Origin of the sequence: Paraburkholderia sp. EG287B (assembly GCF_040965595.1) — a bacterium.
In the GTDB taxonomy this organism is placed as follows: Bacteria; Pseudomonadota; Gammaproteobacteria; order Burkholderiales; family Burkholderiaceae; genus Paraburkholderia.
The window spans coordinates 111,529-224,765 of record NZ_JBFRCG010000004.1 but is presented as its reverse complement, the minus strand read 5'-3'; the positions used below and the strand labels follow the sequence as shown (position 1 = coordinate 224,765).

Sequence of the window (113,237 nt, the reverse complement as noted above, 5' to 3'; positions counted from 1 at the left end):
CTTGCGACGGATTCACGTTGAGCTGGCGCTCGATCTCGGCGGCGGGCATGGCGTGCCATTGCACTGCGCCCGCACCGCTAGCCCCACTCCCGGCAGAACTCATCTTCGCCCCCTTGGTTGCGCAGAGATTCAACGCAATAGTAAGTTTTTTTCGCGGCAGGCACGCGCAACCTGGTGCGCGTGCCGTTTTTGCTGGAGGCTGCCGCCGTGAGATGTATGGCAACATCTCCCTGACACGACCCGCCCGAGTCATTCCATGCGCATCACGCCTCTGCCTCCGCTGCCCTGCCTCGTCGCGTTCGAAGCCGCCGTGCGTCACGCCAGCTTCACGCGCGCGGCCGCCGAACTGCACCTCACGCAAAGCGCGATCAGCCGCCAGATCCAGCAACTCGAAGAGTTTCTGGGCCGCTCGCTGTTCGTGCGCGAGCACCGCTCGCTGCGCCTCACGATAGCGGGCGAACAATATGCGGGGCAGGTGCAACGGCTCCTTACGCAATGCGCCGAAGCCACCTTCGACGTGATGAAGCACTATGGCGACCTCGAACTGACCATTGCGTGCTCCTCGGGTGTGGCGGTGCTGTGGCTCACGCCGCGTCTGCCCGCATTCCGCGAGGCACATCCCACCATCAAGCTGCGCCTGATCGTGCGCGATGGGCTCGCCACGATGTCGCCCGCGGAGTTCGACGTTGGCGTGTACTACGTGCGCCAGCAGGCGCCCGCGCATTTCACCGCGCGCCGCCTCTTCAACGAAGAGGTGTTTCCCGTTTGCTCGCCCGGCTATCTCGCGGGACGCGCGCTCGCGCCTGCCGATCTGGCGGCCGAAACGCTGCTGCTGCTCGAAGACGGCCAGCGCCAGTGGATGTCGTGGCCCGAATGGTTCGACCTGAACGGCATGACGATGCCGAAGACCCCGCAGGGCATCACGATCAACCACTATCCGCAGCTCGTGCAGCTCGCCATACTCGGCCAGGGCGTGGCGCTCGGCTGGCGCTACATGATCGACGCGTGCATCGAAGACGGTTTGCTCGTGCGCGTGGGCGAAAGCTCGGCGAGCCACGGCGGCGGCTACTACGTGATCTCGCCCAACGACCGCGCGCAGAACCAGGCGGCGCGTCTATTCACGCGCTGGCTGTTCGAGCAGGTGGAGATGCAAACGGCAGTGTGAAGGACCAGGCGGCGCTCAGGCGCCTCGCATGCGCCCAGCGCATGCATGCATGCGAATCTTTCGTTTCAGAAATTAATCGGGCTGTCATTAGCATGAGGAGCATGTAAGACAGCTCCGGGCGCGTAGTCGTTGGCGCGCAGCGACGATTAATCTGACAAGGAAGAGACCATGCAAGGAACGCTTTCACCTCGCGTCGCGCATGAAGGTGTCGCGACGACCGCGCAGCAGCGCCGCCGCGCGATCATCGCGACGGTATTGGGCAACGGCCTCGAATGGTTCGACTTCACGGTGTACAGCTTCTTCGCCGTGATCATCGCGAAGCTGTTCTTTCCGACCGGCAACGAACTGACCTCCGTGCTGCTCACGGTGGCGACCTTCGGGGTGGGCTTCTTCATGCGGCCGGTGGGCGGCATCGTGCTCGGCATTTACGCCGACAAGGTGGGCCGCAAGGCAGCGCTCTCGCTCACCATCCTGCTGATGGCCTTCGGCACCGCGCTCATCGGGCTCGCGCCCACCTACGAGCAGGCGGGTATTGCCGCGCCGTTGCTGATCGTGCTCGCGCGCCTGCTGCAGGGTTTCTCGGCGGGCGGCGAGATGGGCGGGGCCACGGCGTTCCTTACCGAGTACGCGCCGCCGGGCAAGCGCGCCTACTATTCGAGCTGGATCCAGTCGAGCATCGGCTTCGCGGTGCTGCTGGGCGCTGCCACGGGCACGTTCGTCACGGCGTCGCTCGATGCGCAATCGCTGCATAGCTGGGGCTGGCGGCTGCCGTTTCTGATCGGCATTCTCGTGGGTCCGGTGGGCTACTACATCCGCAGCCAGATCGACGAGACGCCCGCGTTCAGCGCCGTGGAAGCGCAGGCGAAAGACAATTCGCCCCTCAAGGAAGTGTTCGAGCGCTACCCGCGCGAGACCTTCGCGAGCTTCTCGATGGTCATTCTCTGGACGGTCTGCACTTACGTGCTGCTGTTCTACATGCCGACCTATTCGGTGCGCACGCTGCATCTGCCGCAATCGACGGGCTTTTCCGCGGGCATGGTGGGCGGCCTGATGATCATGTGCGGCGCGCCGATCGTGGGCAAGCTGGCGGATGCGTGGGGCCGGCGCGTGTTCCTGAGCGGCGCCGCGTCGCTGATTCTCGTGCTGGCCTGGCCCATGTTCGCGTGGATCAACCGCGCGCCCGGCTTCGCCTCGCTCATCGTGTTTCAGGCCGTGTTCGGCGTGCTGATCGCCGCCTACACGGGACCGATTCTCGCCGCCTTCTCGGAGCTGTTCCCGACCAAGGTGCTATCGACTGGTCTCTCGGTGGCCTACAACTTCGCGGTCACGATCTTCGGCGGCTTCGCACCGTTCCTCATTACGTGGCTCATCGCACGTACCGGCAGCAACATGGCGCCCGCGCTCTATGTGATCGTCGCGGCCGCGATCAGCCTGGTCGGCACCTTCTTCGTGAAGGACATGCGGCGCGCGAACTGAACGACTCTATAAGGAATCCAGACAATGACCCTCACTGTCCTAAAAGGCGGCAACGTACTCGACCTCGAGCGCGGCGTGCTGCTCGAACATCATCACGTCGTGATTGAAGACGAGCGCATCGTGGAGGTGACCGATCGCCCCGTCGACCTGCCGAACGCGAACGTGGTCAACGTGCGGGGCAAGACCGTCATGCCGGGCTTGATCGACTGCCACGTGCACGTGCTGGCCTCGAATGCGAATCTCGGCGCCAACGCCACGCAGCCCAATATCCTCGCGGCCATCCGCTCGCTGCCGATTCTCGACGCCATGCTCTCGCGCGGCTTCACGAGCGTGCGCGACGCGGGCGGCGCCGACTGGAGCCTGATGCAGGCCGTGGAAACGGGCCTCGTGCGCGGGCCGCGCATTTTCCCCTCGGGCAAGGCGCTCTCGCAAACGGGCGGTCACGGCGATTTTCGTCCGCGCGGCGATTTGCTCGAACCGTGCTCGTGCTGCTTCCGCACGGGCGCGATCGCGCGTGTGGTGGATGGCGTGGATGCGGTGCGTCTTGCCGTGCGCGAGGAGATCCAGAAGGGCGCCACGCAGATCAAGATCATGGCGTCGGGCGGTGTGGCGTCGCCGACGGACCCCATCGACAATACGCAGTACTCGGAAGATGAAATTCGCGCCATCGTGGCGGAGGCCGAAGCGGCGAACACCTATGTGATGGCGCACGCCTATACGGGCCGCGCCATCGCGCGCGCAGTGCGCTGCGGCGTGCGCACGATCGAGCACGGCAATCTCGTGGACGAAGCGGCGGCGCAGTTGATGCGCGAGTTCGGCGCGTTCGTCGTGCCGACGCTCGTGACCTACGACGCGCTGGCCGCGCACGGCGCGCAGTTCGGGCTGCCGGCGGATTCGGTGGCCAAAGTGGCTTCCGTACAGCAGAAGGGGCGCGAATCGCTCGAGATCTACGCGAAGGCCGGCGTGCAGATGGGGTTCGGGTCCGACCTGCTCGGCGAGATGCACGCGTTCCAGACCGGCGAGTTCCGCATTCGCGCGGAAGTGCTCGGCAATCTCGAGGCGCTGCGCTCGGCAACGAGCGTGGCTGCGGAAATCGTGAACAGGAAGGGCGAACTGGGCGTGATCGCAGCGGGTGCAATTGCCGACGTGGTCGTGCTCGATGGCAATCCGCTTGCCGACATCGGCGTGGTGGCCGGCGAGGGCGAGCGGATCGAATACGTGCTGCAGCGAGGGAGGATCGTGAAGGCGCGGGTGGAGGGCTGATCGCCCACCCTCGGTCAGTTGTCGAACGTGCCGCGATATTCAGGCGCGGCGTCCGCGCGAGCCCATGTGGAAGTTCCTGGGCCATGCCGGCGCGTCCATAGCCGATTCAACGATGCAGGAGTGCCGCCGCGGCGGCGCGTACTCGCATTCAGCGGCGCACGAGCGCCACGACGTACACGCACGGGCCCTTGCCCGGATTGAAGAACGCGCAGTCGGCCGGCGGCCCGAGCTGCAGGCAGTCGCCGGCTTCGAGCGTGTGGACCTGTTCGCCTTCCTCGAATACCAGCGTGCCGCTGCGCACCCAGATCTGCTGATGCTGGAACGTGAACGCCGACGCCGGATACGCAACGCGAACGCCGCCCGGCAACGCGATCTCCACGAGGTCGAGCATGCCGCCGTTGCGCGGCGAGACGGCCCGGCGCGTATAGCCGGTTTCGGGGTCTTGCCAGATCTGCTGATCGGCGGCGCGGCTCAAACGCTCGCCGGTTTGCTCGGCGAGCGCGAGCAGCATGGAGAGCTGCAGACCAAAGGCGCCCGAAAGCCGGCCGAGCACGGTAGCGGTGGGGCTCGCTTCGCCGCGTTCGATCTTGCTGATCATCGCTTTGGAAACGCCCGAGCGCTCGGCCATGTCCGCGAGCGACCAGCCGCGCGATTCGCGCTCGATGCGCACGCGCGTGGAAATGGCGGGGGTGGGGTCGGTGAGCGGTCGGTTCATACCTGGAAGATTGGCGGTCTGGGCAGGGGTGAGTCGATTATACGGGCCGGCTTGTGGCGTATCGCTTTGGCGCGGAGATTTTGAATGGCTTCTCGCTGGTGCGCGACTGCTGCCGCAGTTCTACTGCGGCAGCCCCGACCTCACGACGTCATGTCAGTTCCCGCGTGATGAACTGCGCGCGCCCGCGGCCGAAGGACCAGTCCGCGTCGTCGTTCTCGACGATCGACACGATGACGTCGTCCGGCGAAATGCCGCATTGGGCTTGCAGTTTTTCAACGAGCAGGCGATAGAACTCGACCTTTTGCGGCTCGGTGCGCTTGCGGCTCACGGCCGTCAGCAAGATGACGTCTCTCGATCGCGTGTACCCGAGTCCGGTGTCGTCCACCACCAGCTCGCCAGGACGATGCTGCGTGACGCTCTGGTAGCGATCGGTAACGGGTACGTCGAAGGCCTGCACCATGGCCTCATGGGCGGCGTCCAGGAGCGCACGCACCTGTTCGTCGGTGCGGCCCTCGATGATGTCGAATTTGAGCATTGGCATGTGAACTTCTCCTTGAGTGGGACAGCGTCAGGGTGGCACTCCGTCAGCCCGCCGGACCTGGAGTGCCGGGATTCGGGTTGAAGAGGGTTATTCGCGCCAGTAGCGATTGGCTGCGGCAATCGTGGCGAACTCAGCCGCCACGATGTGCCCGACCTGAAGCAGCATGCTCGCGTCGTTCGCATACACGTCACGCAGCTTCTCCCGGATAGCCTCATCCGGCTGGGTTGTCTTGATCACTAACCGCGCCATCTTGATGGCGAGTTGGCGCCCTTCTTCCGGTGTCGCGGTGATGAGCGTATTGCCGGGAACCAGTGTGATATTCATCGTGACGGACCTATCTGTTCAGGATGGCGAAATGAATCGTAGTTGAGTACCAAATTTCGGCGTTGGCGATTATTGCTGGCGGCGGGCGAACGAGACCGGGTAGGCAGCGGAACGCGCATTGATCATCGGATCTTCCACTTCAATGCCGGGCGGCAAGGCGTTGGGAAGGAACAGCAGGCTACGTTGGGCCGCCTGATTGTCCGCCACCGCTTTCGTGATCGAGATCGTGCCCAGTTCCACGGTGCGATGCGCGCTCGACCACGCTACGGACGGATCGTCGAGCTTGTCGCCCGCTCGAGCGATCTGCAGAACGAGACGGAACTGCGCCGGCGCACGCGATACGCGCTGGCGGATTTCCGACTGCAGGTAATCCGGCGCCTTCTTTGCTGCGTCGGCATCCGCCAGGTAGTGTTCGCCGCCAACCGGCACGATCTGATAGCGCCCGTACGTCACGACGCCCTTCGAATCTATGAACCTGAACGTGTTGACCCCGAAGTAGGGCAGCGACGCATAGCTGCGCGGGAATGGCTTGCGGGCGGTGAGGAATGCCTTTGCCACCGGATGGCTGCCCAGATAGGCGTCCAGCGGAGTCGGCTTCGGTGTGTTCGGGCCACTCGTTCCAAGGGCAATCAGGAGATCGCGAAAATCGTCGGCCGTCGCGGAAGGAAATCCGTTGAACGAGTGCGCGACGATATCGGTGTCGCTGCCGTCCGGCAGCTTGAACTTGATGGCCATGCCGCGCGGCGACGCGAGAGGATGGTCGTCGGCGATATCCGGGATGCCGGCGAAGTTCGAAAACCGCACGACGACCGGAACCGCGGTCTGGAAATGCGGTGCCTTGCTCACCCCCGGCGCGGCCGCGCTGGGGGTGAAGGTGCCTTCGAGCACGATGCCTTTCGCATGCACCGCCCGCGCGTCCGGATGCTTGCCGAATACACCGTTCAGGGCGTCGACGAGTTGCACCGGAGTCGACTTTTGAGCGGGCGGGGATGCCGCTGTCTGGGCAGTCGCGGCTTGCCCCGTCGACAGGGCTAACAGGATCGCTAACGAAAAACGGGGCACGGATCGGTTCATGCTGGGGACTCTTCGGTTGGATGTGGGCTGGGCGAGACAGCGCAAGTCTAGTTGATATCGACAATAATGACAATTATATATGTCATTATGGTTAATATGGTCCCGTCCTGGGCGAGGCTATAATCGCCCGCTACGCCTGCTGATCCATACCTCTTTCCCGTGACTACCAAGAACGACGTCTTGCGCGCGCTGCAACGAGAACCGTTGACTGTCGTCCAGCTCTGCGAACGGCTGGCCGTGACGCGCACGGCGATCAACATGCAGTTGAAGCAGCTGGAAGCGGAGGGACTCGTTCAACGGCGTAAATCGCTGCAAACCGGGACGCCGGGAAAACCGGCAGTCCTCTACGAGGCCGCGCCGGGCAGTGAAGATGCATCGTCGAGCGCGTACCCGGGGTTCCTGCTCGGCCTCCTCGCCACACTCAAGGATCGCTTCGACGACCGTGAGCTCGAGGCAATCCTCACGGAAACGGGCCGCCGCCTTGCGCGCGAGAACGGCCTGCCCGCATCACGCGACTTCAAGACCGATCTGGCCGCCGCCATGGCAGTCGTCGACGCGCTCGGCGCGCACACGGAAGCGGTCCCCGACGGCGATGCAATCATGGTCCGCAATTACAGCTGCCCGGTCGCGGGTGCGGTGCGCGAAACGCCATGCGTATGTCGAGCGCTCGCAGCGTATTTTTCCGAGGCGACCGGCCGCCCGGTCAGCGAGCACTGCTTACGCGAAGGCCGGCTCATCTGCCAATATCGCATCGCCAGGAAATAACGGGACCACGCTGCACGCGCCAGCAGCAACGCTTCGTCCCGGAAACCATACGCCACCCGGTCGACCGGGACAAATGACGATCCGTGATGGGTGCCATCACATCCAGTGAACCCGGCAAGGAAAGTTCACCTGACTTCTTCGCGGCAATACCGGATCAATCCCAGGTTTCATTAGTACCCGTTCGTCTACTATAGTAGATGGCATCGAGCGCGCCCAAAAGGAGCCGACATGCCGCGTGAAATCCGTCTGAACGCTTTCGACATGAACTGCGTGGGCCACATTCAGCAAGGCTTGTGGACACATCCGCGCGACCAGTCGAGCCGCTATACGGAACTCCAGTACTGGACCGACTACGCGAAGACGCTCGAACGGGGCCTCTTCGACGGCATCTTCTTCGCCGATGTCGTCGGCGTGTACGACGTCTACGGCGGCAATGCCGACGCCGCGTTGCGCGGCGCGGTGCAGGTGCCCGTGAACGACCCCACGCTCGTCATCCCCGCCATGGCGGCGGTGACGCAGCATCTGGGCTTTGGCGTGACAGCCAATCTCACGTATGAACAGCCGTTTCTGTTCGCGCGGCGCATGTCCACGCTCGACCATCTCACGGGCGGGCGCATCGGCTGGAACATCGTGACGGGCTATCTCGACAGCGCGGCCCGCGCCATCGGCATGGACGGCCAGAACGCTCACGACGACCGCTACGATCTGGCCGACGAATATATGGCGCTCGTGTACAAGCTCTGGGAAGGCAGCTGGGACGACGACGCGGTTATCAATGACCGCGCCGGCGGCATCTACGCCGACCCCGCGCGCGTGCGGATGATTCATCATCGCGGGCCGCAATACAAGGTGGATGCGATGCATCTATGCGCGCCGTCGCCGCAGCGCACGCCGGTGCTCTACCAGGCGGGATCGTCTACGCGCGGCAGGCGTTTTGCCGCGACGCACGCCGAATGCGTGTTCATCAATGGTCAGAAGATGGAAGGCGTGAAGGAGATCGTCGGGGACATTCGGGCGCAGGCCGTGCAGCTCGGGCGCGCGGCCGACGACGTGAAGGTCTTTCTGGGCGCGACGCTGATCGTCGGACGCACGGATAGCGAAGCGCGCGAGAAGTTCGACGAGTACCGGCGCTACGTGAGCTCGGAAGCGGCGCTCGCGCACGCGGCGGCGTCGCTTGGCATCGACTTCGCGCGTTACGATCTCGACGAGCCCATCGAGGCGGGCAGGAGCCAGGCGATCGTGTCCAACGTCGAAGCCATGACGCGCAGCGCCGGGCCGCAATGGACGCGCCGCAAGCTGCTCGAGCAGATGGTCCTCGGCAGCCGCCAGGCGCCGTGGGTGGGATCGGCCGAGCGCATCGCGCAAACCTTGATCGAGTGGAGCGAAACGGCCGGCGTGGATGGCTTCAATCTCTCGCGCACGGTGGTGCCGGAATGCTTCGACGACGTGGTCGAACTGCTGGTGCCCGAACTGCAAACGCGCGGCGCCTATAAAAGCGCGTATCGTGAGGGCACCCTGCGCGAAAAGCTCTCCGGCGGCGCGCGCCTGCCGGCCTCGCACGCGGCAGCGCAGTATCGCGGCGCGCGCGTGAACGAGGCATGAGCGACGCATGAAAATCGGGCACTGAATTCCCGCTACGAGGAGACCGCGGCAAGCGGGCAAGAATATGGTAGACAAATCCCTCTTTCGCGACGCCATGTCCGGTCTTGGTGCCGCCGTGAACATCGTCACGACCGACGGCGACGCCGGGCGCGCCGGCTGCACGGCGTCCGCCGTGTGCGGCGTGACGGACGAGCCCCCCACGCTGCTCGTCTGCATCAATCGCACGAGCCGCAACAACGCGATCCTGCGCGCGAACGGGCGGCTCTGCGTGAACGTGCTGGCTGCCGACCAGCGCGAGGTGGCCACGCGTTTCGCCACGAAAGACATCGACATGGACGAACGTTTCGCGCTCGCCGAATGGTATCGGCTCGAAACGGGCGCGCCCGCCCTGCGCGGCGCGGTGAGTTCATTCGATTGCCACATCGCGCGCACGACCGAAGTCGGCACGCACACGGTGTTCTTCTGTGAGATCAAGGCAGCGCGCATGGTGGGCGGGCGCGACGGGCTGATCTGGTTCGGCCGCGCGTTTCATCGCGTGCTCGCACAGGCGCACGCGGCAGCGGCGGCCTGAGCGTGCCGCGCACGCCTTCCCAAGGCACTGCCGGTTCCCGTTCGTCGGACGAAACGGGGCCGCCAGGGCTTGGCGCGGCGCAACGCGGCAAGGCCGCCTCGCTCGCGTTGCTGCTCCTCGCGCAGGTGGCGGCGATGGGCGTCTGGTTTTCGTCGAGCACCGTGGTGGTCCTCATCAAGCAGGCGCACGCCATTGCCGCGTTCGACGAAGCCTTGCTCACGAGCGCCGTGCAGTGCGGCTTCGTGGTCGGCACCATCACGTCCGCATTGCTTTCGCTGCCCGACCGCTACGATCTGCGCCGGCTGCTCGCGGGTTCCGCGCTCGTGGCGGCCGTGGCCACGGCCTCGCTCGCGTTCCTGCCGCCGGTCGGCGGCGCGGTGGTCGCGCTGCGGTTCATCACCGGCATGTGCATGGCGGGCGTGTATCCCGTCGGCATGCGGCTCGCGGCCACCTGGGCGCAAGGCGATCTCGGTCTGCTCGTCGGCCTGCTCGTGGGCGCGCTCACGCTCGGCTCGGCAAGCCCGCATCTGCTGGCGGCCACGGGCGGGCTCGGCTGGCGCACGATCTATGGCGTCGCCGCGGCGTGCGCCGCGTGCGCCGCGGTGCTGATCGCCTTTGCGGGCATCGGGCCGAATATCCGGCGCGCCACGCGCATCGACGTTGCGAAGGTCGCGCAAGCGTGGCGGCGGCCCGCCCTGCGGCTCGCCAATCTCGGCTACCTCGGCCACATGTGGGAGCTTTACGCGATGTGGGCGTGGCTCGCGCTGTTCCTGCAGCAAACGTTCGTCGCGCGCGGCATGGCCAACGCCCGCACGCGCGCGGAGTGGATGACCTTCAGCGTGATCGCGATCGGTGCGATGGGCGCGTGGCTCGGCGGCGTGCTGGCGGACCGCGTGGGGCGCACGGCGGTCACGGTCGGCGCGATGGCGACGAGCGCAACCTGTGCCGCGCTGATGGGCTGGCTGGCTCACGCGCCGCTCGTCGTGATGGGCGCGGTCGCGCTCGTGTGGGGCGTCTCGGTGATCGCCGATTCCGCGCAGTTTTCGGCGAGCGTGGCCGAACTGGCCGACCCGGACTCGGTCGGTACGCTGCTGACCGCGCAGACCTGCGCGGGTTTTCTGCTCACGCTGGTGAGCATTCATCTCGTGCCGTACGTGGTGGCCTGGCTGGGATGGCGGGGCGGCTTCGGCATGCTGGCGGTGGGGCCGGCGCTCGGCTGTGTGGCGATGCTGCGGCTGCGGCGGCATCCCGATGCGGTGCGGCTGGCGGGCGGGCGTCGGTGATCCGCAAGGGTCCATGCGGGTGGAAATCGAAAAGCAGAGGAAAACTGAACAATCAAAGGTGCGCGACGCGATGTGCCTGCGAGCGCGCTGCGTGGTTCCACGCGCCCTGCCGTTCGTGGACCTTTCCACGGAACCACGACATGCGGTAACTTAACGCGGATATTGGTTACGTCCCGCGCACGAGGAGCTTGTCACGCATGTCAGCAAGACTGAACGAATTCCAGCAGCCCATTGGCGACCCGGTCACCGGCTGGCAGCCGCGCGAACGGCCTGCGCGTGTGACGATCGAGGGCCAGTTCTGCCGTATCGAGCCGATCGACCTCGACCGCCACGCCGCCGATCTCTTCGAAGCCTACGGCACGGCGGCCGACGGGCGCGACTGGACCTACCTGTTCGCCGAGCCGTTCACCGACTTTGCCGCGTTTCGCGAATACCTCGCGAAAGCCGCGGCTTCGAGCGACCCGTTCCATTACGCCGTGATCGACCGCGCGAGCGGGAAAGCCGTGGGCACGTTCGCGCTCATGCGCATCGAGCCGGTGCATGGCGTGATCGAAGTGGGCAGCGTGACGTTTTCGCCGCGCCTGAAGCAAACGCCGCTCTCCACCGAGGCGCAGTACCTGCTGATGCGCTACGTGTTCGACGACCTTGGCTACCGGCGCTACGAATGGAAATGCGACAGCCTCAACGCGCCTTCGCGCAAGACGGCGCTGCGTCTGGGCTTCCAGTTCGAGGGCATTTTCCGCCAGGCGATCGTGTACAAGGGCCGCAACCGCGACACCGCGTGGTTCGCGATCATCGACCAGGACTGGCCGCTCGTGAAAGCCGCGTTCGAGGAGTGGCTCTCGAACGAGAACTTCGACGCGCAAGGCCGGCAGCGCGCGTCGCTTGCGAGCTTGAGAGAAGCTGCAGCCCCCTGAATGTCCGGGGCGATCCTTATCCGCGAAGTCGCGCCCGCCGATCGCGACGCGTGGTTCGGCCTCTGGGCGGGCTACAACGCGTTTTACGAGACGACCGTCGCGCCGCACGTCAGCGAGCGCACCTGGCAGCGCATGCTCGATGCGAACGCGCCGGTGTTCGCGCGAGTCGCCGAAGTCGAGGGACGGCTGTTGGGATTCAGCCTTTGTGTGCTGCATGAAGGCACATGGGTCGATGCACCCATTTGTTACCTCGAAGACCTGTTCGTCGATCCCGCTTGCCGTGGCCAGGGTATAGGCAGGCGGCTCATCGAAGACCTCATCGCACTGGCGCGTTCGCGCGCCTGGTCGCGTCTTTACTGGCATACGCGCGAGGACAACCCCGCGCGCAGGCTCTACGACGAATTCGCGCAAGCCGACGATTTCGTACGGTATCGGTTGCAGTTCTAAACCACTCTCAGGATGAGGCGCGCGCGTGCGCGCAAACGCAGGCTCCGGGCGAAAGCCGAACGTGCGGGCCGGCGTTCCCACGTCCCGAGCCCGATAGATAGGATTGTAACGAGTATTGTCACGATCATTTCATCGGTATAGGATGAGTGCGAATAAACCACCACGGTTTGATGTGCATTGCACAAATTCGCCACCCAGCCTATGTCAGAAGCCTCAACGAACTCGCTCGTCGTGCTGCGCGGCGCGCCCGCCCAGCATGCTGCGCATGTCGCGCGCAACGCCGGCGTGGCGTTCGACGCGGCGTGGCTCGACGCCCTGCGCGTCAACCAGTCCGCCGTCGAGCGGCGCACGGCCACGCTCGGCACGCGCCGCGCGGTCAAGAAGGACGCGCAGGCCGCGTGGCTCCTGAAGGCCATCACCTGCATCGATCTCACCACGCTCAACGGCGACGACACCGAAGGCCGCGTGCGCCGCCTGTGCACGAAGGCGCGCCACCCCGTGCGCGCCGACCTGCTCGCGGCGCTCGGCTTCGCACCCGACGCCATCACGACAGGTGCGGTGTGCGTGTACCACCGCTTCGTCGCGGCCGCCGTCGACGCGCTGGCGGGCAGCGGCATTCCCGTCGCGGCCGTCTCCACCGGCTTCCCGGCGGGCTTGAACCCGCACGCGCTGAAGCTCAAGGAAATCGAGGCCTCCGTTAAGGACGGCGCCGAGGAAATCGACATCGTCGTCACGCGCGAGCACGTGCTCACCGGCAACTGGCGCGCGCTCTACGAGGAAGTGCGCGAGTTTCGCGCGGCCTGCGGCGACGCGCATCTGAAGGCGATTCTCGCCACGGGCGACATTCGTGTGCTGTCGAACATCGCCCGCGCGTCGATGGTCTGCATGATGGCGGGCGCGGACTTCATCAAGACGTCCACTGGCAAAGAAGGGACCAACGCCACGCTCGACGTTTCGCTCGTGATGGTGCGCATGATCCGCGAGTACCGCGAGCGCACTGGCGCGCTGGTGGGCTTCAAGCCCGCGGGCGGCGTATCGAACGCCAAGACCGCGCTTGCGTACCAGATCCTCATGAAGGAAGAGCTGGGGCGGCCCTGGCTCGAGCCCGAGCTGTTCCGCTTCGGCGCATCGAGCCTGCTCGCCGACATCGAGCGCCAGCTCGAACACCACGTGAGCGGCCGCTATTCCGCCTTCCACCGCCACCCCGTAGCCTGAGCAGACCATACCGATGAGCGTAGCCGAGTATTTCCGAACGATGGATTACGGACCCGCCCCCGAGGACGATCAGCCCGTGCGCGCGTGGCTCGCGCAGCACGAGGCCGCGTTTGGGCATTTCATTGACGGCGCGTGGCGCGAAAGCGCCGATGGTGCGCGCTTCGCAGTGCGTGCGCCCGCCACGGGCGAAGCGCTTGCCGCCGTGGCGCAGGGCGGTGCGGCGGACGTAGCGGCGGCCGTTGCGGCAGCACGCGCGGCGCAGCCCGAGTGGTACTCCATGGGCGGCGCGGCGCGCGCGCGGCATCTCTACGCGCTCTCGCGCATGGTGCAGCGCCACAGCCGCCTCTTCGCCGTGCTCGAAGCGCTCGACAACGGCAAGCCGATTCGCGAGGCGCGCGACATCGACGTGCCGCTCGTGGCGCGCCATTTCCTCCATCACGCGGGCTGGGCGCAGCTTCAGGACAGCGAGCTCGAAGGCTGGTCGCCGCTTGGCGTGATCGGCCAGATCGTGCCGTGGAATTTCCCGCTGCTGATGCTCGCGTGGAAAGTGGCGCCCGCCATCGCGCTCGGCAATTGCGTGGTGCTCAAGCCCGCCGAATACACGCCGCTCACCGCGCTCCTGTTCGCCGAACTGGCGCATCGCGCCGGCCTCCCCAAGGGCGTGCTCAACGTGGTGACGGGCGACGGCAGCACGGGCGCGGCGCTCGTCGAGCATCCCGGCGTCGACAAGATCGCCTTCACCGGTTCGACCGAAGTGGGCCGCCTCATCCGCACCGCCACGGCCGGCACGGGCGTGTCGCTCACGCTCGAACTGGGCGGGAAGTCGCCGTTCATCGTGTTCGACGACGCCGACCTCGACGGCGCCGTGGAAGGCGTGGTGGACGCCATCTGGTTCAACCAGGGCCAGGTCTGCTGCGCGGGTTCCCGGCTGCTGGTGCAGGAGGGCGTCGAGGCGCGCTTTCTCGAGAAGCTCAAGCGCCGCATGGCGACGCTGCGCGTCGGGCCCTCGCTCGACAAGGGCATCGACATTGGCGCGATCGTCGATCCGGTGCAGCTCGAACGCATCGAGTCGCTCGTCGAAGCCGGGCGGCGCGAAGGCTGCAACGTGTGGCAGCCGCGCGAAGTCGAACTGCCGTCGGGCGGCTGCTTCTATCCGCCGACGCTCGTGACGGACATCGGGCCCGCCTCGACGCTCGCGCAGGAAGAAATCTTCGGGCCGGTGCTCGCGGCCATGAGCTTTCGCACGCCGGAAGAGGCCGTGGCGCTCGCCAACAATTCGCGCTATGGCCTCGCCGCGAGCGTGTGGAGCGAGACCATCGGGCGCGCGCTCGACATTGCGCCACGCCTGCAGTGCGGCGTGGTGTGGATCAACGCGACGAACCTCTTCGACGCGAGCGTGGGCTTCGGCGGCTACCGCGAATCGGGCTTCGGGCGCGAGGGCGGCCGCGAAGGCGTGTTCGAATATCTGAAGCCGGCCGCATGGAGCAAGCTGCCGATGCGCGCGCAACGTGAAGTGCGCCCGCCGGCAGCCGACTTTACGCACGCGGGCAGCGGTCTCGATCGCACTGTGAAGCTATTCATCGGCGGCAAACAGGTGCGGCCCGACAGCGGCTATTCGCACGCCGTCTACGCGCCGAATGGCGAATGGGTGGGCGAAGTCGGCGCGGGCAGCCGCAAGGACGTGCGCGATGCCGTTGCCGCCGCGCGCGGCGCGGGCAAGTGGACGCAGATGAGCACGCACGCTCGCGCCCAGGTGCTGTACTACCTCGCGGAAAACCTGAGCGCGCGCGCCGAAGAATTCGCTCAGCAGCTCACGCGCCGCGCCGGGCACGACGCGCGCGCAGCCGGGCGTGAAGTGGAGATGGCGATCGACCGGCTGTTCAGCTATGCGGCGTGGGCCGACAAGTTCGATGGCGCGGTACATGCCCCGCCGTTGCGCGGCGTCGCGCTCGCCATGCACGAGGCGCTGGGCGTGGTCGGCATCGCTTGCCCCGACGAAGCGCCGCTGCTCGGCTTCGTTTCGCTGATCGCACCGGCGCTCGCGATGGGCAATCGCGTCGTGGCGCTGGCGAGCGAGGCGTGCCCGCTGGCGGCAACGGACTTCTATCAGGTCGTGGAAACCTCGGATGTGCCTGCGGGCGCGCTCAACATTCTGACCGGCGAGCGCGCCGCGCTGCTGCCGGCCCTCGCGAAGCACGACGACGTGGATGCGCTCTGGTGCTTCGGCACGGCGGCCGATTCGTCCCTCGTGGAGCGCGAGTCGGTAGGCAATCTGAAGCGGACCTTCGTCGATCATGGCCGCGAGGTTGACTGGTTTGACCGGACGAGCGCAGGATTGCCGTTCCTGCGCCATGCCGTGCAGGTGAAGAACATCTGGATACCGTACGGCGACTGAGCGCTTCGAACAAGAAAACGCCAGATCAATGGAGACAAAAGCATGCTGAAGAATCTCGACCCGCTTCTGAACGCCGATGTCCTGCAAGCGCTGCGCGCGATGGGTCACGGCGACGAACTCGTCGTTTGCGACGCCAACTTTCCCGCCGACTCCGTTGCGCGCGCCACGGTGCTCGGCAAGCTCCTGCGCATCGACGGCGCCGATGCGCCCCGCGCCGTGCGCGCGATCCTCTCCGTGCTGCCGCTCGACACCTTCGTCGAAGCCCCGGCCATGCGCATGGAAGTGGTCGGCGAACCCAACACGATTCCCACCGTGCAGCACGAAGCGCAGGCCGAAGTCGACGCCGCGGAAGGCCGCGCGGTGCCGTTCGCGCCCATCGAGCGTCATGCGTTCTATGCGCGCGCCCGCAAGGCCTACTGTGTGATCGCCACGGGCGAAACGCGCGGCTACGGCTGCTTCGTGTTCACCAAAGGCGTGCTGCTCGCACCCGACGCGCCGCGCGCCAGGGAGCACGGCCAATGAGCGGACGCGTCGTCATCCTCGGCATCTATGTGACCGATCTGGCGTTCCGCGCGAGCCGCATGCCGATGATCGGCGAGACGCTCGCCGGATCGGCATTCGCGATGGGGCCGGGCGGCAAGGGCTCGAATCAGGCCGTGGCCGCCGCGCGCGCGGGCGCGCAAGTGGTGTTCTGCACGCGCGTGGGCAACGACGCGTTCGGCGACATCGCGCGCGCGACGTGGGCCGCCGAAGGCATCACGGCGCGCACCCAGGCCGTGGACGGACTGGCCACGGGCGCGGCGCACATCTTCGTGGACGACACGACCGGCATGAATGCGATCATCGTCGCAGCGGGCGCGGCGGCCACGATGGAGCCCGGCGACGCCGAAGCGATCGAAGCCGATATTGCGGCCTCCCAGGTATTCGTCACGCAGCTGGAACAGCCGCTCGCGGCAGCGCGGCGCGGCCTCGAACTCGCGCGCCGGCATGGCGTGAAGACGGTGTTCAATCCGGCGCCCGCCATGGCGCTCCCCGACGACATCTTCCCGCTGTGCGACTACATCACGCCCAATGAGACCGAGGCGCAGGCGCTCACGGGCATCGAGATCCGCAACGCCGACGACGCGCGCCGCGCCGCCGACGTGCTGCTCGCCAAGGGCGCGGGCGCGGTCATCGTGACGCTGGGCGAAGCCGGCGCGCTGCTCCATACGCGCGATGCTTCGGTCCTGCTTCCAGCGTTCAACTGCGGCCCGGTGGTGGAAACGGCGGGTGCGGGCGACGGCTTCACGGGCGGCTTCGCGGCGGCGCTCGCGCGCGGCGACGACGCGCTCACGGCCACGCGTTTCGGCTGCGCGCTGGCGGGCATTTCCGTCACGCGCCCCGGCACCGCGCCTTCCATGCCGCGCAAGGAAGAAGTCGACGCCATGCTCGAACGCACGGCGAACGTCGGTGCACATTGAGCATTGCCAGGTGAAAACACACCGCAAAGGATGAGGTCCATGAAGTCTGCACTCTTTGCCAAATGGTTCGGCGACCGGCAGTTGAACTTCCTGCTGGCCGTGAACCTGCTGGTCGTGCTGGTCGCGGTCTGGGTGTCGCGCGGGCAGTTCGTCGGTATCGACAACCTGCAGTCGATGGGCGCGCAACTGCCCGAAGTCGCGCTGCTCGCGCTCGGCATCATGCTCTCCATGCTGTCGGGCAACGGCGGCATCGACCTCTCCGGCGTGGGGCTCGCGAATCTCTCGGGCATGATCGCCGCGCTGATCGTGCCGCGCCTCGTGAGCGCCGACGACTCGCCCGCGCTGTATACGGCGCTCTTCATCGTGATCGTATTGTGCATGGGGCTCATTGGCGGCCTGCTGAACGGTGTGGTGATTGCGCGCCTCGGGCTCACGCCCATTCTCTGCACGCTCGGCACGCAATTGCTTTTCACGGGCTTCGCGGTGGCGCTGAGCAACGGCGCCTCCGTGCACGTGGATTATGTCGAACCGCTCGCCGATATCAGCAACGGCACGTTCTTCCAGATACCGATTTCGTTCCTGCTATTCGTCGCCGTGGTCGTGCTGCTGGGCTGGCTGCTCAGGCGCACGCCGTTCGGGCTGCGCCTTTACCTCATGGGCACGAACCAGCGCGCGGCGTTCTATGCCGGCATTCCGCGCGCGCGCATGCTGATCATGACCTACGCGATGTGCGGCGTGCTCGCCTCGCTCGCGGGGCTCGTGAGCGTTTCGCACACGCTCAGCGCGAAATGGGACTACGGCAATTCCTATCTGCTGATCGCCATTCTCATTGCGGTGATGGGCGGCGTGAATCCCGCGGGCGGCTACGGACGCATCATTTGCGTGTTCTTTGCCGCGACGGTGCTGCAATTCCTTTCGAGCCTCTTCAATCTGATGGGCGTTTCGCAGTTTTTCGGCGACTGTGCCTGGGGCTTCCTGCTGTTGCTCTCGCTCGCGTTCGCGGGCGGCGAGCGGGTGCGCGCGATTTTCGGTCTCGGTGGCTCCGCGTCCGCCGGCAAAGGGCGGACCTCGGGCTGACGGGCTGAACCGTGTAGCAGGCGGGCCTCGAGCCTCGGAGGTCCGCCGCCATCTCTTTCGGGGCGAAGGCTAATCGGCTATAAAAAAACGGAGACATCGAACATGAAGATCAAGCGACTCAGTGTGGCGATCACGGCGTGTGCACTTGCCGCTGGCATGGCGGCCGTGGCGTATGCGGCGGAAAACCCGACCATCGTCACGGTGGTGAAGGTGACGGGCATCAGCTGGTTCAATCGGATGGACGACGGCGTCAAGGAATTCGGCAAGGACAACCCGAAAGTTTCGGTCTACCAGACGGGACCGGGCCGCGCGGACGCCGCGCAGCAACTGAAGATCATCGACGACCTGATCGCGAAGAAAGTGAGCGCGATCGCCGTCGTGCCGTACGACCCGCCGACGCTCGAACCGGCGCTCAAGAAGGCGATGGACCGCGGCATCAAGGTCGTCACGCACGAAGCCGACAACGAAAAGAACACGATGGTCGACGTCGAGGCGTTCGACAACTCCGCCTACGGCGCCGCGCTCAACGACCGCCTCGCCTCGTGCATGCACGACGATGGCAAGTGGGCGACGATGGTCGGCTCGCTCGGCAGCCGCTCGCAGGTGCAGTGGGCCAATGGCGGCATCGACAACGCGAAGAAGAAGTTCCCGAAGATGCAGCTCGTCGAGACGAACCTCGAAACCAACAACGACGGCGAGCACGCGTATGAAGTGGCCAAGGAAGTGCTGCGCAAGCATCCGGACATCAAGGGCTTCCAGGGCTCGTCGTCGCTCGACGTGATCGGCATTGGCCGCGCGGTCGAGGAAGCGGGCCTGCAGGGCAAGATCTGCGTGTACGGCACCGGCTTGCCGACCGAGGCCGGCAAGTACCTCGAAAGCGGCGCGATCAACGGCATTGCGTTCTGGGATCCGAAGCTGGCCGGCATCGCCATGAACAAGATCGCGATGATGCTGATCGACGGCAAGACGGTGGAGAACGGCGCGAACCTCGGCCTGCCAGGCTACGAGAAAGTCACGGTGTCGAAGGGTCCGGGCAAGGGCATCATCGTGCGCGGCCAGGGCTGGGTGAGCGTCGACAAGTCGAACTACAAGCAATACAACTTCTGATCGGAGGAAGGTGGCGCGCGCAGCGGGCTTGCAGCCCGGCGCGCGCTTCGTCGCAACGTCACGAAGAGACGACATGGCTTCAGAACCGTTATTGCAGGTGCTCGGCGTGCATAAGCGCTTCACGGGCGTGCATGCCCTGCGCGGCGTGACGCTCGCGTTCGAGCGCGGGCAGATCTATCACCTGCTCGGCGAGAACGGGTGCGGCAAGAGCACGCTCATCAAGATCATCTCCGGCGCGCAGCCGCCCGACGAAGGCGAACTGGTGATCGACGGCGCGCGCCACGCGCGGCTCACGCCGCTCGAATCGCTGGCGGCGGGCATCGAGACCGTGTATCAGGATCTTTCGCTGCTGCCCAACATGAGCGTGGCCGAAAACATCGGACTCACGACCGAGCTCGCGGAACACGCGGGGCGTCTCGCGCGCACGTTCGACCGCCGCGAACTGGCCCGCACGGCCGAGCGCGCCTTGAAGGCCGTGGGCCTGCCGGGCGACGCCGAGTTTCAGGCGACGCTCATCGAACAACTGCCGCTTGCTACACGCCAGCTCGTGGCGATTGCGCGCGCCATTGCGAGCGAAGCGAAGTTCGTCATCATGGACGAGCCCACGACCTCGCTCACGCAAAAGGAAGTGACGAACCTCATCGCCGTGCTCGGCCAGTTGCGCGCGCAGGGCGTGACCGTGCTGTTCGTGAGCCACAAGCTCGACGAGTGCTATGCAATTGGCGGCGAAGTGATCGTGCTGCGCGACGGACAGAAAGTGACGCAAGGCCCGATCACGAACTACACGAAGGCGCACTTGAGCGAACTGATGACGGGCCGCGAGCTCTCCACCGAACGCTACCGCAACGCCGCGGCCGGAGCCGAGGTGCTGCTCGACGTTCGCGGCCTCGGTCGCGCGGGCCTCTTCAGCGACGTGTCGTTCACGCTGCATCGCGGCGAGATTCTCGGCGTGACGGGCCTGCTCGATTCGGGCCGCAACGAACTCGCGCGTGCGCTTGCGGGCGTCGCGCCTGCCGATGCGGGCGAGATCGAGCTCGAAGGCCGCGCGATCAAGCTATCGACGCCCGGCGACGCGCGGCGCGCACGCATTGGCTATGTGCCGGAAGACCGCCTGAATGAAGGCCTTTTCCTCGACAAGCCGATTCGCGACAACGTGATCACGGCGATGATCGCGAGCCTGCGCGACCGCTTCGGCCAGATCGACCGCACGCGCGCACGCGCGCTGGCCGAAAACACCGTGAAGGAACTGCAGATCGCCACGCCCGATGTGGACAAGGCCGTGCAGTCGCTCTCGGGCGGCAACCAGCAGCGCGTGTTGATTGGCCGCTGGCTCGCCATCGACCCGCACGTGCTGATCCTGCACGGGCCGACCGTGGGCGTGGACGTCGGCTCGAAGGACATCATCTATCGCATCATGCAGCGGCTCTCGCAGCGCGGCATCGGCATTCTGCTCGTCAGCGACGACCTGCCCGAGCTGCTGCAGAACTGCGACCGCGTGCTGATGATGCGTAAGGGCCGCCTCGCCGAAGAGCATCACGCCGATGGCCTGACCGAGGCCGAGCTGTACCGCGCGCTGCTTGCAGAGGCAGCCTGAATTCCGCGTAACGTTTTGCCGGACACCGCATGAGCATGAATCAGACAATGAGCACGTCGTCCAACACCGTCGAAGTCGCGCGCCAGAGCGTACCGCTGAACTGGCGCGCGAAGCTCGCCCGCAACCCCGAATGGTTCACGGCCACGCTGATCGTCATTACCTGCGTGATCGTCGCTTCCATCAACCCGCGCTTCTTCCAGTGGGCCACGCTGTTCGACCTGCTGCACTCGGCCACGATCACGTCGCTGTTCGCGCTCGGCACGCTCGTCGTGCTGGCGTCGGGCGGTATCGACGTGTCGTTCACGGCGATCGGCGCGCTCACGATGTACTCGATCACGAAAGCCGTGTTCGCGTGGTGGCCCGACGCGCCGTTCGCGCTCATTCTGCTCACGGGCGCCGTGGGCGGCATCGTGCTCGGTGTGATCAACGGCATGCTCGTGCACCGGCTGCAGGCGCCCTCGCTGATCGTGACGATCGGCACGCAGTACCTCTATCGCGGGCTGCTGCTCACCTTCGTGGGCACGACGTTCTTCATGAACATCCCGCACAGCATGGATCACTTCGGCCGCATTCCGCTCATCGCCTACAAGACTGCCGACGGGCTCAACGCGGTGCTGCCGGTTTCGGCGATCGCACTCGTGGCCGGCGCGCTTCTCACCTGGTGGCTGCTCAATCGCACGATGATGGGGCGCGGCGTCTACGCGATGGGCGGCAGCACGGCGATTGCGGAGCGGCTCGGCTTCAACCTGCGCGCGATCCGCTTGTTCGTGTTCGGCTATACGGGATTTCTCGCCGGCGTAGCAGGCATTTTGCACGTGGCGAACAACCGGCTTGCCAATCCGTTCGACCTCGTGGGTTCGGAACTCGACGTGATCGCGGCGGTGATTCTGGGCGGCGCGCGCATTACGGGCGGCAGCGGCACGGTCGTGGGTACGCTGCTCGGCGTGGCGCTCGTCACGCTCATCAACAACGTGCTGATTCTCGTGGGCGTACCGAGCACGTGGCAGAAGGTGATTGTCGGCGCGTTCATTCTGGTGGCCGGTACGCTGTTCGCGCTGCGCCGGCGCGGCTGAGCCGGCCGGCTATAGTTGCGACCGGCGCCGCGCGGCCGGTCGGCGCAGATGCGCTTATGCGCTGTGCGCGCGCAGCGTCTGGCCTTTCTCGGTGATGACGGAGTTGAAGTCGTCGAGCTGGGAAAAGCGCCACGCCTTCACGATGCCGTACTTGCTGGCATCCACAATGAGATGGCTTTCCACGGCGCCGGCCATCGCGGCCTGCTTGAGCGCCACTTCGTGGAAGTTCCAGCAGGTTACGCCGCGCGCAGCGTCCACGCCGCCCGCTGAAATGAACGCCTTGTTGATGCCCATGCGGCGCAGCGTTTCCAGGCTCTCCTCGCCGGCAAACGAGTCCGACGACGGCACATACACGCCTCCCAGCAAGATCATGCGCACATTGGGCATGCGCCGCAGAATCTCGGCCACGTTGAGCGAATAGCACACCGCCGTGATTTGCAGCTGCGAAGGGATGAGGCGCGCGAGGGCGGCAAGCGTCGTGCCGCAGTCGATGAACACGGTGTCGTTCTGCGCGATGAGCCGCGCCGCGTGCGCGGACGCTTGCGCCTTGGCCTGCGCGAAGTGGTCCTTTTCGTGTTCGAGCGAGTAGCCGGCGGTATTGGGCACGTCCTGCGCGCTCACGATATAGCCGCCCAGATACGTGAAACGCTCGGGATTCGCGGCGATGTCGCGCCGCACGGTCATCTCGGAGACACCAAGCACGCTGGCTGCATCGCGCAGATGCATGACGTTGTGTTTTGCGAGCGCGTCGGCAAGGGCGCGCAGCCGGTCGGTTTTGGCCATGGAGTGGGTGCTGCGCCGGAGCGTGCTGCGTTCCGGCGAACGTTAGATTTGTTTCGTACGCTTGAGCGAATTATAACAAGCAAGGCGTGCGATGGCCACGCGCTTTGACTCCTGCCACCCCCGCGCCGGCTTCGGCGAGCATGCGTTTTTCGCATGCTCCGCTCGACAATTAATCGTTTGTGGCGTCCCGATGCCGCACGGATACTGCCCTTTCTCATGAAGCGGCGGCAACTCCAAACCGGCAGCAATCCATGCGATCAGACCTCAATTTCATCAATGGGCAGTTCGTCGGCGCCGAAGGGCCGCAGATCGCTGTCCATAACCCGGCAACCGGCGACGCGATCGGCCATGTGAGCGCCGCGAGCGCGGCCGACGCGGTGCGCGCGGTCGTGGCCGCCAGGGCCGCGCAGCGCGTCTGGCGCAAGTTGCCCGCCGCCGAACGCGGCGCGATCCTGAACCGTTTCGCGGACGCGATCGTGGCGCGCGCGCCGAAGATCGGCGCGGCGCTTGCCGCCGAGTCGGGCAAGAGCGTCGCGGACGCAACCGCCGAAGCGCAGTACGCCGCCGAAATCCTGCGCTACCACGCGCAGTGGGCGCGCCGCATCGAAGGCGAGGTGATTCCAAGCGACAGCGCGAACGAAAACCTCATTCTCATGCGCGAGCCGATCGGCGTGGCCGCGTGCCTGATTCCGTTCAACTTCCCGGTGTACACGCTGCTGCGCAAGGTCGCACCGGCGCTCATCACGGGTAACGCGGTGGTCGTGCGGCCGAGCAACAACACGCCGTGCTCGGCGTTCGAAGTGGCGCGCGCGGCGCAGGAAGCGGAACTGCCCGCGGGCATTTTCAACGTGCTGGCCATGGACCACGATACCGCCGCCGTGCTCTGCACGCAGGCGGACGTCGGCATGATCACGCTCACGGGCAGCGTGAGCGCAGGCCGCAAGGTGCTCGATTACTGCAAGGAAAATATCGCCAAGCCTTCGCTGGAGCTGGGCGGCAAGACGCCCGCGATCATCGAAGACGACGCCGATCTCGAAGCGGCCGCAACGGCCATCGTGCGCTCGAAGACCACGCATTGCGGCCAACTCTGCACGGCGATCGAACGCGTGTACGTGCACGCTTCGGTGCATGACCGCTTCGTCGCGCTGCTGCGCGAGAAGATGAGCGCCGTGCGCTTCGGCGACCGCTCCGAAGACGCCGCCCGCATGGGTCCGCTCGTGAGCGCGAGCGCACGCGCAGCGATCCACGCGATGGTCGAGCGCGCGGTAGCCGAAGGCGCGAAGCTCGAAACGGGCGGTTACGTGCCCGAAGGCAAGGGTCATTTCTATCCGCCTACCTTGCTCACGCATTGCCGCCAGGACATGGAGATCGTGCAGGAGGAGATCTTCGGCCCGGTGCTGCCGGTGCTTGCGTACGAGACGCTCGACGACGCGCTGCGCATGGCCAACGATCACCAGTTCGGCCTTTCGTCGGTGCTCTTTACGGAGCGCTACCGCACGACCCTGCGCGTCGCGAACGAAATCGAAGCCGGCGAACTGTACGTGAACCGCACGCCTGCGGACCCGTATCAGGGCTATCACGCGGGCTGGAAGCGATCGGGCCTCGGCGGCGATGACGGCAAGCACGGCATGCTCGAATTCACGCAGACACGCCTTGTCGTGATGCCGTTCTGATCATTCGAGATACTGATTAATCGCAGCAACGGCGCCCCTCGAACTGGGCGTCGCAGATAAAGAAAAGACGCCTCGCGCGGGCAACCGCCCGCGTGCCGGTCGACAGCTTTGCATGGGACCAGAGTAAGCGCTAAAGCGCTAACTCTGGTCGACAGGAGACAATCTTGCAGAAGTCCATTGGAAAGCCCAATGCGCCGGCAATGCCGCGCGCCGAAACCTCATCGCTCACGCCCGCCGCAGCGGGCTCCATGCAGCGCTACGTGCAGTTGCTGCTGCTCGTGCTCGCCGCGGGCGGTATCTATCCGCTGTTGTATCTGCGCCAGGTCTACCAGACCACGATGCTCGATGTCCTGCACATCGACAACGCTCAGCTCGGCTATCTCTACTCGGTGCTCGGCATCGTGTTCTTCGTCTGCTATCTGCCGAGCGGCTGGCTCGCCGACCGCGTCGCACCGCGCCTGTTGATCTGCTTTTCGCTCATCGGCACCGGGGCGCTGGGCCTCTGGTACTCCACCGCGCCGTCATTCCATACGCTACTCGCGATCTTCTGCCTCTGGGGCGTCACGACCGGCCTCACGTTCTGGGCCTCGGTGCTCAAACGCGTGCGCATGATCGCGGCGGCGAACGAACAAGGCCGCTTCTTCGGCCTGCTCGACGGCGGACGCGGACTCGTCGAGGCGCTGCTCGCCACCGCCGCGCTCGCGCTCTTCGCCGCTGCCACCGGCTCGGGACGCGGCGAAGCGGTGGGCCTGCGTCACGTGATCTATCTGTATTCCTTCACGTGTATCGCACTCGGCGCGTTGATGAGCTTCTTCAAGGACCCCGCGCCCGCGCAGGCCGAAAGCAAGTCGGTCGAGACGAATGCGAACGGTTCGCTGTGGCGCGATCTCGCGACGCTCGCCGCGATTCCCCAGCTCTGGCTCATGGCCGCCGTGGTGTTCTGCGGCTACCAGATCTTCTGGGCCACTTACAGCTTCTCCGCATATCTCCAGCAGGGCGAGATGCATATGAGCGTCGTGGCGGCCGGCATGGTCACCACCGCGAAGCTCTGGATGCGCCCCATCGGCGGCATTGGCGGCGGCTTTCTCGGCGACCGTCTTTCGAACCTGCGCGTGCTGATCTGGGCGCTGTTCCTGGCTGTCGCGGGCCTGATCGGCCTGATCCTGCTGCCCGCGCTGCGCAACATGGCGCTGCTCGGCGCGGTGGTGTTGTTCATCGGCCTCATGACTTACGCGATTCGCGGCCTCTACTGGACGCTGCTTGACTACTGCGCGATCCCCATGCGCATCACGGGCCTCGCCATCGGTCTCGTTTCGCTGATCGGCTACTCGTCGGACATCTTCCTGCCGCTCGTGAACGGCTATATCACCGAGCACTATGCGGGCATTGCCGGCTACCAGATCTATTTCGCCTATATCGCCGCCATCGGCACGCTCGGCGGTATCGCCGCGCTCGTGCTCAAGCGCATGACCCACTCCAAAACTGCCTGAAACAGCCTGAACCATGAAAGTCGTTGCAATTGAAACGAACGTCGTCGCGGTGCCTCCTCCGCACCTCGGCGGCATGTACTGGATCTTCGTTACGCTGAAAACCGATTGCGGCATCGAAGGCGTGGGCGAAATCTACGCGGCCACGTTCCATCCCGACGTGATGGTGAGCGCGATCGAAGACGTCTTCACGCGCTATCTGCTGGATCACGATCCGCACCGCGTTGAGCGGCTGTTCCGCGAGGGCTATTCGAGCGGCTTCACGCAGCGCCCCGATCTCACGATGATGGGTATCGTGAGCGGCCTCGAAATGGCATGCTGGGACATCATCGGCAAGGCGGCGGACAAGCCCGTGTACGAACTGCTCGGGGGCATGGTGAACGAGCGGCTGCGTTCGTACACCTACCTGTACCCGAAGAATGCGCAGGGCGAATACGATTACGACGACCCCGATCTCGCCGCCGAATGTGCGGCCGAGAACGTGAAGCGCGGTTTCACCGCGATCAAGTTCGATCCGGCGGGTCCGTACACGGCCTATTCGGGACATCAGCTTTCGCTCGAAGTGCTCGACCGTTGCGAAACGTTCTGCCGCAAGGTGCGTGAAGCGGTGGGAAGCAAGGCCGATCTGCTGTTCGGCACGCATGGCCAGATGGTGCCTTCTTCGGCCATCCGGCTGGCGAAGCGGCTCGAAAAATACGACCCGCTGTGGTTCGAAGAGCCGGTGCCGCCGGGCCAGGAAGAGGCCATCGCCAATGTCGCGAAGCACACGTCGATTCCCATTGCCACGGGCGAGCGCCTCACCACCAAATATGAATTCCACAAGCTGTTGCAGGCGGGCGGTGCGTCGATCCTGCAGCTGAACGTCGCGCGCGTGGGCGGCCTGCTCGAAGCGAAGAAGATCGCGACGCTCGCCGAAGTGCACTACGCGCAGATCGCGCCGCATCTCTACAACGGGCCCATCGGCGCGGCGGCCAGCATTCAGTTCGCGGCCTGCACGCCGAACTTCCTGATTCAGGAAAGCATCGGCACGTGGGACGGTTTCCACGCGCAAGTGCTCAAGCAGCCGATCCAGTGGGAAGACGGCTACATCATTCCCTCGAAGGCGCCGGGTCTGGGCGTCGAACTCGACATGGACGTCGTGCGCGCGCACTCGCCTTATACGGGCAAGCGTCTGCATCTGCAGATGGCGAGCCAGCCCGCCGACGTGCGCGATACCTCGCCCGCACGCGGCTGATCTGCCGGAGCACTCAGATGAACTACGACTACATCATCGCCGGCGCCGGATCGGCGGGCTGCATTCTCGCGGAACGGCTCTCCGCTTCCGGGCGTCATTCGGTGCTGCTGCTCGAAGCGGGCGGACCCGACGATTCGTTCTGGTTCAAGATCCCGATCGGGTTCGCCAAGCTGTACTACAACAAGCAATACAACTGGATGTATTACAGCGAGCCGGAGCCGGAGCTTGCCGGCCGGCAGATCTACGCGCCGCGCGGCAAGGTGCAGGGCGGCTCGGGCGCGATCAACGCCATGATCTACGTGCGCGGCGCCGCGCGCGACTACGACGACTGGGCCGCGGCGGGCAATGCGGGCTGGTCTTACCAGGAAGTGCTGCCGTACTTCCGCAAGCTCGAATCGCATCCGCTCGGCGACACGCCCTGGCACGGCGCGAACGGCCCGGTGCGCATCACGCCGATGAAGGAAGGCGCGCATCCGATTTGCCGCACCTTCGTCGAAGGCTGCACGCAGCTCGGCTACGAGCGCAACGACGACTTCAACGGCGCACGGCTCGAAGGCGTGGGCATCTACGATGTGAATACGCGCGACGGCAAGCGCGATTCGAGCAGCGTGGCCTATCTGCATCGCGCGGGGCAGCGCTCGAACCTGAAGATCGAGCGTCATGCGCGCGCCACGCGTGTGCTGTTCGACGAGGCTAAAAAACGCGTCATCGGCGTGGAGATCGTGCAGCAAGGCGTGAAGCGCACGTTTCGTGCAAATCGCGAAGTCATCGTCGCGGCCGGCGCGGTCGATTCGCCCAAGCTGTTGCAGCTTTCGGGCGTGGGCCCGCGCGAGCTGCTCGCGAAGCACGGCATCGACATGGTGCACGAGCTGCCCGCGGTAGGGCAGAACCTGCAGGACCATCTGTGCGTGAGCTTCTACTATCGCTCGCGTGTAAAAACGCTCAACGATTCATTCGGCAGCTGGATGGGCAAGCTGAAGTTCGGGCTGCAATACGTGTTGCAGCGCAAGGGGCCGTTCTCGATGAGCGTGAACCAGTCGGGCGGCTTCTTCCGCACGAGCCAGGATGAGGCGCACCCGAACATGCAGGTGTACTTCAATCCGCTTTCGTACCGGATTCCCAGATCGAACCGGGCGCAGCTCACGCCGGAGCCGTACTCGGGCTTTCTGGTCTGCTTCAATCCTTGCCGGCCCACGAGCCGTGGCTCGGTCGAGATCGCTTCGGCGAACGTGGAAGACGCGCCCAAAATTCGCGGCAACTACCTCTCGACGCAGAAGGACCGCGACGAGGCGATTGCGGGCAGCCGCCTCGTGCGCAAGCTGATGACGGCGCGCGCGTTGCAGGGCATCACCGAAGCCGAGGTGACGCCCGCGGGCGAAGTGACCGACGACGCGAGCATGCTCAAGTTCTTCCGCGAGCAAAGCGGTTCGATCTATCACCTGTGCGGTAGTTGCGCGATGGGGCCGGACCCGCGCACGTCAGTGGTGGACGCACGCCTGCGCGTGCATGGCATCGAAGGCTTGCGTGTGGTGGATGCATCGATCTTCCCGAACATCACGTCGGGCAACACCAACGCGCCGACCATGATGATCGCGGAAAAGGGCGCGGACATGATTCTTGAAGACGTCGATCACGCCATCGCCGCAAAGGCCATCGAGCAGGGCCGTCAGCGCATGGCCGCCACTTCGTCCTGAAGCCATTGCCGGAAAAGCCGGAGCGGCTTCGAAGCCTTCTGTTCGGGCCGCACCACGAACCAGTAGGACTGGCGGCCGTCCACGTGGATGTCGCGCACGGGCGCGAGCAGCCCCTGGGCCAGTTCGTGTTCGATCATGTGGCGGTCGGCCATCGTCACGCCGAGCCCTTCGATGGCCGCGCGGATCGCATGGTCGAGCAGGTCGAATTCGTAGCCGCCCGACGTGTCCACGTCCTCGATGCGCGCCGCGTCGAGCCAGTGCCGCCAGGTGAGGTAGCGCTGATTGTCGCCCGCGAGCACATGCAGCAAGGTCTGCTGCGTGAGGTCGATTGGGCCGTGCGCGAGCAGCGCGGGCGCGCACACGGCGATGTGCGATTCGTGCATCAGCAGCGAGCTGTCGAGGCCTTCCCATTCGCCATCGCCGAAGCGGATCGCGCAGTCCAGCGCCGTCGAATCGGCCAGACTGTCCTGCAGATGCGTGGTGAGGCTCAGTTCGAGCTCGGGATGGCGCGCCTGCAGGCGCGTGAGGCGCGGCACGAGCCAGCGGCTCGCGAAGGTGGGCGGCGCGTTCACGCGCAGGCGGTTGAGGTCGCTCTTCTGCTGGATCGTGCGCACCGTCACTTCGATGCGGTCGAACGACTGCTGGAGCGTGCGCAGCAACGCACGCCCGGCTTCGGTCAGTTCGAGCCGGTGATGATGGCGCTCGAGCAGCGCCTCGCCAAGCTGTTCTTCGAGCTGGCGCACCTGGCGGCTCACCGCGCTCTGCGTCACGTTCAGCTGTTCGGCGGCGCGGGTGAAGCTGCCGCTCGTGCCTGCCGCCTCGAACGCCTTCAGGGCGTTCAGCGCCGGCATCTTTCGCTTCAAGGTCGTCTCCTCGCTCCGGGCGCCTCGAAACGACGCCTCCTGCAAACGACGCAGTATACCGGGCCGCGCCGCCATTCAGACGCCCCGCGCGCGTGACAGCGCCGCGAGCGCGAGCGTGACGACGAGCGCGAACACATAGAGCCCGCCCGCCCCGAGAAGACGCATGAACAGCGAAGCGACGGTGGGACCGGCCGCGCCGCCGAGCGAGAAGACGAGCAGCAGCGTCGCGCTCGTCTGCACGCGTCGCGCCTGATCGACACGGTCGTTCACGTCGGAGACGATCACGCCGTAGAGCGTGAAGGTGAGCGCCACGTAGAGAAACAGGATCGTGTCGACGAGAACCGGCGCGCGCAGGACGGCGAGCGCCGCGGCCGCGCCCGCGGAGACGAGCGAGATCAGGCCGAGGGTGGCGCGCCGCCCGAGCCGGTCGGAGAGCCGCCCCACGGGCCATTGCGAAAGCAGGGCACCGATCAGCACGACGCCCATGGCGCGCGAAATCCCGCTGGCCGGATAACCGATGCGCGCGAGATACACCGGCGTGAGCGCGTAGAACGCGCTGGAAAGCAGCCCCGCGCCGACGCAGGCCGGCACGCTGCGCGGCGCGACGCGGTGCAGTTCGCGCAGGCCGTCGAGCAGCAGCGTGGGGCGCTTCGGCGTGGCGAGCGCGGAAGCCGGCGCCGTGGCCACCGGCGCGGGCGGCGCGGCTCCGGCCGACTGCCACTCGCCGATCAACGCCACCGGGATGAGCGCGGTCACGAACAACCCGTTCACGAGCGCATGCTCGAAAATGCCGCCGGGCGCGCCCACGCCCAGCAGGAACTGCCCCGCGCTCACGCCGAGATACGTGAGCACGAGATAAAACGCGAATGCCCGCCCGCGCCGTTCGTTCGGCACGGCGCCGTTCACGCCGCTCTCGATCGAGGTGAACACGCCGACCATGCTGAAGCCGGTGATGAGCCGCAGCACGGCCCAAATGTCGGGGGAATCGAAGGAGAGATAGCCGAGCGCCGCGAGTGCGGCGAGCGCGCCAAAGCCGATGAAGGCACGCTGCGGCCCGATGCGCCCGACGATCGGGCCGAGCCCCAGCGCGCCGATGATGAAGCCGACGTAATAGCACGATTGCACGAGGCCGACGTCGAGCGCGGTGCGCTCGCCGTGCAGCATGCGCAGCGAGATCAGCGTCGTGAGGAGGCTGTTCCCGCAAACGAGGATCGTATAGCCGCCCAGCAGGCCGATGAGCGCCCGCATCTACGGCGGCTTAGTGCGTCGTACCGGCGCGGCGCTCGACGAAGCGCCGCACGTAGTCGTCGGCGGGGCGGTGCAGGATGTCGTCGGGCGAGCCGCACTGGATCAGGCGGCCGTCGCGCAGGATCGCGATCTGGTTGCCGATGCGCAGCGCCTCGTCGAGGTCGTGCGTGATGAACACGATGGTCTTCTTGAGCGTGGCCTGGAGTTCGAGCAGCTGGTCCTGCATTTCGGTGCGGATGAGCGGATCGAGCGCCGAGAACGCTTCGTCCATCAGCAGCACGTCGGTGTTCGCGGCGAGCGCACGGGCGAGGCCGACGCGCTGGCGCATGCCGCCCGAAAGCTCGTCGGGATAGTGGTCCGCATAACCCGCGAGGCCCACCTTGCCGAGCCATTCGCGCGCGCTCGCGTGCGCCGCCGCTTTCTTTTCGCCGCGCGTAGCGAGGGCGTACGCGGCATTGTTGAGCACCGTCTGGTGAGGCAGGAGTCCGAAGCTCTGGAACACCATGCTCACGCCGTAACGGCGCAGATCGCGCAGGCCGTTGTCGGAGAGCTTGAGCACGTCCTTGCCGTCGATCAGGATCTCGCCCACGGTCGGCTCGATGAGCCGGTTGAAGTGGCGTACCAGCGTGGATTTGCCCGAGCCCGACAGGCCCATGATGACGAAGATCTGGCCCGAGCCGATCGACAGGCTTACGTCGTTCAGGCCTACGTTGCAGCGCGTCTTCTCGAGGACCTCGGCCTTGCCCGCGCCGCCGCGCAGCAGCGCGAGCGCGCGCTGGCTGGCTTCGCGCGTGCCGAAGATCTTGTAGACGTTCTTGACTTCGATGCCGCTCATGATCGTTACCTCATTCCATGCTCATTGCGTATGCGGGACGCGCCGGCCAGATTTCCGCCATTGTGCCGGCGCTTTTGCCTGCGCGTTCGTTACTTGGCCGGCTGGCTCGTCAGGTCGCTGCTGCCGGTCGCGCCGGCGCTTTCGCTCTCCTGTTCGCGAACGCGGCGAAACGGAATGCGCGAGGGTTGCTTCGATTTACGCGCGAGGCCGCGCGTGCGCCGGCCCTGCCCGTAACTCTGGCTGATGCGGTCGATCACGATCGCGAGAATCACGATGGCGACGCCCGCCTGCGTGCCCTTGCCCACGTCGAGCGTCTGAATGCCCGCGAGCACGTCTTCGCCAAGACCGCGCGAGCCGATCATCGAGGCGATCACGACCATGGAAAGCGCCATCATCGTGGTCTGGTTGATACCGGCCATGATGCTCGGCCGTGCGAGCGGCAACTGCACGCCAAACAGCAATTGCGTGCGCGTGGTGCCGAACGCGCGCGCGGCTTCGACGATTTCCGCATCCACGTGGCGGATGCCGAGATCGGTCAGACGAATGAGCGGCGGCAGCGCATAGACGACCGTGGCGAGAATGGCGGGCACCTTGCCGAGGCCGAACAGCATCAGCACCGGAATCAGGTACACGAAGCTGGGCAGCGTCTGCATGATGTCGAGCACCGGCAGCAGCACGCGGCGCAACCCGCTGCTCGAGGCCGCGAGGATGCCGAGCGGCACGCCGAGCACGACCGAGATGAGCGTGGCGACGACCATCAGCGCGAAGGTCTGCATGAGCTTGTCCCACAGCCCGAAGCAGCCGATCAGCCAGAGCAGCACGACGAACAGCAGCGCCACGCCGATTCGCCGCGAGGCATGCCAGCCGAGCAGGCCCACGGCGGCCAGCACGACGACGGGCGGCGTGGCGCGCAGCAGGCTTTCGAGCGGCACGAGCAGGTCGCGCAGCATCAGCACGCTGAAGTTGTGGAACGCGTCGCCGTAGCGCTGCACGAACGCGGCGACCTGATCGTTGACCCAGTCGGCGATCGAGAGGTGAAGAAAGGGAGATCCCATGGTGAGCCTCATTCTGCGTGTGTCATGTGATGCGGACCGTCGTGCGGCCAGTGTCGTTGCTTACGTGCGCAGGCCGGCCTGCACGCGCGCCGCGACTTCCGGCGTGACCCATTGCTTCCAGATTTCCGGATGCTGCTCGAAGAACGTGCGCGCGACCGTGGAGGCGTCGAGTTTCTTGTCGTGCATCTGCTGGACCAGTTGTTCGTCGAGCGTGAGCGGCAGGCTCACCTTGCCGAAGAACGCGACGGCGTCGGGCTCGGCGTCGTAGAACGGTGTGGAGACCGCGACCTTCAGATGCGAGACCTTGAATGCGGAGGCGCACGGCGCGCCCTTCGGATCGGCGATGGTGTCCCAGCAGGCGTCGGAATACGGCGCGCCCTCGAGTTGCACGAAGTGGTACTTCGCCATCAGGCCGGCGGGCTGCCAGTAGTAGAACAGAATGGGCTTGCCGCGCTCGTAGGCCGAGGCGATCGCCGCGTCTAGCGCGCCGCCGGTGCCGGGGCGGAAGTTCGTGTAGTCGTCGCCGAGCTTGTAGGCCGTCAGCAGGCGGTTGTTGAAGCGCTCGCAATCCCAGCCGGCGGGGCAGTTGTAGAAGCGACCCTTGCCGGGTTCTTCGTCGTCCGTGAAGAGGGATTTGTACTGCGGAAGTTGCGCGACGGAGCGCAGTTGCGGCGCCATGGGTTTGATGCCGCGCTTCGCGTCGCCGTTGATCACGTAGTCGGGGACGTACCAGCCTTCCTTGTCGCCGCCGGGAATCAGCTCGCCCACGAGCTTCACGCTGCCGTCCTTCAAGCCGCGCGCGACGATGGGGCTGCGGCCCGTCCAGTGCTCGGCCCACACCTGCAGGTCGTTCTTCGTGAGCGCCGTTTCGGTGGCGGCCGTGGCGCCGGGCACGACTTCGGTCTTGCAGCCGTAACCCTTCTCCAGCACCGTGCGCACCATTTCGGTCATCAGCGCGCCGCTTTCCCAGGTGATTTGCGCGAGCTTCACGGTTTTGCCCGCCTGGCACCAGCCGGGGGCTGCAAAGCTGCTCGTGGCCGCGCCGGTCAGCGCGAGGGCGGCGGCAATACGCACGCCTGCCAGCGTGATACGTCTCATGTCGTCTCCAGTTTTATATGCACGGGCAGCCGTGCTTTTCGAATCAGTCCGACCAGAGTCTAGCCGTGGCATTTCGGGTTGCGAAGCAACGAATAGTCATCGATGCATTACCTGATCTCATGCCACTTTCATCACGCGAATGATGCATGCGAGAGCGATGACTGCGCGTCATGCCCCCATGAGATTTCATAGCTTTTGGGCGCTTGCGGCGTGTGCTGGAATGCGTCTGGCCAAATTCGAACTCATGTACACAGGAGACGGAGTCAAACATGAAAGACCTGCAAGTCTATATCGGCGAAGGTTTCGCTGGACCAGGCGTAAACGCTGCCCACATCAACATCATGATCGGCCCGCGCAATGGCCCGGTGGGGCAGGCGTTTACGAACAGCCTGTCGTCGCCTTCGCAAGGGCACGTGCCGTTCATGGTGGTGGCGCAGCCCAACGTGCCGGTCAAGCCCGCCACGCTCTACGTGAACAAGGCCGACATTCGCGGCGACCTGCACGGCAACGCCACGTGGGGCGCCTCGCAGGCGGCCATCGCGAAGGCGGTGACGGAAGCGATGCTCGACGGCACGCTGCCGCCGCAAGCGGAGAACGAGTGGTGCATCGTCACGGCGAACTGGGTGAACTGGTCGTGCGACGACCTCGACGCCGTGTACGAGAACAATTACGTGGCCTGCAAGACGGCCATTCGCGCCGCGATGAACGGCCTGCCGAAACTCGACGACATTGCGAAGATCAAGGATCAGATCAGCAATCCGTTCTACACGCCGAAGGCCAAAGCGGCTTGAGCCGCGCCAATCGTTACAGGTGACTACGATGCAATACGTGCAACTCGGCCGCTCCGGCCTGAAGGTGTCGCGCCTGTGCCTCGGCACGATGAACATGGGCACGCCCGAATGGAAGCCGTGGATCTACAACGAAGAGCAGAGCGAGCCGATCGTGCGCCGCGCGCTCGAAGCGGGCGTGAACTTCATCGACCTCGCGGACTTCTATTCGACCGGCGTGGGCGAGGAAGTGGTGGGGCGCATCGTGCGGCGGCTCGCGAAGCGCGACGAACTCGTGCTCACGACCAAGGTCGGTTATCCGATCGGCAACGGCGCGAACAACCAGGGCCACTCGCGCAAGCACATCATGGAAAGCATCGACGGCTCGCTGCGCCGGCTGCAAACCGATTACGTCGACGTTTACATGCTGCACTACTTCGACGTGAACACGCCGGTCGAAGAAACCATGGACGCGCTCAACGACATCGTGCGCGCGGGCAAGGCGCGCTATATCGGCGTGTCGACGATGTTCACGTGGCAGTTCGCCAAGATTCTGCAGGCGTGCGAGCGCTATCACTTCGCACGCCCGATCAATATGCAGCTGCAGCTGAACTGTGCGTATCGCGAGGAAGAGCGCGAGATGATTCCGTTCTGCCAGGATCAGGGCGTGGGCGTATCGGTGTTCAGTCCGCTCGCTCGCGGCCTCCTTTCCGGCGACGCGAAGTCGGTGCGCAACCAGACCGACTTCTTCACCGTGCAGATGTACGACGATGAAGCTTCGCGCGATATCGCGCGTTCGGTGGCGGAAGTCGCGGCGGCGCGCGGCGTGTCGAGCGCGCAGATCGCGCAGGCCTGGGTGCTGGGGCGTGCGGGCATCTCGTCGATGCTCGTGGGCGCGGACACCGTCGCGCAGTTCGAAAGCGCGCTCGCGGCGCTCGACACGCAACTCACCGCAGACGAGCTGTACGAACTCGAGCGCAACTACACGCCGTGCGACGTGATCAACGATTACGTGAGCGCGCGCATTCCGCGCGTGCCGCGCGCGGCGCGCCGCCTGGAGATCGCAGCATGACGGGCTTGACGATTGACGGACTGAAGGAAGCGCGCCTGTGGCGCACATCGAGCTCCATCGACGGCGAATGGGTGGCGAGCGAAGCGACCTATCCGATCATCGACCCGGCCACCGGAGCGCCGCTCGCGCAGGTGGCCCGTGCCGGCGCGCGCGAAGCGCTGCAGGCCGTGGCGGCGGCCTCGCACGCGTTTCCCGCATGGCGCGACGCCACGGCTGCGGAGCGCAGCGCGAAGGTGCGCCGCTGGGGCGAGCTGATGCATGCGCATCGCGAAGACCTCGCGCGCATCATGACGGCCGAGCAGGGCAAGCCCTATGCGGAAGCGCTGGGCGAAGTGGCGTACGCGGCGAGCTTTCTCACGTGGTTCGCCGAGGAAGCGCGACGCGCCTATGGCGACGTGATTCCCGCGCCGAAGAAGGGCGCGCGCATTGTCGTGACGAAGGAGCCCGTGGGCGTGGTCGGCGCGATCACGCCGTGGAATTTCCCGCTCGCCATGGTCACGCGCAAGGCCGGCCCGGCGCTCGCGGCGGGTTGCACGATGGTGCTCAAGCCTTCGGAAGAGACGCCGCTTTCGGCGCTCGCGCTCGCCGAGCTGGCGGTCGAGGCGGGCATTCCGCGCGGTGTGTTCAACGTCGTTTCGGGCGACGCCCCGGCGATCGGCGACACGCTGATGGCGTCGAAGGCCGTGCGCAAGATCTCGTTCACGGGTTCGACGCGTGTGGGCAAGCTGCTGATGCGTGCTGCCGCCGATACGGTGAAGAAGGTGTCGCTCGAGCTGGGCGGCAACGCGCCCTTCATCGTGTTCGACGACGCCGATCTCGATGCCGCCGTGGAAGGCGCGATAGCCTCGAAATTCCGCAACACGGGGCAGACCTGCGTCTGCGTGAACCGCTTCTACGTGCAGGCCGGCGTGCACGACGCCTTCGTCGAGAAGCTGGTTGCGGCCGTGCGCGCGCTGCGCGTGGCGGGCGGCATGGAGCCGGGCGCCACGCAAGGGCCGCTCATCAACGGCGCGGCGTTGCGCAAGGTCGAGGCGCATGTGAGCGATGCGCTCGAGAAGGGCGGCGCCATTGCGTGCGGCGGCCACCCGCATGCGCTGGGCGGCACGTTTTACGAGCCCACGGTCATCACGGGCGCGCACGGCGGCATGATGCTCGCGCACGAGGAGACGTTCGGCCCCGTTGCCGCGGTGTTCCGCTTCGAGACCGAGGAGGAAGTGATCCAGGCGGCGAACGATACTGACTTCGGTCTGTCCGCCTACTTCTACGCACGCGACATTGGCCGCGTGTGGCGCGTGGCGAGCGCGCTGGAAAGCGGCATGGTCGGCATCAACGAGGGCATCATCTCGACTGAGGTCGCGCCGTTTGGCGGCGTGAAGGAGTCGGGGCTCGGGCGCGAAGGCTCGAAGTACGGGCTCGACGAGTACCTCGAAACGAAGTACCTGATGATGGGCGGGCTCGGCTGATTTTCCTCACGCCTGCCAGCGTCTGGCGAAGGCCGCCGCGCGAGAGCGCGGCGGTTTTTTTTGAGCCTTCAATTGAGCGAGCGAATGGGCCTCAGGCCTCATTCAGCCGCGATGAAACGCACGGTGCCCGCAAGGCGCGCCGTGCCGCCGGTGTCGTTCGGATGATTCACGCCGTCCATCACCGGGACCTCGGCGAAATCGAACGGGCTGACGCCGTCGAGGCAAGCCACGTTTACGCCATATCGGTTCGGGTTGGAACGCCGTTGAAGATGGGTGGCGATTCCGCAGCGAGAACAGAAGAAGTGCTGCGCCGCTCCGGTGTTGAAGCGGTAGCTCGTCAGCACCTCCTCGCCCTGCAGGAATGCGATCCCGCCCATTTCGGCCGCGACGATGACCGCGCCTCGCATGCGGCAGTAAGAGCAATTGCAGCGGCGGATCGAGTTGAGGCCGTCGCTGAGCGTCACGACGAAACGCACTGCGCCGCAATGGCACTGGCCTGCCCGTTGGTTCGTATCGCCCACCATGTCGTTGGTTTCTCCCCTGCGGATAAAGCGCGGCGTCAACCGGCCCACGCGTTGATGTCGAGAACCGCTGCGGCGAACGTTGCTGGCGCCTCCTGCGGAAGGTTATGGCCTGCATTCGGCACGATGCGGTTCTCATGGCGTCCGCTGAAGCGCTTCGAACTGGTCTCTCGTGCCCCGGGCGGCTGGACGCCGTCGGCGTCTCCGTCGAGCGTGATCGTCGGCACGGTGATCGGCGGCGTGGCGGCGAGGCGATGCTCGATGTCGTCGAAGCGGGGATCGCCTTCGACCAGCCCGAAACGGTGGCGGTAGGAATGGACCACCACGTCGACGAAATCGGGATTGTCGAACGACGCTGCCGTGCGCGCGTAGAGGTCGTCGTCGAAGCGCCAGGTCGGCGACCAGAGCGACCACAGGAGACGGCAGAACGCGCGCCGTTTTTCGGTCAATCCAGCCCGGCCGCGCTCGCCGTGCAGGTAGTACTGGTACCACATGCGATGTTCCTTTTCGGGGTCGGCCGGCTGTGCGGCAGCGGCGATATCCTGGATGTTGTAGCCGTTGACCGATACCAGACCCTTGGCTCTCGACGGGTACAGCGCCGCCACGATGCACGCCGCGCGGCCGCCCCAGTCGTATCCGCCGAGGATGGCGCGGTCGATCTGCAGGGCGTCGAGCAGCGCCAGCAGGTCCGCGCCAAGCGCTGCCGGCTGGCCCGAGCGAGGCGTCGTGGGCGAAAGGAAGCGCGTTGGGCCGTATCCCCGCAGGTAGGGAACGATGACGCGGGCGCCCTCTGAAACCAGGCGTGGCGCGACTTCGTCGTATGCGTGGATGTCATAGGGAAAGCCGTGCAGCAGGACGACCGGCCATCCGTTCGCGTCGCCCTGTTCGTCATAGGCGATGTCGAGCAGTTCGGTTTCGATATGGTTAAGCATGGGGCGCTCCTTCGAACTCAAGTTGCGTGCTCAGCTGCGTGATGCTGCACGGGTAGCAAACGGCGTGCGTGAAATCATCTCAGAGCCCGAGACACACCGCTCCGGCCGCGACGACCACGCAGGCGAGCCAGCGCGGTCCACTCACCGCCTCCCGCAGAAACATCCGCCCGATCAGCACCGCGAACACCACGCTGGTCTCGCGCAACGCTGATATTGCGCCCATCGCGCCCGACTGCAGCGCCCAGATCACGATGCCATACGCCCCGATCGACACGAGGCCGCCGGCCAGCGACGAGGCGATCGACAGAGGCTCGGCGCGCAGCGGCGTCCATAGCGCGGCGGACCCGCGCCGCGCGACGAACAACAGCGGCATCGCCCAATAGGACAGGAACATCCACGCGGTGTAGCTGAGCGGCTGGCCATCGGACAGGCGCACGCCGATGCCGTCGATCACGGTATAGAGCGCGATCGTTGCCCCGGTCGTCAGCGCGGCCAGCGCACCCGCGCGCGACACGTGACGCCCCTGCAGCGCGATCGCGATGATGCCGCCCGAAATCATCACGATCCCGAGAGCGTGCAACGGGCTGATCGCTTCATGCGCGAACAGCGCCGCGCCGAGCGTGACGAGCAGCGGCGACGAGCCACGTGCGATCGGGTATGCCAGCGCCAGGTCGTTGCGGCGGTACGACTGCACGAGACTCACGTTGTAGAAGACATGCACGAGCCCCGACGCGACGATGTAAGGCCAAGAAGCGCGGGCCGGCGAGGGCATGGACAGGACGACCAGCGTGGCGACCACGCCGATGGCGATGCTCATCCACGCCATGGAGAAAAACCGGTCGCGGTTGCCGTGGAGCATCGCGTTCCAGCTCGCGTGGAGGAGCGCGGCGAACAGCACGATACCGCCGGTATAGCTGAGCATGAGGGTGCGGGCAGGGTTGCAAGAATGGTCTAACAAGAAGGATATCTATCTTGTGGCGGCGCAGCAAACCAGATAAATTCCCCTTTCGTGTTAGATAAACTCTCTCGAATGAAACCGGTGTTGCCCCCACTCAATGCCCTGCGAGCCTTCGAGGCCGCGGGCCGGCTCGGCAGCTTCAAGGACGCCGCCGCGGAACTGCACGTGACGCCCGGCGCAGTGAGCCAGCACGTGCGCTTGCTGGAGGAGTGGCTTGGCGCGTCGCTCTTCGAGCGGCACAACCGCCGCGTGGCGCTGACGCCGGCGGCGAAAAGCTATCTGGCGGAAATCGGCCCGTTGTTCGAACAGCTCTCGCAGGCAACAGCGCGATACGGCGCGCCGCAAACGGTCTCGCGAACCCTGACCGTGAATGCGCCCGCGACGTTCACGTTGCGCTGGCTGGTGCCGAGGCTGGCGACATTCCGCGCCGGGCATCCCGACATCGACGTCAAGGTCGAGACGTCGAACGCGCCGCTGGAGAGTCTGAAGGACGACGATGACGTCGTCATCCGGGGTGGCCCGGACACCTTCTACGGCTATTCCATGCGGCCGTTCTTGTCCGAGGAGCGGCTGCCGGTCTGCAGTCCTACGCTTATCAAGCGCGTACCGCTGCGCGCGCCTCGCGACCTGCGAGAATACACGTTGCTGCACACTTCGAGTCTTCCGCGGCTTTGGCCCGACTGGCTGGCGAGCGCGCAGATTCCCGACCTGCGGCCGGCCGCCGCTTTGACCTTCGACCACTTCTTCCTGACCTTGCAGGCCGCCATCGACGGTATCGGCATCGCGATGGGACCCACTGCGCTGGTCGCCGACGATCTCGCCGCCGGCCGGCTCGTGGCGCCGTTCGCAGGTCCACGTCTGCCGTCGCGCAGCTATTGCACTTACGTTGCAGACGAGAAGTCCGACGATAAACGGGTCGCGTTGTTCCGTTCATGGCTCGAACGCGAGGGAACAGGTTCGTGAACGCAGATGCGCCGCGCGACGCAAGAGGAAGCCGGTCATCGCGCTGATCCCACGGCAGAACGGCGTCGTAATAATGCGACGCCTGGCAGAATTTTGCCGCCCACGCGCGACCGATTGCGCGCTCCATTTCTCTCCCAGCCGCGAACAAGCGCATCAAAATCGCTCGATAGCCGATGGATGCAATTGGCTGCACGGGCAATGTGACCACGAGCCCATGGTCACGAACGCTGCGTCTACTCTATGACGGGATCGATATCAAGCTAATGATGCAGCCGCATTTTCCCCGCCCTGCGCCGAACCTTGCATTCTTATAATTTGCCGCGCGCTCGCGCGATTGGATGCGATGTCGCCGAAAAATGCGGCATCGCGTCGAGCGCCATTTCTGGCGCGCGAATGCTTAGTCGTGGACGGTGTAGTGCATTGGCCCGTTCGTGGGCCCACAACAAGACTGTGACAACAGGAGAAATTCCATGAAGGCTATTCAGGTATTCAAGCTGGCCGCGGCGACGGCTCTCGTGGCCGCGTCTTTGCACGCCTATGCGCAGGGCGACGCGGCTAGCGGCGCGACTGCCGCAGCCGAGCAACAGGCAGCCCCGTCGAAGGCGCAATCGAAGCAGGCCAAGGCCGCTAATCGCGCGCTCAGCCGCAAGGTCCGCACCGCTCTCGCCAAGGACAAGAAGATCGACGTTGCGAAGATCACCGTGCGCGCGCGTGACGGCGCCATCGTCCTGCAGGGCTCGGTGCCGGAGCAGTCGCAGATCGAACACGCCACCGAAGTCGCCACGGGCGTGCAAGGCGTAACGTCGGTCAAGAACGCGCTGACGATCCGTCCGAACGAGTCCTGATCATCCTCTCACTATGGCCTTGCGCCCGGCCGGGCGCATGCGCTAAAGCCCGGAGACAGGTCTCCGGGATCATCCTGAAGGCCGCGCCTGCCGTTGCCTTCATCTCGCGAAGCGGCGGCTCATCAGCTTGCGCGCATTAGCGAATGTCGCCGTGTCCGCCGGACGACTCAACCAGATTCGGGTGGCCAGCTCGCTGCTTGCGCGGTTCGAAGGCCGTATGCAGCGCGAGACCTGTCGCAGCGCCTATCAGTTGGGCAATGACGAAGGCCGGTACGCTCGATGGCGCAATGCCAGCAAAGGTGTCGCCGAACATGCGTCCGAACGCTGCGGCCGGGTTCGCAAACGATGTCGATGCCGTGAACCAGCAGGCGGCGCCGATGTACGCGGCCACCATGATCGCGGCGCGTTCGCCCGGCGCGCGCAGGATCACGAGGAGCAAACCTGCGGTCGCCACGGCCTCGGCGATCCATTGCCCGCTACCGGTGCGCACCTTGCTCGATAGCTCGACGATCGGCAGGTCGAACATGGCGTGCGCGAGCCATGCACCCAGCAGCGCGCCGATGAGCTGCGCAACGCTGCGCGGCGAGCTGCATGCTCGGGAATTGGCAAGGAGATCGCTCGCACGACGTGAAAATTTTTGGCCTCGCTCGGTGGCCTCGGTGGCCTCGGTGGTCTCGCTCGCGCTTCGTACGGTTTTTGCCGGCGCGCTGCGGGCTGCATGCCAGCGCGGAAATGAATGATGACCTCGATGCGCATGCAACGAAAATCGCGCAGACCGATTATGTGTGCCGCATTGAAGGCGACCGATATTCCCGAATATCGATGTGAAACGTAGTCGCGGAAAAAGCGGTGTAAATCGTTGAGCTGGATTTCCACCAAGGTGCCAAAAAAGAGGTTTTTGGAAATGCCAGGTCAAATCGCCGAACCGTATATCGAACCCCGCAGCGCCCGGATTCGAGGCCGCGAAACCCATTACGCCATTACGGGTAATTGCCAAAAAGTGAAATAAATCGTTGCGCACAATGCGCTTAATTATCCGCGATTGCTTTCCTAAACTTGATATCAACTGGCAGTGGTTTGCTTTACATGCAAGCCTGCGAACAGTTACGCGATTTTGATCGTCGTGAGCCGCATATAACGACCGCCCAATGAGAAATATCGCGGGTCGTTTGTGCCGGAATTCCAGTCCAATCAAAGGAGGAGCAAGTCATGAGCAAGACAACCAGCACATTGATCGCGGCCGTTGCCGCGCTCACGCTGTCCGCCGGTGCGTATGCACAGAGCAACAACACACTGGCAACCCCAGGCGTTACGTCGCCGGCTGCCGCAGCCAATACCAATGCAACGAGCGGCTACGGCACGCCAGGCGCCACGGGCTCGGACAGCGGCATGAGCGCCGCTTCGCCGACTAGCATGGACAACAGCGCGGCGCCGGCCCCCGGCGGCCCTGACAACAATTCGCTGGCGAGGCCGAGCGTAAGGTCGCCGGCAGCGAAATAACAGCAGCCTGTGACCATAAGCAAGACCGCTGCCCTCACGGACAGCGGTCTTTTCTTTTGCCCCGACCCCGCTGGAACAGGCCGCCGACGCGCGGGTGTCGTCGTTCGACGCTCAAGTCTGTCCCCAAGCTGCCGTAATAGCAGGCTTCGGAATATTCTCGATGCATCGTGACACATCCCGGGACTCAGCCTGCACTGGATCTTGCTGCGCTTATCGAAACCGTCCAGCGGAACGAGCGCGCGTCGAAGTCGTTCCAGGACGTGGAACTGCGCCTGATCGGCGCGCACGACTGGTGCGCCTTTCTCGAAGGGATATTCGTCTATCTGCCCGAGGTGTTCCGGCTGGCTTGCGCCGGCCTCTGGCTCGACGTGCGCACGCCGCTGCTGCGCGATCTGCTCGAAGCCGACTGCGGGCGCGCCGACCTCGAAGCGAACCTGCGCTCCGGGCTCCAGGGCGGCCTTGCGCTGTCACGCCTGTGCGCGGGAAATCAGCCGTGGCTTGGCCGGGTGAGCGAACTGAGCGAACTCGAGCCCGCGGTGAGCGAGACCTTCTTCGACGCGCGGACTACGATCGGCAGCGCGATTGTGTTGCCGCTTCTGAACCGCGCCCAGCTGCTCGGCTATCTGTGCCTCGCGAGCGATGACCCCGCGCGCTTCGACGCCAGCATGGGCACCGATCTGCTCGCGCGCTTCAGCCGCGTTGCGGCGGCGAGTCTCGACAACGTCGCTCACCGCGAGCATCTGCGCAAGACCGGCGTGACCGACCCGCTCACGGGCCTGTCGAACCGCCGCTATTTCGACGAGCGCCTCCATCACGAGATCCGCCGCGCGAGTTCGCACGCGGCACCCATGTCGTGCCTCTTCATCGACATCGATCATTTCAAGCAGATCAACGACACGCACGGCCACGCAACCGGCGACCTCGCGCTGGGCGCCATCGGCACTTGCCTGAAGCAGCAGGTGCGCGTGGGGGACACGGTGTCGCGCTACGGCGGCGAGGAGTTCGTCGCGCTGCTGATGTGCGAGCTCCCCGACGCGCTGGCCGTTGCGGAGCGCATCCGGATTGCGGTCGAGGCGCTCGACGTGCTCGACGACGAGGGCGAGCGCATCGCGCTCAGCGTGTCGATCGGCGTGGCGGCGTATCGGCTCAACAGCGAGGCGAACACCGGCGCCGCGAGTCCCGAAGCGCTGGCGCGCTCGCTGCTCGACCAGGCCGATCAGGCCATGTACCGCGCCAAGCACCAGGGACGCAACCGCGTTTCGCTGCTGGAGGCGTGAAGATCTCAACGTTCACAAACGTTGCATCAAAAACGGCGGCGGGGCGGGCATGACGGCCCAAGGCCGCGCTGAAACGTAAGTTTTCAAAATCCGGCACTATTTGCGGTAGCAGTGGTTTCCCAGGCCCGTTGAGCAGGCAAAGCGAAATCATGTCTACCGACCTTTTGATGACCGTTGCCTGTCTGGCCTGCGCGATCGCGATGTTCCTGATCGGCCGGCCCCGCTCGGACGCGGTGGCGCTCATCATGATCGTCGCGCTGTCGCTCGCGGGCATCGTGACGGTCAACGAGGCGCTGGCCGGCTTCTCCGACCCGAACATCGTGCTCATCGCGGCCCTCTTCGTGCTCGGCGATGCGCTCGCGCGCACGGGCGTCGCCCAGCGCGTGGGCGACTACCTGATCGAGCGCGGCGGCTCCAACGAGCGCCGCCTCGTCGTGCTGATCATGATCATCGTCGGCGTCATGGGTTCGGTCATGAGCTCGACGGCCGTCGTCGCGATCTTCATTCCGATCGTCATTCGCATTGCCCGCCAGTCGGGCGTGTCGCGCGCGCGCATGCTCATGCCGGTCAGCATGGCCGCGCTCACGAGCGGCATGCTCACGCTCGTCGCCACGACGCCGAATCTCGTCATCAACAGCGCGCTCGTCTATCGCGGCTACCGGCCCTTCAGTTTCTTCGCCATCACGCCGCTGGGCCTGCCGGTTCTCGCCGCGAGCATCGGCTGGATGCTGTTCGCGAGGCGTTTTCTGAACGGCACGGGCGGCGCGGAGGCGACTACGCGCCCGTCGCTGAACGACTGGGTCGCGCGCTATTCGCTCGAAGGGCGCGCCTTTCGCCTGGAGGTCGGCGCGGATTCGCCGCTCGTGGGGCAGACGCTCGGCCACACCGGGCTCGACGACGACCCCGTGGCGCACGTCGTCGCGATCGAGCGGCGCACGCGCATGGGCGCGACGGTGCTGCCCGCGACCGCGGACAGCAGCATCGCGCCCGGCGACGTGCTGCTGCTCGACGTGGAGTCCGCGAGTTTCGACGTGCAGGCGTTTTGCGCGCGCTATGCACTCGCGACGCGCCGCATGTCCGGCGCATACTTCACCGACCAGTCGCACGACGTGGGCATGGCCGAAGTCATCGTGCCGCCCGACTCGTCGCTCGTGGGCAACGTCGCGCGCAGTTCCGCGGCGCTGCGCCGGCACGGCGTGACGGTGGTCGGCCTGCGCCGCGCCGACGCCGCGCTCGAGCAGGATCTGCAGGCCACGCAGCTCAAGGTGGGCGACACGCTATTGGTGGTGGGGCCGTGGATCGACATCTTCTCGATGCAGGCGGTGGAGCGCGATATCGTGTGTCTCGCCATGCCGGTCGAAAGCGACGCCTACGTGCCGGTGCCGCACAAGGCGCTGCACGCGCTCGCCATCATGGCGCTCGTCATCGCGATGATGCTCACGCCGCGCGTGCCGAACGTGCTCGCGGGCCTGATCGGCTGTCTGCTGATGGGCGCGGCCGGTTGCGTGAGCCTCGACAGCGCGTATCGCGCGATTCACTGGCGCAGCCTCGTGCTGATCGTGGGCATGCTGCCGTTTTCCATCGCGCTGCAGCGCACGGGCGGCATCGACATCGCCGCCGACGCCGTGCTGCGCGTGGCCGGCAACTGGGGCGCGCATGGCTTGCTGGGCGCCGTTTTCCTGCTCACGCTCGTGATCGGCACCGTGATTTCCGGCACGGCGACGGCGGTGCTGATGGCGCCCGTGGTGCTCGCGATGGCGGCGCACCTGCATGCGTCGCCGTATCCGTTCGCGATGACGACGGCGGTTGCCGCGTCGGCGGCCTACATGTCGCCGATCTCGACGCCCGTGAATGCGCTCGTCAGCACGGCTGGCGGCTATCGGTTCCGGGAGTTTTTCATGGTGGGCTCGCCGGCTGCCCTCGGGGCGCTCGTGATCACCGTAATGCTGGTACCGCTCATCTGGCCGGTTTTCCCGCGCTAGCGCGAGGGAAAGGCCGCCCGTTCACGAGGCATTGACCGGACATGGCGAATTTCTTGACGAGAGCGTGGCTCCTTCGCTGGATCAAGCGGATTGCCCTCTTCGTGCTGATCGCATTCGTGTGCATTGCCGGCGTGCGCTTCTTCGACGCGCAGCGCAAGGCGCCGTTGAGCCTGTGGCACACCTATGTGCCGGAAGACATGCACGCGCACGAAATCGATCATGCGACGTGGGAGGAATACATCGCCAACGAGAACCGCCTGTTCGACGCGGTGAAGAAAAACGTGACCGACAAGCTGCCGGCGGACGAACGCATTCCCGCCAACCGTTATTTCTCGGGCAGCCCGATTTATCCCGGGCACTTTCGCACCGACTGGAACCGCTCGTACACGCTCATGCCGCAAGGCGCGCCGCGCGGCGTGGCCGTGATGCTGCATGGGTTGACCGATTCGCCCTATAGCCTGCGGCACATCGCGCAGCGGTATCAGCAGGATGGTTTCGCCGTGGTGGCGGTGCGCTTGCCCGGGCATGGCACCGTGCCCTCGGGGCTGACCGAAGTGACGGCGGAAGACTGGGAGGCGGCCGCGCGCCTCGCCGTGCGCGAAGCGCGGCGCCTCGTGCCGGCGCCTGCGCCGCTGCATATCGTGGGGTTTTCGAATGGCGGCGCGCTCGCACTGCAATACTCGCTCGAGGCGCTGGACGACGCGAGCCTGCCGCAAGCGGACCGCCTGATCCTGCTTTCGCCGATGATCGGCATTACGCGTTTCGCGCGCTTTGCGGGGCTCGCGGCATTGCCTGCGATCCTGCCCGCGTTTGCGAAAGCCGCGTGGCTCGACATCGTGCCGGAATTCAATCCGTTCAAGTACAACTCGTTTCCGGTGAACGGCGCACGCCAGTCGTGGCGGGTCACGCGCAAGATCCAGCAGGAAGTGGCGGACGCGGCGCGCAACGGCAAACTGGCGGCGCTGCCGCCCACGCTCACGTTCCAGTCCGTGCTCGACTTCACGGTGAGCACGAGCGCGATCGTCAGTTCGCTGTATGCGCAACTGCCTGCCAACGGCAGCGAGCTCGTGCTGTTCGACATCAACCGCACGGCGCAATGGAGCCCGCTGCTGCGCGCGTCGATGCGTGACGCGCTGCGCCGTCTCTCGCCCGTGCCGCCGCTGCGTTACCGCCTGACCGTGCTGACCAACGCCTCGGCCACCTCGCCGCACGTGGTCGAAGAGAGCACGGCGCCGAGCGAGACCACGGCGAAAGTCGAACCCACGGGGCTCGACTATCCGCTCGATGTCTATTCGCTGTCACACGTGGCCTTGCCGTTTCCGGTGACCGATTCGCTGTACGGCCGCAACCCCGATCCCAACGACGACCTGGGCATCCATCTGGGCGCCCAGTCCGTACGCGGCGAAACCGGGGCGCTGATCGTGGGGGCGGGGCTCCTCACGCGGCTCTCGTGGAACCCCTTCTACGACTACATCGTCGAGCGGATCGACTACCTGGCGAGCCACGGGCCGTGAGCGCGCGTTTGGCGCGCGCCAGGCCCGGACCCGGCCAGGGCGTTACGCGCGCGGCGCGAGCTCGACCTGCGCGGTCATTTGCTCGCCGTCGCGGGCAACGACGATCGACACGTTGCTGCGTGCCCGCGCGATCATGCTTTGCAGCTGCTCGACGTTGTCCACCTCGATGCCGTTGACCGCGATGATCACGTCGCCGGCGCTGATGCCAGCCGCCTTTGCCGCACCGCCCGCCTTCACGACGAGCACGCCGCCGTCCACGCCGACCTGCTGCGCTTCGTCGCCGCTGAGCGCGCGCACGGCCACGCCGAGACGCGGGTGCGCATTGCGGGCCAGCGTCGTGCCGTTGCCATTGCCATTGCCGCCGCCCTGCACGATCTGATCCTTCATGTGCATGGCTTCGTCGATCGGGATCGCGAACGAGAGGCCCTGGAAGCCGCCCGTGCGCGAGTAGATCATCGAATTGATGCCGATGACTTCGCCGTTCAGGTTGAAGAGCGGGCCGCCGGAATTGCCCGGGTTGACGGGCACGTCGGTCTGGATCAGGTGCGTCGGGCTATCTTCCGAGAGCTGGCGCGACTTCGCGCTGATGATGCCCGAGGTCACGGTGTTGTCGAGACCATAGGGCGAGCCGATCGCGACGACCCAGTCGCCGACCTTGCTGTTCGCCGGATTGCCGATCTTCACCGTCGGGAAACCCTTGCCGGAGATTTTCAGCACGGCCACGTCGCCGGCCTTGTCGGTGCCGATCACGCGTGCGGGGAACTTGCGGCCGTCGGTGAGCTTGACCGTCACGTCGTCTGCGCCTTCGACGACGTGATTGTTCGTCAGGATGAAGCCATCCTGGCTCACGATGAAGCCCGATCCGAGGGCGCCCGAATGCCCGTCTTCGGAGTCCGGGTTTTCCTTGACGACCTCGACATGGACCACAGCCGGGCCGTACTGCGCGACGATCGCCGAGAAGTTCGGCGCCGCGCCGCGGACGTCGTCTGCCTTCGGCACAGGTGCCGACAACGTCGTTTTGGTGATGCCGCTTTCGTCCGCGCTGGCGTGCTCGTGGCTGACGACCCAGGCGCCGGCAAGCGCCACCGCTACACCGGCGATCAGGCCCCGGCGCCGATATTTGATGGTACTCATTGCTATGGTCTTCGAAGAGATGGTGAAGGTGCGCGTAAGGTACTTTTAGCTGCTTAAACGTGACTTAAATGCAGGAGAGATCTTTTGTCCGCGCGAAGAGTCGATGTGCGTGCAACGAAAATCCGGGCGCGGTTGTTCGGATTCCTCGCCAGCTAGCGCGCACGTCTTTTTCAAAGCGGCTAGTCTTGCGAAGTGGCGGCCGATCGCGCCCCGAAGACGCTTTATTGAGGGCCGGATGTGCTCGGCGAGGCGTGGATGGCTTGCAAACGTCTCGCGCCGGATAGCCGGTTCGCTGCGCGACGCGCTGTACGCAACCGCTGCCTGCAACATCGACGCAACGTGGTTCGTCATCCAGAACATCTCCATGAAACAGGATCTCGTCACGTTCACCTGCGTGGTCGTCATCGCCGTCATCACGGGGTGGGTGCTGTATATCGGGCGCCCGGTGCTGGTGCCGATCGCATTCGCGATCATCACGTCGTATGTGATCTACGGGCTCGCCGAAATCCTGCGGCGCGTGCCCCACGTGGGCCCGCGCATTCGCGCGGGCGTGCGCTACTGGAGCGCGGCCGCGCTCATCCTCGCGGCCGCGTGGCTCGCGACCGAACTGCTGCTGTCCGACACTGACCGCATGCTCGCCGTGGCGCCGAAGTACGAAGCCACGCTGCTCGCGTTGCTCGCGAAAATCACCGCGCTGTTTCATCTGGAGACCGAGGCTTCGTGGACGGCGTTTCGCCGCGAGCTGCTCGCGACCGTCAACGTCCAGTCGCTGCTCACCTCGCTGCTCGGCTCGCTCTCTTCGCTCATGGCGACGACGCTCGTCGTTCTGCTGTACACCGCGTTCTTCATGGTCGAGATGGGGCGGTTCCGCCGCAAGCTCTCCGCGGTCATGCGCGGCAAGGCCGACATGGAGCCCGTGATCGACGCGATCAATTCGAAGATCGGCACGTATCTGGCGTTGAAAGCGCTGCTCGGCGTGGTGCTCGGCATTCTCAGCTGGATCTGCATGCAGCTGGTCGGGCTGGAGTTCGCGCCGCTGCTCGCCGTGCTCATCGTGCTGCTCAACTTCGTGCCGTATGCGGGGTCGCTCATTTCCGTGGCGCTCCCCGCCTTGCTCGCGGCGCTTCAATTCGGCCAGTGGAACGAGTCGATCACGCTGCTCATCGCGCTGTCGGCGATCAACTTCGTGATGGGCAATGTGCTCGATCCGTGGTTGATGGCGGGGTCGCTGAACCTGAGCCCGGCGGTCATCCTCATGAGCCTCGCCACGTGGACGGCACTCTGGGGCATTCCCGGCGCCTTTCTCGCCGTGCCGGGCACCGTGGCGCTCACGATCATCTTCTCTGCGTTCAGCTCCACACGGCCGCTGGCGCTGCTGTTGACGAAGGACGATGTAGTCAGGCATGCAGAATAAATGCGTGGCTTACTTTCACAGGTGACCTATGGCTTCCAGAATCAACCGCCGCGGCAACGCAATCCGCCCGGTCTCCGCCTGCCTGGGCGACAAGGCGCTCGCGGAGTTCGCCAGTCGCCGCATCAGCGCCGACCTTGCGCGGCGCGGCTTCCTGGTCGGCATGGGGGCCGCCCTGTTGAGCGCGGTGCTGCCCGAGTTCAGCAGCGCGCAGCAACCTGGCGCCGCCGCGCCTGCCCAGCCCACGACCTTCACGAACTTTCGCCTGTTCGACGGCAAGTCCGCGGCGCTGCAGGACGGCATGTCCCTCGTCGTCGACGGCAACCGCATCTCGCAGTTGCGGCGGGGCGCGCCTGACGCACAGAACGCGTCGGGCGGCCGCGTGATCGACTGCGGCGGCAAGGTGATGATGCCCGGTCTCATCGACATGCACTGGCATTCGCTTCTCGCTGCGGTCCCGATCGCGACGATCCTCCAGTCCGACCTGAGCTTCGTCTACCTGGCCGCGGGCGCTGAGGCGCCGCGCACGCTCTTGCGCGGATTCACGACCATTCGCGATGTGGGCGGTCCCGCGTTCGCCCTGAAGCAGGCCATCGACGCCGGCATGCTGAGCGGCCCGCGCATTTACCCCTGCGGCGCGATGATCACCACGACGGGCGGCCACGGCGACTTTCGTCTGCTGACCGACGTGCCGCGCACGAGCAGCCAGATCAGCGAGATCGAACGCACCGGCGCTGCCGCCATTGCCGACACGGCCGACGAAGTGCGCCTGCGTGTGCGCGAGCAGTTCATGATGGGCGCCACGCAGATCAAGATCGTGGGCTGCGGCGGCGTCTCGACGCCGCGCAGTCCGCTCGACATGCTCACGTTCACCGAGCCGCAACTGAAAGCCGCGGTGGAAACGGCGTCCGACTGGGGCACCTACGTGCTCGTGCACGCCTACACGCCGGAATCGGTGAAGCGCTCGGTTGCTGCCGGCGCGCAGTGCGTCGAGCACGGCCACCTCATCGACGACCGGACGGCTGAAGTCCTGGCGAAGAACGGCACATGGTTGAGTACGCAACCATTTACCAGCGAAGAGGATGTTGCACCGTTGGCGCCGTCGAGCCGCGAGAAGTTTCTCGAGGTGACAGCCGGGACCGACAACATGTACAAGCTCGCGCGCAAGCATGGGCTCAAGGTGGCGTTCGGCACGGACCTGATCTTTTCGCAGGCGCTGGCCACGCGGCAAGGCACGATGCTCGGGCACATGGCGCGCTGGTACCCGAATGCCGAGGCACTGCGCATGGCCACTGCCACGAACGGGCAGCTGCTCGCGCTGGCGGGCGAGCGCAATCCGTATCCGCACAAGCTTGGCGTGCTGGAAGAGGGCGCGTATGCGGACCTGCTGATCGTGGCGGGCGACCCGCTCCAGGACATGACGCTGCTGGCGAACCCCGATCAGAACCTGAGCCTGATCATGAAGGATGGCCGCGTCTACAAGGACGCATTGAAGGCGTGACGCGCGGGCCCCGCGTCACCCAAAGCCCGTAAAAAAACCGACATCGCGATTGCGATTTGGCACGAAAATCGAAGGCCAGATAGCCCGCGCGGGCATGGCGAGCGGCCGCTCCTGGCGAATCCGCCACACGATTTCTGTATCAAGATGTCACGGCGTGGGGACGTATCAAACGGGCCCATTTGCCTGCGCGGCGCAGCCATCATGGCACGCCCCGGGAACCCCCAGCGGGGGTCGAAATCCCGCCTGTCCCTATCCGCCATCTGGCCGATTATGCCGGTTGAACTTCGCGTCGAAGTAGCTCATATTCAAATCGACTATTTGTTACAACCGTCCAACGATTCGCGCAATAGAGTAGGGATTACAGCCAATATTTCGAATCCGGGCCGCCTGGTTGCCTCCGCTGCGACGCGCACCAGCCGCCGGTAGCAAACCCGAAACCATCCTGTCAAAGCTTCCATGCCTGCAATGTTCAACGAACCTGGCCGATCCAAGTCTGGTCCGTGGGGATGTCCATACTGCGGGACCGGTTTTAATGCGCCACTGATGATCTGTCCTCAGTGCGGCGCGAAGCAGCTTTCCTCTGGCCCGCGCATGTCGCCGGCTAGCGAGTCCGCCGCGCCCGAATGGCACGATGGTTTCGCGCGCCATGCGCGCACGGAGTGGAACCCGTCTGCATTCAGTTTCAGTGGTGGCGCGCCGCGCGACAGCGATTACGAGCTGCGCGAGGAAGCGCCTCGGGCGTCACGTTCGTGGATGCCCTTCTATGCGATTGGCAGCGTGGTGTCGATCGCGTTCCTGCTGACCGCGTACATGATTTCGCACCACACCGGGCGCGAGCCGACCGTCGGCGCCCAGATCGTGGAGGGTGCGATCCTCGGACCCAAGGCCACTTCTACCGCGCACGACACGAAGCCGCACACGGTGCCCAGCGCGCCGCCCGTAGCCGTCGCGCAGTTGCCGCCTCCGGTGGCCAGCGTGCCATCGGCTCCCGTCGCCAGTGCGCCGCCGCCTCCCGTCGCGAGCGTGAAGCCGCCTCCTGTTAAAGCAGCGCCGCCGCCGGTGGTGGCCCATGTCGCGCCGCCCGCACCGGCGCCCCAGCCGGCGCCCGCTCAAGCGCAGCCGCCGCGTACCGCCACCGCTCGCGCGGAGACCGCGCCGCCGAGCGCTGCCGAAGAGCGCGCGCTCGCTGCAGCGAAGGTCAAGGCAGACAAGGCCAACGCGGAGAAGCTCGCCGCCGCGAAGGCCAAGGCAGAGAAGGCCAATGCGGAGAAGGTCGCCGCCGCCAAGGCCAACGCAGAGAAGGTTGCCGCGGCGAAGGCCGCCGCCGATTCGCGGGCCGACGTCTCGAGAAATCTGTCGATCGCGCGCGCGAGCCTCGACAAGAACAGCCTCGGGCCCGCGCGCAGTGCGATCAATTCCGCGCTCGCGCAACAGCCTGGCAACGGCACTGCGCTGCAAATGCAGGCCGAATTGACGTCGCGCGAAGACCAGCGCGATTCGCTGCTTGGCTACGCGCGGCTTTGCGCGCGCGATGGGCGGTGGGTGTGCGCCTGGCATAACGCGGGGCATGCACTGACCGTCGATTCGTCGAGCGGCGAAGCACGGGAGATCCTCTCGCGTTCGATCGCAGCTCAAGGAGCCCGCAACGTGGCACAGGGCGCAGGCCCCCCCGCGGCCACGATGAGACAGGTGGACTCGGGTCCGCCGGGCCCGCCGATCGATCCCAACTGACGATGTCCAGGTCGCAGACGCGGGTGCGTGACGCCAGTCATGCACCCGCGCTAGCGTTGTTGCCCGTCCCGTTCGCAGTGGTGCTCGACCAGCCAGTTGCTGAAGTTGCGCACGCGTAGTGTCTCTTGCACTTCGGGCCGCACGTCGAGCCAGTATCCCGAAGGTCCCACCACTTCCACTTCGCTCAGTTGCACGAGTGTGCCGTTCTCCAGTTCGGGCGCGATCATGTGCCGGTCGGCAACGGCGATACCCAGACCCGCCACCGCCGCGTGAATGACCTGATCGAGCGTGCTGAACTCCAGTTCGCCGTGCGGCGCGATCTGCACGTCGAGCGCCGCGGCTTCGAGCCACGCTTCCCAGACCAGCAGGCGCCGGTCGATATCGAGGATATAGAGCCACGGATGCTGCGCGAGGATTTCGCGCAACGCGTGTTGATCGGCGGCCGCCTGCCTGAACTCGCGCGCCGAGCCGACCAGCACGTGGCGCTCGCGCATGAGCAGCGTGCTCTGGCCGCCCGGCAGCGGTTCCATGCCGAAGCGGATCTGGCAATCTTCGTTGCGCTCCGTGCCGTGCAGCGGCCCATATTCGTTGGTGATGGAGATGCGCAAGTCGGGGTGGCGCAGCTGGAAGTCGCGCAAGCGCGGCGTGAGCCAGCGCGTGGCGAGCGTGGGCGCGGCGTTCAGACTGAGCAGGCTGTTCGACGGATCGGCGCGAATCGTGTCGAGCGTATGGGCGATGCTATCGAACGCGGCCTGCAGCGTAGGCAGCAGCCGCTTTCCCGCGGGCGTGATTTCGAGCCGGTGATGATGCCGCATGAAGAGCGGCGTGCCGAGATAGTCTTCGAGCAGGCGGATCTGGCGGCTGATCGCCCCCTGGGTCACGTGCAGGTTCTGCGCTGCCCGGGTGAAGCTGAGCGTGCGGCTCGCCTCCTCGAATGAACGCAGTGCCGATAAAGAGGGTAGGCGGCGCATGCAGGCCTCGCGATGCAGGAGCGCCGGCGCATGTTCACTCGCGCCGGCGCGTTTTCAATGATAACGACTACGTTAAAACGTTAGAAGGCGTGCGTGATACCCACGCGGGCGACAGCCTGGTTGTCGGTGCCCGAGGGGTTGAAGCCCGTGATCTGCGCGTTTTCCGCCGAGCCCGCCGCGTGCTGGTACACGCCCATCGCATAGACCGATGTGCGCTTGGACAGCGAGTACTGGCCGATCAGGTTGACCTGGTGATACTTCGGCGATTTGTCGGTGGCGTGGTCCTGGCCCACCGTGTAGGTGTAGCCCGCACCCACGACGAACGCGGGCGTCACGGCATAGGTGCCCGCCACTTCGAAGTTCTGGAAGTGCAGGTCGCCGCTGCCGGTGGCCGAGGCGAAGTCCACGTTCGAGTAGTTCGTCATCAGCTTGAGGCTGCCGATCACATACGACGCGCCGGCCGAAAGGATGCCCTGGTAGCGTGCGTTGGCGAGCGCGTCGCCGAAGATCGAGTTCACGAAGCTGCCGCCGCTGCCATAACCGGCCACCGCCGTGATCGGATCGTTCACGCGCAGGTAGCCCACGCCCGCGCTGAAGGAGCCGATCGTGTAGGCCGCTGCGGCGCTGTACGAGGCGTTGTTCGAGAACTGGCCTGCCTGGCCGCCGAACGAATAATGGCCTTCGAACTGGAAGCCGGCGAGCACGGGGCTCACGTATTTCACGGCGTTGTTGACCGGGAACCCGTTGTCGAGGTTGTCCATGTCGTTCGGGTGGGCGAAGTACCAGCCGCCGTAGTTGCCGTTCAGCGAATACGGCTCGATCAGATCGACGGTGGCGTCCCATTGCTTGCCGAAGGTCACCTGGCCGTATTGATCCGACTTGAAGCCGACATAGGCGTTGCGCGAAAACGCGAGACCGCCGCCCAGGCCGCCCGTCGCCGCGTTGAAGCCGCTTTCGAGCCGGAAGATCGCGGCGTAGCCACCGCCCAGATCTTCGGTGCCGCGCAGACCCCAGCGGCTGCCGGCGGGCACGCCGCTTTGCATCTGCACGAGCTTGCTGCCGGTGCCCGGCACGAGCTGGCCGTTCGCGCCGTTCGCCACATTGCTGGCGTAGTCCACGCCGAGGTCGATCAGGCCATACAGCGTCACGCTGCTTTGCGCGTGCGCGCCCGCTGCGGCGAGCGCCAGCGGCAGCGCCGCGAGAATCTTCTTCTTCATTTAAGTCTCCTTATCATGGAGCCGCGTTGCGCGGCCCGGCTTTTCTCGTTGGAATCGTTTTATCTCGCGGGGCGCATCGCGCTTACGCGCCAAGCGACTTCTGCACCTTCTGCGCGACATCGGCGGGCACCCAGGGCTTCCACATCTCGGGGTGCTGCTTGAGGAACTTGAGCGCTTCGTCCTGCGCATCGACCTTATGCTCGGTCATGTCGAGAATCGTCGTGTTCAGGAAGTCGATGGGGAAGTTCACCTTCGAGAAGAACGCCATCACGTCGGGCTCGGCCTGATAGAACGGTGTCGAAACGCCGATCTTCAGCTGCGAGACCAGATACGACGAGGCGCATGGCTGTGCGCTGCTGGCATCGCGCAGCGTCTTCCAGCACGCTTCGTTGAACGGCGGCATCTTGAGCTGAACGAACTTGTACTTCGCCATCAACGCGGCCGGCTCCCAGTAGTAGGTGAGAATCGGCTTGCCGCGCGCGTAGGCCGAGGAGATGGCCGCGTCGAGCGCCGCGCCTGTGCCGGGGCGGAAGTTCGTGTAGGTGTCGTCGAGCTTGAGCAGTTTGAGCAGGCGCGAATTCACGCGTTCGCAGTCCCAGCCCGAGGGGCAGTTGAGGAAGCGGCCGCGATCCGGTTCCTCGTCGTCCACGAAAAGCCCCTTGTATTTCGGCAGATCGCTCACGGACTGCAGGTCGGGCGCGCTGGCCTTGATGCCGCGCTTCGCGTCGCCGTGCACCACGTAGTCGGGCACGTACCAGCCTTCCTTCGTGCCGCCCGGCAGCGTGTCGCCGACGAGCTTGACCGAACCCGCCTTGACCGCGCCTGCGATGATCTCCGAGCGGCCCGTCCACTGCTCGGACCAGACCTGCAGGTCGTTGCGCGAGAGCGCCGTTTCGGTGGCCGCCGTGCTGCCGGGCACCGTGTCGGTCTGGCAGCCATAGCCGTTCTTGACGATGTAGCGCAGCACTTCGCTCGTGAAGTTGCCGCTTTCCCATGTGACGCCCGCGAAGCGCACGGGTTTGCTTGCGCTGCACCAGGTGCCGGCGGCGTGCGCCGGCAATGCGGCGAGGGCGAGCGGCGCTGCCAGGCTGGCTGCGCGCAGGAGGGTGGTCAGGCGGTTCATGGTGTGTCTCCGTTTTATTGAAATGTTTCGGAATGCTTTAGATGTGGGCTGCCATCTCGTTCGTGCTACGGCTCAATGAGGATTTAGTCGTAACGGCTGTCGTGTGCGCGTGTCGCGGCGAGCATGGCTTCGTCGAGTTCGATGCCAAGGCCGGGCACATCGCTTAGCGCGATCCAGCCATTCGCGTCGATGTCGATCACGTGCTTGATCGGGAAGTCGCGCCGCGCCGGCGTCCATTCGGGCGGGTCATAGGGAAACTCGACGAACGGCGCGTGGGCGGCGCCGGCCACGACATGCAGGTTGGCCGCGAGGCCAATGCCGTTGCCCCACGTATGCGGCGTGAACACCTTGCCGTGCGCCTCGATTTGCGCCGCGAGCCGCCGCGCGCCTTCCATGCCGAGCGTGCAGACGACATCGGGTTGGTAGACGTCGAGGCAGTCGTGCGCGAGGAGCGCCGCGAATTCGTGCGCGTCGCGTGTCATCTCGCCGCCTGCGATCCGCACTTGCGTTTGCTTGCGCAACTGCGCGTGGCCCGCGTAGTCGCCGCGATGCAGCGGCTCCTCGACCCAGTACACGCGATGCTTTTCGATCTGGCGAATCACGGCGAGCGCTTCGTCGGCGCGCCACGGCGCCTGGGTGTCCCACGGCATGCGCCAGCCCTGGTTGCAGTCCACCATCAGTTCGATGTGCTCGCCCGCGGCTTCGCGCACGGCGGCGAGCGCGGCGAGATCGTCGGCGAGGGTCGGGCGGCCGAAGCGCACCTTGAGCGCCGGGAAGCCGCGCGCAACGGCATGCTCGGCCCACTGCGCCATGCCTTCGAGCGTGCGATGCACGCCCGAGGACGCATAGGCCCGCACGCGCTTCGAACGGCCGCCGGCCATTTGCCAGCACGGCTCGCCGCGAATTTTCCCGGCGAGGTCCCAGAGCGCGACGTCGAGCGGCCAGAGCCGGCCCGCGTGGAAGCTGAGGTTCTCGAGCACCGCCGAGTGCCGCGCGAGGTCGAGGGGGTCGGCGCCGATGAAGAGGTCGCGGTAGTCGTCGAAGCCGTACATCGCGTCGCCGGAGCCGATGCCCACGCGGCCTTCGCTGTCTTCCACACGCACGATCGTCGCCGGGAAGGCGCGCCGCGGGCGGCTGTCCCACGAGGCGGGGAACGGTGGGTCGAGCGGCAGCCGGTGCTGGCTCACGGTGATGCGTGCGATGCGATTCGTCATGGCGCGTGGGGCGCCGCCTAGTGCGTGCAGCATTGCGTGACTTACGTCTGAAGATACGCATGCCGCGCGCCGTGAGGCGGGCGATTGTCTCCTTGGCCTTGTCAGGCGTTACGGCATCCTAGAGGGTCAATTTCGTGCACTCAATGAAGTCAATTGAAGTAAATGACAGCCTTCATTTCCGCGAATTGGGCGCGATAATGACGCAGCCGTCGCGCCGTGCCGCGACGTGCATTGCTCCTTCGGGAAAACCATGAATGGCTGGATGCCTACGCTCTCGCGCAGCAGCGAACCCAAGTACCGGGCGATCGCCCAGGCCTATTCGCAGGCCATTCACGGCGGCCAGATGCTGCCCGGCGAAAAGCTGCCCGCGCACCGGCTGCTCGCGAAAAAGCTCAACGTGACGACCGGCACGGTAAGCCGTGCTTATGCGGAGCTGGAGCGCGGCGGCCTCGTGGTCGCGCGCGTGGGCGACGGCACCTATGTGGCCGAGCCCGACGCCGACGGGGCGCGCATCCAGGACCGTACGCGCCCCGCGCCCGAGTCCAGCGAGCGGGCCGCGGCGGCGCTTTCGCCCGGCCTGCCCGGTGCGCCGGGCGTCCATGCGCCGGGACGCCTGATCGATCTCGGCCAGAACGTGCCGATGCCGACCGACGAAGCCTTCCTGCTCACGCAGACCTTGCGCGAACTCGCCGCCGACGAGCGCCTCGCGGGCGAACTGCTGCTGTATCAGCCCGAAGGCGGGCGCCGCTCGCACCGCGAGGCGGGTGCGCGCTGGCTCGCGCGCATGGGCTGCACGGTGGCGGCCGAGCGTGTGCTGGTGACCCAGGGCGCGCAGCACGGTCTTGCCTGTGTGTTGCGCGCGGTGCTTCGGCCAGGCGACACGATTTTCGCGGAGGCGTTGAGCTATCCGGGCATCGTCGCGCTCGCGCGGCAGTTGCGGCTGAATCTCGTCGGCATCGAAATCGACGAGGAAGGCATCGTGCCCGCCGCGCTCGAGCGCGCGTGCGGGCTGCTCGCGCCGCGCGCGCTCTTTTGCGTGCCGACGCTGCACAACCCGACCACGGCGACGCTCTCCGAAGCGCGCCGCGCGCAGATCGCCGAGATCGCCGTGCGCCATCACCTCGTCGTGATCGAGGACCTCGTGCCCGCCGCGTTGCTCGATGCGCCGCCCACCCCGCTCGCCGCGCGGTTGCCCGAGCACGGCATCGTCATTAGCAGTCTTTCGAAGGCGGTCGCGCCGGGCCTGCGCGTGGGCTATGTGCAGGCGCCGCAGGACTGGGTCGGCAAGATCCTCGCGGTGATACGCAGCGACTGCTGGATGACGTCGCCGCTCGCCGCCGAGATCGCGGCGCGCTGGATCGTGGATGGCGAGGTCGACCGGCTCGTCGCGCAGCAGCGCGCGCAGGTGGACGCGCGCCATGCGATCGCCGCCGAGGTGCTGGCGGACTGGACGTATCGCACCGATCCGGCGAGCCCGCATCTCTGGCTGCCGCTCGCCGAGCCCTGGCGCGCCGCCGAATTTTCCGCGGCGCTGCGTCAGGCCGGCGTGCTCGCGAAAACGGCTGACAGCTTCGTGATCGGCCGCGGGTCGGCGCCGCACGCGGTGCGCCTGAGCCTCGGCGGCGCGCGCAGCCACGAGGCCCTGCGAGAAGGGCTGGAACTGCTGGCGCGCACGCTGCGCAACGGGCCGGAAGGGCTTTATTCGGCGTGACAGCGGACTTTTAACGGCGCGCCGCGTTACTCCGCGATGAACGAGACCGTGCGCTTGCGCCGTTCGTCGACTGAAAGCGCGAACACATCGGGCCGCGCGTAGTGGCCCACCACATCGAAATCGTAGCGGGCACGCGTGAGTTCACCGGTGTCGATCTCCGCGACGACGAGCCCGGCTTCACCGCGCAGCGGGCCGGCCAGCACATCGCCGAGCGGCCCGACGATCAGGCTGCCGCCATTGATGAGCGGCCGGTTCTCGTCCCAGCCCGGCACCTCGACGCCGAGCGCCGCGGGCGAAGGCTGCACCTGGCACGCGCTGATCACGAAGCAACGTCCTTCGTGCGCGATATGGCGCATGGAGCACTGCCAGATGTCGCGCTCGTCCACGGTGGGCGCACACCAGATCTGCACGCCCTTCGCGTACATCGCCGTGCGCAACAGCGGCATGTGGTTTTCCCAGCAGATGGCCGCGCCCGCGACGCCTGATTCCGTGCGCACGGTGGGCAGCGTCGAGCCGTCGCCCTGCCCCCAGATGAGCCGTTCCGTGCCCGTCGGCATGAGCTTGCGATGCTTCGCCACGAGCCCTTCGCCCGGATTGAAGAACAGCGCCGTGCAAAAGAGCGTGCTGCCGTCGCGCTCGATCACGCCGATCACGAGCGACGCGCCGCAACGCGTCGAAAGCTCCGCGAGCGCTTCGGTTTCCGCGCCGGGCACGTCGATCGCGTTCTCGTAGTAGCGCGCGAATGCCTCGCGGCCTTCGGGCAGGCGGTAGCCGAGGCGCGTGCCGAATATTTCTCCCTTCGGGTAGCCGCCGAGCAACGCCTCGGGCATCACGACGAGCTGCGCGCCCGAAGCGCGGATCTGCGCTTCGAAGGAGAGAATCTGCTCCAGCGTTTGCGCTTTGCCGGCGGCGGACGAACCGATCTGCAGCGCGGCGACTTTCGACTTGGCCATGATGACGTGCTCCCACGGGGTTGGACTGCCCACATCTTTCCACGGCGATAAAATCGCGAGAACGTATATCGATACTAAGTGATATGAACCAGTTTGATATCGCCGGCGTGGACCTGAATCTGCTGAAGATATTCGAGGCGCTGTTCGAAGAGGGCGGGGCGAGCCGCGCCGCGATTCGCCTCGACATGACGCAGTCGGCCGTGAGCGCGGCGCTCAGGCGTCTGCGCGCGCTCTATGCGGACACGCTGTTCGTGCGCACCGGCCGCGGGCTCGCGCCGACCTCGCGTGCGCAGGAACTCAAGCCCGTGATCAGCGAAGCGCTCGACCGTTGCCGCCATAGCCTCGCGATCGCTTCGCCCGATGCCACCACGTTTCATGGGCGCGCGGTTTCCATCGGGCTTTCGGACGACTTCGAAGTGGCTTTCGGCCGGCGCATCATCGAAACGCTGGAAACCAGCGCCCCGGGCCTGCGCATCATCTTTCGCCAGACGCACAGCCAGATCGTCGCCGATGCGCTCGCCAATCAGGACATGGATCTCGCTGTCGCGGCGGGCGGCTTCGCTTCGCGCGGGCTGAGCCACCGGGTGCTCGGCGAGGGCAGCTACGCGTGCCTCGTGGACGACGCGCCGCGCACGCTGCGGCGTTTGACGCTCGGCGATTACGTGTCGAGAGGGCACATCCTGGTGTCGTCGGGCGGCGTGGTCGGGATCGTCGATGAAGGGCTCGCCGCGCGCGGCCTGAAGCGCAATGTCGTGGCTTCTACGACGCATTTCGCCGCGTTGCCCTTTCTGCTCAAGGGCACGCGCAGCGTCGCCACGATTCCGCGCCACGCGGCCGAGGCGATCGCACGCGTGACCGGCCTGAAGTTGCTCGCGTGTCCGCTCGATCTGCCGCGCTATCCCGTGGAACTCGGGTGGCGCAACAGTTCGCTGCGCGACGCCGCCATCGTCAAGGTTCAGGCCGCCATCATCGCGTGCTTTCCGGCAAAACACTGATCGACACCCGGGCGCCAATCGCGTTGAATGATCGGGCACGAGATTTGCGTCGAATTACCGATTTCCCAGAACGACGATAACGACCATAACGACGATATCGACGGACTCGACAAGGAGTTTCACCGTATGCGCGCAATGCCTTTCCCCGACGGTTATACGATCGAGTCACATTTGCAGGAGCCGCGCGACCTGCGCCGGGTGCCCATTCATCCCGATCACTGGTATCCGCTTGCCTGGTCGCGCGAACTCAAGCCTGGCAAGACGCTGGGCACGCATTTCGCCGGCGAGCCCATCGTGCTGTTTCGCACCGCGTCGGGCGCGGTGCACGCGCTCGAAGATCGCTGCGCCCACCGCCAGGTGCCGCTGCATGCGGGCGTGGTGGATGGCGAGTCGCTGCGCTGCGGCTACCACGGCTGGACCTACGACTGTTCGGGCCAGTGCGTGGACGTGCCTTACCTCGGCAGGGAGCGCCTGCCCAACGGCGTGCGCGCCTATCCGTGCCGCGAGGCGCACGGCATGATCTTCGTCTTTCCCGGCAACACCACGCTCGCCGGGGAAACGCCGCTGCCCGTGCTGGATTCGGTCACGGACAAGGCATACAAGACGCGCCGCTTCGGGCGCGAGGTGAAGTGCCACTACTCGTTCATGCACGAGAATCTGATGGACATGAATCACCAGTTTCTGCACCGTCGCCAGATGGGCCAGATGCGGGCGCGCTCGCTCGGCCGGCGGCGCGGCGAGCGCTCCATCGAAGTGGACTATACGTTCGCGCGCATGGCGGGCAAGCAGCCCGCGGGCGAGGCGCTCGTGTTCGGCGCGAGCAGGAACCGCGCGGACCCGAGCGATCAGAGCGTGATGACGATCCGCACGGAATATCCGTATCAAACGCTGAAAATACGCTCGGGCGACGACTCGCTCCTGATGGACCTGTGGATCGTTTATGTGCCGCTCGACGCGCGTCAGCGCACGAACCGGACTTTCGGACTCCTTTCAGTCCGCAGGCCTGCCATTCCATTCCTGCTCGACGCGGCGTGGCCGCTGCTGGTTTGGTTCACGGAGCGCATCTTCAAGGAAGACCGCACCATCGTCGAACTCGAACAGGCCGCGCACGACAACCAGGGCGCCGACTGGAATCACGAAGTGTTTCCCGTCATCAACGAATTGCGCGACCTGCTGCGCGATTGCGGCGCGCGCACCGTGATTCCCATTCGCGAGGTGAGCGAAGCCGACGCCTGAGGCGAAGGCGCCTCGCGCTCGCATCAGGCCGTTTTGCGGGCGCGCGGTTTGGCAGGCGCCTTTTTCTTCGCGTTGCCCTGGTTGAATTCGATCGCCGCGCGAATGAGCGCGGTGAGCGCGCGTTTGTCGACCTTGTCGCCCTCGAGCCAGTCGATGGCGCGTCGCGCGTTGCCGTCGAGCCCGGCGTTGAACAGCTGCTGCGGGTCGGGCAGGCTCGCGCCGTACAGGAACGTGAGCTTCACCTTGCCCTTGTGCGCGTTGCCCACGGCGATCATGCCGTCGCGATACCACACGGGGCTGCCCATGTATTTCCATTCCTCGATGATCTCCGGGTCGGCCCCGAGAATGGCCTCGCGCATCGCGACGAAGGTTTCGCGGCGCCAGTCGGTGAGTTCCGCGATTAGCTGGTCAATCCGTTCCGATGGGGTCATTCGCGCTCCGTGCCTTGGATGACGTCCTGTTGTCGGGCAATCAGGATCGTAATGTAGCACCGAGGTTGCCAGGTCGAAGCCATGCAGGCAACCGAAGCAATCGTTAAGTGTTGGTCGTCGCGCTCGAACCGGGCGTCTTGGCGGAGGTGGATGCGTTGTGCGCTTCCGGCTCCATGAGGGAGATGGTGAAGAAGCTGCCCATGACCGCGGAAAGAATGATGAAGATCGATGCGGCATCGACGAGGAAGCCGAAATAACGGAATACGAGGAAGCAAATCGAAAGCGTCAACAAGTTAAGCGTAAGGCCGATGATCGCGGAGGCCTTCGGCACTGCGCGCATGAAGACGGCAAGCCGCGAATCGTTGCGCGGCACATACCAGATGAAGAACAGGCCGAGCGCGAGGATGAAAACCGTCTCACACCAGATCAGCCAGTCCGGGCGCTGCAGGAATCTGCCCTCGAAAATCGTTTCGATGACCTGCGCCTGAATCTCGATGCCGGGCACCAGTTCGCCTAACGCCGTTGTGCGCATGTCGGTGAGGCCCGTTCCGGTGAGGCCGACGAGAACCAGCTTGTTGCGGATACGGCTCGCATCGACCTTGCCCTGCAACACATCGCGTGCGGAAACATAACGCTGCTGCGTACGCGCAATCGAGGCGAAATGCAGCCAGATATCGCCGTCGGGCTGCGTGGGCACCCGCACGTCCGCCACGCCGACGGCGCGCACGCCGGATGGGCCCGCGAACACCTCGATAGCTGGCGAACCGGTGGCCACGCGCAGCATTTCGATGGGCAGGCTCGGCACGAGTTTGTCGCCAAGACCCAGCACGAGCGGAATGCGCCGCACCGTGCCCTGTTCCTGCGCAACGTTGAGCATCGCCTGGCCGTGGGCGGCGCCCTGCAGCTCGGGGAGGCTCGCGAGCACGTAATTGAAGCGGTGCACGTTCGCGAGGGCGTCCGGGCCGTGCACGAGCACGGGGGCGCTCAGGATGTCGGTGCGCGTCGTGGAGGTCGCGTAGTCGAAGGCCGCCGCGCCGAGGATCGAAGGCGATGCGCGCAGCGCGGTCGCGAGAATGCGCTCATGGCTGGGCAGCGCGCGCAGTTGCGTGGCGAGGGCGGTCTCCGAGGCGGGCAGGTTGTCGGCCACGTTGCCAGGCGATGTCTGGTCGGGCTCGGGCATGTAGATGTCGAGGCCGATCGCCAGCGGTCTGTTCGCCTCGATCGCATCGACCAGCCCGGCGAGGCGGTTGCGCGGCCAGGGCCATTGGCCGAAGGATTCGAGCGTCTTGTCGTCGATCTCGACGATAGTCACCGGCTGCGTGGTCGGCACGCGTGGAAAGCGACGCTGGTAGTGGTCGAAAAGAAGCTGGCGTGCCGAGCCGAAGGTGTCGGGCAACACGGTGTCGAGCGTGTCGAGCAAGGCTGGCCGCGCAACGTCGCCGGGCCATTCGCTGCACAGGTTGATGAACAGAAGCGTCAAGAGCACCGCGAGCGCCCAGGGGCGGCCTTTGCGCGCCCGCATCATGCGCCTGAGAAAGGCGATGCATGAGTTGCGGTAGCGTTTCATGGTGGCATGGGATCGCTGAAGAGTGACGCGTATCGATACGGATTACTGAACGGTGATGACTGCGCGCCGGTTTGCCTGGTTGGGCACGCCGTCCGCGGTATGGACGAGCGGCTCGCGCTTGCCTCGGCCTGCAACCTCGATCTGCTGCGCGGGTATGCCGGACTTGACCAGAAACGACGCCACGCTTTGCGCCCGGCGCATGGAAAGCCGGTCGTTGAATTCCTGGGAGCCCGCCATATCGGTGTGGCCGACCACCGTGAGGTGAGGCGCGGGCCAGCTCGCCAAGACCTTTTTCAACTCGGCGACAGTGGCCGTGGACTCGGGCGCAAGCTGCGTGGCGGAGTCGAATACGAAGTTGATCGTGAATGTTCGGGGCCTGGGCGGCTCGGCGGCCAGCAGGTCGCCGTACTGGGTCTCCACGGCGGCCTTGTTGCCGGCGGTCTGCTCGATCGCGCCGCCCTTCGAGACATCGGCGCGCGTGTAGGCCTTGTCGATGACTTGCGTCTTGCTGCCGCTATGCACGATCACGTTGCCGACGCTGCCGTCCGGATTGGGCAGCAGCGTGATCTTGTCGGGCGTGCTGCACGCGCAGAGGCACACGCACAGCGTGAGTGCCATGTATCGCGGCAGCCGGTGTGCGCGGTTCGTCGTCTTCAATGATCGGTCTCCCCGCTTCCTCCCACCTCGATGATGAACTCCGTGCCGCGTACGCCGAGTGTGGTGGTGGGCGTGCTGTAGCGCACGGCTTCCGGATTGGCCTTTGCGAGCTTGCCGTCGACCACGGCGAGCGAGCCGCGCTTGATGCTCACGTCGAGCGCGCCGTCGTAAGTGGTGGTGTTGAATGCGAACTTGTTGAGATCGAGAACGGAGTTGGCGCCCTCGGTCAGCAGCGTGTTGTCGCGCAGCGTGATGCCGACCGAAGACGCGGGGCCGGTCAGGACGCGGTCGCTCGCGAACACCTCGCTGCCGACCGCGACGCCGACCGGCTGACTCGCACGCTCGACATGCACCGAGCCTTTGATCGTCTTGACTATGCCAATTGCATCGGCTGCGTGCGCATCGATGACTGGCGGGCACCCGCAGGCGAGAAGCAAGGCATATTGGATGGCTTGGCTACGCACTGGCGATACCGTTTGGCGAAACGAACGTGAGGGCTCGCGCCGGGTCTCTCGGGCACCCGGCGAGCATAGGGACTCCGCGCGGCCTGCTCCGTGCGCTAGCGCACATAGTGCAAGCGCACTCGACGTGCGCCAGAATCGGCAATACGGGCCGGGCTCGCTATGGCGCGGTGAGCGGCCTGCTGTCGATGCCCGCGAATATCGCCAAAGGCATTGCCCCGATCGCGGGCGCGGCGCTTTGGGCCCTGCGCGAAAGCTACGTGCCGGTGGAATGGACCGTGCTGATCGTCTCGCTGATCTCGCTGGCCGCCTGCGTGGTGGCGGTGCGATTAGCGGGCAAGGCCTGACGCACCCGGCCGAAGCCGCGCAAGCCCGCCCCTTCAGTGATCGTGCCTCACCTGCGCCATCACCGGTTGGCTCGCCTTGCGGCTCAGCATCAACGTGACGACCGCGGAAAGCGCGAGCGTCGCGCCAACCACATACAGGCCCGCGGCATAGCTCCCGGTCCGGGTCTTCAGCCATCCGATCACGGCGGGCCCCACGAACCCGCCGAGATTGCCGATCGAATTGATCATGGCGATGCCCGCTGCCGCCCCCGCGCCGGAGAGAAACATGCTGGGCATCGCCCAGAGCGGCGCCTTCGCGGCACTGATACCGATGTTGACCACCACGAGCGCCAGCACGATCATCAGGGCGGTGCTGGCCTGCCCCGCGAAGATGAAGCCCACACATGCGAGCACGCAGGGAATCACGACGTGCCAGGTGCGCTCTGTCGTGCGGTCGGAGTGCCGCGCCCAAAGAATCATGGCGACGACCGCCACGATGCTCGGAATCGCGTTCAGCAGCCCGGTTTCGAGCGAGCTGAAGCCATATTGCCGGATGATGAGCGGCGCCCACAGGCCCAGCGTGTACAGGCCGGCCGAGGTGCCGAAATAGATCAGGGCGAGCGCCAGCACGCGCGGGTCGCGCAGGGCGCTCAGCGCACCCGCCGTATGGCCGGCGTGCCCTTCGCGCGCCCTTGCTTCATCGGCGAGCTTCGCCATGAGCCAGTCGCGCTCTTGCGGTTTGAGCCACTGCGCTTTCGAGGGCACATCGGTGAGAACTTTCAGGACCACGAAGCCTAGCAGCACGGCCGGAACCGCTTCGATCACGTAAAGCAGCTGCCAGTTGGCGAGCCCGAACAGGGTCGGCAATTGCATGAGCGCGCCGGAAATCGGCGAGCCGAGCGCCGTCGAAATCGGCGCGGCCGCCATGAACCACGCCGCGGCTGCCGCGCGTTGCTTCGTCGGGAACCAGAGGCTCAGGTAGAGAATGATGCCGGGGAAAAAGCCCGCTTCCGCCACGCCGAGCAAAAAGCGCAGCGCATAGAAACTGGTGGGGCCGGTCACGAAGGCGGACGCCGCCGAGACAATGCCCCACGTGACCATGACGCGCGCGATCCAGATGCGCGCGCCCACGCGGTGCAAGATGAGGTTCGAAGGCACTTCGAACAGAAAGTAGCCGATGAAGAACAGGCCGCCGCCCAGGCCGAACGCCGTGGGCGAAAGGCCGATCGCCTTGTTCATCGTCATTGCCGCGAAGCCCACGTTGACCCGGTCGAGAAAGCTCACGAAATAGAGCAGCATGACGAATGGGATGATGCGCCACATGAGCTTGCGCGTGACGATTGCTTCGGTATCCGAATTCACGTGTCTCCTCCCTGGAGGGTTTTGGCGGGGGCGCGCGGGTTTTTTTGTGTCACGCCCCCGTGTCTGCTTTTACCGGCGCTAGCGCTCAGGCAGCGACAGCCGCCTTCTCGACGAGTTCGCACACTGCGGCCGTGACCTGCGCCGTGGTCGCCTTGCCGCCCAGGTCGCCGGTGTGCAGCGCGGGGTTGGCGGTCACGGTCTCGATGGCCTGCATCACATGAGCGGCGGCTTCGGTCTCGCCGAGGTGCTCGAGCAGCATCACGACCGACCAGAACGTGCCGATGGGATTGGCGAGCCCCTTGCCCATGATGTCGAAGGCCGACCCGTGGATCGGCTCGAACATCGACGGATAACGCCGCTCGGGGTCGATGTTGCCGGTCGGCGCGATGCCCAGACTGCCCGCGAGCGCGGCGGCGAGGTCGCTGAGAATATCCGCGTGCAGATTGGTCGCGACGATCGTATCGAGCGAAGCGGGGCGGTTGACCATGCGCGCCGTGGCGGCGTCCACCAGTTCCTTGTCCCACTTCACGTCCGGGAACTCCTTCGCAACCTGCTGCGCGATCTCGTCCCACATCACCATGGCGTGGCGTTGCGCGTTGCTCTTGGTGATGACCGTGAGCAGCTTGCGGGGGCGCGACTGCGCGAGGCAGAACGCAAAGCGCAGGATGCGTTCGACGCCGGCGCGCGTGAGGATCGAGACATCGGTCGCGGCTTCGAGCGGATGACCCTGGTGCACGCGCCCGCCCACGCCCGAATACTCGCCTTCGGAGTTCTCGCGCACGATCACCCAGTTCAGGTCTTCGGGCTTGCAGCGTTTCAAAGGCGCGTCGATGCCGGGCAGGATGCGCGTGGGGCGCACGTTCGCGTACTGATCGAGGCCCTGGCAGATCTTCAGGCGCAGGCCCCAGAGCGTGATGTGGTCGGGCACGTCGGGGTCGCCCGCGGAGCCGAACAGAATGGCGTCCTTGTTGCGGATGGCGTCGAGCCCGTCGGCCGGCATCATCACGCCATGCTGGCGGTAGTAGTCGGCGCCCCAGTCGAAGTTTTCGAATTCGAACGCGAAGCCCTGGGTGGTTTTCGCAAGCGCTTCCAGCACCTCCTTGCCCGCGGGCACGACTTCCTTGCCGATGCCGTCGCCGGGAATGGTTGCGATGCGATAGGTCTTCATGTCTCGTTCCTGTGAAGTGAGGCCAGTGTGGGTTCACTTTATCGAACTCCCGGTTCAAAAACCGGTGCTAGACTCAAAGCATCCTTAACTTGAATTCACAAGTGGCGACCGTGACCGACACCGTTCTACCCGCCGATCTGGGCTTTTTCTCGACGCTCGCGTCCTCGGGCAGCCTGAGCGCCGCCGCGCGCGAACTGGGCCTCACGCCCGCCGCCGTGAGCAAGCGGCTCGCGCAAATGGAGGAGCGCGCCGGGGTGCCGCTCGTGAACCGCACGACCCGCCGCATGATGCTGACGCCCGAAGGCGAGGTGTACCTGGAGCACGCGCGCCGCATTCTCGACGAGATCGACGAGCTGGGCGAGCTGCTGGGCGGCTCGAAGAAGCATCCCAAGGGGTTGTTGCGCGTGAACGCGACGCTCGGCTTTGGGCGCAGCCATATCGGGCCGGCGCTTTCGCGTTTCGTCGCGCAGTATCCGCAGGTTTCCGTGCAGCTTCAGCTTTCGGTCATGCCGCCGCCGCTCACGGAAGATTCATACGACGTCTGCATCCGCTTTGGCGAGCCGCCCGATACGCGCGTGATCGCGCGGCGTCTCGCGGCGAACCGGCGTTTGCTGTGCGCTTCGCCCGCCTATCTCGCGAGCCGGGGCACGCCCGCCACGCCGCACGACCTCGCCAGACACAACTGCATCAGCATTCGCCAGGGCGACGAAGCCTATGGCGTGTGGCGGCTTTCGCACGAGCGCGGCAGTACGCGCAAATCGGAAGCAGTCCGGATCAATGGCAATCTCACGACCAACGACGGCGAGATTGCCGTGAAGTGGGCGCTGGACGGGCACGGCATCTTGATGCGCGCGGAATGGGACATCAACGAGTATCTGGCTGACGGGCGGCTCGTGGTCGTGCTGCCCGAGTATGAAACGCCCGGCGCGGACATCTACGCCGTGTATGCGCAGCGGCACCAGCTTTCCACGCGCATTCGGGCGTTCGTCGACTTTCTCGCTGTCGAATTGAGCAAGTCGCAACGATATCCAGTAGCCCGAAGCGTTTAGCCTCGCTTCATTTCTCCGCCACGGCAATCACAGCAGCGAGGCGACGCGCGGCCTCTTTCATTTGCGCGCTGCTAAAGCCGCCAAAGCCGAGGATGAGCCCTGGCCGCTCGGTGCCCGCGGCGAACATGGGCGACGCTGGGCGAACCGCGATTCCTTCGTCCGCTGCTAGCCGCACGATCCGGCGATCGTCGAGCCTTGCCGCGAGCCAGAGCACGAGATGCATGCCCTGATCGCCGGGCTCGATCCACGCCAGCTCACGGGGCAAAAGCGCTTCGAGCGTTTCGATCAGGCCGAGCCGCTGCTCTGCGTAGACGTTGCGCACCTTGCGGACGTGTCGCTCCAGGTGCCCCTCGGTCATGAAGGCGGCGAGCACATGTTGATCGGCCGTCGGCGGATGGCGGTCCATGAGCACGCGCGCGCCGCAGAACGCATCCACGAGATTGGGCGGCACGACGACATAGCCCAGCCGCAGCGAGGGAAACAGGATCTTGCTGAAGGTGCCGAGATACACCACGCGATCCGGCGCGAGGCCCTGCAGCGCCGGAAACGGATAGCCCTCGTAGCGCAGTTCGCTGTCGTAGTCGTCTTCGACAACCCAGGCATGCGCCGAGCGCGCCCACGCGAGCAACGCCGCGCGCCGCGCCATGCTCAGCGGCATGCCGAGCGGGTACTGATGCGAAGGCGTGACGAACGCCGCGCGCGCCTTCGGCGCCAGGCGAATGCCGGCCTCGACGTCGAGACCTTCGGCGTCCACGGGCACGCGCACCATGGCGTCGCGGTAGGGCAGGCTTTCGAGGATGGCGGTGACGCCCCGGTAGGCCGGGTTCTCGACCCATGCCTGGTCGCGCGGCCCCAGCAGCACCTGGCTTGCGAGAAAGAGCCCTTGCTGCGTGCCGCTCGTCACGATCACCTGATCCGCTTCGCAGCGCACCGAGCGGGACTTGCGCACATAATCGGCAATCGCTTCGCGCAGCGCCAGGGCGCCTTGCGGGTCGGCATAGCCGGTCGGCGAGGCGGGGCCCCGCGCGCGCAGGCGGTTGCCGAGCCGGCGCCAGACGTCGCCGGGCGCGGTCATGCCCGTTGGCACCGAGATGGCAAACGGCACTGGAGGAAGCGGCTTGAACTCGCGTCCGATCGTGGCGAACGCTTCGGCGCGTTCCGGCAGCACGGCTTGTGCCGCCTGCGCTGAAGCCGCGCGGGGCTCGCGGGCGGGGGGAGGCTCCGCCAGCGCGAGCGCCACGCGGGTACCGGCTCCGGCCTTCGATTCAAGAAAGCCTTCAGCTATGAGCTGTTCGTAGGCCTCGACCACCGTGCCGCGCGCCACCTGGAGCGAAGCGGCGAGCGCGCGCGTGGACGGCAGCGCATCGGCGGCCCGCAGATCGCCTTTGCGCACCGCTTCGCGCAGCGCCTCGGCCACCTGGCGGCTGAGATTGCCGGCCTCCCGGTCCAGCGTGCCGAACGATGGCATCTCGGCGGCCTGCGCGGTTCTTGGCATGATTCTGGTTCACTGGAATATAAATAAACTGGATCTATAGAATAAACCACTTTTGCGGCAGACTCGGGTCTGTGGCGGCATCGGCCGCGCTAACCCATCACCTTACGAGCAGGGACAAACGCATGTACGTACCAGCCCATTTCGCCGAAAACCGCAAGGACGTCCTGCACGACTGCATCGCCCAACATCCGTTCGGCACGTTGGTCACGCGGGGAAAGAGCGGGCTCGACGCCAATCACATTCCCTTCGAGCTCGCAGCGGGCGAGGGCGAGTTGGGCGTTCTGCGCGCGCACGTCGCGCGCGCCAACCCGGTTTGGCAGGACGTGGCGAACGGCGACGACGTGCTCGTGATCTTCCGCGCGGGCGACGCGTATATTTCGCCGAACTGGTATCCGAGCAAGCACGAGGCGCACAAGCAGGTGCCGACCTGGAATTACGTCGTGGTCCATGCACACGGGCGCGTCAGGATTCTCGACGACGAGCGCTACGTGCGCGGCGTGATTGGCCGCCTGACGCGCACGCACGAAGCCACGCAGCCCAAGCCGTGGAAGATGGCCGACGCGCCGAAGGACTACACGGACACGCTCGTCAAGGCGATCGTCGGCGTGGAGATCGAGATCACGCGTCTGGTCGGCAAGAGCAAGCTCAGCCAGAACAAGGAAGAGCGCGATATTCGCGGCGCGGGCGAAGCGCTCAAATCGAGTGGCGAGTCTCGCATTGCCGACGCCATGCTTGCCGCTGCCGACGCGAAGGCGCAATAACGCGCACCCGCGCACACAAGGGCACCGTCATGGCAAACGACCCGCCACTCGCGCCCGGCTTCTCAGGCATCGATTCAGCGAGCCTGCCATGGGTGCCCTCCCGCTTCGCACACGGCGTGGAGGTCAAGAACCTCGGCAAGGCGAACGGCCGCGCGATGCAACTAGTCCGGTTCGCTGCAGGGGCAACGTTCCCCGATCACCGCCATACGGGCCCCGAGTTCATCTACGTACTCGAAGGCGAGGCCGTGCAAAACGGCAGGAGGCTCACTGCGGGATACGCGGGCGTCGCCGAACGGGGCACTGTCGATGCAGGATTTCATAGCGACACGGGCTGCGTGTTCCTGCTCGTCTACGACCTGGACCAGGTGTTCGACAAAACCTGATTGCTATCCAGGCTCGCGGGTAAACACGGGTAAACCACATTCCAGGCGCTTGAAGAAAATCTTCACAGGCCTATTCAACTAGTATTTAATAACCCGGCGCGGCAGTGAGCGATCGGTCACGCGCATCGCCGTGACCTGACCCTGACGGTACGAGGCCGGAACGATGAATCCCCACGAATACGAAATCCACGATGCGCGCTTTCGCATGCTGCTGCAGCCCAACGCGCAGTTCGAAAAGCTCGCGGACGGCTGCATGTGGGCGGAAGGACCGGTGTGGTTCCCCGCCGGCGACTTTCTTGTCTGGAGCGACATTCCCAACAACCGGATGATGCGCTGGGTGCCCGGCATCGGCACGGGCGTGTTCCGCGCGAACTCGAATTTCAGCAACGGCAACACGCTCGACCGCGAATGCCGGCTCGTGACCTGCGAGCACGGCACGCGCCGCGTCACGCGCACGGAGCACGACGGGCGCATCACCGTCATTGCCGACCGCTACGAAGGGCATCGGTTGAATTCGCCCAACGACGCAATCGTGCATTCGGACGGCTCGGTCTGGTTCACCGACCCCGACTACGGCATTCTCGGCGACTACGAAGGCTTTCGCGCGCCGAGCGAGATCGGCGCATGTCATGTGTATCGCGTGGCGCCCGCTACGGGCGTGGTGCAGCGCGTGGCCGACGACTTCATGAAGCCCAACGGGCTCGCCTTCTCGCCCGATGAAATGCGGCTCTATGTGGCCGACTCCGGTGCGTCGCATATCGAGAACGGCCCGCATCACATCCGCGTATTCGATGTCGACGCGCAAGGCGGGTTGCACAACGGCCGGATATTCGCGGAGGTTGCGCCGGGTGTGCCCGACGGCATGCGCGTGGACGAGCATGGCAACCTATGGACGAGCGCGGGCGACGGCATTCACTGCTATGCGCCCGATGGCACGCTGCTCGGCAAGATTCTCGTGCCGGAGACGGTGGCGAATCTCGTGTTCGGCGGCCCGAATCGCAATCGCCTTTTCATTGCAGCCAGCACGTCGCTGTACTCGCTTTACGTTGGCGTGCGCGGCGCTGCCTACGGAGACCGGCTATGACACTTCTCGACCCCGCCTCGCTTTCGTCCGCGCTCATTCTCCTCGATCGGCGCGATGACGTTGCCATCGCGCGCGGGCAGTTGATGCCCGGCTCGACACTCTATGGCGACCATACGGTTGCGGGCATGATTCCGCCTGGCCACAAGGTCGCGCTGCGCGATATCGAGCCAGGCGAACCGGTGCGACGCTACGGGCAGATCATCGGCTTTGCGAGCCGGCCGATCCGCTGCGGCGAACACGTGCATACGCAGAATCTCTCGATGGGCGATTTCGAGCGCGACTACGCCTTCGGCGTGGACGCGCACGACACGCCCGCCGCTGCACAGCCTGCCACGTTTCTCGGCATTCGGCGCGCGGATGGCCGTATTGCGACGCGCAACTACATAGGGATCCTCACATCCGTGAACTGCTCGGCCACGGTCGCGCGCGCGATCGCCGATCACTTTCGCCGCGACATCCACCCGGAAGCGCTGGAAGCGTTCCCCAACGTGGATGGCGTGGTGGCGCTCACGCACGGCGAAGGCTGTGCGCTGGCGGCCGAGGGCGAGCCGATCACGGTGTTGCGCCGCACGCTCGCGGGTTATGCGCGGCACGCCAATTTTTATGCCGTGCTGATCGTAGGACTCGGCTGCGAGACGAACCAGATCGACGGCCTCGTGGAAGCCGAACAGCTCGAGCGCGGCACGCGCCTCTCGACCATGACGATCCAGCAGACGGGCGGCACCGCGCGCACGGTGGCAGCGGGCATCGAACAGGTGCGCGCGCTGCTGGCCGATGCGAACCGCGTGACGCGCGAGCCGGTCGATGCGCGTCACCTCATGGTCGGCTTGCAGTGCGGCGGCTCGGACGGCTACTCCGGCATTTCCGCGAACCCGGCGCTCGGCGCGGCCGTGGACCGGCTCGTCACACACGGCGGCACGGCGATCCTCTCCGAAACGCCCGAAATCTACGGCGCCGAGCATCTGCTCACGCGGCGCGCGGTATCGCGCGAAGTGGGCGAAAAGCTGGTGGCGCGCATTCGCTGGTGGGAAGCGTATTGCGCGCGCATGGAAGCCAACATGAACAACAACCCCTCTGCCGGCAACAAGGCGGGCGGCCTCACGACCATTCTCGAGAAGTCGCTCGGCGCGGTCGCGAAAGGCGGCACGACGCGGCTCGTCGAAACCTACGAGTATGCGCAGCCCGTGCGTGCGCAGGGGCTCGTGTTCATGGATACGCCGGGCTACGACCCGGTGTCCGCCACCGGCCAGGTGGCGGGCGGCGCCAACCTGATCTGCTTCACGACGGGCCGCGGCTCGGCCTACGGCTGCGCGCCTTCGCCGTCGCTCAAGCTCGGCACCAACAGCGCGCTGTGGCGACGCCAGGAAGAGGACATCGACCTGAACTGCGGCCGCATTCTGGACGGTGAGCAAAGCGTGGACGAGGCCGGCGCCGCAATCTTCGAGTTGATGCTCGCGACGGCCTCCGGGCAGCGCACGAAGAGCGAGCTGCACGGCTACGGCCAGAACGAATTCGTGCCCTGGCATCTGGGGGCGGTCATGTAGCGGGAGACATTCGAACGGTCGCCGCTAATCGAAGCAGAAAGGGTGGCCACATTCAGAAGGAGTGCTTTCGATGCAGGAAAAATCGCGCTGGCTGGTCATTTTCTTCTGTTTTCTGGCGATTGCGGTCAATTACATCGACCGCGCCAATCTCGCGGTGGCGGCGCCGCACATCATGAAGGACCTCGGCATTGGTCCTGCCGCCATGGGGCTGCTGCTCAGCGGCTTCTTCTGGACTTACGCCGTGATGCAATTGCCGTTTGGCTGGTTCGTCGACCGGGCCGGCGCGCGCATCGCGTTGCCGTTCGCCGTCGGCTGGTGGTCGGTGTTCACCGCGGCCACCGCGGTCGCGGGCGGCTTCGCGGCGATGTTCGGCTGCCGGCTCATGCTCGGCGTGGGCGAGGCAGGGGCGTATCCGTCATGCGCGAAGCTCGTGAGCCAGTGGTTCTCGCGCGACGAACGCGCGCTCGCCACGAGCATCTTCGACAGCGGCTCGCGCGTGGGCTCCGCACTCTCGCTGCCGCTCGTGGCCGCGATCATGGCCGCGTGGGGCTGGAAGGCGTCGTTTGTGATTACCGGCGCGCTCGGGCTCGTGTGGATCCTGGGCTGGGTCGTGATGTACCGGGAACCCGAGGCGCGGGCCGCACTCGAGCAGCCGCGCGCCCCCGCGCCGGCCGCCGCCTCGATACGCTGGAGCGCCTTGTTCCGCTACCGCACCGTGTGGGGCATGATGCTGGGCTTCTTCTGCCTGAACTTCGTCATCTACTTCTTCATTACGTGGTTCCCGAGCTATCTCGTCGAGGCGCGCGGTTTCTCGCTCAAGTCGCTCGGCACGCTCGGGACTTTGCCCGCGATCGCCTCGATCCCTGGCGGCTGGCTGGGTGGCTGGCTTTCCGACACGCTCGTCAAGCGCGGCTGGAGCCTGACTGCCGCGCGCAAGACGTGCATCGTCGGCGGCATGCTGCTTTCGTCCGTGATCACGCTCACCGGCGTTGTTCAGGATGTCTATGTAATGCTCGCGCTCTTCGCGATTGCATACGGGAGCCTCGCAGCCGCGGCGGCCAGCATCTGGTCGCTGCCTGCCGACGTCGCGCCCACGCCGCGGCATGTCGCCTCGCTGGCGGGCATTCAGAACTTCGCGTCGAATCTCGCAGGCATCGCGCTGACGACGTTTACCGGCGTCATGCTGCAGCTCACGCGCGGCTCGTTCACGATCCCGCTCGTGGTCGCCGGCGGGTTTTGCGTGCTCGGCGCCGTGAGCTATCTTGTGATTGTCGGACGCGTCGAGCCGCTCCGGGCGCCGGAGGCCAGCGGCGTCGACGAACCGGCTTACGCGCCGCGCACGTAAGCGCGTCAGCACCGCCTCTTGTTTCGCTGCCACACACAGGGTCACGTACATGTCGAATGCCACTGCTGCAAAAGGTTCAGAAGTCGTTATCGAGGCTCGCGCGCTGCACGCCTTCGTCGTCGCCATCTGGCGCGCGGCCGGCAGCGAGGCGCGCGAGGCGACGCTGGTCGCCGACCATCTCGTCGAAGCCAATCTCGCCGGGCACGACTCGCACGGCGTGGGCATGATTCCGCGCTATATGCTGTCGTGCCGCGAAGGCGAGCTCAAACTGAACGCGCACGCGCAGGTCGCGCGCGACGCCGGTGCGGTGCTCACGATCGAAGCCGGGCGCGGCTTCGGGCAAGTCACGGCGTTCGAGGCGATGGAGCACGGCATCGAGCGTGCGAAGTCGCTCGGCGTGTGTGCGCTCGGCCTGCGCAACGCGCATCACATCGGACGTATCGGGCACTGGGCCGAACAATGTGCGCGCGCCGGGCTCGTGTCGTTCCACTTCGTCAACGTCGCGGGCGATCCGCTCGTCGCGCCGTTCGGCGGCATCGACCGGCGCTTCGGCACCAATCCGTTTTGCGCGGCGTTTCCGCTCGAGGGGCGCTCGCCGCTGGTGCTCGACTTCGCCACGAGCGCGATTGCCGCGGGGAAAGTGCGCGTGGCGTACAACAAGGGCGTGGATGTGCCCGCCGACGCCCTGATCGACAGCGACGGCCACCCCACGCGCGATCCGGGCGCGCTGTTCAGCGACACCCAGCACGGCGCGCTGCGCGCATTCGGCGGCGCGGTGGCGGGCCACAAGGGTTCGGGGCTCGCCGCGATGTGCGAGATCCTGGCGGGCGCGCTCTCGGGCGGCTTCACGACGCGCGAGCAAACCATCGTCTCCTCGCACGCGATCGTCAATTGCATGACGTCGGTGATCGTCGATCCGGCGGCGTTCGACGCGCCCTCGCGCGAGCAGGAAGCACTCGCGTTCGTCGAATGGCTGAAGGCCACGCGGCGCGTGGCGGGCGTCGACGAGATCCTGCTGCCCGGCGAGCGCGAGGACGCGACGCGGCGCACGCGCGAGGCGCAGGGCATTCCCGTGGATGCGACGAGCTGGTCGCAGATCGTCGATGCCGCGCGCATGGCGGGCGTGACCGAGGCGGACATCGCGGCGTGCGAGCGTAGCTCGCGCTGACTAGCAGGCTAACTACGAGGCTAACGACGCGCCGCTCACTCGTCGCACTTCACTTCGTTTTTGGGCGCGACGATGATCACCGGGTAGGTGCCGCGATCGAGTTCGACGCGCACGACGATGGCGGTGGTGGCAGGGTCGCTATCGTCGTACACGCTCACCTTCTCGTTCTTCAGCAGCGTGACGCCGGTGCAGCCGGACGCGTGGCTGTCGTCGTCGGCGATCTTGCATTGAATCTCGTTGTCCTTCAGGTAGCGAATGCGGTCGCGGTCGGGCGTGGCCAGATAGTCGCGCACGCTTTGCGCCGAGCCGGCAACGCCCGTCACATAACCGATCGCGCAGTCGCGCTTCGAATCGCCCGACGACGTCTGGGCAAGGGCGGGAGTGGCGGCCAGCGCCATGGCAGCGAGGGCCGCGAGGGCCGCGAGGGCCGGCGAGAGGGTGAGGCACTTCATGAGTGATCGATTGCCGCAAAAGGGGAAGCGCCGATTTTAACGCCTGCGCGATATCCGCTAAGATCGACGCGGAATTCACAGAGCGAAGCGACCGCACGCCAGAACGCGCAATGGACCGAATCGACGCCATGAAGGTTTTCGTCGCCACGCTCGACGAGGGAAGTCTCGCGGGCGCGGGCCGCCGGCTGGGCCGCTCGCCCGCGGCGGTGAGCCGGGCCATTGCGTTCCTCGAGGCGCACACCGGCACGCCGCTGCTGTACCGCACCACACGCACGATCCGCCTGAGCGAGGCGGGCGAGCGTTATGCGCTGGCGTGCCGGCGCATCCTCGCCGATCTCGAAGAAGCCGACCTGCTCGCCGCCGACGAGCGCTCCGCGCCGCGCGGGCTGCTGGGCGTCACGGCGGCGGTGGCCGTGGGCGAAGAGGTGCTGCGCCCGATGATCGAGGAGTTCATCGACCGCCACCCCGAGGTGTCGATCCGCCTGCATCTGCTCGACCGGCCCGCGAGCCTCATCGACGAGGGCATCGACGTGGCGTTGCGCATTGCGCATCTGCAGGACTCGACGCTCGTCGCCATTCCGGTGGGCGAGGTACGGCGCGTGGTGGTCGCCTCGCCCGACTATCTCGCCGCGCATCCCGCCATCGAGACGCCCGCCGATCTCGCGAGCCATCCGATCATCTCGATGACGCATTTCGGGCTCGACTCGTGGAGCTTCCCGGCGGCGCGTCAGACCGCGCTGCCTCAGGTCGTGCAGTTCTCGCCGCGCTTCATCGTGAATACGATACGTGCGGCGCGGGCTTCGGCCGTGGCGGGGCACGGCGTCACGCGGCTCTTTTCGTATCACGTGGCCGAGGAGGTCGAGGCGGGGCGGCTCCGGATCGTGCTGCGCGACAGCGAACATGCGCCGCTGCCCGCGAATCTCGTCACGCCGCATGGGCGCCTTTCGGTGCCCAAGGTGCGCAGCTTCGTCGATTTCGCCACGCCGCGGCTGCGCGAGTACTTCGAGCAGGCCAGGCGCATTACCGACGCCGATTGAGCGATATTCGCCATTCGTTCGCCACGCGGAAGAATGACTTACGTATCGCGGCGATTCTCTCGCTGCACGATCTAACCTAGACTGGCTCCCATGTTCAGCGCGTGCTTCATTGCAAGCGCTCCCGGGAGTCGTCATGCATCAAGCCGTCTCGAATCCGTCCGCGCCTGCGGCCTACAACGTCTGGCGGGGCACGCTCGCCGGGGCCAGCGCAAGCCTCATCGGTATTGGCCTCGCGCGTTTCGCCTATACGCCGTTGCTGCCCGCCATCATCGGCGCCCACTGGTTCCCCGCCTCGACTGCCGCCTACCTCGGCGCCGCCAACCTGGGCGGCTATCTGGCCGGCGCGCTGCTCGCGGGCGCGATGGTCCGCGCCGCCAAACCCGCCACCGTGCTGCGCGCGATGATGCTGCTCGCGACCCTCGCCTTCGTCGCCTGCGCGGTGCCCGTTTCGTTCCTTTGGTTCTTCGTCTGGCGCTTCGCCTCGGGCCTGTCGGGCGGCGCGTTGATGGTGCTCGCCGCACCCACGATCCTCGCGCACGTGCCGGCAGCGCGCCGCGGTTTCGCGAGCGGCGGCATCTTCACGGGCATCGGGCTCGGCATTGCCGCCTCGGGCACGATCGTGCCGATTCTGCTGCGCCAGGGCCTGACGGCCACGTGGCTCGGGCTTGCCGTCGTCTCGCTGCTGCTCACGGCCGTGGCGTGGAACGGCTGGCCCGAGCACGGCACGCCGGCGCACGCTCACGCGCCTTCGCGCTTCGAGCACGCCAAGGCTTACCCCCGCACCCAACTGCGCGCGCTCTATGCCGAATACGGGCTGAATGCCGTGGGGCTCGTGCCGCACATGATCTTCCTCGTCGACTATGTGGCGCGCGGGCTGGGCCGCGGCGTGGATGCGGGCGCCGAGTTCTGGGTGCTGTACGGCATCGGCGCGATCGTCGGCCCGCTCGCGGCGGGGCACCTCGCCGACCGCGCGGGCTTCGGTCCGGCGCTGCGCGCCGCGTATCTGGTGCAGGCCGTGGCGGTCGCGATTCCGGCGCTCGGCCTCTTCGGTCCGGCGGGGCTCATGGTTTCCGCCGTGCTGGTGGGCGCCTTCACGCCCGGCATCGTGCCGCTGGTGCTGGGCCGCGTGAACGAGCTGCTCGCGCACCATCCATCTGCCGTGAAGGGCGCGTGGAGCCGCGCCACGACGAGCTTCGCCGTGATGCAGGCGGTTGCCGCCTACGGGCTGTCGTTCGTGTTCTCGTCGAGCGGCGGCAACTACCTCGTGCTGTTCGCGATCGGCGCCGCGGCGCTCGTGCTCGCGCTCTTCGTCGATCTCTTCTCCGCGTTGAGGGCCAGGTGAATACCACTGTTTCTTCTCCCGTGGCTGCACTCCAGCAGACAAAGCCGCAGCCGCGTGGCTACTCCGAGCGCAACGCGCAGTACTGGCGGCGCAATCTCGTCGTGTGCGTGATCGGCTCGTTCACGACGCTCGTGAGCCTCAGCATGCTGCTGCCGTTCCTGCCGCTCTACGTGCGGCAGCTCGGCGTGAGCTCGCAGTCCGCCGTGATCCAGTGGTCGGGCGTGGCATTCGGCGCGACCTTCCTCGGCACGGCGCTCACCGCGCCGGTCTGGGGGCGTCTCGCCGACCGCTATGGCCGCAAGCCCATGCTCGTGCGCGCGGCCATCGGCATGGCCGTGGTGATGTCGTTGATCGGCGTGGCGCACAATGTGTACGAGCTCGTCGCGCTGCGTCTGATCGCCGGCCTCGTGGGTGGCTACGCGTCGGCTTCCACGGTGATGGTCGGCACCCAGGCGCCGCGCGAGCGCGCAGGCTGGGCGCTCGGCATTCTTTCCACGGGCGCGCTCGCGGGCAATCTCGTCGGCCCGCTGGTGGGCGGCGTGCTGCCCGGCTGGATCGGCATTCGCGGCACCTTTTTCGCCGGCGGCGCGATGATCGCCGTGGCGGCGCTGCTGACCATCTTCGTGGTGAAGGAAGAGTTTCATCCAGAAAGCGACGCGAAACCGCACGCACGCAATGCGGCGGCCGGTGCGGGCAGCGGCGCGCGCCGTCCGGACTACGCGGTGCTGGCCGCGCTGCTCGTGACCGCGATGATGGTGCTGCTCGCCAACATGTCGATCGAGCCCGTCATCACGGTGTATATCGGCAGTCTGGGTGTGGGCGCGGCGCATCTCGCGCGCGTGGCGGGCGTGGTCATGGCATGCTCGGCGCTTGGCAGCATGCTCACGGCGGCGCGCCTCGGCGCGCTGGCCGACCGCTTCGGGAGCTGGCGCGTGATCGTCGCCTGCCTCGTGCTCACGGGGCTCGCGATGGTGCCGCAGGCGTTCGTCACCCACTGGTGGCAGCTCGCGGGCCTGCGCGTGGTGATGGGCATGACGCTCGCGGGACTCTTGCCGTCCATCGGCAAGCTCGCGCGGCAGTCGGTGGACGAAAGCAAAACGGGCCGCATGCTCGGCTATTTGCAGTCGGCGCAATTCAGCGGCCAGGTGGTGGGCCCGGTGATCGGCGGCGTGATCGGCGTTCACTTCGGCCTGCACGCCGTGTTCTTCGCGACCGGTGCGCTGCTGGTCGCATGCGGCGGACTCGCGCACTGGGCGCAGCGCCGCGCTCACGCTTGAAACGGGAACGGATCCGGAGGGAACGCAACATGAGCACTCAAGTGGACCAGCGGGCGTTGCTGCGCTCGCTCGGCATTCAGAAGCCGATCATCCAGGCGCCCATGGCGGGCACCACCACGCCGGCGCTGGCCGCCGCCGTGTCGAATGCGGGCGCGCTCGGCTCGCTGGGCGTGGCCGCGATGAACGCGGAGAACGCGCGCCGCGCGATCCACCAGACGCGCGAGCTGACGGCCAAGCCCTTCAACGTCAACGTGTTCTGCCATCGCCCGGCTACGCCCGACGCGGCCGTGGAGCGCGCGTGGCTCGACTGGCTCGCGCCGGTGTTCGAGCAATACGGTGCGAAGGCGCCCGCGTCGCTCTCGGAGATCTACACGAGCTTCGTCGTCGACAAGGTCATGCAGTCCATGCTGCTCGAAGAGAAGCCGGCGGTGGTGAGCTTCCATTTCGGCCTGCCGCCCGATGCGGTGATCGCCGAACTCAAGCATGCGGGTATCCGTTTGTTTGCGAGCGCAACCAGTCTCGACGAAGCGGCCGCAGCGGTGGAGGCGGGCGTGGATGCGATCGTCGCGCAGGGTGTGGAGGCGGGCGGCCATCGCGGCGTGTTCGACCAGAATGCCCGCGACGACGGCCTCGGCACGTTCGCGCTCACGCGCCTGCTGGTGAGCGAATTCGACGTGCCCGTGATCGCGGCGGGCGGCATCATGGACGGCGCGGGCATTGCTGCCGCGCTCGCGCTGGGCGCGCAGGCGGCGCAACTGGGCACGGCGTTCGTGGCCTGCCCGGAGAGCGCGGCCGACGAAGGCTATCGGGCCGCTTTGCTCGGCGACGCGGCGCGCCATACCACCTTCACCTCGGCGATCTCGGGGCGGCTTGCGCGCAGCATCGTCAACCGCTTCACCGCGCTTGGCGAGGACCCCAAGGCGCCGCGCGTGCCGTCTTATCCGATCACGTACGACGCGGGCAAGGCGCTGATCGCGGCTGCGAAGGCCAAGGGAGAATCCGGCTACGGTGCGCAGTGGGCGGGCCAGGCCGCGCCGCTCGCGCGCGCGTTGCCGGCGGCCGAGCTGGTGGCGCAACTGGAGCGCGAGACGCGCGAGAGCATCGCACGGTTGCAGTCGGTGTTCGCTTGAGCGGCATTCGATAAACGCAAACGGGAACATCGGCACGCGCGATGGATGCGCGTGCCGATGTTCCTTTAGATGGCGGCATAGACCGCTTCAGGCAGGCAGAATCTGCGCGATCACCACGAGTTCGACGGGCAGATCGAGGGGCAGTCGCGCATGCGAGAACGCGGAACGCGCGTGCCCGGCCTTCTCGCCGAGCGCGGCGGCGAAGAGATCCGACGCGGCGTCGAGTACGACGGGCTGCTCGAGAAAGCCTTCTGCGCTGCTCACGTGGCCTTCCATGCGCACGATGTGATGCAGGCGCTCGAAGCTGCCCAGGTGCCGCTTGATTTGCGCGAGCACGTTCAAGGCGGTGAGTTGCGCGGCCTCGCGGCCTTGTTCGAGCGTCAGCTCCGCGCCCACGCGTCCGCTCCAGCGCAGCTTGCCGTCGACGAGCGGCCCCTGGCCGGAGATGAAGAGCAGATTGCCCGCCTCGGAAGCTGCTCTGTAGTTGCCGAGCGGTTGCGGCGCGGTGGGCAGGGCGAGGCCGAGATCGGCAAGTTTTTGTTCGACGGACACGATGTTCTCCTCCAGGGGTGATGAGTATTCGCCTATGTGGGACGCTTCAGGATAGAACTAAAGCATCGGGCGCGAACGGGAGCAATCAGGAGAAAACGGGCATGCAACGCAAATTCGACGATCTGCTGCTGGGCAGCATCGAACTGTTCTGCCAGGCGGCGGAGCTGGGCAGCTTCACGCTGGCGGCCAATGCGGCGAGCGTCACGCCTGCCGCGGTAAGCCGATCCGTGGCGCGGCTCGAAGAGCGGCTCGGCGTGCGCCTGTTCGTGCGCACGACGCGCCAGATCCGACTGACCGATGCGGGACGGCGCTACTTCGAGCAGTGCCGCCAGGCGCTCTCGCAACTGGTGGATGCGGAGCGCGAAGTCACGGGCGAACAGACCACGCCGGCCGGCGTGCTGCGCATCAGCATGCCCACGCCCTACGGGCACTATCGCGTGCTGCCGCTCTTGCCGGCATTTCGCGAGCGCTATCCGGAAGTGCAGGTCGACACGCATCTGAGCAACCGCAATATCGACTTCGCCGACGAAGGCTTCGACCTGGCGATTCGCGGACGCGCGCCCGCCGATTCCAACCTGGTGGCGCGCAAGCTCGAAGACGCGGAGATGGTGGTGGTGGCAACGCCCGCTTACCTGAAGCGCGCGGGCGTGCCGAAGACCGTGGCGGATCTGCAGTCGCACGAATGCATACAGTTCGAACTGCCAAGTAGTGGTCGCCATCTTGCGTGGACGTTCGACGGCAATGCCAATGAAGACGGCGATGTGATCACGAGCGGAAGTTACGGAACGTTGGGCGACGCGCTCGCCGGCGTGACGCTCGCGCGCGCGGGGGCGGGGCTGTTCCAGACGTATCGCTTCGTGGTGGCCGACGACCTGCGCGAAGGCAGGCTCGTGGAAGTGCTGCGCGAGGAGGGTGGACGTACCCGGCCTTTCATTCTGCTGTATCCGCACGCGCGTTATCTGACGTCGCGGGTGCGGGCGTTCGTGGACTTTCTGGTGGAGCAACTGGCGGCGCCTGCGCTTGCGCCGAAAGCGAAAATCGGCGTGGCAAAGCGTTGAAGCGCGTTTAGCGGAATAGCCCCGCCTGCGGATCGTTTACGCAAGACGCGGGGCGCGCGAAGCATGGTGCGTTCACTGGCCGCGCGAGTCGTCCTGGCGCTCCGGACCGTCCCCGCGAGAAGGAGGTGTCAGATGAAAGCTTCTCGCTCGTTGTCTGCATGTCGTTCATACTTCGGCCGGAACCGGGCGGCGTTCGTGCCGCGACTGCGTCACCTGGCGTTGGGCGCCGGGCTCTTCGCCCTTGCGCTGGGAACCGTCCGCGCCGACGCCCTGCAGGCGATCCTGCCGCCGGCCTTCGCGACTTCGTCGACCGTGCCGTCCAACGGCGACGTCAATCCGTATGGCATTGCATTCGTACCGTTCGGCGTGCCCTCGTGGAGCACGCTCAAACCCGGCGACGTGGTGGTGTCCAACTTCAATGCGCAGTCGAATCTGCAAGGCACCGGCACGACGATCGTCAAGCTCGTTCCGAATAGCCAGCCGGTGACGTTCTTCCAGGGCGCGCACCTCGGTCTCACGACGGCGCTCGCCGTGCTGAGAAGCGGCTTCGTGCTGGTGGGCAATGTGCCGACCTCCGACGGCAAGAACGTCATCGCGCCGGGCTCGCTTCTCGTCATCAATCCGCAGGGTCGGCTCGTTAAGGAACTAAAAGATGCGCGGCTGCTCGACGGCCCCTGGGACCTCACCGTGCTCGACGGCGGGCAGTTCGTGAAGGTCTTCGTCTCGGATGTGCTCAATGGCACCGTCGCCCGGATCGACCTCGCGATCGGCGAGAACGGCGTGACGGAGTTGCCCTCCTCGACGATCGTCGCTTCGGGCTACCTGCATCGCACCGATCCGGCTGCACTCGTCGTCGGCCCGACGGGCCTCGCCTATGATGGCCAGCACGACGTGCTCTACGTCGCCTCGACGGGCGACAACGCGGTGTTCGCCATCTACGGCGCGGCGGGTGCGAATCATGGCGGCGGCGTGGGGCGGCTGATCTATCAGGACAACACCCATCTGCACGGACCGCTTGCCCTTGCGCTCGCCCCGAACGGGCATCTCGTCACGGCCAACGGCGACGCCGTAAACGCCGACCCGCAACAGCCCAGCGAGATCGTCGAATTCACCGTGGAAGGGCAGTTCGTCGCGCAGATGTCGGTCGATCCCACGGCGGGTTCCGCGTTCGGGCTCGCATTCGGCATGGACAGCCAGCACCACTCGCAGTTTGCCGCCGTAGACGACAGCACCAATGCGGCAACGGTCTGGACGTTGCGCACGGGTAACTGATCGACAACAATGCAACGTCACTTTCCTCGGCTCGCCCCGAAACACCGGGGCGGCCCGGGCAATGACAGTCGATTAGCTAACCGAAATAATGTCAGGGCTTTACGGTGTGCCACATGCCTTTGAAGCCGTCGCCGTTCATCTGGCCGGCGTGCGTGTCCTTCGAGTAGCGATAGAGGGGGTGGCCCTTGTAGGTCCATTGATGCTTGCCGTCTTCGGCAGCGATCAGCCCCCAGTCGCCGCTGGCCTTGTCGTAGGCGTCGGCGAGCGCGGCCGGCCACATGCTTGCGCACGCACCGGCGCAGGCGCTTTTGCCTTGCACCGTGTCCTTGTCGAAGGTATAGAGCGTCATGCCGTCATCGTCGACGACCATGCCGTTGGTCACTTTCGGCGCTTCCGCGAACACCGCGATGGGCAGAAGGCAAGCCATGGCGCACAACAAGATTCTGGTCATGATTTCAGTCCTTTTAAGCACCCCGCCGGGATATGTGTTAAACGGCTGACAGCGGCCTTTCTTCCATTTTCGGTTTGCCAATGGGAACAGCCTCGCGATTCGTGAATCAGGCAGCCGTCAAACTCGTGCCAAGCTGGGTGTCACGCCCGAAGCCAATCCGACCAGCGAGAGCCTGAAGCAGGGTGGCGAGGCCAACATGGCGAATCTCGAGACGCTCAAAGGCGCGGCGTTCGATCGCGCGTATATCGACCATGAAGTGACGTATCACGAACAGGTCATCGACGCGCTCGACAAGACGCTCATTCCCAGCGCGCAAAACGCCGAGCTGAAGGCCTTGCTCGTGAAGGTCCGCCCGGCGTTCGTCGCGCATCTGGAGCACGCGAAGCGCGTGCAGGCGTCGCTCGCGACTTCGCAATGAGCCGCTTGCGCCGTGTTGCGCTGGGCGTGTGCGCAATCGTGTGTGCGGCCGCTGCCGGGCCAGCGGCGGCCGCCCGCTACGTCGTCGCCATCGAGCAGATGCGCTTCGATCCGCCGAGCGTGACGGTTCACGCCGGCGACAGCGTCGTGTGGGTCAACAAGGACCTCGTGGCGCACACGGTCACCGCCGACGCCAAAACGTTCGACTCCGGCAGCATTGCGCCGGGTGCATCATGGCGATATGTCGTGAGCAAACGGGGACGCCATGCCTACTCGTGCCAGTTTCATCCGGTGATGCATGGCACCGTGATCGTGGAGCCGGGACCATGACGAATGAGGAGGCGACGCTGGCCGAAGCGCACCCCTTGCCCGTAGGTTTTCGCACGGTCTTCGTGCTGAGGACCGTCGAGGAAATGAGCATCGAGGAAACGGCGCAGGTGCTGAATATCCCTGAGGCCACGGTGCGCAGCCGTCATTTCCGCGCGAGGAATTTGCTGCGCGAAGCGCTGGCCGAGGAGGTCGACCGGCTGGGTCCCGAGTTGTTCGAATTCGGCGGGGGATGCTGCGATCGCATTGTCGCTTCGGTGCTGCAGAAGCTCGGGCGGACCTGGCGCGGACCTGGCGCGGCGTTCGCATTGCCGGCCTCCCGCGCTTTGGTTCGCTGCCGAACAAATGCGGGTAGATCGCGCACGTCGAGCCGCCGGGTCGAAACCGGATGCGGCATACTGGAAAGCAAACCACGCGTTTGCCCAAACAGGGAGCCGCGATGATCTTTCGCCAGCTTTTCGACCCCGTATCGTCCACCTATACCTATCTGCTCGGCGACCCCGCAAGCGGCGAGGCGCTGCTGATCGACCCGGTCTACGAGCAGGTGCCGCGCGACCTCGCGCTGCTGCAGGAGCTGGGCCTGCGCCTGCAGGCGACGCTCGACACCCATGTGCATGCCGACCATGTCACGGGCGCGTGGCGCTTGCGCGAGCGCAGCGGCAGCCAGATCGCGCTCGCCGACGTAGTGGGCGCCGAGGGCGTGAACCGTGCGCTGCGGCACGGCGATCGCATCGCCTTCGGCAAGCGGTATCTGGAAGTGCGCGCCACGCCCGGCCACACCAGCGGCTGCCTGACCTACGTGCTCGACGACGCGAGCATGGCCTTCACCGGCGACAGCCTGCTGATACGCGGCTGCGGCCGCACCGATTTTCAGGGCGGGAGCGCGGAACAGCTGTTCACCTCGGTACGCGAGCAGATCCTCACGCTGCCCGACCACTGCCTGCTCTACCCGGCGCACGACTATCGCGGCATCACGGTCACGAGCGTTGCGGAAGAGCGGCGCTTCAATCCGCGCCTGGGCGGCGACGTCGATCTCGGCGACTTCGCGGGCTACATGCACAACCTGAATTTGCCGCACCCCAAGCAGATGGCCGTCGCGGTGCCCGCCAACCTGCGCTGCGGCAAGCCCGAAGGCGACGCGCCGATCCAGGAAACGCCCGACTGGGCGCCGCTCACGCTGCGCTTTAGCGGCGTATGGGAAATCGAGCCCATGGCGCTGCTGGAGCATGCGGCCGCGCTGCAGATCGTCGACGTGCGCGAGGCGCCCGAGTTCATCGACCATCTCGGCCATCTGCCCGATGCGAAGCTCGTGCCGCTCTCGGAGCTGACGGCGCGCATCGACGAGCTCGATCGCGACCGGCCGGTCGTGGCGGTGTGCCGCTCCGGCGTGCGCTCCGCGCAGGCAAGCGTTTTGCTGAGCAAGGCGGGCTTCGGCAAGGTGGCCAATCTCGCCGGCGGCATGTTGCGCTGGAAGGCCGAAGGATTGCCCGTCGCGCCGTGCAGTCCCTGATGATGCCTGGAGGAGACGAACATGACCGCCCACGACTTCGCCGAGTTTTCCTGGGACGAGCAGGAAGACGTCAAGGCTGTGCTCGCGAGCCGGGGCCTCGACCTGCGCGAGTTCCGCATCTCGGACCATGAGAAAACGGCCAACGGCGGCGAGCGCGCGGCGATTCGCCAGGTATCCGTCACACGGATCGCCAACGGCAAGACGGCCACCTACGACACCGATCACTTCGCCCCGTGGATCACGGATTTCGACGAAGCGCTGCAGGCCGGCGAGTTCGACGACTGAACCCGATAGAGCGGGCCCCGAAGAGACCGAGGGCACGCTCTGTCCTCCGCGCAGGGCTGGCGTACACTCGTGCCCTTGGGAAAGGAATCGGGATCAGGGAGCCAGGCTTGCCATGACGAACGCCACGGTGACTGAGGGCCGGAACGATCACTGGCTCGTCGCGCGGCGCGATCCGCAGACGGGCATCGAGAGTCTGCGCGCGCATTTCAGCGGCCACGCGTACGACCCCCACGATCACGACGACATGCTGATCGGCTATACGGAGCAGGGGGTGCAGCGCTTTCAGTGTCACCGGTCGCTGCATACGAGCGTGCCGGGCCGCGCGATCCTGATCGAGCCGGGCGCGCTGCACGACGGCCACGCGCCCGAGCCGGGCGGCTTCACCTACGCGATGCTGTACCTGCCGCAGCCGTGGGTCGAGCGTGCGGCGCGCAGGCTGAACATCGCGGGCCTGGGCGGCGTGGCGGCCGCTTTCGGCCAGACGCTCGTGGACGACCCGCGCCTGATCGAGGCGATCCGCCGTGCGTTTCTCGCGCTATACGGCGAGGAAGGCCGGCTCGCGCGCGACGTGGCGCTCGACCGCTTGCTGGAGCACCTGGGCGGCCATCTGCTCGATACGACCGCGGCGGCGCCCCCCGCTTCGCCCGCGCTGGCCCGTGCGCGCGATCTGCTGCACGAACACATGAGCGCGAACATCGGGCTCGATGAACTCGTCGACAGCTCGGGCATCGACCGGTTTCGTCTGACGCGCCTGTTCCAGCGCGAGTTCGGCACGTCGCCCCATGCGTACCTGGTGCGCTTGCGCCTGCGCGCCGCGCGCAGGCTGCTGGCGGCGGGTCACACGCCGGCCCGGGTCGCCGCGGAAGTGGGTTTCGCCGACCAGAGCCATCTCGGCCGCTGGTTTCGCCGCGCGTACCGCATGACGCCGGCCACCTACCGGCGCATGTGCGCGCGCATGGACACGGACACGCCGGACTAAACGCATCCTGCAGGCCATGTCATATCGATTCCAGGCCCGATGACCGGCGCACACCACGACACCGCAGCGCTCTTTGGCGCGGCGGGTACGGCCATCTCGCTGTTCGCGGCCATTCCGTACGGACTCGCGATCTACCGGCGCAGCATCCGTCCGCATCTCTTTACATGGCTCGTCTGGTCGGTCGTCACGGCCATTGCCGCCGCCGCGCAATTCGTGGCGGGCGCCGGGCCTTCCGCGTGGTGTACCGCGGCAATCGCCTTCACGTGTTTCCTTACGTTCGTGGCGAGCATTTTTCGCGGCGATCGAAACTGGACGAAAACCGACTGGTTCTTTCTCGGCGCCGCGTTTTCGGCGATTCCCGTCTGGCTGCTCACGGCCGACCCCACGCTTTCGGTCGTCATCGTGACGTTGATCGAACTCGCGGGTCTCGGTCCGACCATGCGCAAGACGCTCCGCGATCCCTGGAGCGAAAGCCTGCTCTATTTCGCGCTGTGCGTCCTCAAATATCTGCTGGCGGTGCTGGCGTTGGAAAAGTGGACGGTGGCCGTCGCGTTTTATCCGGCCGTCAACCTCGCTGCCTCGATCTGGATTTGCACGCTGATGGCCGTGCGGCGCCGCGCGCTGGCGCATACGGGTATGCGTTCGCGCCTGTGATCGCGCAGCGTTCGTGTCACGGCCGGTATAACCAGCTCGCCGGTTGTGTGCCGACGAATGCGCAAGCGCCGCCGGCAAACGCGGCGATGCCCAGCGACGGATAGCGGGCCGTAAAAGGGTGCACGCAGATCAGCGCGACGAACGTGAAGAGCCCGGTGAACATGCCGCGTTTGAACTTGACGGTGGTTTCTCGCACGGCGGCTCCTCGCGGGTAGTTCTGCGCTATCGGCTCAATGCGGCCTGAGCCCGTTGCAGCCACTCGCTGTTGTGCTCGCGGGCGTGGCGCGGCCAGTGCTTCGCGTCGTGCACGATCTCGGCGTAAAGCTCGCGCGAGCGCTGGCGGTCGGCGTCGCCGGGCTGCTTTGCCAGCCAGTCGGCGAACAGGCAACGCGGGGCGGCGTCGCTGGCGCACGAGAGCGCGGCCTCGAACGCGGCGCGCGTGCCCGCTGCGCCGTTCGCGGCGAGCGCCCGTGCATACAGCAAGGAGGGATCCGGCTGCTGGCGGGCGACGGGCTGGACGGCGAACAGTTTTTCGAGCGTCTCCTGGGTGGCCGCGGCATGGCCGTTGGCGAACTGCGCGCGCGCGAGGCCCTCGAGCAACGCGGGATCGGATGCGAACGGCCCGGTGGCCGCCGCCTGGTAGTGCTCCAGCGCTTCGACGGCGTTGCCCGCGTCGAGCAGCGCAGCGCCCAGGCGCATACGGTGCGCGACGGTCGGCGCGCGGTCGAAATCGTTGCGCGCTTCGCGCACGGCGCGGTTGGGATCGACCAGTTGCGAGATGGCCCGGCCTGTCGCCCTCGCCCCGCGCGACTGGCGCAGGCTCGGCAGATAGATGACGAAGAAGTAGACGAGGCTGCCGAGGCCGGGGAACAGAAACAGGATCAGCAGCCAGTACATGTTCTGCTGGTTGCGGATGGCATGCACTGCAAAGAGCAGCGCGATGATGACGTAAAGGCTGATTCCGAAAATGCGCATGGACGAGAGGGCCCGGTGTGGTGCGTGGTTGTGTTAATGATACCCGCCGGCAGCTTGCGTTCGCGTGCAATCGCCATGCTATCGCGGCCTTGCGGATCGGCGACGGACGGATCGGCTCCCGCCTCGATCAACAGCGCGGGCGTAGCGAGCCGTTTGAACCGCGTGGCATGGAAAAGCGGCGTTTCGCCGTGCGTCTTGAGGCTCAGTCAGAGCCGAAGCGAACGCTGTCCTCGATGGCTTCGTCACGATTCCGCCGCATTGGAGCCACTGCCGGATTGTCGTGAATTCTATCCGTATCGTCCGATGGGCGTTCTTTTGCTGGTTGCCGTCAAGAACGGTTGAACGTTAGGAGAGCGATGCACGCCGCGTTTTCATCGAAACACCTTCGTGTCGTGGACTACGAAGAATGCGTCGGGTTCGAAATCCGTCTACCGCCGCTACGCCGGGCGCGGTCCCGGCGTGCCGCGAGCACGGCAGTGGCGAGCGTCAACGCGAACAGCGCCAGCGCCACGGCGCCCGCAATGCCGCCTGCCTTGCGCAGCCAGAGCAGTTCGGCGAGCCCGCCCGTCACGCGCAGGGCGAGTCCCGCGTGGAGCACGGCGAGCGGCGCGTAGAACAACGGATGGTATTTCACGGGCAGCCGCGTGAGCGCGGGCACGATGACCGGCGCGTGGCCGAACACCATCGAAAACACGAAACCGAGCGTGAGCGCGTGAAGCGCCGCGTCATGCCATGGATGCCCCGGCAACAGTGCGCCGGCGAGGCCGAGCGCGCCGCTCAGCGCGAGCCAGCCATAGCCGCCGAGCAGACACAGCGCGATAAAGCGCGTGAGTGCGCGCTGGTGCACCGTGCGACGTGCAATGTCATATCTGGCCAGCCACATGGCGAGCAGGACGATTCCCGCCGCGAAAAGGCGCGTTCCATATTCGGGCTTCCACAACGCCCAGGGCAGGCTCGCGATCATCAAGGCGAGCGGCACGAAAAACGCATGGCGGGCTGCGCGCGGCAGACGCAGCATGCGGGTGAGTTCGAGCCGCTCGGCGGCGATGGTCAAAACCAGAAACGAGAGCCAGCACGGCACGGAAGACGACGCATCGTTCGTCATTGCCCAGACCAGATTGCCGAACCACCAGCCAAGCACCGCGAGCGCGAGCACGCCCAGATGGAGGGCCGGTTGCTTGCGCAACACCTGTAGGCTCGCGACGAGAGAGACGCTCGCCGCCGCGATGAGCAGCCATTGTGCGGCCACGGGCGGTGCGCCTGCGATCAGCACGATGCCCGCAGCGATCGCGCTGGCCGGCGCCAGCAGATAAACCGCGCGCTGCAGCGCGACCGCGCGTTCGAGGCTGACGAGCGCGCCGAAAAAGACCGGCAGCATCAGTACGCCGTGCCACGCGACACTCGTCATCGCGTGGTCGGTTACGTGAACGCCGAGGCGCGCAAGTCCCGCCATCACCGCGCAAACGAGTACGAGGACGATCGTCAGCGCGGCGACGAGCTTGCCGAGATGGCGCAGTGATGGGGCAATGTTCATGATGTGCGCCTGCGTGCCGCGAGCCTGACTACGGCGCTTGTGCAGTCAGTCAGTCGGGCTCCCAGCCCAGAACGGCGCGCGCCGCCTCGCTCATCATGGCGGGCTCCCATGCGGGTTCCCACACGAGCGCGATTTCTATGGGTACGCCCTCGGGCACCGACTCCTCGGCCACGGCCTGCACCTCGTCCATGATGAGTTGCCCCATCGGGCACGCGGGCGAGGTCATCGTGATTTCGATCTTCAGACCTTCGTTGCCGAGTTCTACGCCATACACGAGCCCGAGGTCGACGATGTTCACGCCCACTTCGGGATCGATCACACAGCGCAGCGCGTCGCGGACCTCGCGTTCTTCGTCTGTTTCGTCGAGTTTGAGGCGGGTCGTGTTCATGGAAGACTCGAGATAAACGATAGGATAACCAACTATATGCGGATGGGATGCTAGAAAACATTCACCGTTGATGAATGTTTTGATCATGATAACGCTCTGACGCATTCCGGCCCTGTGCTAATTGGCCGCAGAACGTGCCTAAAAAATATAAACAGGGACTGAGAGGCGGCCCGGAAACCCTTGCTTCGAACGGCGTCTATCTGTTCAAGGAGATCGTTGCCGTCATCAAGCAGGAAGGTCAGGGCTTCGTGTCGTATTCGTTCAAGCGCATTGGCTCGAACGACGTTGCGCCGAAAATCTCCTATAGCGTGAGCTACCAGCCGTGGGACTGGATTCTCACGACCGGTCTTTATGTCGACGATATCGACGCGGCGTTTCGCGTGACGCTCTATTGGAGCCTGGGCATTCTGGCGGCGATCGCGCTGGCGCTCTCGGCGGTCGTGGCAGTGGTGAACCGTGGCATCCTGCGCTCGCTGGGCGGCGATGCGGCCGTCGAAGCGGCGCGCGAGGTCACGCAGCAGAACGCGGCGCTCGTAGAGCAGGCCGCGGCGGCGGCAAGCGCGCTCGCCGCCCAGGCGAAGGACCTCAAGGGCTCCGTTTCGATGTTCAGACTGGCCGGCTCGCACGATATGCCGGCTCGGCACGCTTTACACGTGTAAGCCTTCTCGCGCGGGCGGCGCAAAGCCCCCGCGCGCAACCGCACCCGCCGCCAGGTTGCGCGCGCGGACCCAGCGCAGGCAGAATACGAAATTCCGGCCATCTCAAATGGGGCTGGATTCCGCGGGCAAGAGGTTATGAGCAGCCGCCCGCGCAACAATCAAAAATCGAGCTTAGGGGAAGTTGAACATGATCGGACGGATTCTGGTGGTGATATCGATGGTCGGCGCACTGGCCGCTTTGGCGGGCTGCAACACGGTCGCCGGTTTCGGGCAGGACATCACGGACTCCGCCCGGGCCGTCCAGCGCGTTCTGTGACCTTCGCGCCGGGTGGCATAATAGCCGCTCGGTCAAAGGTTACGGATGGGCTGGACAGGGCTCCTGCTGAGTAAACAATGAAAGTCGATACGGTCCGCGGTTTTATCAGCAAGAGTCTTCGCGTTCCCCATCCGGAAATCGTCCAGGATGAGGTCGAGAGCCTTTCCGCTTATAAAAAGCTTTCGCTTCTGAAGAAGCAGCTGCATAAGTGGTCGATACTTTCGCTGAACCGGCAACTGGGTCTGTATACGGAATCTGCGCAGTTGCGCCCGGGCGCCCGGATCCTGTTGTTCTACAGCGGCGTCAACAACCTCGGCGACGCGCTGATGGACCTTTCCGGGCGTGCGCTCCTCAGCGGCACGTCGTACAAGCTGGACGTGGTGCTCGATCCGTCTCTGGCCGAACTGTTCCGGCACGATCGGTATTTTTCGAAAGTCTATACGGATTATCGTGAAATCGATTTCGGCGAATACGATTTCATTATTCTGAACAAGCTCGGCATTCGCGTCATTAAAGAGAAAATCCGCTATGCCGGTCAGGCCAGATTTACGAGCCTGATTGGATGGTATGCCGGGCGCAATTTCAACCATATCCAGTTCAGCTACTACTCGTTCAACAAGATTCTGAATTCCGGGATCGCAGAAGCCGCGCTGTACAGGAACTCGCGGCTGATTCTCGATGCGCCACAGAGCCAGGATTTTCCGGCGCAAGCGTGGGCCGGCAGAATTGCGATTTCGGTCGGGGGCAGGGAATCGAACCGCATCTACGGCAAGTGGGCCGACGTTCTTGCCCGGCTCGATGACGATCCCGAGTTGTCGCGCTATCAATATGTGCTGATCGGATCGGACAACGGGCTCAAGGAAGCCAACGATCTCACTGCCATGTCATTCAGGCATTTGCAACTCGACTCGCTGGTCGGCAAGTTGAAGATCCACGAATGCTATGCGCTCATCGGTCAGAGCAAGCTGTTCGTTGGCGCGGACGGCGGCCTGCTGCATATCGCGCACGCGGCCGGCGTGCCGACCGTCGCGTTGTTCAGCGACGATATCGACCCGAGGACCCGGTACGTGGAGAACGACTTCTTCAGGTGTACCCCGCTCATCGGCCAGACCGACGTCACGAGCATCGAGCCAAACGATGTGGTGCGCGTCATGAAAGGCGCGCTGCCGAGTTAAAGCGCGATTTGGCTGGCAAGTTTCCGCTGGCAGAGACCCATAATCCGGGTCTTGCTGCTTTGCGCGCAATCGATCAGGAATCCTGTTTGAATCGATGGCGGCTCGACCGGCATTCTGAATAAAAGCCATTATCATTCAGAGCGATTAAAAGCATAAATAATGCCGCCGCTCATGGAAATCCCGTATAAATCCGCGTGACCCGCGAAAGCTTCGGGAAGGGTTCGAATCTCTAGAATTCCCGGAACGATCGAGGCGGTGAGCATCGCGCCGCCTACCCATCCTGACGGAGACAATCAATGCAATCCAGTTTTGGCGCGCTGCGGCGAGCCGCACTCGCTGGTGGCCTGCTGTTTGCCATGGCGCTTCAAGGCGCGCATGCCGCCGACGATGCCGGCGACAAGATCACCATCATGGTCGGCGGTATTACGAAGCTCATTTACCTGCCCGCGCGCCTCACCGAGCAGCTGGGCTATTTCCGCGACGAAGGGCTGAACGTCGAACTGCTCTCGCAGCCTGCGGGCGTGGATGCGGAGAACGAACTGCTCGCCGGCGCGGTGCAGGCCGTCGTGGGCTTCTACGATCACACCATCGACTTGCAGACCAAGGGTAAGGACGTCAAGGCGATCGTCGTGTTCGGTCAGGTGCCGGGCGAAGTGGAAATGGTGTCGTCGAAAGCGGCCGGCACGATCAAGTCGATGGCCGACGTCAAAGGCAAAACGCTCGGCGTTACGGGCCTCGGGTCCTCGACCAGTTTTCTCACGCAGTATCTCGCGAGCCAGCATGGCATCGCCTCGAGCGCGTACACGATGTTGCCGGTGGGCGCGGACGCGAGCTTCATCGCGGCCATCAAGCAGGGGCGCATCGACGCGGGCATGACGACCGAGCCGACCGTCTCGGCGCTGCAGAAAGCCGGCGACGCGAAGGTGCTCGTCGATATGCGCACGGTGGAAGGCACGCGCGCCGCGCTCGGCGGCACCTATCCCGCCGCAAGCCTGTACGTGCAGGACGCATGGGCCGAGTCGCACAAAGCTCAGGCGGTGAAGCTCGCGCACGCGTTCGTGCGCACGATGCAGTTCATTCACACGCACAGCGCCGAGGAAATCGCCGCGCAAATGCCCGCCGACTATCAAAAGGACAAGGCGCTTTACGTGAGCGCACTCAAGGCCTCGCTGCCGATGTACACCGCGGACGGCAAGATGCCCGCCGACGGTCCGGCGACCGTGCTGAAGGTGCTCTCGAGTTTCAATCCCTCGGTGAAGGGCAAGCACGTGGATTTGTCCGGCACGTACACGAACGAATTCGTCAGCGCGAAATGAAGCACGCCCGCAGCCGCCGTCCTGCGCGAGCCTCGCGGTTCGGTACCTGAGAGAGCGCGACATGGTGCATAGCCTGCGTGGGCGATTGCTGTTGTGGCTGCTGGTGCCGCTCGCCGCGTTTGTCGTCGTGACGAGTTGCGAGTCGTACGATGCCGCGCGGCAGACCGCGGATCTTGTGCAGGACCACTCGCTGCTGGATTCGGCGCGCACGATCATCGAAGACGTCGACTGGGACAACGGCTCCCTCAGCGCGACGATCCCGCCGGCGGCGCTGGAACTGTTCGAATCGCCGTGGCAGGATCACGTCTTCTACAAGGTGCTCGCCGCTAATGGCCGCCTGCTGGGCGGCGCGCCGGACTTGCCGCTGCCGCGCGCGAACACAGCCGAGGCGCCCGTGTTCTACGACACCACCTATGCGGGTTTGCCGATTCGCGCCGTGGCCTACGAGCGTATGCTCTACGACTCGGGCCGCGCCGAGCGCGTCATGGTGATCGTCGGCAAGACGATCGCGTCGCGCGAGGCGATGGTCAACGCCTTATGGAGGCCGCAGCTCGCACGCCAGTGGTTCATGCTGGCGCTCGTAGCGCTGCTCGTGCCGCTCGGGCTCACGCTCGAACTGCGGCCGCTCATGAAGCTCAAGGACGACGTTGCCGACCGCGAGCCCGTGCAACTGGAGCCGATCCGCCCGGATCATCTGCCATCGGAGCTGAGGCCGATCGTCGAGGCGATCAACCAGTGCATCGCGCGGCTCAAGGTGCATGCCGCCATGCAGCGCCAGTTCATCGCCGACGCGGCGCACCAGCTGCGCACGCCGCTCACGCTGCTCACCACGCAAACGCAATTCGCGAGTCAGTGCGACGCGGGCGATCCCGCGCTTTTCGACGCACTCAAGGGCGTGCGCCGCACCAGCCAGAAAATGGCGGAGTTGACGAATCAACTGCTTGTGCTTGCACAGGCCGAATCGATGACGCAATCGTCGTCCAGCCAGACGCGCGTCGATCTTACCGAGGTCGTGTCTTCCGTGCTCGAAGAGATGGTCCAGGCCGCGGAACGGCGCGGCATCGATCTCGGCGCCGAACTCGACGACGACGTGCAGGTGGCGGGCAACACGGGCCTGCTGGCCTCGCTCGTGTCGAACCTGATCGACAACGCCATCCGCTATACGCACAAGGGCGGCCGCGTGACGGCCGTGTGCCGCAGCGAAGGGGAGCAGGTCATGCTGCAGGTAGTCGACAACGGCCCCGGCATTCCCGCCGAGGCCCGTGCGCACGTGTTCGAGCGCTTCTATCGCGTCGCGGCGGATACCGAAGGCACGGGGCTCGGTCTTGCCATCGTGCATCAGGTCGCGCGCTCGCACGGCGGCTCGGTGAGCGTTGCCGCGGGGGCCGAGCGGGTGGGTCTGGTCGCGACGGTGCGCTTACCCGTCTGGCCTGGATGATGGGGGTTGAGGAGGGACCATGAAGCTGCTGCTCGTAGAAGACAACGCCGAACTCGCGCACTGGATCGTCAACCTGCTGCGCGCCGAGAATTTCACGGTGGACTGCGTAGCCGATGGCGAAGCCGCGGATTCCGTGCTGCTCACGCAGAGCTACGATCTCGTGCTGCTCGACATGCGCCTGCCGCGGCTGAGCGGCAAGGACGTGCTCAACCGTTTGCGGCGCAGGCGCAACGACGTGCCCGTGCTCATGCTGACCGCGCATGGCTCGATAGACGACAAGGTGGCGTGTTTCGGCGCCGGCGCCGACGACTACGTGGTCAAGCCTTTCGACAGCCGCGAACTGGTGGCGCGCATCAAGGCGCTGATACGGCGGCAGACGGGCGAGAAGTCGGGCTGGCTGACCTGCGGCGACCTCCAGTACGTTTGCGACACGCGCGAGTTTCGCCACAAGGATGCGCCGCTCGCCCTGCGCCGGCGCGAGCATTCCATTCTCGAAGCACTCATGCTGCGCCAGGGCAAGGCGGTGCCGAAGCAGGCGCTGCTGGAGCGCATCTGCAGCCTGAGCGACGAACCGAGTGTGGACGCGATCGATATCTACATCCACCGTCTGCGCAAGCATCTGGCGGAATCGAGCGTGCAGATCACCACGCTGCGCGGCCTCGGCTACATCCTTCGCGTGAAGGAGGCGGTGGCGGCCTGAGCAGGCCGGCTTTTTTTGCGGTATTAGTGGATGTACTTAGGAATACCCATCGTTCGTGAAAGAATCGCGAAGGATTCACCTCTCTACTATTCGTCTCACCCGCTGATTCACACGGCTCGCCGCAACCGGTGAGTGATGGCAGCGGGTCCATGAAAACTTCCAACGAAGTACCCCCTGGAGACGATCTTGAAGAGAAAACAACTTGCTGTCGCTGCGGTTGGCGCGACTTTCGGCGCACTCGCGGCGAGCGGCGCACACGCGCAATCGAGCGTTCAACTCTACGGCCTCATCGACCTGAGCGTACCCACGTATCAATCGCACGCGGACGCCAACGGCAATCACGTGATCGGCATGGGTATTGCCGGCGAACCGTGGTTCAGCGGCAGCCGCTGGGGCTTGAAGGGCGCCGAAGACATCGGCGGCGGCACGAAGGTGATCTTCCGGCTCGAAAGCGAATACCGCGTGAGCGACGGCCAGATGGAAGACCCGGGCCAGATCTTCGACCGTGACGCATGGGTCGGCGTGGAAGACGAGCGCTTCGGCAAGCTCACGGCGGGCTTCCAGAACACCATCGCGCGTGACGCCGCGGCCATCTACGGCGACCCGTACGGCAACGCGAAACTCACGACGGAAGAGGGCGGTTGGACCAACGCCAACAACTTCAAGCAGATGATTTTCTACGCGGCGAGCGCAACGGGCACGCGTTACGAAAACGGCCTGGCGTGGAAGAAGGTCTTCGATAACGGTATTTACGCGGCAGCGGGCTACGCGTTCGGCAATTCGACGAGCTTCGGCAATAACGCGAACTATCAGTTCGCACTCGGCTACAACGCCCCGACGTGGACGGCCTCGACCTTCTATAACCACGTGAACCGCGACGGCAACACGAACCAGGCGTTCTCGGTCGGCGGCAACTACACGATCGGCATCGTGCGCGCCAATGCGGGCTATTTCCGCTACTGGGGCAATCAGGGAGCGCTCGGCCAGCGTCAGGACAATGCGTGGACGGTCTCGTTCAAGCTCGTGCCGAAGGGCGCGCTCGACTACGAACTCGGCTATCAGCAAATGCGCACGCACAACGCCGCGTATAACGTCGATGGCGATATTCCGAACGCCAACATCGGCGCATTCGATCCCACGAGCGGGCTGCACAACGGCTTCAAGGAAACGCTCTACGGCTCGATCTTCTATCACCTGTCCAAGCGCACCGAAGTGTATCTGGCAGGCGACTACATGAAGCTGCACGGCGGCTACACGGTGGGCACGACCTTCGGTGCGACCAACCAGGTCGAAGTGACGACGGGCGTGCGCACGCGCTTCTGATCGGTCTTCTCACCCAACTTCGCAGCACGCGGGGCTCGATTCGTCAGGCGAATCGAGCCCCGCGGTGCTTTCTGCGGCCTCAACCCGCGTCCACGCAGGCAACGCTCGGCGCCGTATAGGCAGAGGGATAAGGCGATTCCGGTCCGCTCACGAGCCTCAAACGCTGCGTGGCGAGGACATCGGCTTCCACCTGCTCGCGACGCGTGAGCGCCGCCGTTTCGCCGGCGGGCTGTGATTCGTTCACGCTGCAAAGCAGATTCCTTCCGCTCGATAACTGCACGGGGGTCTGGTAAGCCGAACCCGGCGGCGCGGCCAGCGCGCCAGCACTCCACAGCGCCGCGGCGCAAACGACGGCGCATCCTGGCAAGACGATTTTCATGGCTCGCTCCTCACATTGCGGTGATCCATCTTCTGCCAACGATCGGCGTCGTTCCAGAGCGAATTCTGAAAATCACTCTTGCCATGCGCTCAACGGTCGGGCCGAGTGGCAGGCCGAGATTTCAGCCTGCGGCTCGGGCCGATTCTGAAATCTCGGATCGGTGACGGATTCGAGTTGAGGGCGTTCCGGAAACGTCCATATAAATCAACGGGTTGCGGATCATTCGGGACGCCGGCGCGCGCTGGCACGGCTACTGCTTTATAGAGGCCCGGCGGCCTATCCCTCGATAGTCCGCAGCCCTCATTAAACAAGCACCGGAGACGCGACGCAGTCCGGTCGCGAAAACGAAGGAGACATCCCGTGCAGAACAGTGCATCCGCATCCGCCGCCTCGCAAGTGACCCAGGCGGTCCCCGAGTCATCCCCGACGACGCAAACCCGCTTCTGGCCCGAAGGCTGGTGGAAGCTGATGGAAATTCGCATCGGCATCATTCCGCTGCCGATCTACGTGATCCTGTTTGCGCTGATCGCGGGCTTCGCGGTCACCGGCAAGGTGCCCGGCGAGATCTCGATGGCCATCGCCGTGCTCGCTTTCTGCGGCTTCACGTGCGCCGAACTCGGCAAGCGCCTGCCGCTGTTGCGCAATATCGGCGCGGCGGCGATTCTCGCGACCTTCGTGCCCTCGGCGCTCGTGTACTACCACGTGCTGCCCACGCCCGTGCAGCACCTCACGGTCGAGTTCACGAAGCAGACCAACTTCCTCTATCTCTTCATCGCCTCGATCATCGTCGGCAGTATTCTCAGCATGGACCGGCGCGTGCTGATTCAAGGCTTCCTGAAGATCTTCATTCCGCTGGCGGCCGGCACGGTGGCGGCGACCATCGTGGGCACCGCGGTCGGCGCGGCGCTCGGTCTCGGCGTCAAGCACACGCTGCTCTACATCGTCGTGCCGATCATGGCCGGCGGTGTGGGCGAAGGCGCGATTCCGCTTTCCGTGGGCTATTCGGAAATCATGCACGTCGCGCAAGGCGACCTGTTCGCGCAGGTCTTGCCGCCCGTGATGCTCGGCAGCCTCATGGCGATCATCCTTTCGGGCATGCTCGACATGCTGGGCAAGCGCATGCCGCATCTCACCGGCAACGGCCGTCTGCAAGTCGGCGCGACCGATGAACTGGCGTCGTCGGACGACGAAGCCCGCGGGCACGTGGACGTGAGCCACATCGCCGCGGCCGGCATCACGGCGATCACGCTGTACCTCATCGGCCTGATGGCGAACAAGCTGTTCGGCCTGCCCGCGCCGGTGGCGATGCTGTTCCTCGCCGTGCTCGTGAAGCTCGCGCGTGCGGTTTCGCCGCCGCTGCAGGAAGGCGCGTTCGTGGTCTACAAGTTCTTCTCGACCGCGGTCACCTACCCGCTGCTGTTCGCGATCGGCGTGGCGATGACACCGTGGGACAAGCTCATGGCCGCGTTCACGCTCGTCAATGTCGTGACGATCGCCGCGACCGTGGTCACGCTCATGGGCACGGGCTTCGTGGTGGGCCGCCTGATGAAGATGTACCCTATCGACACCGCAATCGTGAACGCGTGCCACAGCGGCCAGGGCGGCACCGGCGACGTGGCGATCCTCACCGCCGCGAACCGCATGCAGCTCATGCCGTTCGCGCAGATCGCCACGCGCATTGGCGGCGCCATCGTCGTGACCGTGACGCTCATCCTGCTCGCGCACTTCGGCGCATGACGCGCCGTTGCGCGCGCCTTCGCGATCGTGGCGCCGGTGCACCCGGCGCGCGGTATCCGCTGAACCCGCCGTCTGGCGGCAGCCAATCGACGAGGGCGAACGTGCAGATGCGTTACAAGGGCATTCCATGGTGGGGATGGGCGGCGGCGGCCGTGCTGTATGTCGGTGCGGCCGCCGCCGCGGTGGAGTTCGCATGGAACCGCGCGATCGACGCGCTGGCCGACGTCGGCGAGCATCGGCTCGATCTCTACGCGGCGAGCCTGAAAAGCGAGCTGGGACGCTTCGAGATGGTCCCCGCGCTCGTGGCGCGCCAGGACAGCGTGCGCGCGTTGCTCAAGGCGCCGCCCGCTGAAGCGCACGGCATGCTGCCCGCGGTCGATGCCTATCTCGAAGCGGTCAACAGCGATGTTGGCAGCGGCGCGGTAGACGTGATCGACGCGCAGGGCACGGTGGTCGCCGCGAGCAACTGGAATCAGCCGGTCAGCTTCGTCGGCACCAACGTGTCGTATCGCCCGTACTTCAAGGACGCGCTCGCGCAGGGCCGCGGCCGCTTCTTCGGCATCGGCACGAACACCGGCATTCCGGGGCTGTACTTCGCGAGTGCGATTCACGACGGCGACACGGCAATCGGCGCGGCGGCGGTAAAGGTCAGCGTCGACGCGCTCGAATCCGCGTGGCGCACGCCTGGCGAGGCCGCCATCGTCGTCGACAGCAACGGCGTGATCGTGATCTCGACCCAGCCCGAATGGAAATTCAGCGCCATGCGTGCGATGACCGAGCCGCAGCAGCGCGACATCCAGGCGTCGCGCCAATACGCGGGCCGCATCGTCGAGGCGCTGCAATATCGGCGCGTGGGCGACTGGAATGACAACGCGTGGATCGGCCTCTTTCCCGACCTGCGCCGCGCGGGCCGCACGGCCCGCTTTCTCGTGATGTCGCGCCCCGCGCCGCAAGGGCAGGACACGATCATGGTGCTGCTCGACACGGCGGGCGCGCGGCGCCAGCAACGGCTCGCATTCGCGTTCGTCACGGGCGTGTTTCTGATCGCCGCGCTCTACGCGCTGTATGCGGTGCAGCGCCGCCGCGTGATCGTGGAGAAGCTCAAGGCGCAAGAAGCGTTGCGGCGCGCGAACGACCAGCTGGAAACGACCGTGGCGCAGCGGACCGCCGCACTCACGCAAGCGAACGCGCAGATGCAGCGCGAGATCGCCGAGCGCGAACGCACCGAGCAGCGCCTGCGCGCCACGCAGCAGGAGGTCGTGCATGCCGGCAAGCTGGCGGTGATCGGCCAGATGGCGGCGGGGCTCACGCACGAACTGAACCAGCCGCTCGTCGCGATCCGCACGCTCTGCGACAATGCGCGTACCTTCTTCGAGCGCAATCAGAGCGCACAGGCGATCGCCAATCTCGAGCGCGTCGGGCGTCTCGTGGACAGCATGGCGGTGCTCACGAGCGAGCTGAAGGCGTTTGCGCGCAAGCCGGAAGTGGAGCGCGTGGCGGTGTCGCTTGGCGAAGCCGTCGCGCATGCGCGGCTCATCTACGAGTCGCGCATCCGCGACGAAGCGGTACGGCTCGATGTGCGCATCGCGCCAGGCACGACGGTGTATGCGGAGTCGAGTCAACTGCAACAGGTGATCGTCAATCTGCTCGGCAATGCGCTCGACGCCGTGCGCGACGCGAGCACGCGCGCGATCGCGATGGAGGCAGGTGAGCCTGACGCACAAGGCCGCGTGCGCTTCACGGTCGAGGATAGCGGCCCCGGCATCGCGCCGGATGTGCTGGCGCACCTGTTCGAGCCGTTCGTGACGACCAAGCCGCGCGGGCAAGGCCTCGGGCTCGGGCTCGCGATCACGTCGCGCATCGTCGAAGGCTTTGGCGCGAAAATCACCGCAACGAATGGCGACGAAGGCGGAGCCCGCTTCACGATCGAATTCGCGGCAGCCGAGCCGCAAAGGACAGAACATGGCAGATGAGATTCGCGTGCTGGTCGTCGAGGATGACGAGAACGTCCGCATCGGCGTCGAGCAGGCGGTGGCGCTGGCGGGCTTTCCGGTGAACGCCTATGCGTCTGCCGCCGATGCGTATGCCGACATCGCGCCGGGCGCGCCAATCGTGATCGTCTCCGACGTGCGCATGCCGGGCATCGACGGCCTGCAACTGCTCGATCACGTGATGGCGATCGACCCGCAGATTCCAGTGCTGCTGATCAGCGGGCATGCGGACATATCGACCGCGGTCAGCGCGATGCGCGTGGGCGCCTACGACTTCATCGAAAAGCCCTTCTCCTCCGATGTGATCGCGGGCCGCGTGGCGCGCGCGGTCGAGAAGCGGCGGCTCACGCTCGAAGTCGAGGGCCTGCGCGCTTCGCTGCACAACTGGCAGGGCATCGAGGCGCTGGTGCTCGGCAAGTCGCCGGCCATGGCGGAGGTCCGCAAGAAGATTCTGCGTCTCGCGGATACCTCCGTGTCGGTGCTGATCACGGGCGAAACGGGCACCGGCAAGGAACTGATCGCACGCAGCCTGCACGACTTCAGCGCGCGGCGCGACGCGCATTTCGTGGCGCTCAATTGCGGCGGTTTGCCCGAGCAGGTGTTCGAGAGCGAACTGTTCGGTCACGAGGCGGGCGCGTTCACGGGCGCGATCAAGAAGCGCGTCGGCAAGATCGAATGGGCGAATGGCGGCACGCTCTTTCTCGACGAGATCGAAACGATGTCGATGCCGCTGCAGATCAAGATGCTGCGCGTGCTGCAGGAGCGCGTGGTCGAGCGCCTCGGCGCAAACGAGCTGATTCCGGTGGATTGCCGGATCGTTGCCGCTTCGAAGGCCGATCTCGCCGAAGTGTCCGCGGAAGGAGGCTTTCGCGCCGACCTGCTGTACCGGCTGAACGTCGCGCAGATCGAATTGCCGCCGCTGCGCGAGCGCCGCGAGGACGTACCGCTGTTGTTCGAGCATTTCGTGCTCGCGGCGGCGCGGCGCTTCGGCACGCCGGCGCCGGTCGTGACGGCTGCACAGGTCTCCGAACTCATGACGCACGCGTGGCCCGGCAACGTGCGCGAGCTGCAGAATGTCGCCGACCGCTTCGTGCTCGGGCTGACCGGCGACAGCCTGCTCTCCGCGGGCGCGGCTACCGTGAAAGGGGAGACGCTGGCGGACCAGCTAGCGTATTTCGAGCGGATGCTGATCGAGAACACGCTGCGCCGCCATCACGGCAACGTCGCCCAGGCGAGCGAGGAGCTTGGGATGCCGAAGAAAACGCTGTATCACAAGCTGCGTCAGCTGAAGATCGCGGATCGCGACTCGCAGGGCGACGACAAGGACGAGAAAGACGTCTAACCGGACTAGTTGGTGCGGTACGTGGTCGTCGACGATTGCAGCTTCGTGAGCGCGCCGTTTTTGAGCCGGAACCAGCCCTCCGAGCCTTGCATCACGACTTCGTCGGGTTGCCAGAATACGCGCTTGATCGTCATGCGCGTGGTCACACGCTGCACGAGCGGCGGATTGTGGCGAAAGTCATACAGCACCGGCCCGTAGGCGGTCTGCACGAGCATGCGCGTAATCGTGCTGTTGTCGTGGCCCACTTCGTCGAAATGGGCGAGCGTCTTCGCGTCGAAGCGGTCGAAGACATCCTTGCCGAGGACCGCCACGAAGTCGCGGTCGTCGCGCACGAATTGCACCGTGCCTGCGGGGGTGGCGAACGAGCCGGTCGCGTCGCTTTGCGCATGGGCGCAGGTCACGAACGAGGCGGCGGTAAGTGCGGCGAGTAACAGTCGTTTCATGTTGCTTTCCAGTGGGTTCGCAGCATTTTCGTTCATTTCTGCCGCTGCGTCGAAAATTTGGGCATTCGGAAGCGCGGTGTCGTCTCACGCGAGGGTTCGGACAAGCGTGCCCCGCACGCGGTAAACGGAAGAGGCGCCCGGCCCGCGGAACAATGTCCGCGGGCCGGGCGCCTCAGGGTACGGCGTTTTCGTGCGACCAGGCGGCCGCCCGGTTCGCTCAGTTCGGTAAGTTCGCTCAGTTCGGCACGTAGCCCGTGGGCAGCGTCGCATTGGCGCTGGCCACCGAAGCGTTCTGCGAAATCACATACACCGGCGATTCGGTCAGGCTCAGCGCGACCTTGCCGTTGGTGTAGCTCTTCGTCGTCGGATTGCCCATTTCGTCGAGCACGGTGACCGTGCCGCTCGTGCCGGGTGCATCCACCGCGAGGCTGTAGCCGACGCTATAGGTCGAGCTGTAGCCGGCGCTCGCGCTCCACACGCTGTTGTTGTGCGTCCAGAGGGCCGTGATGACCGCGCCGTTGTTGAGCTGCTGGAACGCGTAGGCGTAGACACCCGAAGGCGTCTTCTTCACCGGACCAAGCGTGTTGGTGCCGTCGAGAATACGCGTCATCGCCGCGACGGACATCGCCGCAGGCTTCGGGCTGATGTTCTGCGCGCCATACTGACCCTGTGCGTCGGCGAGATCGAAGAACGTGCCGTAGCCCACGAGGCCCGGGAAGTCCGCACCGTAGAAGATCCAGGTTTGATCAGCGCCTTCGCCCAGAATGATCAGGTGGCTGCGGGCCACCACTGCGCCTTGTGCGTACAGGATATTGCCGGTCGGATAGTTGGGACCGTACGACGAACCGTTGTCGTAGCTGATGCCAAGCTCCGTGCTGAACAGCTTCATGCCCGGCTTGTAGTCAGCCGCCATCTCGCTGCGCAGCGCACGCATTTGCCCCATCAGCGAGCCGGACGCGTTGGCCGGATCGGTTTCCTGACGCTCGGGCGGGAACGAAGGCGAGCTGCCGTTGATGTCGTAGTAGCCGTGCGTCGTCACGCCGTCGATGTCCTGCGCGTAGCCGAGCGGCGCGAGGGCCTTGAGGTGATCGGCGGTGCCGGACGGCGCCGTATCGGTCGGCCCCATCACGACTGCATGCGGATCGGTCGAGTGAATACCCTGATAGACGGCCTGATAGAGCTGCACGAATTGGGTGTCATTGCCTTGCCATTGGGCGTCCGGTTCCCAGGTGAGCTGGTAGTAGTTCGACGCCTGCTTCGGAAAGTAAGTCGTCCGAATGAGGTTCGATTCCGTACCGATCCGGCTCATGTAGTTCTGGTAGTACGAGAGGTTGCTCGGCGGCAGGGCTTCGTCCTCGAACGCGCCGGTCGGGCTCGCCCAGGCGGGAATGCCGTCCAGACGCACGAGCCGCATCACGTTGCCCGCGGTGTAGAACGGGTCGAGGTTGTTGGCGTTCGGGTTGAAGGTGTTGGGGCCGTTCGCCTCCATGTTGTACAGCTCGCGGTGGTCATAGGTCCACGAGATGCCGAGCGAGGAGAGCACCGACGTGTTGTCGTCTTCGCCTTGCATGCCGAAGCGGTGCAGGTCCTGATGCGGATACGTCACCGTCGGCACGATGCCGGCCAGATTGGGCAGCACGCCGAAGGTCGCGGTGCCGGCGGGGCGGGTGCCCAGCTCGGGGAGCTGACCGCCGGCGGTGGCGAGCTTGGCGGTCACGGAAAAGTAGCCTGCGAGCGTCGACGTGCAGCTCAGCGTGGTGGTCACCGGGCCTGCCGTCACGCGCAGGCTGCCGCTCGTCACCACCTTGCCCAGATGGTCGCTGATCGACCAGTTCACCGTGTCGGCTGCGGGTGCATTGGTGGTGAATGCGAGGGGAAACGCCGCGCCCGAGGCGAAGATACGGCCGCTCTGCGTGGTCGGCGTATCGACGCTCACCAGCTCGCTGCCGGAGCTCGCGCTCGACTTCACGGCGGAGCCGCAGTGCAGCGTGCCTCGCGTGGTGGTGGCCGCATTCGCGATGGCGTCCGCAGCAGTCGCGTCACTCGCGCTTTGTGTCGTGGCCGAGGCATTGGTCGCTTCCGTGCCGGAGCTTCCGGAACCGCCGCCGCACGCCGCGAGGAATAGCGACGACGACAGCAAGAGATAGAAGAGTTTCATCGATCGAAGAAAAAAGACAAAACGACGCCCAGCCGGCGACGGCGCGCGATGCGCGCTCAGATGCTGGCTAAGGTCTGAAGAATGAGATTTAACGGACGCTGGACAACGGCTCGATGAGCCCTGCGCCCGCTACGTGCGCCGCTCGGCCCGCGCCAATGCGCGAACCTGCGTATCTGTCTATTGCTTTCGCGCGGGTAAATATTGCGCCCTCGCTACGGCTGCCTCGTCGGGAATTTCGACCCTGCGCTGGATCCCTGAAGGAGGGGAGACGTGCGCAATTTTTTCGGACGAAGATTACGAAGTCACTGCTTGAAGTCAGACGCGCGGCGGATATTACCGATAATTCCCCCTGGCATGTGAAAATCAGACGTAACAAAATGTCACACGAATTGTCTCCAGTTTCAATTACCGAAACTTAGTCAATTTCCGCCAATAGCAAGGTATTAATTACATCAAATCAATGAGGTAATGCTTACTGCATGAATTGCGTGTTTCGCCTGCTATTGCCCGCAATATCGGCAGTTCTGGGATGGTCTGAAGTGCGCGAACGTAATTAATTCTTTGGTCTATATTTCCCTTTTAATTTCCTTTCTGATTTATTCGGGTCGGACGTTAATTGACTCTGCTGATATTATTGCGGCCATGCGAATCGATCCCTATAGCCTCGAGCTGTTCATTTCGGTGGTGGAGGAAGGCTCCATTGCGCGAGCGGCCAGCCGCAATCACATCGCGCCTTCGGCTCTGAGCCGCCGCATGGCGGATCTGGAAGCGGCGATGGGGCTGCCCTTGCTCATTCGCTCGTCGTCGGGCGTCGAGTTGACCGAGGCGGGCCGTCACGCGTTTTCGCGCGCGGTGGCGGTGCACGACCAGTTGCAGTCGCTGGCGCGCGAAGTCCAGTCGCTCAGCGGCGAGGTGGCGGGTGTGGTGCGCCTGTTCGCCAACGCGTCCGCCATCGTTGGTTTTCTGCCGGAGCGGCTCAAGGTCTTTCAGGCGCGCTACCCCCTTGTGCAGATCGCCCTGACCGAACAGATCAGCGACGAGGTCGTGCGGGCCTGCATGGAAGATCGCGCGGACGTGGGGATTTCCGCGAGCGCCAGGATTCCTGGCGGGCTGGATTCGTGGCACTTCGCCGACGACCCGCTCATGGTCGTGCTGCCGCCCGAGCACGAGCTGGCCGCCATGTCCGCACTCACGTTCAAGGACGTGCTGCGTTTTCCGCTCGTGGCCCTGCAGGCGGGCGGCTCTCTCGACCAGATCCTCAAGGAGCGCGCCGCCGCTGCGCGCGTGCCGCTCAAGATTCCGGTGACGGTCAACAGCTTCGACGCCCAATGCCGCATGGTCGAGGCGCGGCTCGGCATCGGCATCGTGCCGACCAGTGCGGCCTCGGCCTTCGCGGGCTCGCAGGGGTTCGTGCGCCGGCCGCTCGACGAGCCCTGGGCGACGAGCCGCAGTCTGCAACTGCACGCGTTGCGCAAGTCGCCGCGCCTGCGGGCCGTGCAAGCCTTGATCGACACGCTCGTCCAGCGCGAGGGTTAACGAGGGCATCGCGAACGGCGATGCCCCCTTTGCCGATCGAGCACTTCATCGCGCCGCCCGGCGCCGTCAAGATTTCCCCTCAAGGAGAAATTGGATGGCAACACTGGAATTGACTGGGCGCGTACTGTTTCTTTGCAATGACCCGGAGCAGGTCGAGCGGCAATTGAACGGCGCCGATCTGCAAGGCGTCACGCCGGACGCATTGAGAGACGACGTCTCGACCGACGAGATCACGCCGATGAGCGTACTCACGCGCTTCGACGAGCGCCTCGGCCGCGTGCCCTACCTTGGCTTTCAGGCCGGCGGGCGCAATCCTGTTGGTATGGATTCCGTACGAAATGGCGGATTCAGCGTGACAGTGGCCGGCAATCGCTACGGCAAGGGATCGTCGCGCGAGCACAGCCCGCTGGCCGAATTCCGTGCGGGCATCCGGCTCGTCATCGCGCGCAGTTTCGAGCGCATTTATCGACAGAACGCCGACAACATCGGCCTGTTCACGTCGACCGACTTCGGGCTGATCGAGCGCATCCAGCGCGGCGAACCGGTCGACATCGAAGAGCTGGTTGCCTCTCGCGACGGCCTCGCGGCGTCGATTCTGCGCGGCGGCGGATTGTTGAGATACGGCGCGCAATCCATGCGGCAGATTGCGCATGCCACGCATCGAGCACAGAACCCGCCGTTTACGTTCGCACTGAAAATCCTCGCGCGCCATGTCTTGCGCACGGAGCGCACGGGCGAATCGCTCACGCCGGGCGCGGGCGTTTTCGTGCGTGCGGACTGGCGTTTCATCCACGAGTACTACACGGGCATGGCAGCGCACATGCTGCATGCCGCGTTCGGCAAGCCGCTCTCGCTGCACGATCCCGAAACCCTACTCGCGTTCGAAGACCATCTTTCGTATGCGCATAAGAGCGAGCTGCATGTGCGCAATGGACTATTGCCCGATGTGCGCGAGCTTTCGGCGGCGCACCGGCAATTCGCGCACGACTACGGTTTGCGCATTCACGGCTATTTGAGCGAGCTGGACGGCGGCATCCGCGAAGGCTCCGAAGGCATTTCGCACGCGATGATGGCTGAACGCTATGCCCTGCCGGGGCAGGTCGTCGTCGGTACCGATTCGCATACGCCGCATAGCGGTGCGCTCGGGTGTCTGGCGTTCGGCGTGGGTACCACCGACATGGCGAATGCGTTCGTGACGGGCGCGGTGCGCATGGCGGTGCCGCAGTCGCTGCGCGTGAATTTTCACGGTCCTGTTCCCGCGGGCGTGACGGCGAAAGACCTCGTGCTGCACCTGCTCGCGCAGCCCGGCATTCGCGCCGGCGCGGGCGTGGGAAAAGTGTTCGAGTTCGCCGGCTCCGCGATCGAGCGATTGAGCACTGACGAGCGCACGACGCTCACGAACATGACGGCGGAACTGGGTGGCTTCACGGGCATCGTCGCGCCCGATGAAGAAACCGTGCGTTTTTTGCGCGAGCGGCGCGGCATCGAATTCGCCATCGAGCCGTGGATGCGCAGCGACCCGGACGCTGTGTATGCCGAAGTCATCGACATCGACTGCGCTCACGTCTCGCCCATGCTCGCCGCGCCTGGCGACCCCGGCAACGGCATCGCACTGCATGAACTCGAAGCGAGGCCGCGCATCGACATCGCCTATGGCGGCTCGTGCACGGCGGGCAAGCGCGAAGACTTCGACTACTACCACGACGTGCTGGCGTGGGCAGCGGCGCGCGGCCTACGCGTGCCCACAGACGTGAAGCTCTACCTGCAATTCGGCACGTCCGACGTGCGCGACTATTGCGTGCGGCGCGGCTATATCGCGGCCTTCGAGCAGGTGGGCGCCATACTGCTGCAGCCCTCATGCGGTGCGTGCGCCAATTGCGGACCGGGGGTTTCCGTCGACGCGGGCCAGGTCACGATTAGCGCGATCAACCGCAATTTCCCGGGGCGCTCGGGGCCTGGCCGTGTGTGGCTCGCGAGCCCGCCGACAGTCGCGGCGAGCGCGCTCGCGGGAGAGATCGCTTCATTTGACGAATTGAAAGCGCGATATCCGTAAGCCACGTGCCACGAACAATTGATGCCAACTACTACATTGGAGACAGACATGGCCATTCTGGAGGGCGCGGCGAATCTGCGGGCCGCTGACCATGGAGCACCCGCCGATGCGAACACGGTTGCCGACGGCAGCGCGCAGTACGGCGCGATATCGGCCCGTCTCGACCGGCTTCCGGCCACGCGCGCGGTATGGAAGCTGATCTTGTTTCGTTTCGGGACTGGGCATCGGCGTCGAATTCGTGACGATCGGCACCTACCTCTCCGAGCTTGCGCCCAAACACCTGCGCGGCAGGGCGTTCGCCGTGTGCCAGGCGATCGGCTTTTCGGCGGTGCCGGTCGTGGCGTTTCTTTCGTGGCTGCTGGTGCCGCGTGCGCCGCTGGGGCTCGATGGCTGGCGTTGGGTCATGCTGCTGGGCGGCATTAGCGCGCTCTTTGTCTGGTACTTCCGGCGCAATCTGCCCGAGAGTCCGCGTTGGCTCGCGAGTCAAGGCCGCACCGAAGAAGCCGCAGCGGTATTGGCGGACCTCGAAGCAAAGGTGGCGCGGCAATATGGTGCACCGCTGCCTGCGGTAGGCCCGGCCGACCCGGTGCCGCGCAAAGCGGGATTCGCGGACATGTGGAAGCCGCCATACGGCAAACGCACCGTCATGCTCATCGTCTTCCATATCTTCCAGACGGTGGGCTTTTACGGCTTTGCGAACTGGGTGCCCACGCTGCTCGTGAAGCAGGGCATTACGGTCACGTCGAGCCTCATGTACACCACGGTAATCGGTCTCGCTGCGCCGCTGGGTCCGCTGCTCGGCTACTGGATCGCCGACCGCTTCGAGCGCAAGCATGTGATCGTCGGCATGGCGGCGATCAATATCGTGAGCGGTCTGTTGTTCAGCCAGGCGTCGGCGGCGGTCGCGATCGTGACGCTCGGCGTGCTGCTGACGCTCGCCGGCAACATCATTTCGTTCACCTATCACACCTACCAGCAGGAGCTTTACCCCACGGCCATTCGCGCGCGCGCCGTGGGCTTCGTCTATTCGTGGAGCCGGCTCTCGGCGGTTTTCAGTTCCTTCGCCATTGCGTTTACGCTCAAGGCGTTCGGCGTGACAGGCGTGTTCGTTTTCATCGCGGGGGCGATGGCGCTCGTGATGGTGTCCATCGGCCTGATGGGTCCCCGCACGCTCGGCAAGTCGCTGGAGAGCATTTCGCATTGAG

At 65.7% G+C, this 113,237-nt stretch carries 105 protein-coding genes and 4 pseudogenes (1 of these 109 running past the window's edge); 70 read left to right on the top strand and 39 right to left on the bottom strand.

Annotation, left to right across the window (positions count from 1 at the left end; all coding sequences use genetic code 11):
• Positions 1-103 carry the 5' portion of an HAD-IC family P-type ATPase gene (locus AB4Y40_RS08580; protein ID WP_368687313.1) on the bottom strand. Its footprint begins 2,672 nt before the window's first position, so only the first 103 of its 2,775 coding nucleotides appear in the window; it begins with the start codon at positions 101-103; the stop codon falls past the left edge of the window.
• 153 nt (positions 104-256) lie between these two features.
• Here AB4Y40_RS08580 and AB4Y40_RS08575 point away from each other — a divergent pair, with 153 nt between their 5' ends.
• From AB4Y40_RS08575 to AB4Y40_RS08565, 3 genes are all read left to right on the top strand, one after another.
• Positions 257-1,165 carry a LysR substrate-binding domain-containing protein gene (locus AB4Y40_RS08575; protein WP_368687312.1) on the top strand — a complete coding sequence of 303 codons (909 nt, stop codon included), beginning with the start codon at positions 257-259 and terminating at the stop codon, positions 1,163-1,165.
• 168 nt (positions 1,166-1,333) lie between these two features.
• Positions 1,334-2,641, top strand: coding sequence for an MFS transporter (locus tag AB4Y40_RS08570; protein WP_368687311.1), 1,308 nt, complete (start codon positions 1,334-1,336; stop codon positions 2,639-2,641).
• Between the two features lie 24 nt (positions 2,642-2,665).
• A complete protein-coding gene (locus tag AB4Y40_RS08565) occupies positions 2,666-3,904 on the top strand; it encodes an amidohydrolase family protein (RefSeq protein WP_368687310.1) in 1,239 nt (412 codons plus the stop codon).
• Positions 3,905-4,052: 148 nt separating this feature from the next.
• Here the strand turns inward: AB4Y40_RS08565 and AB4Y40_RS08560 are convergent, their stop codons facing one another.
• From AB4Y40_RS08560 to AB4Y40_RS08545, 4 genes are all read right to left on the bottom strand, one after another.
• A complete protein-coding gene (locus AB4Y40_RS08560; protein ID WP_368687309.1) occupies positions 4,053-4,619 on the bottom strand; it encodes a helix-turn-helix domain-containing protein in 567 nt (188 codons plus the stop codon).
• Between the two features lie 148 nt (positions 4,620-4,767).
• Positions 4,768-5,160, bottom strand: a complete 393-nt coding sequence (locus tag AB4Y40_RS08555) for a tautomerase family protein (RefSeq protein WP_368687308.1) — start codon at positions 5,158-5,160, stop codon at positions 4,768-4,770.
• An 87-nt stretch (positions 5,161-5,247) separates the two neighbouring features.
• Positions 5,248-5,484, bottom strand: a complete 237-nt coding sequence (locus AB4Y40_RS08550; RefSeq protein ID WP_368687307.1) for a hexameric tyrosine-coordinated heme protein — start codon at positions 5,482-5,484, stop codon at positions 5,248-5,250.
• 69 nt (positions 5,485-5,553) lie between these two features.
• On the bottom strand, positions 5,554-6,603 hold the full coding sequence (locus tag AB4Y40_RS08545; RefSeq protein WP_368687306.1) for a catalase family peroxidase: 1,050 nt from the start codon (positions 6,601-6,603) through the stop codon (positions 5,554-5,556).
• Positions 6,604-6,717: 114 nt separating this feature from the next.
• Here AB4Y40_RS08545 and AB4Y40_RS08540 point away from each other — a divergent pair, with 114 nt between their 5' ends.
• The 14 genes from AB4Y40_RS08540 to AB4Y40_RS08475 all read left to right on the top strand — a co-directional run bounded on the left by AB4Y40_RS08540 (position 6,718) and on the right by AB4Y40_RS08475 (position 22,064).
• A complete protein-coding gene (locus tag AB4Y40_RS08540; protein ID WP_368687305.1) occupies positions 6,718-7,323 on the top strand; it encodes a helix-turn-helix transcriptional regulator in 606 nt (201 codons plus the stop codon).
• A 228-nt stretch (positions 7,324-7,551) separates the two neighbouring features.
• Positions 7,552-8,925 carry an LLM class flavin-dependent oxidoreductase gene (locus tag AB4Y40_RS08535; protein ID WP_368687304.1) on the top strand — a complete coding sequence of 458 codons (1,374 nt, stop codon included), beginning with the start codon at positions 7,552-7,554 and terminating at the stop codon, positions 8,923-8,925.
• 64 nt (positions 8,926-8,989) lie between these two features.
• Positions 8,990-9,496, top strand: coding sequence for a flavin reductase (locus tag AB4Y40_RS08530; RefSeq protein ID WP_368687303.1), 507 nt, complete (start codon positions 8,990-8,992; stop codon positions 9,494-9,496).
• Between the two features lie 2 nt (positions 9,497-9,498).
• Positions 9,499-10,779, top strand: a complete 1,281-nt coding sequence (locus AB4Y40_RS08525; protein ID WP_368687302.1) for an MFS transporter — start codon at positions 9,499-9,501, stop codon at positions 10,777-10,779.
• A 197-nt stretch (positions 10,780-10,976) separates the two neighbouring features.
• Positions 10,977-11,696, top strand: coding sequence for a GNAT family N-acetyltransferase (locus tag AB4Y40_RS08520; RefSeq protein ID WP_368687301.1), 720 nt, complete (start codon positions 10,977-10,979; stop codon positions 11,694-11,696).
• Positions 11,697-12,143, top strand: a complete 447-nt coding sequence (locus AB4Y40_RS08515; protein WP_368687300.1) for an N-acetyltransferase family protein — start codon at positions 11,697-11,699, stop codon at positions 12,141-12,143.
• A gap of 201 nt (positions 12,144-12,344) precedes the next feature.
• The gene (gene deoC / locus AB4Y40_RS08510) at positions 12,345-13,358 is read left to right on the top strand and encodes a deoxyribose-phosphate aldolase (RefSeq protein ID WP_368687299.1); all 1,014 of its coding nucleotides are present in this window, start codon (positions 12,345-12,347) and stop codon (positions 13,356-13,358) included.
• 13 nt (positions 13,359-13,371) lie between these two features.
• Complete coding sequence (locus AB4Y40_RS08505) at positions 13,372-15,753, top strand: aldehyde dehydrogenase family protein (protein WP_368687298.1); 2,382 nt, start codon at positions 13,372-13,374, stop codon at positions 15,751-15,753.
• A 42-nt stretch (positions 15,754-15,795) separates the two neighbouring features.
• Positions 15,796-16,275, top strand: coding sequence for an RbsD/FucU family protein (locus AB4Y40_RS08500; RefSeq protein WP_368687297.1), 480 nt, complete (start codon positions 15,796-15,798; stop codon positions 16,273-16,275).
• Entirely contained in the window at positions 16,272-17,213 is a 942-nt protein-coding gene (gene rbsK, locus AB4Y40_RS08495) for a ribokinase (protein WP_368687296.1), read from the top strand. The genes AB4Y40_RS08500 and rbsK overlap by 4 nt, the downstream gene beginning before the upstream one ends.
• Positions 17,214-17,252: 39 nt before the next feature.
• Positions 17,253-18,290, top strand: a complete 1,038-nt coding sequence (locus AB4Y40_RS08490) for an ABC transporter permease (RefSeq protein ID WP_368687295.1) — start codon at positions 17,253-17,255, stop codon at positions 18,288-18,290.
• 102 nt (positions 18,291-18,392) lie between these two features.
• Positions 18,393-19,397: an autoinducer 2 ABC transporter substrate-binding protein gene (locus AB4Y40_RS08485; protein ID WP_069267015.1), complete on the top strand. Its 1,005-nt coding sequence runs from the start codon at positions 18,393-18,395 to the stop codon at positions 19,395-19,397.
• A gap of 73 nt (positions 19,398-19,470) precedes the next feature.
• Positions 19,471-20,991: a sugar ABC transporter ATP-binding protein gene (locus tag AB4Y40_RS08480; RefSeq protein ID WP_368687294.1), complete on the top strand. Its 1,521-nt coding sequence runs from the start codon at positions 19,471-19,473 to the stop codon at positions 20,989-20,991.
• Between the two features lie 29 nt (positions 20,992-21,020).
• Positions 21,021-22,064: an ABC transporter permease gene (locus tag AB4Y40_RS08475; RefSeq protein WP_368605139.1), complete on the top strand. Its 1,044-nt coding sequence runs from the start codon at positions 21,021-21,023 to the stop codon at positions 22,062-22,064.
• Between the two features lie 54 nt (positions 22,065-22,118).
• On the opposite strand, the gene AB4Y40_RS08470 is transcribed toward AB4Y40_RS08475, so the two are convergent.
• The gene (locus AB4Y40_RS08470) at positions 22,119-22,847 is read right to left on the bottom strand and encodes a DeoR family transcriptional regulator (RefSeq protein ID WP_368687293.1); all 729 of its coding nucleotides are present in this window, start codon (positions 22,845-22,847) and stop codon (positions 22,119-22,121) included.
• Positions 22,848-23,098: 251 nt separating this feature from the next.
• Here AB4Y40_RS08470 and aldA point away from each other — a divergent pair, with 251 nt between their 5' ends.
• From aldA to AB4Y40_RS08450, 4 genes are all read left to right on the top strand, one after another.
• Entirely contained in the window at positions 23,099-24,520 is a 1,422-nt protein-coding gene (gene aldA, locus AB4Y40_RS08465; RefSeq protein ID WP_368687292.1) for an aldehyde dehydrogenase, read from the top strand.
• Positions 24,521-24,720: 200 nt separating this feature from the next.
• Complete coding sequence (locus tag AB4Y40_RS08460) at positions 24,721-26,010, top strand: nitrate/nitrite transporter (RefSeq protein ID WP_368687480.1); 1,290 nt, start codon at positions 24,721-24,723, stop codon at positions 26,008-26,010.
• Between the two features lie 13 nt (positions 26,011-26,023).
• Positions 26,024-27,241, top strand: coding sequence for a mandelate racemase/muconate lactonizing enzyme family protein (locus AB4Y40_RS08455; RefSeq protein ID WP_368687291.1), 1,218 nt, complete (start codon positions 26,024-26,026; stop codon positions 27,239-27,241).
• A gap of 17 nt (positions 27,242-27,258) precedes the next feature.
• A complete protein-coding gene (locus AB4Y40_RS08450) occupies positions 27,259-28,935 on the top strand; it encodes a GMC family oxidoreductase (RefSeq protein ID WP_368687290.1) in 1,677 nt (558 codons plus the stop codon).
• Here the strand turns inward: AB4Y40_RS08450 and AB4Y40_RS08445 are convergent.
• The 5 genes from AB4Y40_RS08445 to AB4Y40_RS08425 all read right to left on the bottom strand — a co-directional run bounded on the left by AB4Y40_RS08445 (position 28,908) and on the right by AB4Y40_RS08425 (position 34,034).
• Entirely contained in the window at positions 28,908-29,786 is an 879-nt protein-coding gene (locus AB4Y40_RS08445; RefSeq protein ID WP_368687479.1) for a LysR substrate-binding domain-containing protein, read from the bottom strand. The genes AB4Y40_RS08450 and AB4Y40_RS08445 overlap by 28 nt on opposite strands.
• Positions 29,787-29,873: 87 nt before the next feature.
• Entirely contained in the window at positions 29,874-31,046 is a 1,173-nt protein-coding gene (locus AB4Y40_RS08440; RefSeq protein ID WP_368687289.1) for an MFS transporter, read from the bottom strand.
• Between the two features lie 10 nt (positions 31,047-31,056).
• The gene (locus AB4Y40_RS08435) at positions 31,057-31,881 is read right to left on the bottom strand and encodes a glycine betaine/L-proline ABC transporter ATP-binding protein (RefSeq protein ID WP_368687288.1); all 825 of its coding nucleotides are present in this window, start codon (positions 31,879-31,881) and stop codon (positions 31,057-31,059) included.
• Between the two features lie 89 nt (positions 31,882-31,970).
• Positions 31,971-32,936 carry an ABC transporter permease gene (locus tag AB4Y40_RS08430; protein WP_368687287.1) on the bottom strand — a complete coding sequence of 322 codons (966 nt, stop codon included), beginning with the start codon at positions 32,934-32,936 and terminating at the stop codon, positions 31,971-31,973.
• Positions 32,937-32,996: 60 nt separating this feature from the next.
• Complete coding sequence (locus AB4Y40_RS08425; RefSeq protein ID WP_368687286.1) at positions 32,997-34,034, bottom strand: ABC transporter substrate-binding protein; 1,038 nt, start codon at positions 34,032-34,034, stop codon at positions 32,997-32,999.
• Between the two features lie 269 nt (positions 34,035-34,303).
• Here AB4Y40_RS08425 and fae point away from each other — a divergent pair, with 269 nt between their 5' ends.
• The 3 genes from fae to AB4Y40_RS08410 are packed head-to-tail and all read left to right on the top strand — an operon-like array spanning position 34,304 to position 37,336.
• Positions 34,304-34,825 (top strand): formaldehyde-activating enzyme, encoded by a 522-nt coding sequence (fae, locus tag AB4Y40_RS08420; protein ID WP_158761135.1) that lies wholly within the window; start codon positions 34,304-34,306, stop codon positions 34,823-34,825.
• A gap of 28 nt (positions 34,826-34,853) precedes the next feature.
• The gene (locus tag AB4Y40_RS08415; protein WP_368687285.1) at positions 34,854-35,873 is read left to right on the top strand and encodes an aldo/keto reductase; all 1,020 of its coding nucleotides are present in this window, start codon (positions 34,854-34,856) and stop codon (positions 35,871-35,873) included.
• Positions 35,870-37,336: an NAD-dependent succinate-semialdehyde dehydrogenase gene (locus tag AB4Y40_RS08410; RefSeq protein ID WP_368687284.1), complete on the top strand. Its 1,467-nt coding sequence runs from the start codon at positions 35,870-35,872 to the stop codon at positions 37,334-37,336. The genes AB4Y40_RS08415 and AB4Y40_RS08410 overlap by 4 nt, the downstream gene beginning before the upstream one ends.
• Before the next feature lie 98 nt (positions 37,337-37,434).
• Here AB4Y40_RS08410 and AB4Y40_RS08405 read toward each other — a convergent pair whose 3' ends face one another.
• The 3 genes from AB4Y40_RS08405 to AB4Y40_RS08395 all read right to left on the bottom strand — a co-directional run bounded on the left by AB4Y40_RS08405 (position 37,435) and on the right by AB4Y40_RS08395 (position 39,711).
• Entirely contained in the window at positions 37,435-37,908 is a 474-nt protein-coding gene (locus AB4Y40_RS08405) for a GFA family protein (protein ID WP_368687283.1), read from the bottom strand.
• Positions 37,896-38,789, bottom strand: coding sequence for an alpha/beta fold hydrolase (locus AB4Y40_RS08400; protein WP_368687282.1), 894 nt, complete (start codon positions 38,787-38,789; stop codon positions 37,896-37,898). Before AB4Y40_RS08400 ends, AB4Y40_RS08405 begins: the two co-directional genes overlap by 13 nt.
• A 79-nt stretch (positions 38,790-38,868) precedes the next feature.
• The gene (locus AB4Y40_RS08395) at positions 38,869-39,711 is read right to left on the bottom strand and encodes an EamA family transporter (protein WP_368687281.1); all 843 of its coding nucleotides are present in this window, start codon (positions 39,709-39,711) and stop codon (positions 38,869-38,871) included.
• Between the two features lie 108 nt (positions 39,712-39,819).
• Between AB4Y40_RS08395 and gcvA the strand changes: the two genes are divergently transcribed.
• Together gcvA and AB4Y40_RS08385 are read left to right on the top strand one after the other, a co-directional pair.
• Positions 39,820-40,710 carry a transcriptional regulator GcvA gene (gene gcvA, locus AB4Y40_RS08390; protein WP_368687280.1) on the top strand — a complete coding sequence of 297 codons (891 nt, stop codon included), beginning with the start codon at positions 39,820-39,822 and terminating at the stop codon, positions 40,708-40,710.
• Between the two features lie 470 nt (positions 40,711-41,180).
• The gene (locus AB4Y40_RS08385; protein WP_368687279.1) at positions 41,181-41,555 is read left to right on the top strand and encodes a BON domain-containing protein; all 375 of its coding nucleotides are present in this window, start codon (positions 41,181-41,183) and stop codon (positions 41,553-41,555) included.
• Positions 41,556-41,691: 136 nt separating this feature from the next.
• Here AB4Y40_RS08385 and AB4Y40_RS08380 read toward each other — a convergent pair whose 3' ends face one another.
• Positions 41,692-42,576, bottom strand: coding sequence for a hypothetical protein (locus AB4Y40_RS08380; RefSeq protein ID WP_368687278.1), 885 nt, complete (start codon positions 42,574-42,576; stop codon positions 41,692-41,694).
• 188 nt (positions 42,577-42,764) lie between these two features.
• Between AB4Y40_RS08380 and AB4Y40_RS08375 the strand changes: the two genes are divergently transcribed.
• The 4 genes from AB4Y40_RS08375 to AB4Y40_RS08360 all read left to right on the top strand — a co-directional run bounded on the left by AB4Y40_RS08375 (position 42,765) and on the right by AB4Y40_RS08360 (position 47,828).
• Positions 42,765-43,055 carry a hypothetical protein gene (locus AB4Y40_RS08375; RefSeq protein WP_368687277.1) on the top strand — a complete coding sequence of 97 codons (291 nt, stop codon included), beginning with the start codon at positions 42,765-42,767 and terminating at the stop codon, positions 43,053-43,055.
• Between the two features lie 167 nt (positions 43,056-43,222).
• Entirely contained in the window at positions 43,223-44,332 is a 1,110-nt protein-coding gene (locus AB4Y40_RS08370) for a DUF484 family protein (RefSeq protein WP_368687276.1), read from the top strand.
• 149 nt (positions 44,333-44,481) lie between these two features.
• The gene (locus tag AB4Y40_RS08365) at positions 44,482-46,314 is read left to right on the top strand and encodes an SLC13 family permease (protein ID WP_368687275.1); all 1,833 of its coding nucleotides are present in this window, start codon (positions 44,482-44,484) and stop codon (positions 46,312-46,314) included.
• Between the two features lie 41 nt (positions 46,315-46,355).
• Positions 46,356-47,828: an alpha/beta hydrolase gene (locus AB4Y40_RS08360; RefSeq protein WP_368687274.1), complete on the top strand. Its 1,473-nt coding sequence runs from the start codon at positions 46,356-46,358 to the stop codon at positions 47,826-47,828.
• Between the two features lie 42 nt (positions 47,829-47,870).
• Here the strand turns inward: AB4Y40_RS08360 and AB4Y40_RS08355 are convergent.
• Together AB4Y40_RS08355 and AB4Y40_RS08350 are read right to left on the bottom strand one after the other, a co-directional pair.
• Positions 47,871-48,794 (bottom strand): annotated as a pseudogene (locus AB4Y40_RS08355) (S1C family serine protease); the annotation flags it as partial.
• A 213-nt stretch (positions 48,795-49,007) separates the two neighbouring features.
• The gene (locus AB4Y40_RS08350) at positions 49,008-49,328 is read right to left on the bottom strand and encodes a hypothetical protein (RefSeq protein WP_368687273.1); all 321 of its coding nucleotides are present in this window, start codon (positions 49,326-49,328) and stop codon (positions 49,008-49,010) included.
• Between AB4Y40_RS08350 and AB4Y40_RS08345 the strand changes: the two genes are divergently transcribed.
• The 3 genes from AB4Y40_RS08345 to AB4Y40_RS08335 all read left to right on the top strand — a co-directional run bounded on the left by AB4Y40_RS08345 (position 49,327) and on the right by AB4Y40_RS08335 (position 53,605).
• Positions 49,327-50,376, top strand: a complete 1,050-nt coding sequence (locus tag AB4Y40_RS08345) for an AI-2E family transporter (RefSeq protein ID WP_368687272.1) — start codon at positions 49,327-49,329, stop codon at positions 50,374-50,376. The genes AB4Y40_RS08350 and AB4Y40_RS08345 overlap by 2 nt on opposite strands.
• A gap of 28 nt (positions 50,377-50,404) precedes the next feature.
• On the top strand, positions 50,405-51,874 hold the full coding sequence (locus AB4Y40_RS08340) for an amidohydrolase family protein (RefSeq protein WP_368687271.1): 1,470 nt from the start codon (positions 50,405-50,407) through the stop codon (positions 51,872-51,874).
• A gap of 543 nt (positions 51,875-52,417) precedes the next feature.
• Positions 52,418-53,605, top strand: coding sequence for a hypothetical protein (locus AB4Y40_RS08335; protein WP_368687270.1), 1,188 nt, complete (start codon positions 52,418-52,420; stop codon positions 53,603-53,605).
• 50 nt (positions 53,606-53,655) lie between these two features.
• Here AB4Y40_RS08335 and AB4Y40_RS08330 read toward each other — a convergent pair whose 3' ends face one another.
• From AB4Y40_RS08330 to AB4Y40_RS08315, 4 genes are all read right to left on the bottom strand, one after another.
• Complete coding sequence (locus tag AB4Y40_RS08330) at positions 53,656-54,576, bottom strand: LysR substrate-binding domain-containing protein (protein ID WP_368687269.1); 921 nt, start codon at positions 54,574-54,576, stop codon at positions 53,656-53,658.
• Positions 54,577-54,656: 80 nt separating this feature from the next.
• Positions 54,657-55,793, bottom strand: a complete 1,137-nt coding sequence (locus AB4Y40_RS08325) for a porin (protein ID WP_368687268.1) — start codon at positions 55,791-55,793, stop codon at positions 54,657-54,659.
• 82 nt (positions 55,794-55,875) lie between these two features.
• On the bottom strand, positions 55,876-56,916 hold the full coding sequence (locus tag AB4Y40_RS08320) for an ABC transporter substrate-binding protein (protein ID WP_368687267.1): 1,041 nt from the start codon (positions 56,914-56,916) through the stop codon (positions 55,876-55,878).
• Positions 56,917-56,999: 83 nt separating this feature from the next.
• Positions 57,000-58,130 carry a mandelate racemase/muconate lactonizing enzyme family protein gene (locus AB4Y40_RS08315; protein ID WP_368687266.1) on the bottom strand — a complete coding sequence of 377 codons (1,131 nt, stop codon included), beginning with the start codon at positions 58,128-58,130 and terminating at the stop codon, positions 57,000-57,002.
• A gap of 250 nt (positions 58,131-58,380) precedes the next feature.
• Here AB4Y40_RS08315 and AB4Y40_RS08310 point away from each other — a divergent pair, with 250 nt between their 5' ends.
• Entirely contained in the window at positions 58,381-59,841 is a 1,461-nt protein-coding gene (locus tag AB4Y40_RS08310) for a PLP-dependent aminotransferase family protein (RefSeq protein WP_324162993.1), read from the top strand.
• Between the two features lie 26 nt (positions 59,842-59,867).
• Here AB4Y40_RS08310 and AB4Y40_RS08305 read toward each other — a convergent pair whose 3' ends face one another.
• The gene (locus AB4Y40_RS08305; protein WP_368687265.1) at positions 59,868-60,794 is read right to left on the bottom strand and encodes a carbon-nitrogen hydrolase family protein; all 927 of its coding nucleotides are present in this window, start codon (positions 60,792-60,794) and stop codon (positions 59,868-59,870) included.
• A gap of 83 nt (positions 60,795-60,877) precedes the next feature.
• Here AB4Y40_RS08305 and AB4Y40_RS08300 point away from each other — a divergent pair, with 83 nt between their 5' ends.
• Both AB4Y40_RS08300 and AB4Y40_RS08295 read left to right on the top strand, forming a co-directional pair.
• On the top strand, positions 60,878-61,789 hold the full coding sequence (locus tag AB4Y40_RS08300) for a LysR family transcriptional regulator (RefSeq protein WP_368687264.1): 912 nt from the start codon (positions 60,878-60,880) through the stop codon (positions 61,787-61,789).
• Between the two features lie 126 nt (positions 61,790-61,915).
• A complete protein-coding gene (locus tag AB4Y40_RS08295; RefSeq protein ID WP_368687263.1) occupies positions 61,916-63,025 on the top strand; it encodes a Rieske 2Fe-2S domain-containing protein in 1,110 nt (369 codons plus the stop codon).
• 23 nt (positions 63,026-63,048) lie between these two features.
• Here the strand turns inward: AB4Y40_RS08295 and AB4Y40_RS08290 are convergent, their stop codons facing one another.
• The 4 genes from AB4Y40_RS08290 to AB4Y40_RS08275 all read right to left on the bottom strand — a co-directional run bounded on the left by AB4Y40_RS08290 (position 63,049) and on the right by AB4Y40_RS08275 (position 66,033).
• The gene (locus AB4Y40_RS08290) at positions 63,049-63,456 is read right to left on the bottom strand and encodes a DUF1801 domain-containing protein (RefSeq protein WP_368687262.1); all 408 of its coding nucleotides are present in this window, start codon (positions 63,454-63,456) and stop codon (positions 63,049-63,051) included.
• A 103-nt stretch (positions 63,457-63,559) separates the two neighbouring features.
• Positions 63,560-65,023: a CHASE2 domain-containing protein gene (locus AB4Y40_RS08285; protein WP_368687261.1), complete on the bottom strand. Its 1,464-nt coding sequence runs from the start codon at positions 65,021-65,023 to the stop codon at positions 63,560-63,562.
• 42 nt (positions 65,024-65,065) lie between these two features.
• A complete protein-coding gene (locus AB4Y40_RS08280; RefSeq protein WP_368687260.1) occupies positions 65,066-65,680 on the bottom strand; it encodes an OmpA family protein in 615 nt (204 codons plus the stop codon).
• Positions 65,677-66,033, bottom strand: a complete 357-nt coding sequence (locus tag AB4Y40_RS08275) for a FecR domain-containing protein (protein ID WP_368687259.1) — start codon at positions 66,031-66,033, stop codon at positions 65,677-65,679. Before AB4Y40_RS08275 ends, AB4Y40_RS08280 begins: the two co-directional genes overlap by 4 nt.
• 278 nt (positions 66,034-66,311) lie before the next feature.
• Here AB4Y40_RS08275 and AB4Y40_RS08270 point away from each other — a divergent pair, with 278 nt between their 5' ends.
• Positions 66,312-66,488 carry a hypothetical protein gene (locus tag AB4Y40_RS08270; protein WP_368687258.1) on the top strand — a complete coding sequence of 59 codons (177 nt, stop codon included), beginning with the start codon at positions 66,312-66,314 and terminating at the stop codon, positions 66,486-66,488.
• A gap of 33 nt (positions 66,489-66,521) precedes the next feature.
• Here AB4Y40_RS08270 and AB4Y40_RS08265 read toward each other — a convergent pair whose 3' ends face one another.
• Positions 66,522-67,829 carry an MFS transporter gene (locus AB4Y40_RS08265; protein ID WP_368687257.1) on the bottom strand — a complete coding sequence of 436 codons (1,308 nt, stop codon included), beginning with the start codon at positions 67,827-67,829 and terminating at the stop codon, positions 66,522-66,524.
• 85 nt (positions 67,830-67,914) lie between these two features.
• Positions 67,915-68,997: a tartrate dehydrogenase gene (locus AB4Y40_RS08260; RefSeq protein ID WP_368687256.1), complete on the bottom strand. Its 1,083-nt coding sequence runs from the start codon at positions 68,995-68,997 to the stop codon at positions 67,915-67,917.
• Positions 68,998-69,107: 110 nt separating this feature from the next.
• On the opposite strand from AB4Y40_RS08260, the gene AB4Y40_RS08255 reads away from it, so the two are divergent.
• Positions 69,108-70,046 carry a LysR family transcriptional regulator gene (locus AB4Y40_RS08255; RefSeq protein WP_368687478.1) on the top strand — a complete coding sequence of 313 codons (939 nt, stop codon included), beginning with the start codon at positions 69,108-69,110 and terminating at the stop codon, positions 70,044-70,046.
• 7 nt (positions 70,047-70,053) lie between these two features.
• On the opposite strand, the gene AB4Y40_RS08250 is transcribed toward AB4Y40_RS08255, so the two are convergent.
• Positions 70,054-71,541, bottom strand: coding sequence for a PLP-dependent aminotransferase family protein (locus AB4Y40_RS08250; RefSeq protein WP_368687255.1), 1,488 nt, complete (start codon positions 71,539-71,541; stop codon positions 70,054-70,056).
• A 122-nt stretch (positions 71,542-71,663) separates the two neighbouring features.
• On the opposite strand from AB4Y40_RS08250, the gene AB4Y40_RS08245 reads away from it, so the two are divergent.
• From AB4Y40_RS08245 to AB4Y40_RS08220, 6 genes are all read left to right on the top strand, one after another.
• Entirely contained in the window at positions 71,664-72,302 is a 639-nt protein-coding gene (locus AB4Y40_RS08245; protein WP_368687254.1) for an FMN-binding negative transcriptional regulator, read from the top strand.
• Between the two features lie 29 nt (positions 72,303-72,331).
• A complete protein-coding gene (locus AB4Y40_RS08240; RefSeq protein WP_368687253.1) occupies positions 72,332-72,685 on the top strand; it encodes a cupin domain-containing protein in 354 nt (117 codons plus the stop codon).
• 163 nt (positions 72,686-72,848) lie between these two features.
• Positions 72,849-73,769, top strand: a complete 921-nt coding sequence (locus tag AB4Y40_RS08235; RefSeq protein ID WP_368687252.1) for an SMP-30/gluconolactonase/LRE family protein — start codon at positions 72,849-72,851, stop codon at positions 73,767-73,769.
• Positions 73,766-75,313: a UxaA family hydrolase gene (locus AB4Y40_RS08230; RefSeq protein ID WP_368687251.1), complete on the top strand. Its 1,548-nt coding sequence runs from the start codon at positions 73,766-73,768 to the stop codon at positions 75,311-75,313. The genes AB4Y40_RS08235 and AB4Y40_RS08230 overlap by 4 nt, the downstream gene beginning before the upstream one ends.
• A gap of 70 nt (positions 75,314-75,383) precedes the next feature.
• Positions 75,384-76,658, top strand: a complete 1,275-nt coding sequence (locus AB4Y40_RS08225) for an MFS transporter (protein ID WP_368687250.1) — start codon at positions 75,384-75,386, stop codon at positions 76,656-76,658.
• 49 nt (positions 76,659-76,707) lie between these two features.
• Positions 76,708-77,826: a malate/lactate/ureidoglycolate dehydrogenase gene (locus AB4Y40_RS08220; RefSeq protein WP_368687249.1), complete on the top strand. Its 1,119-nt coding sequence runs from the start codon at positions 76,708-76,710 to the stop codon at positions 77,824-77,826.
• A 35-nt stretch (positions 77,827-77,861) separates the two neighbouring features.
• Here the strand turns inward: AB4Y40_RS08220 and AB4Y40_RS08215 are convergent, their stop codons facing one another.
• Positions 77,862-78,278: a hypothetical protein gene (locus tag AB4Y40_RS08215; protein ID WP_368687248.1), complete on the bottom strand. Its 417-nt coding sequence runs from the start codon at positions 78,276-78,278 to the stop codon at positions 77,862-77,864.
• A gap of 110 nt (positions 78,279-78,388) precedes the next feature.
• Between AB4Y40_RS08215 and AB4Y40_RS08210 the strand changes: the two genes are divergently transcribed.
• The 4 genes from AB4Y40_RS08210 (at position 78,389) to AB4Y40_RS08195 (ending at position 83,064) form a co-directional block, all read left to right on the top strand.
• Positions 78,389-79,315 (top strand): LysR family transcriptional regulator, encoded by a 927-nt coding sequence (locus AB4Y40_RS08210; RefSeq protein ID WP_368687247.1) that lies wholly within the window; start codon positions 78,389-78,391, stop codon positions 79,313-79,315.
• A gap of 133 nt (positions 79,316-79,448) precedes the next feature.
• Entirely contained in the window at positions 79,449-80,657 is a 1,209-nt protein-coding gene (locus AB4Y40_RS08205) for a YbfB/YjiJ family MFS transporter (RefSeq protein WP_368687246.1), read from the top strand.
• Positions 80,654-81,934, top strand: a complete 1,281-nt coding sequence (locus AB4Y40_RS08200) for an MFS transporter (protein ID WP_368687245.1) — start codon at positions 80,654-80,656, stop codon at positions 81,932-81,934. The genes AB4Y40_RS08205 and AB4Y40_RS08200 overlap by 4 nt, the downstream gene beginning before the upstream one ends.
• Positions 81,935-81,963: 29 nt before the next feature.
• The gene (locus AB4Y40_RS08195) at positions 81,964-83,064 is read left to right on the top strand and encodes an NAD(P)H-dependent flavin oxidoreductase (protein WP_368687244.1); all 1,101 of its coding nucleotides are present in this window, start codon (positions 81,964-81,966) and stop codon (positions 83,062-83,064) included.
• A gap of 87 nt (positions 83,065-83,151) precedes the next feature.
• Here the strand turns inward: AB4Y40_RS08195 and AB4Y40_RS08190 are convergent, their stop codons facing one another.
• Positions 83,152-83,616, bottom strand: coding sequence for a RidA family protein (locus AB4Y40_RS08190; RefSeq protein ID WP_368687243.1), 465 nt, complete (start codon positions 83,614-83,616; stop codon positions 83,152-83,154).
• A gap of 101 nt (positions 83,617-83,717) precedes the next feature.
• Here AB4Y40_RS08190 and AB4Y40_RS08185 point away from each other — a divergent pair, with 101 nt between their 5' ends.
• Together AB4Y40_RS08185 and AB4Y40_RS08180 are read left to right on the top strand one after the other, a co-directional pair.
• Complete coding sequence (locus tag AB4Y40_RS08185; RefSeq protein ID WP_368687242.1) at positions 83,718-84,674, top strand: LysR substrate-binding domain-containing protein; 957 nt, start codon at positions 83,718-83,720, stop codon at positions 84,672-84,674.
• A 132-nt stretch (positions 84,675-84,806) separates the two neighbouring features.
• Positions 84,807-85,946, top strand: coding sequence for a hypothetical protein (locus tag AB4Y40_RS08180; protein WP_368687241.1), 1,140 nt, complete (start codon positions 84,807-84,809; stop codon positions 85,944-85,946).
• 91 nt (positions 85,947-86,037) lie between these two features.
• Here the strand turns inward: AB4Y40_RS08180 and AB4Y40_RS08175 are convergent, their stop codons facing one another.
• Positions 86,038-86,397, bottom strand: coding sequence for a hypothetical protein (locus AB4Y40_RS08175; protein ID WP_368687240.1), 360 nt, complete (start codon positions 86,395-86,397; stop codon positions 86,038-86,040).
• A 101-nt stretch (positions 86,398-86,498) separates the two neighbouring features.
• On the opposite strand from AB4Y40_RS08175, the pseudogene AB4Y40_RS08170 reads away from it, so the two are divergent.
• The 7 genes and pseudogenes from AB4Y40_RS08170 to AB4Y40_RS08140 form a co-directional block, all read left to right on the top strand.
• Positions 86,499-86,815 (top strand): annotated as a pseudogene (locus AB4Y40_RS08170) (DUF4142 domain-containing protein); the annotation flags it as partial.
• Positions 86,812-87,144 carry a cupredoxin family copper-binding protein gene (locus AB4Y40_RS08165; protein ID WP_368687239.1) on the top strand — a complete coding sequence of 111 codons (333 nt, stop codon included), beginning with the start codon at positions 86,812-86,814 and terminating at the stop codon, positions 87,142-87,144. The pseudogene AB4Y40_RS08170 and the gene AB4Y40_RS08165, both read left to right, overlap by 4 nt.
• A gap of 35 nt (positions 87,145-87,179) precedes the next feature.
• A pseudogene (locus tag AB4Y40_RS08160) lies at positions 87,180-87,413 on the top strand (sigma factor-like helix-turn-helix DNA-binding protein); the annotation flags it as partial.
• 167 nt (positions 87,414-87,580) lie between these two features.
• Positions 87,581-88,651 (top strand): MBL fold metallo-hydrolase, encoded by a 1,071-nt coding sequence (locus tag AB4Y40_RS08155; protein WP_368687238.1) that lies wholly within the window; start codon positions 87,581-87,583, stop codon positions 88,649-88,651.
• A gap of 21 nt (positions 88,652-88,672) precedes the next feature.
• Entirely contained in the window at positions 88,673-88,936 is a 264-nt protein-coding gene (locus AB4Y40_RS08150) for a hypothetical protein (RefSeq protein ID WP_368687237.1), read from the top strand.
• A 112-nt stretch (positions 88,937-89,048) separates the two neighbouring features.
• Positions 89,049-89,915: an AraC family transcriptional regulator gene (locus tag AB4Y40_RS08145; protein ID WP_368687236.1), complete on the top strand. Its 867-nt coding sequence runs from the start codon at positions 89,049-89,051 to the stop codon at positions 89,913-89,915.
• Positions 89,916-89,954: 39 nt separating this feature from the next.
• On the top strand, positions 89,955-90,569 hold the full coding sequence (locus tag AB4Y40_RS08140; protein WP_368687235.1) for a hypothetical protein: 615 nt from the start codon (positions 89,955-89,957) through the stop codon (positions 90,567-90,569).
• A 16-nt stretch (positions 90,570-90,585) separates the two neighbouring features.
• Here the strand turns inward: AB4Y40_RS08140 and AB4Y40_RS08135 are convergent, their stop codons facing one another.
• The 4 genes from AB4Y40_RS08135 to AB4Y40_RS08120 all read right to left on the bottom strand — a co-directional run bounded on the left by AB4Y40_RS08135 (position 90,586) and on the right by AB4Y40_RS08120 (position 93,466).
• Entirely contained in the window at positions 90,586-90,765 is a 180-nt protein-coding gene (locus AB4Y40_RS08135) for a hypothetical protein (RefSeq protein WP_368687234.1), read from the bottom strand.
• A gap of 26 nt (positions 90,766-90,791) precedes the next feature.
• Positions 90,792-91,544, bottom strand: a complete 753-nt coding sequence (locus AB4Y40_RS08130) for a hypothetical protein (RefSeq protein WP_368687233.1) — start codon at positions 91,542-91,544, stop codon at positions 90,792-90,794.
• Between the two features lie 397 nt (positions 91,545-91,941).
• Positions 91,942-93,078, bottom strand: coding sequence for a hypothetical protein (locus AB4Y40_RS08125; RefSeq protein ID WP_368687232.1), 1,137 nt, complete (start codon positions 93,076-93,078; stop codon positions 91,942-91,944).
• 49 nt (positions 93,079-93,127) lie between these two features.
• A complete protein-coding gene (locus tag AB4Y40_RS08120) occupies positions 93,128-93,466 on the bottom strand; it encodes a metal-sulfur cluster assembly factor (protein WP_368687231.1) in 339 nt (112 codons plus the stop codon).
• Between the two features lie 134 nt (positions 93,467-93,600).
• On the opposite strand from AB4Y40_RS08120, the gene AB4Y40_RS08115 reads away from it, so the two are divergent.
• The 7 genes from AB4Y40_RS08115 (at position 93,601) to AB4Y40_RS08085 (ending at position 100,393) form a co-directional block, all read left to right on the top strand.
• Positions 93,601-94,125: a cache domain-containing protein gene (locus AB4Y40_RS08115; RefSeq protein WP_368687230.1), complete on the top strand. Its 525-nt coding sequence runs from the start codon at positions 93,601-93,603 to the stop codon at positions 94,123-94,125.
• A 187-nt stretch (positions 94,126-94,312) separates the two neighbouring features.
• The gene (locus AB4Y40_RS08110) at positions 94,313-94,441 is read left to right on the top strand and encodes a hypothetical protein (RefSeq protein WP_368687229.1); all 129 of its coding nucleotides are present in this window, start codon (positions 94,313-94,315) and stop codon (positions 94,439-94,441) included.
• Positions 94,442-94,518: 77 nt separating this feature from the next.
• Positions 94,519-95,616: a glycosyltransferase family 9 protein gene (locus tag AB4Y40_RS08105; protein WP_368687228.1), complete on the top strand. Its 1,098-nt coding sequence runs from the start codon at positions 94,519-94,521 to the stop codon at positions 95,614-95,616.
• Positions 95,617-95,912: 296 nt separating this feature from the next.
• Positions 95,913-96,932: an ABC transporter substrate-binding protein gene (locus tag AB4Y40_RS08100; protein WP_368687227.1), complete on the top strand. Its 1,020-nt coding sequence runs from the start codon at positions 95,913-95,915 to the stop codon at positions 96,930-96,932.
• A 61-nt stretch (positions 96,933-96,993) separates the two neighbouring features.
• On the top strand, positions 96,994-98,370 hold the full coding sequence (locus tag AB4Y40_RS08095; RefSeq protein ID WP_368687226.1) for a sensor histidine kinase N-terminal domain-containing protein: 1,377 nt from the start codon (positions 96,994-96,996) through the stop codon (positions 98,368-98,370).
• Between the two features lie 19 nt (positions 98,371-98,389).
• Positions 98,390-99,070: a response regulator gene (locus tag AB4Y40_RS08090; RefSeq protein WP_368687225.1), complete on the top strand. Its 681-nt coding sequence runs from the start codon at positions 98,390-98,392 to the stop codon at positions 99,068-99,070.
• Positions 99,071-99,253: 183 nt separating this feature from the next.
• Positions 99,254-100,393, top strand: a complete 1,140-nt coding sequence (locus AB4Y40_RS08085; RefSeq protein WP_368687477.1) for a porin — start codon at positions 99,254-99,256, stop codon at positions 100,391-100,393.
• 79 nt (positions 100,394-100,472) lie between these two features.
• On the opposite strand, the gene AB4Y40_RS08080 is transcribed toward AB4Y40_RS08085, so the two are convergent.
• Positions 100,473-100,772, bottom strand: coding sequence for a hypothetical protein (locus AB4Y40_RS08080; protein ID WP_051481482.1), 300 nt, complete (start codon positions 100,770-100,772; stop codon positions 100,473-100,475).
• A 396-nt stretch (positions 100,773-101,168) separates the two neighbouring features.
• On the opposite strand from AB4Y40_RS08080, the gene AB4Y40_RS08075 reads away from it, so the two are divergent.
• The 3 genes from AB4Y40_RS08075 to AB4Y40_RS08065 all read left to right on the top strand — a co-directional run bounded on the left by AB4Y40_RS08075 (position 101,169) and on the right by AB4Y40_RS08065 (position 105,842).
• The gene (locus AB4Y40_RS08075) at positions 101,169-102,509 is read left to right on the top strand and encodes a 2-hydroxycarboxylate transporter family protein (RefSeq protein WP_368687476.1); all 1,341 of its coding nucleotides are present in this window, start codon (positions 101,169-101,171) and stop codon (positions 102,507-102,509) included.
• A 107-nt stretch (positions 102,510-102,616) separates the two neighbouring features.
• Complete coding sequence (locus tag AB4Y40_RS08070; RefSeq protein ID WP_368687475.1) at positions 102,617-104,482, top strand: ATP-binding protein; 1,866 nt, start codon at positions 102,617-102,619, stop codon at positions 104,480-104,482.
• On the top strand, positions 104,472-105,842 hold the full coding sequence (locus AB4Y40_RS08065) for a sigma-54-dependent transcriptional regulator (protein WP_368687224.1): 1,371 nt from the start codon (positions 104,472-104,474) through the stop codon (positions 105,840-105,842). The genes AB4Y40_RS08070 and AB4Y40_RS08065 overlap by 11 nt, the downstream gene beginning before the upstream one ends.
• 5 nt (positions 105,843-105,847) lie before the next feature.
• Here AB4Y40_RS08065 and AB4Y40_RS08060 read toward each other — a convergent pair whose 3' ends face one another.
• Together AB4Y40_RS08060 and AB4Y40_RS08055 are read right to left on the bottom strand one after the other, a co-directional pair.
• The gene (locus AB4Y40_RS08060) at positions 105,848-106,285 is read right to left on the bottom strand and encodes a hypothetical protein (RefSeq protein WP_368687223.1); all 438 of its coding nucleotides are present in this window, start codon (positions 106,283-106,285) and stop codon (positions 105,848-105,850) included.
• A 235-nt stretch (positions 106,286-106,520) separates the two neighbouring features.
• On the bottom strand, positions 106,521-108,443 hold the full coding sequence (locus AB4Y40_RS08055) for a hypothetical protein (RefSeq protein ID WP_368687222.1): 1,923 nt from the start codon (positions 108,441-108,443) through the stop codon (positions 106,521-106,523).
• 642 nt (positions 108,444-109,085) lie between these two features.
• On the opposite strand from AB4Y40_RS08055, the gene AB4Y40_RS08050 reads away from it, so the two are divergent.
• The 3 genes and pseudogenes from AB4Y40_RS08050 to AB4Y40_RS08040 all read left to right on the top strand — a co-directional run bounded on the left by AB4Y40_RS08050 (position 109,086) and on the right by AB4Y40_RS08040 (position 113,236).
• On the top strand, positions 109,086-109,979 hold the full coding sequence (locus tag AB4Y40_RS08050) for a LysR family transcriptional regulator (RefSeq protein ID WP_368687221.1): 894 nt from the start codon (positions 109,086-109,088) through the stop codon (positions 109,977-109,979).
• Positions 109,980-110,073: 94 nt separating this feature from the next.
• On the top strand, positions 110,074-112,032 hold the full coding sequence (locus AB4Y40_RS08045; RefSeq protein WP_368687220.1) for an aconitase family protein: 1,959 nt from the start codon (positions 110,074-110,076) through the stop codon (positions 112,030-112,032).
• Positions 112,033-112,080: 48 nt separating this feature from the next.
• Positions 112,081-113,236 (top strand): annotated as a pseudogene (locus AB4Y40_RS08040) (MFS transporter).
• The last annotated feature ends 1 nt before the right edge of the window (position 113,237 follow it).

Coding starts and splice junctions, on each gene's coding strand:
- AB4Y40_RS08575 (WP_368687312.1), top strand. CDS start 257: ATGCGCATCACGCCTCTGCCTCCGCTGCCCTGCCTCGTCGCGTTCGAA.
- AB4Y40_RS08570 (WP_368687311.1), top strand. CDS start 1,334: ATGCAAGGAACGCTTTCACCTCGCGTCGCGCATGAAGGTGTCGCGACG.
- AB4Y40_RS08565 (WP_368687310.1), top strand. CDS start 2,666: ATGACCCTCACTGTCCTAAAAGGCGGCAACGTACTCGACCTCGAGCGC.
- AB4Y40_RS08560 (WP_368687309.1), bottom strand. CDS start 4,619: ATGAACCGACCGCTCACCGACCCCACCCCCGCCATTTCCACGCGCGTG.
- AB4Y40_RS08555 (WP_368687308.1), bottom strand. CDS start 5,160: ATGCCAATGCTCAAATTCGACATCATCGAGGGCCGCACCGACGAACAG.
- AB4Y40_RS08550 (WP_368687307.1), bottom strand. CDS start 5,484: ATGAATATCACACTGGTTCCCGGCAATACGCTCATCACCGCGACACCG.
- AB4Y40_RS08535 (WP_368687304.1), top strand. CDS start 7,552: ATGCCGCGTGAAATCCGTCTGAACGCTTTCGACATGAACTGCGTGGGC.
- AB4Y40_RS08530 (WP_368687303.1), top strand. CDS start 8,990: ATGGTAGACAAATCCCTCTTTCGCGACGCCATGTCCGGTCTTGGTGCC.
- AB4Y40_RS08520 (WP_368687301.1), top strand. CDS start 10,977: ATGTCAGCAAGACTGAACGAATTCCAGCAGCCCATTGGCGACCCGGTC.
- AB4Y40_RS08515 (WP_368687300.1), top strand. CDS start 11,697: ATGTCCGGGGCGATCCTTATCCGCGAAGTCGCGCCCGCCGATCGCGAC.
- deoC (WP_368687299.1), top strand. CDS start 12,345: ATGTCAGAAGCCTCAACGAACTCGCTCGTCGTGCTGCGCGGCGCGCCC.
- AB4Y40_RS08505 (WP_368687298.1), top strand. CDS start 13,372: ATGAGCGTAGCCGAGTATTTCCGAACGATGGATTACGGACCCGCCCCC.
- AB4Y40_RS08500 (WP_368687297.1), top strand. CDS start 15,796: ATGCTGAAGAATCTCGACCCGCTTCTGAACGCCGATGTCCTGCAAGCG.
- rbsK (WP_368687296.1), top strand. CDS start 16,272: ATGAGCGGACGCGTCGTCATCCTCGGCATCTATGTGACCGATCTGGCG.
- AB4Y40_RS08490 (WP_368687295.1), top strand. CDS start 17,253: ATGAAGTCTGCACTCTTTGCCAAATGGTTCGGCGACCGGCAGTTGAAC.
- AB4Y40_RS08485 (WP_069267015.1), top strand. CDS start 18,393: ATGAAGATCAAGCGACTCAGTGTGGCGATCACGGCGTGTGCACTTGCC.
- AB4Y40_RS08480 (WP_368687294.1), top strand. CDS start 19,471: ATGGCTTCAGAACCGTTATTGCAGGTGCTCGGCGTGCATAAGCGCTTC.
- AB4Y40_RS08475 (WP_368605139.1), top strand. CDS start 21,021: ATGAGCATGAATCAGACAATGAGCACGTCGTCCAACACCGTCGAAGTC.
- AB4Y40_RS08470 (WP_368687293.1), bottom strand. CDS start 22,847: ATGGCCAAAACCGACCGGCTGCGCGCCCTTGCCGACGCGCTCGCAAAA.
- aldA (WP_368687292.1), top strand. CDS start 23,099: ATGCGATCAGACCTCAATTTCATCAATGGGCAGTTCGTCGGCGCCGAA.
- AB4Y40_RS08460 (WP_368687480.1), top strand. CDS start 24,721: ATGCCGCGCGCCGAAACCTCATCGCTCACGCCCGCCGCAGCGGGCTCC.
- AB4Y40_RS08455 (WP_368687291.1), top strand. CDS start 26,024: ATGAAAGTCGTTGCAATTGAAACGAACGTCGTCGCGGTGCCTCCTCCG.
- AB4Y40_RS08450 (WP_368687290.1), top strand. CDS start 27,259: ATGAACTACGACTACATCATCGCCGGCGCCGGATCGGCGGGCTGCATT.
- AB4Y40_RS08445 (WP_368687479.1), bottom strand. CDS start 29,786: ATGCCGGCGCTGAACGCCCTGAAGGCGTTCGAGGCGGCAGGCACGAGC.
- AB4Y40_RS08440 (WP_368687289.1), bottom strand. CDS start 31,046: ATGCGGGCGCTCATCGGCCTGCTGGGCGGCTATACGATCCTCGTTTGC.
- AB4Y40_RS08435 (WP_368687288.1), bottom strand. CDS start 31,881: ATGAGCGGCATCGAAGTCAAGAACGTCTACAAGATCTTCGGCACGCGC.
- AB4Y40_RS08430 (WP_368687287.1), bottom strand. CDS start 32,936: ATGGGATCTCCCTTTCTTCACCTCTCGATCGCCGACTGGGTCAACGAT.
- AB4Y40_RS08425 (WP_368687286.1), bottom strand. CDS start 34,034: ATGAGACGTATCACGCTGGCAGGCGTGCGTATTGCCGCCGCCCTCGCG.
- fae (WP_158761135.1), top strand. CDS start 34,304: ATGAAAGACCTGCAAGTCTATATCGGCGAAGGTTTCGCTGGACCAGGC.
- AB4Y40_RS08415 (WP_368687285.1), top strand. CDS start 34,854: ATGCAATACGTGCAACTCGGCCGCTCCGGCCTGAAGGTGTCGCGCCTG.
- AB4Y40_RS08410 (WP_368687284.1), top strand. CDS start 35,870: ATGACGGGCTTGACGATTGACGGACTGAAGGAAGCGCGCCTGTGGCGC.
- AB4Y40_RS08400 (WP_368687282.1), bottom strand. CDS start 38,789: ATGCTTAACCATATCGAAACCGAACTGCTCGACATCGCCTATGACGAA.
- AB4Y40_RS08395 (WP_368687281.1), bottom strand. CDS start 39,711: ATGCTCAGCTATACCGGCGGTATCGTGCTGTTCGCCGCGCTCCTCCAC.
- gcvA (WP_368687280.1), top strand. CDS start 39,820: ATGAAACCGGTGTTGCCCCCACTCAATGCCCTGCGAGCCTTCGAGGCC.
- AB4Y40_RS08385 (WP_368687279.1), top strand. CDS start 41,181: ATGAAGGCTATTCAGGTATTCAAGCTGGCCGCGGCGACGGCTCTCGTG.
- AB4Y40_RS08375 (WP_368687277.1), top strand. CDS start 42,765: ATGAGCAAGACAACCAGCACATTGATCGCGGCCGTTGCCGCGCTCACG.
- AB4Y40_RS08365 (WP_368687275.1), top strand. CDS start 44,482: ATGTCTACCGACCTTTTGATGACCGTTGCCTGTCTGGCCTGCGCGATC.
- AB4Y40_RS08360 (WP_368687274.1), top strand. CDS start 46,356: ATGGCGAATTTCTTGACGAGAGCGTGGCTCCTTCGCTGGATCAAGCGG.
- AB4Y40_RS08345 (WP_368687272.1), top strand. CDS start 49,327: ATGAAACAGGATCTCGTCACGTTCACCTGCGTGGTCGTCATCGCCGTC.
- AB4Y40_RS08350 (WP_368687273.1), bottom strand. CDS start 49,328: ATGGAGATGTTCTGGATGACGAACCACGTTGCGTCGATGTTGCAGGCA.
- AB4Y40_RS08340 (WP_368687271.1), top strand. CDS start 50,405: ATGGCTTCCAGAATCAACCGCCGCGGCAACGCAATCCGCCCGGTCTCC.
- AB4Y40_RS08335 (WP_368687270.1), top strand. CDS start 52,418: ATGATCTGTCCTCAGTGCGGCGCGAAGCAGCTTTCCTCTGGCCCGCGC.
- AB4Y40_RS08330 (WP_368687269.1), bottom strand. CDS start 54,576: ATGCGCCGCCTACCCTCTTTATCGGCACTGCGTTCATTCGAGGAGGCG.
- AB4Y40_RS08325 (WP_368687268.1), bottom strand. CDS start 55,793: ATGAAGAAGAAGATTCTCGCGGCGCTGCCGCTGGCGCTCGCCGCAGCG.
- AB4Y40_RS08320 (WP_368687267.1), bottom strand. CDS start 56,916: ATGAACCGCCTGACCACCCTCCTGCGCGCAGCCAGCCTGGCAGCGCCG.
- AB4Y40_RS08315 (WP_368687266.1), bottom strand. CDS start 58,130: ATGACGAATCGCATCGCACGCATCACCGTGAGCCAGCACCGGCTGCCG.
- AB4Y40_RS08310 (WP_324162993.1), top strand. CDS start 58,381: ATGAATGGCTGGATGCCTACGCTCTCGCGCAGCAGCGAACCCAAGTAC.
- AB4Y40_RS08305 (WP_368687265.1), bottom strand. CDS start 60,794: ATGGCCAAGTCGAAAGTCGCCGCGCTGCAGATCGGTTCGTCCGCCGCC.
- AB4Y40_RS08300 (WP_368687264.1), top strand. CDS start 60,878: ATGAACCAGTTTGATATCGCCGGCGTGGACCTGAATCTGCTGAAGATA.
- AB4Y40_RS08295 (WP_368687263.1), top strand. CDS start 61,916: ATGCGCGCAATGCCTTTCCCCGACGGTTATACGATCGAGTCACATTTG.
- AB4Y40_RS08290 (WP_368687262.1), bottom strand. CDS start 63,456: ATGACCCCATCGGAACGGATTGACCAGCTAATCGCGGAACTCACCGAC.
- AB4Y40_RS08285 (WP_368687261.1), bottom strand. CDS start 65,023: ATGAAACGCTACCGCAACTCATGCATCGCCTTTCTCAGGCGCATGATG.
- AB4Y40_RS08260 (WP_368687256.1), bottom strand. CDS start 68,997: ATGAAGACCTATCGCATCGCAACCATTCCCGGCGACGGCATCGGCAAG.
- AB4Y40_RS08250 (WP_368687255.1), bottom strand. CDS start 71,541: ATGCCAAGAACCGCGCAGGCCGCCGAGATGCCATCGTTCGGCACGCTG.
- AB4Y40_RS08245 (WP_368687254.1), top strand. CDS start 71,664: ATGTACGTACCAGCCCATTTCGCCGAAAACCGCAAGGACGTCCTGCAC.
- AB4Y40_RS08240 (WP_368687253.1), top strand. CDS start 72,332: ATGGCAAACGACCCGCCACTCGCGCCCGGCTTCTCAGGCATCGATTCA.
- AB4Y40_RS08235 (WP_368687252.1), top strand. CDS start 72,849: ATGAATCCCCACGAATACGAAATCCACGATGCGCGCTTTCGCATGCTG.
- AB4Y40_RS08230 (WP_368687251.1), top strand. CDS start 73,766: ATGACACTTCTCGACCCCGCCTCGCTTTCGTCCGCGCTCATTCTCCTC.
- AB4Y40_RS08225 (WP_368687250.1), top strand. CDS start 75,384: ATGCAGGAAAAATCGCGCTGGCTGGTCATTTTCTTCTGTTTTCTGGCG.
- AB4Y40_RS08220 (WP_368687249.1), top strand. CDS start 76,708: ATGTCGAATGCCACTGCTGCAAAAGGTTCAGAAGTCGTTATCGAGGCT.
- AB4Y40_RS08215 (WP_368687248.1), bottom strand. CDS start 78,278: ATGAAGTGCCTCACCCTCTCGCCGGCCCTCGCGGCCCTCGCGGCCCTC.
- AB4Y40_RS08210 (WP_368687247.1), top strand. CDS start 78,389: ATGGACCGAATCGACGCCATGAAGGTTTTCGTCGCCACGCTCGACGAG.
- AB4Y40_RS08205 (WP_368687246.1), top strand. CDS start 79,449: ATGCATCAAGCCGTCTCGAATCCGTCCGCGCCTGCGGCCTACAACGTC.
- AB4Y40_RS08195 (WP_368687244.1), top strand. CDS start 81,964: ATGAGCACTCAAGTGGACCAGCGGGCGTTGCTGCGCTCGCTCGGCATT.
- AB4Y40_RS08185 (WP_368687242.1), top strand. CDS start 83,718: ATGCAACGCAAATTCGACGATCTGCTGCTGGGCAGCATCGAACTGTTC.
- AB4Y40_RS08180 (WP_368687241.1), top strand. CDS start 84,807: ATGAAAGCTTCTCGCTCGTTGTCTGCATGTCGTTCATACTTCGGCCGG.
- AB4Y40_RS08175 (WP_368687240.1), bottom strand. CDS start 86,397: ATGACCAGAATCTTGTTGTGCGCCATGGCTTGCCTTCTGCCCATCGCG.
- AB4Y40_RS08165 (WP_368687239.1), top strand. CDS start 86,812: ATGAGCCGCTTGCGCCGTGTTGCGCTGGGCGTGTGCGCAATCGTGTGT.
- AB4Y40_RS08155 (WP_368687238.1), top strand. CDS start 87,581: ATGATCTTTCGCCAGCTTTTCGACCCCGTATCGTCCACCTATACCTAT.
- AB4Y40_RS08150 (WP_368687237.1), top strand. CDS start 88,673: ATGACCGCCCACGACTTCGCCGAGTTTTCCTGGGACGAGCAGGAAGAC.
- AB4Y40_RS08145 (WP_368687236.1), top strand. CDS start 89,049: ATGACGAACGCCACGGTGACTGAGGGCCGGAACGATCACTGGCTCGTC.
- AB4Y40_RS08140 (WP_368687235.1), top strand. CDS start 89,955: ATGACCGGCGCACACCACGACACCGCAGCGCTCTTTGGCGCGGCGGGT.
- AB4Y40_RS08130 (WP_368687233.1), bottom strand. CDS start 91,544: ATGCGCATTTTCGGAATCAGCCTTTACGTCATCATCGCGCTGCTCTTT.
- AB4Y40_RS08125 (WP_368687232.1), bottom strand. CDS start 93,078: ATGAACATTGCCCCATCACTGCGCCATCTCGGCAAGCTCGTCGCCGCG.
- AB4Y40_RS08120 (WP_368687231.1), bottom strand. CDS start 93,466: ATGAACACGACCCGCCTCAAACTCGACGAAACAGACGAAGAACGCGAG.
- AB4Y40_RS08110 (WP_368687229.1), top strand. CDS start 94,313: ATGATCGGACGGATTCTGGTGGTGATATCGATGGTCGGCGCACTGGCC.
- AB4Y40_RS08105 (WP_368687228.1), top strand. CDS start 94,519: ATGAAAGTCGATACGGTCCGCGGTTTTATCAGCAAGAGTCTTCGCGTT.
- AB4Y40_RS08100 (WP_368687227.1), top strand. CDS start 95,913: ATGCAATCCAGTTTTGGCGCGCTGCGGCGAGCCGCACTCGCTGGTGGC.
- AB4Y40_RS08095 (WP_368687226.1), top strand. CDS start 96,994: ATGGTGCATAGCCTGCGTGGGCGATTGCTGTTGTGGCTGCTGGTGCCG.
- AB4Y40_RS08090 (WP_368687225.1), top strand. CDS start 98,390: ATGAAGCTGCTGCTCGTAGAAGACAACGCCGAACTCGCGCACTGGATC.
- AB4Y40_RS08080 (WP_051481482.1), bottom strand. CDS start 100,772: ATGAAAATCGTCTTGCCAGGATGCGCCGTCGTTTGCGCCGCGGCGCTG.
- AB4Y40_RS08070 (WP_368687475.1), top strand. CDS start 102,617: ATGCGTTACAAGGGCATTCCATGGTGGGGATGGGCGGCGGCGGCCGTG.
- AB4Y40_RS08065 (WP_368687224.1), top strand. CDS start 104,472: ATGGCAGATGAGATTCGCGTGCTGGTCGTCGAGGATGACGAGAACGTC.
- AB4Y40_RS08060 (WP_368687223.1), bottom strand. CDS start 106,285: ATGAAACGACTGTTACTCGCCGCACTTACCGCCGCCTCGTTCGTGACC.
- AB4Y40_RS08055 (WP_368687222.1), bottom strand. CDS start 108,443: ATGAAACTCTTCTATCTCTTGCTGTCGTCGTCGCTATTCCTCGCGGCG.
- AB4Y40_RS08050 (WP_368687221.1), top strand. CDS start 109,086: ATGCGAATCGATCCCTATAGCCTCGAGCTGTTCATTTCGGTGGTGGAG.
- AB4Y40_RS08045 (WP_368687220.1), top strand. CDS start 110,074: ATGGCAACACTGGAATTGACTGGGCGCGTACTGTTTCTTTGCAATGAC.